The 111334-nt window shown below is 64.0% G+C and carries 115 protein-coding genes and 1 riboswitch (1 of these 116 only partly in view); of the genes, 60 read left to right on the top strand and 55 right to left on the bottom strand.

The window, feature by feature from the left end; all coding sequences use genetic code 11:
* The 3 genes from UP06_RS09310 to UP06_RS09300 all read right to left on the bottom strand — a co-directional run.
* On the bottom strand, window positions 1–597 hold the 5' portion of the coding sequence (locus UP06_RS09310) for a hypothetical protein (protein ID WP_045002225.1). 63 nt of this gene lie to the left of the window's left edge; the window shows 597 of its 660 coding nt (coding positions 1–597); its start codon is at window positions 595–597; its stop codon lies beyond the left edge, outside the window.
* Between the two features lie 139 nt (window positions 598–736).
* On the bottom strand, window positions 737–1426 hold the full coding sequence (locus UP06_RS09305; RefSeq protein WP_045002224.1) for a class I SAM-dependent methyltransferase: 690 nt from the start codon (window positions 1424–1426) through the stop codon (window positions 737–739).
* A 34-nt stretch (window positions 1427–1460) separates the two neighbouring features.
* Window positions 1461–2513 carry a glycosyltransferase family 4 protein gene (locus tag UP06_RS09300; protein ID WP_045002222.1) on the bottom strand — a complete coding sequence of 351 codons (1053 nt, stop codon included), beginning with the start codon at window positions 2511–2513 and terminating at the stop codon, window positions 1461–1463.
* A gap of 274 nt (window positions 2514–2787) precedes the next feature.
* Between UP06_RS09300 and UP06_RS09295 the strand changes: the two genes are divergently transcribed.
* The 3 genes from UP06_RS09295 to UP06_RS09285 all read left to right on the top strand — a co-directional run bounded on the left by UP06_RS09295 (window position 2788) and on the right by UP06_RS09285 (window position 4684).
* The gene (locus UP06_RS09295) at window positions 2788–3504 is read left to right on the top strand and encodes a L,D-transpeptidase (RefSeq protein WP_045002221.1); all 717 of its coding nucleotides are present in this window, start codon (window positions 2788–2790) and stop codon (window positions 3502–3504) included.
* Between the two features lie 113 nt (window positions 3505–3617).
* On the top strand, window positions 3618–4037 hold the full coding sequence (locus UP06_RS09290) for a c-type cytochrome (protein ID WP_045002266.1): 420 nt from the start codon (window positions 3618–3620) through the stop codon (window positions 4035–4037).
* Window positions 4038–4147: 110 nt separating this feature from the next.
* The gene (locus UP06_RS09285; RefSeq protein WP_045002220.1) at window positions 4148–4684 is read left to right on the top strand and encodes a GNAT family N-acetyltransferase; all 537 of its coding nucleotides are present in this window, start codon (window positions 4148–4150) and stop codon (window positions 4682–4684) included.
* Window positions 4685–4720: 36 nt separating this feature from the next.
* On the opposite strand, the gene UP06_RS09280 is transcribed toward UP06_RS09285, so the two are convergent.
* On the bottom strand, window positions 4721–5011 hold the full coding sequence (locus UP06_RS09280; RefSeq protein ID WP_045002219.1) for a hypothetical protein: 291 nt from the start codon (window positions 5009–5011) through the stop codon (window positions 4721–4723).
* A complete protein-coding gene (locus UP06_RS09275; RefSeq protein ID WP_045002218.1) occupies window positions 5008–5787 on the bottom strand; it encodes a DUF899 domain-containing protein in 780 nt (259 codons plus the stop codon). Before UP06_RS09275 ends, UP06_RS09280 begins: the two co-directional genes overlap by 4 nt.
* A 99-nt stretch (window positions 5788–5886) precedes the next feature.
* Here UP06_RS09275 and UP06_RS09270 point away from each other — a divergent pair, with 99 nt between their 5' ends.
* The 8 genes from UP06_RS09270 to UP06_RS09235 all read left to right on the top strand — a co-directional run bounded on the left by UP06_RS09270 (window position 5887) and on the right by UP06_RS09235 (window position 15474).
* Window positions 5887–7107, top strand: a complete 1221-nt coding sequence (locus UP06_RS09270; RefSeq protein ID WP_045002217.1) for a winged helix-turn-helix domain-containing protein — start codon at window positions 5887–5889, stop codon at window positions 7105–7107.
* A gap of 29 nt (window positions 7108–7136) precedes the next feature.
* Entirely contained in the window at window positions 7137–7784 is a 648-nt protein-coding gene (locus tag UP06_RS09265) for a Vgb family protein (protein WP_045002216.1), read from the top strand.
* A 124-nt stretch (window positions 7785–7908) separates the two neighbouring features.
* On the top strand, window positions 7909–9477 hold the full coding sequence (locus UP06_RS09260; protein WP_045002215.1) for a DUF4403 family protein: 1569 nt from the start codon (window positions 7909–7911) through the stop codon (window positions 9475–9477).
* 130 nt (window positions 9478–9607) lie between these two features.
* Entirely contained in the window at window positions 9608–10732 is a 1125-nt protein-coding gene (locus UP06_RS09255) for an ABC transporter ATP-binding protein (RefSeq protein WP_045002214.1), read from the top strand.
* A gap of 67 nt (window positions 10733–10799) precedes the next feature.
* A complete protein-coding gene (locus tag UP06_RS09250) occupies window positions 10800–11858 on the top strand; it encodes an ABC transporter substrate-binding protein (protein ID WP_045002213.1) in 1059 nt (352 codons plus the stop codon).
* Window positions 11859–11880: 22 nt separating this feature from the next.
* Window positions 11881–13143: an ABC transporter permease gene (locus UP06_RS09245; RefSeq protein ID WP_045002212.1), complete on the top strand. Its 1263-nt coding sequence runs from the start codon at window positions 11881–11883 to the stop codon at window positions 13141–13143.
* A complete protein-coding gene (locus UP06_RS09240) occupies window positions 13140–13970 on the top strand; it encodes an ABC transporter permease (RefSeq protein WP_045002211.1) in 831 nt (276 codons plus the stop codon). The genes UP06_RS09245 and UP06_RS09240 overlap by 4 nt, the downstream gene beginning before the upstream one ends.
* 289 nt (window positions 13971–14259) lie before the next feature.
* Window positions 14260–15474 carry an ABC transporter substrate-binding protein gene (locus UP06_RS09235; RefSeq protein ID WP_045002210.1) on the top strand — a complete coding sequence of 405 codons (1215 nt, stop codon included), beginning with the start codon at window positions 14260–14262 and terminating at the stop codon, window positions 15472–15474.
* A gap of 170 nt (window positions 15475–15644) precedes the next feature.
* Here the strand turns inward: UP06_RS09235 and UP06_RS09230 are convergent, their stop codons facing one another.
* Both UP06_RS09230 and UP06_RS09225 read right to left on the bottom strand, forming a co-directional pair.
* The gene (locus UP06_RS09230) at window positions 15645–16178 is read right to left on the bottom strand and encodes a PRC-barrel domain-containing protein (RefSeq protein ID WP_045002209.1); all 534 of its coding nucleotides are present in this window, start codon (window positions 16176–16178) and stop codon (window positions 15645–15647) included.
* A 220-nt stretch (window positions 16179–16398) separates the two neighbouring features.
* Window positions 16399–16989 (bottom strand): hypothetical protein, encoded by a 591-nt coding sequence (locus UP06_RS09225; protein ID WP_045002208.1) that lies wholly within the window; start codon window positions 16987–16989, stop codon window positions 16399–16401.
* A 179-nt stretch (window positions 16990–17168) separates the two neighbouring features.
* On the opposite strand from UP06_RS09225, the gene UP06_RS09220 reads away from it, so the two are divergent.
* Window positions 17169–17924: a response regulator gene (locus UP06_RS09220; RefSeq protein ID WP_045002207.1), complete on the top strand. Its 756-nt coding sequence runs from the start codon at window positions 17169–17171 to the stop codon at window positions 17922–17924.
* Between the two features lie 13 nt (window positions 17925–17937).
* The gene (locus tag UP06_RS09215) at window positions 17938–19266 is read left to right on the top strand and encodes an ATP-binding protein (protein WP_045002206.1); all 1329 of its coding nucleotides are present in this window, start codon (window positions 17938–17940) and stop codon (window positions 19264–19266) included.
* Between the two features lie 8 nt (window positions 19267–19274).
* On the opposite strand, the gene UP06_RS09210 is transcribed toward UP06_RS09215, so the two are convergent.
* A complete protein-coding gene (locus tag UP06_RS09210) occupies window positions 19275–19475 on the bottom strand; it encodes a hypothetical protein (protein WP_502691304.1) in 201 nt (66 codons plus the stop codon).
* Window positions 19476–19718: 243 nt separating this feature from the next.
* On the opposite strand from UP06_RS09210, the gene UP06_RS09205 reads away from it, so the two are divergent.
* The 8 genes from UP06_RS09205 (at window position 19719) to UP06_RS09170 (ending at window position 26483) form a co-directional block, all read left to right on the top strand.
* Window positions 19719–20270, top strand: coding sequence for a transglycosylase SLT domain-containing protein (locus UP06_RS09205; protein WP_045002204.1), 552 nt, complete (start codon window positions 19719–19721; stop codon window positions 20268–20270).
* Window positions 20271–20296: 26 nt separating this feature from the next.
* Window positions 20297–20425: riboswitch (TPP riboswitch) on the top strand.
* On the top strand, window positions 20413–21438 hold the full coding sequence (locus UP06_RS09200) for an FAD-dependent oxidoreductase (protein ID WP_045002203.1): 1026 nt from the start codon (window positions 20413–20415) through the stop codon (window positions 21436–21438). (Overlaps the previous riboswitch by 13 nt.)
* Window positions 21429–21626, top strand: coding sequence for a sulfur carrier protein ThiS (thiS, locus tag UP06_RS09195; protein WP_045002202.1), 198 nt, complete (start codon window positions 21429–21431; stop codon window positions 21624–21626). The genes UP06_RS09200 and thiS overlap by 10 nt, the downstream gene beginning before the upstream one ends.
* 151 nt (window positions 21627–21777) lie before the next feature.
* Window positions 21778–22560: a thiazole synthase gene (locus tag UP06_RS09190; protein ID WP_045002201.1), complete on the top strand. Its 783-nt coding sequence runs from the start codon at window positions 21778–21780 to the stop codon at window positions 22558–22560.
* Window positions 22547–23155 carry a thiamine phosphate synthase gene (locus UP06_RS09185; protein WP_045002200.1) on the top strand — a complete coding sequence of 203 codons (609 nt, stop codon included), beginning with the start codon at window positions 22547–22549 and terminating at the stop codon, window positions 23153–23155. The genes UP06_RS09190 and UP06_RS09185 overlap by 14 nt, the downstream gene beginning before the upstream one ends.
* A 204-nt stretch (window positions 23156–23359) precedes the next feature.
* Window positions 23360–25258 carry a phosphomethylpyrimidine synthase ThiC gene (thiC, locus tag UP06_RS09180; protein ID WP_045002199.1) on the top strand — a complete coding sequence of 633 codons (1899 nt, stop codon included), beginning with the start codon at window positions 23360–23362 and terminating at the stop codon, window positions 25256–25258.
* Between the two features lie 64 nt (window positions 25259–25322).
* Window positions 25323–25886, top strand: coding sequence for a hypothetical protein (locus UP06_RS09175; protein WP_156162860.1), 564 nt, complete (start codon window positions 25323–25325; stop codon window positions 25884–25886).
* Window positions 25887–25970: 84 nt separating this feature from the next.
* Complete coding sequence (locus UP06_RS09170; protein ID WP_045002197.1) at window positions 25971–26483, top strand: mismatch-specific DNA-glycosylase; 513 nt, start codon at window positions 25971–25973, stop codon at window positions 26481–26483.
* 334 nt (window positions 26484–26817) lie between these two features.
* On the opposite strand, the gene UP06_RS09165 is transcribed toward UP06_RS09170, so the two are convergent.
* Both UP06_RS09165 and UP06_RS09160 read right to left on the bottom strand, forming a co-directional pair.
* On the bottom strand, window positions 26818–27255 hold the full coding sequence (locus tag UP06_RS09165; RefSeq protein ID WP_045002196.1) for a VOC family protein: 438 nt from the start codon (window positions 27253–27255) through the stop codon (window positions 26818–26820).
* Window positions 27256–27379: 124 nt separating this feature from the next.
* Window positions 27380–27865 carry a DUF4262 domain-containing protein gene (locus UP06_RS09160; RefSeq protein ID WP_050031589.1) on the bottom strand — a complete coding sequence of 162 codons (486 nt, stop codon included), beginning with the start codon at window positions 27863–27865 and terminating at the stop codon, window positions 27380–27382.
* Window positions 27866–28120: 255 nt separating this feature from the next.
* On the opposite strand from UP06_RS09160, the gene UP06_RS09155 reads away from it, so the two are divergent.
* Window positions 28121–28774 (top strand): glutathione S-transferase family protein, encoded by a 654-nt coding sequence (locus UP06_RS09155; RefSeq protein ID WP_045002195.1) that lies wholly within the window; start codon window positions 28121–28123, stop codon window positions 28772–28774.
* Between the two features lie 13 nt (window positions 28775–28787).
* On the opposite strand, the gene UP06_RS09150 is transcribed toward UP06_RS09155, so the two are convergent.
* Window positions 28788–30329 carry an outer membrane protein gene (locus UP06_RS09150; protein WP_045002194.1) on the bottom strand — a complete coding sequence of 514 codons (1542 nt, stop codon included), beginning with the start codon at window positions 30327–30329 and terminating at the stop codon, window positions 28788–28790.
* Window positions 30330–30426: 97 nt separating this feature from the next.
* Between UP06_RS09150 and UP06_RS09145 the strand changes: the two genes are divergently transcribed.
* A complete protein-coding gene (locus UP06_RS09145; RefSeq protein WP_245305440.1) occupies window positions 30427–30936 on the top strand; it encodes a hypothetical protein in 510 nt (169 codons plus the stop codon).
* Between the two features lie 13 nt (window positions 30937–30949).
* Complete coding sequence (locus UP06_RS09140) at window positions 30950–31645, top strand: glutathione S-transferase family protein (protein ID WP_045002192.1); 696 nt, start codon at window positions 30950–30952, stop codon at window positions 31643–31645.
* Between the two features lie 97 nt (window positions 31646–31742).
* Here UP06_RS09140 and UP06_RS09135 read toward each other — a convergent pair whose 3' ends face one another.
* A complete protein-coding gene (locus tag UP06_RS09135; protein ID WP_045002191.1) occupies window positions 31743–32177 on the bottom strand; it encodes a hypothetical protein in 435 nt (144 codons plus the stop codon).
* On the opposite strand from UP06_RS09135, the gene UP06_RS41430 reads away from it, so the two are divergent.
* The 5 genes from UP06_RS41430 to UP06_RS09115 all read left to right on the top strand — a co-directional run bounded on the left by UP06_RS41430 (window position 32176) and on the right by UP06_RS09115 (window position 34647).
* Window positions 32176–32529, top strand: coding sequence for a hypothetical protein (locus UP06_RS41430; protein WP_197087149.1), 354 nt, complete (start codon window positions 32176–32178; stop codon window positions 32527–32529). The genes UP06_RS09135 and UP06_RS41430 overlap by 2 nt on opposite strands.
* Window positions 32530–32609: 80 nt before the next feature.
* On the top strand, window positions 32610–32993 hold the full coding sequence (locus tag UP06_RS09130) for a RidA family protein (RefSeq protein ID WP_045002190.1): 384 nt from the start codon (window positions 32610–32612) through the stop codon (window positions 32991–32993).
* 154 nt (window positions 32994–33147) lie between these two features.
* The gene (locus tag UP06_RS41425; RefSeq protein WP_045002189.1) at window positions 33148–33408 is read left to right on the top strand and encodes a hypothetical protein; all 261 of its coding nucleotides are present in this window, start codon (window positions 33148–33150) and stop codon (window positions 33406–33408) included.
* 254 nt (window positions 33409–33662) lie between these two features.
* A complete protein-coding gene (locus UP06_RS09120; protein WP_045002188.1) occupies window positions 33663–33914 on the top strand; it encodes a hypothetical protein in 252 nt (83 codons plus the stop codon).
* 94 nt (window positions 33915–34008) lie between these two features.
* Complete coding sequence (locus UP06_RS09115; RefSeq protein WP_045002187.1) at window positions 34009–34647, top strand: hypothetical protein; 639 nt, start codon at window positions 34009–34011, stop codon at window positions 34645–34647.
* Between the two features lie 6 nt (window positions 34648–34653).
* Here the strand turns inward: UP06_RS09115 and UP06_RS09110 are convergent, their stop codons facing one another.
* Complete coding sequence (locus UP06_RS09110; protein ID WP_045002186.1) at window positions 34654–35139, bottom strand: J domain-containing protein; 486 nt, start codon at window positions 35137–35139, stop codon at window positions 34654–34656.
* Window positions 35140–35250: 111 nt separating this feature from the next.
* Here UP06_RS09110 and UP06_RS09105 point away from each other — a divergent pair, with 111 nt between their 5' ends.
* The 3 genes from UP06_RS09105 to UP06_RS09095 all read left to right on the top strand — a co-directional run bounded on the left by UP06_RS09105 (window position 35251) and on the right by UP06_RS09095 (window position 37126).
* Complete coding sequence (locus tag UP06_RS09105) at window positions 35251–36018, top strand: SDR family NAD(P)-dependent oxidoreductase (protein WP_045002185.1); 768 nt, start codon at window positions 35251–35253, stop codon at window positions 36016–36018.
* A gap of 205 nt (window positions 36019–36223) precedes the next feature.
* Window positions 36224–36472, top strand: a complete 249-nt coding sequence (locus UP06_RS09100) for a helix-turn-helix domain-containing protein (RefSeq protein WP_045002264.1) — start codon at window positions 36224–36226, stop codon at window positions 36470–36472.
* Between the two features lie 135 nt (window positions 36473–36607).
* The gene (locus tag UP06_RS09095; RefSeq protein ID WP_045002184.1) at window positions 36608–37126 is read left to right on the top strand and encodes a collagen-like domain-containing protein; all 519 of its coding nucleotides are present in this window, start codon (window positions 36608–36610) and stop codon (window positions 37124–37126) included.
* A 3-nt stretch (window positions 37127–37129) separates the two neighbouring features.
* Here UP06_RS09095 and UP06_RS09090 read toward each other — a convergent pair whose 3' ends face one another.
* Window positions 37130–37345 carry a hypothetical protein gene (locus UP06_RS09090; RefSeq protein WP_045002183.1) on the bottom strand — a complete coding sequence of 72 codons (216 nt, stop codon included), beginning with the start codon at window positions 37343–37345 and terminating at the stop codon, window positions 37130–37132.
* Window positions 37346–37434: 89 nt separating this feature from the next.
* A complete protein-coding gene (locus UP06_RS09085) occupies window positions 37435–37701 on the bottom strand; it encodes a DUF2277 domain-containing protein (protein WP_045002182.1) in 267 nt (88 codons plus the stop codon).
* 124 nt (window positions 37702–37825) lie between these two features.
* Here UP06_RS09085 and UP06_RS09080 point away from each other — a divergent pair, with 124 nt between their 5' ends.
* The gene (locus tag UP06_RS09080; protein ID WP_045002181.1) at window positions 37826–38887 is read left to right on the top strand and encodes an alpha/beta fold hydrolase; all 1062 of its coding nucleotides are present in this window, start codon (window positions 37826–37828) and stop codon (window positions 38885–38887) included.
* Window positions 38888–39056: 169 nt separating this feature from the next.
* Window positions 39057–39410: a hypothetical protein gene (locus tag UP06_RS09075; RefSeq protein ID WP_045002180.1), complete on the top strand. Its 354-nt coding sequence runs from the start codon at window positions 39057–39059 to the stop codon at window positions 39408–39410.
* Window positions 39411–39461: 51 nt separating this feature from the next.
* Here UP06_RS09075 and UP06_RS39215 read toward each other — a convergent pair whose 3' ends face one another.
* Window positions 39462–40985 carry a S8 family peptidase gene (locus UP06_RS39215; RefSeq protein WP_197087148.1) on the bottom strand — a complete coding sequence of 508 codons (1524 nt, stop codon included), beginning with the start codon at window positions 40983–40985 and terminating at the stop codon, window positions 39462–39464.
* A 283-nt stretch (window positions 40986–41268) separates the two neighbouring features.
* On the opposite strand from UP06_RS39215, the gene UP06_RS09065 reads away from it, so the two are divergent.
* Window positions 41269–41715 (top strand): DoxX family protein, encoded by a 447-nt coding sequence (locus tag UP06_RS09065; RefSeq protein ID WP_245305439.1) that lies wholly within the window; start codon window positions 41269–41271, stop codon window positions 41713–41715.
* Between the two features lie 50 nt (window positions 41716–41765).
* Window positions 41766–42368 carry an MSMEG_1061 family FMN-dependent PPOX-type flavoprotein gene (locus UP06_RS09060; RefSeq protein WP_045002179.1) on the top strand — a complete coding sequence of 201 codons (603 nt, stop codon included), beginning with the start codon at window positions 41766–41768 and terminating at the stop codon, window positions 42366–42368.
* 186 nt (window positions 42369–42554) lie between these two features.
* Here UP06_RS09060 and bfr read toward each other — a convergent pair whose 3' ends face one another.
* From bfr to UP06_RS09045, 3 genes are all read right to left on the bottom strand, one after another.
* On the bottom strand, window positions 42555–43043 hold the full coding sequence (gene bfr, locus UP06_RS09055; RefSeq protein ID WP_045002178.1) for a bacterioferritin: 489 nt from the start codon (window positions 43041–43043) through the stop codon (window positions 42555–42557).
* Window positions 43044–43174: 131 nt separating this feature from the next.
* The gene (locus UP06_RS09050; protein ID WP_045002177.1) at window positions 43175–43447 is read right to left on the bottom strand and encodes a (2Fe-2S)-binding protein; all 273 of its coding nucleotides are present in this window, start codon (window positions 43445–43447) and stop codon (window positions 43175–43177) included.
* A gap of 166 nt (window positions 43448–43613) precedes the next feature.
* Window positions 43614–43913, bottom strand: a complete 300-nt coding sequence (locus UP06_RS09045; RefSeq protein WP_045002176.1) for a hypothetical protein — start codon at window positions 43911–43913, stop codon at window positions 43614–43616.
* Between the two features lie 137 nt (window positions 43914–44050).
* Between UP06_RS09045 and UP06_RS09040 the strand changes: the two genes are divergently transcribed.
* Window positions 44051–44386 carry a hypothetical protein gene (locus tag UP06_RS09040; RefSeq protein WP_045002175.1) on the top strand — a complete coding sequence of 112 codons (336 nt, stop codon included), beginning with the start codon at window positions 44051–44053 and terminating at the stop codon, window positions 44384–44386.
* 295 nt (window positions 44387–44681) lie between these two features.
* A complete protein-coding gene (locus UP06_RS09035) occupies window positions 44682–44966 on the top strand; it encodes a hypothetical protein (RefSeq protein WP_045002174.1) in 285 nt (94 codons plus the stop codon).
* Window positions 44967–45049: 83 nt separating this feature from the next.
* Here UP06_RS09035 and UP06_RS09030 read toward each other — a convergent pair whose 3' ends face one another.
* Window positions 45050–46276: a lytic murein transglycosylase gene (locus tag UP06_RS09030; protein WP_045002173.1), complete on the bottom strand. Its 1227-nt coding sequence runs from the start codon at window positions 46274–46276 to the stop codon at window positions 45050–45052.
* Window positions 46277–46283: 7 nt separating this feature from the next.
* Entirely contained in the window at window positions 46284–47933 is a 1650-nt protein-coding gene (gene ettA, locus UP06_RS09025) for an energy-dependent translational throttle protein EttA (RefSeq protein WP_045002172.1), read from the bottom strand.
* Between the two features lie 232 nt (window positions 47934–48165).
* Here ettA and UP06_RS09020 point away from each other — a divergent pair, with 232 nt between their 5' ends.
* Window positions 48166–48381 (top strand): hypothetical protein, encoded by a 216-nt coding sequence (locus tag UP06_RS09020; protein WP_045002171.1) that lies wholly within the window; start codon window positions 48166–48168, stop codon window positions 48379–48381.
* Window positions 48382–48512: 131 nt separating this feature from the next.
* Window positions 48513–49475, top strand: a complete 963-nt coding sequence (locus tag UP06_RS09015) for a D-2-hydroxyacid dehydrogenase family protein (protein ID WP_045002170.1) — start codon at window positions 48513–48515, stop codon at window positions 49473–49475.
* Between the two features lie 57 nt (window positions 49476–49532).
* Here the strand turns inward: UP06_RS09015 and UP06_RS09010 are convergent, their stop codons facing one another.
* Window positions 49533–50720 (bottom strand): L,D-transpeptidase, encoded by a 1188-nt coding sequence (locus UP06_RS09010; protein ID WP_045002261.1) that lies wholly within the window; start codon window positions 50718–50720, stop codon window positions 49533–49535.
* Window positions 50721–51089: 369 nt separating this feature from the next.
* Here UP06_RS09010 and UP06_RS09005 point away from each other — a divergent pair, with 369 nt between their 5' ends.
* Window positions 51090–51854 (top strand): hypothetical protein, encoded by a 765-nt coding sequence (locus tag UP06_RS09005; protein WP_197087147.1) that lies wholly within the window; start codon window positions 51090–51092, stop codon window positions 51852–51854.
* Between the two features lie 2 nt (window positions 51855–51856).
* On the opposite strand, the gene sseA is transcribed toward UP06_RS09005, so the two are convergent.
* The 3 genes from sseA to UP06_RS08990 form a co-directional block, all read right to left on the bottom strand.
* The gene (gene sseA, locus UP06_RS09000; RefSeq protein WP_045002168.1) at window positions 51857–52705 is read right to left on the bottom strand and encodes a 3-mercaptopyruvate sulfurtransferase; all 849 of its coding nucleotides are present in this window, start codon (window positions 52703–52705) and stop codon (window positions 51857–51859) included.
* Between the two features lie 206 nt (window positions 52706–52911).
* Window positions 52912–53325: a rhodanese-like domain-containing protein gene (locus UP06_RS08995; RefSeq protein WP_045002167.1), complete on the bottom strand. Its 414-nt coding sequence runs from the start codon at window positions 53323–53325 to the stop codon at window positions 52912–52914.
* A gap of 57 nt (window positions 53326–53382) precedes the next feature.
* Entirely contained in the window at window positions 53383–54558 is a 1176-nt protein-coding gene (locus UP06_RS08990) for a vWA domain-containing protein (RefSeq protein ID WP_045002166.1), read from the bottom strand.
* 123 nt (window positions 54559–54681) lie between these two features.
* On the opposite strand from UP06_RS08990, the gene UP06_RS08985 reads away from it, so the two are divergent.
* Window positions 54682–54927 (top strand): GlsB/YeaQ/YmgE family stress response membrane protein, encoded by a 246-nt coding sequence (locus tag UP06_RS08985; protein WP_045002165.1) that lies wholly within the window; start codon window positions 54682–54684, stop codon window positions 54925–54927.
* Between the two features lie 93 nt (window positions 54928–55020).
* The gene (locus UP06_RS08980; protein WP_045002260.1) at window positions 55021–55863 is read left to right on the top strand and encodes an AAA family ATPase; all 843 of its coding nucleotides are present in this window, start codon (window positions 55021–55023) and stop codon (window positions 55861–55863) included.
* Between the two features lie 946 nt (window positions 55864–56809).
* On the opposite strand, the gene UP06_RS08975 is transcribed toward UP06_RS08980, so the two are convergent.
* The 7 genes from UP06_RS08975 to UP06_RS08945 all read right to left on the bottom strand — a co-directional run bounded on the left by UP06_RS08975 (window position 56810) and on the right by UP06_RS08945 (window position 62216).
* Window positions 56810–57106, bottom strand: a complete 297-nt coding sequence (locus UP06_RS08975; RefSeq protein WP_045002164.1) for a BrnA antitoxin family protein — start codon at window positions 57104–57106, stop codon at window positions 56810–56812.
* The gene (locus UP06_RS08970; protein ID WP_045002163.1) at window positions 57093–57332 is read right to left on the bottom strand and encodes a BrnT family toxin; all 240 of its coding nucleotides are present in this window, start codon (window positions 57330–57332) and stop codon (window positions 57093–57095) included. Before UP06_RS08970 ends, UP06_RS08975 begins: the two co-directional genes overlap by 14 nt.
* Before the next feature lie 191 nt (window positions 57333–57523).
* Window positions 57524–59170 carry a GMC family oxidoreductase gene (locus UP06_RS08965; protein ID WP_045002162.1) on the bottom strand — a complete coding sequence of 549 codons (1647 nt, stop codon included), beginning with the start codon at window positions 59168–59170 and terminating at the stop codon, window positions 57524–57526.
* Window positions 59171–59186: 16 nt separating this feature from the next.
* Entirely contained in the window at window positions 59187–59780 is a 594-nt protein-coding gene (locus tag UP06_RS08960; RefSeq protein ID WP_045002161.1) for a GNAT family N-acetyltransferase, read from the bottom strand.
* A 110-nt stretch (window positions 59781–59890) separates the two neighbouring features.
* The gene (locus UP06_RS08955) at window positions 59891–60817 is read right to left on the bottom strand and encodes an SMP-30/gluconolactonase/LRE family protein (RefSeq protein ID WP_045002160.1); all 927 of its coding nucleotides are present in this window, start codon (window positions 60815–60817) and stop codon (window positions 59891–59893) included.
* 137 nt (window positions 60818–60954) lie between these two features.
* Window positions 60955–61788, bottom strand: coding sequence for an AraC family transcriptional regulator (locus UP06_RS08950; protein ID WP_045002159.1), 834 nt, complete (start codon window positions 61786–61788; stop codon window positions 60955–60957).
* 74 nt (window positions 61789–61862) lie between these two features.
* Complete coding sequence (locus tag UP06_RS08945) at window positions 61863–62216, bottom strand: hypothetical protein (RefSeq protein ID WP_045002158.1); 354 nt, start codon at window positions 62214–62216, stop codon at window positions 61863–61865.
* Between the two features lie 183 nt (window positions 62217–62399).
* Here UP06_RS08945 and UP06_RS08940 point away from each other — a divergent pair, with 183 nt between their 5' ends.
* On the top strand, window positions 62400–62624 hold the full coding sequence (locus UP06_RS08940; RefSeq protein ID WP_045002157.1) for a hypothetical protein: 225 nt from the start codon (window positions 62400–62402) through the stop codon (window positions 62622–62624).
* A 268-nt stretch (window positions 62625–62892) separates the two neighbouring features.
* Here UP06_RS08940 and UP06_RS08935 read toward each other — a convergent pair whose 3' ends face one another.
* On the bottom strand, window positions 62893–63549 hold the full coding sequence (locus UP06_RS08935) for a glutathione S-transferase family protein (RefSeq protein ID WP_045002156.1): 657 nt from the start codon (window positions 63547–63549) through the stop codon (window positions 62893–62895).
* A 182-nt stretch (window positions 63550–63731) separates the two neighbouring features.
* Here UP06_RS08935 and UP06_RS08930 point away from each other — a divergent pair, with 182 nt between their 5' ends.
* Window positions 63732–64955: a polyhydroxyalkanoate depolymerase gene (locus UP06_RS08930; protein WP_082078694.1), complete on the top strand. Its 1224-nt coding sequence runs from the start codon at window positions 63732–63734 to the stop codon at window positions 64953–64955.
* Window positions 64956–64964: 9 nt separating this feature from the next.
* Here UP06_RS08930 and UP06_RS08925 read toward each other — a convergent pair whose 3' ends face one another.
* From UP06_RS08925 to UP06_RS08895, 7 genes are all read right to left on the bottom strand, one after another.
* Complete coding sequence (locus tag UP06_RS08925) at window positions 64965–65576, bottom strand: DUF1989 domain-containing protein (RefSeq protein ID WP_045002155.1); 612 nt, start codon at window positions 65574–65576, stop codon at window positions 64965–64967.
* An 11-nt stretch (window positions 65577–65587) separates the two neighbouring features.
* Entirely contained in the window at window positions 65588–66556 is a 969-nt protein-coding gene (locus tag UP06_RS08920; RefSeq protein WP_045002154.1) for an arginase family protein, read from the bottom strand.
* A 5-nt stretch (window positions 66557–66561) separates the two neighbouring features.
* A complete protein-coding gene (locus tag UP06_RS08915) occupies window positions 66562–67380 on the bottom strand; it encodes an amino acid ABC transporter ATP-binding protein (protein WP_045002153.1) in 819 nt (272 codons plus the stop codon).
* Entirely contained in the window at window positions 67380–68099 is a 720-nt protein-coding gene (locus UP06_RS08910) for an amino acid ABC transporter permease (RefSeq protein ID WP_045002152.1), read from the bottom strand. The genes UP06_RS08915 and UP06_RS08910 overlap by 1 nt, the downstream gene beginning before the upstream one ends.
* A gap of 4 nt (window positions 68100–68103) precedes the next feature.
* On the bottom strand, window positions 68104–68763 hold the full coding sequence (locus tag UP06_RS08905) for an amino acid ABC transporter permease (protein ID WP_045002151.1): 660 nt from the start codon (window positions 68761–68763) through the stop codon (window positions 68104–68106).
* A gap of 67 nt (window positions 68764–68830) precedes the next feature.
* A complete protein-coding gene (locus UP06_RS08900) occupies window positions 68831–69688 on the bottom strand; it encodes a transporter substrate-binding domain-containing protein (protein ID WP_045002150.1) in 858 nt (285 codons plus the stop codon).
* 44 nt (window positions 69689–69732) lie between these two features.
* Window positions 69733–70698, bottom strand: coding sequence for an agmatinase (locus tag UP06_RS08895; protein ID WP_045002149.1), 966 nt, complete (start codon window positions 70696–70698; stop codon window positions 69733–69735).
* 159 nt (window positions 70699–70857) lie between these two features.
* On the opposite strand from UP06_RS08895, the gene UP06_RS08890 reads away from it, so the two are divergent.
* On the top strand, window positions 70858–71772 hold the full coding sequence (locus tag UP06_RS08890) for a LysR family transcriptional regulator (RefSeq protein ID WP_045002148.1): 915 nt from the start codon (window positions 70858–70860) through the stop codon (window positions 71770–71772).
* A gap of 135 nt (window positions 71773–71907) precedes the next feature.
* Window positions 71908–72501 (top strand): catalase, encoded by a 594-nt coding sequence (locus UP06_RS08885; protein ID WP_045002147.1) that lies wholly within the window; start codon window positions 71908–71910, stop codon window positions 72499–72501.
* Between the two features lie 20 nt (window positions 72502–72521).
* Here UP06_RS08885 and UP06_RS08880 read toward each other — a convergent pair whose 3' ends face one another.
* The 7 genes from UP06_RS08880 to UP06_RS08850 all read right to left on the bottom strand — a co-directional run bounded on the left by UP06_RS08880 (window position 72522) and on the right by UP06_RS08850 (window position 81480).
* Window positions 72522–73445 carry a helix-turn-helix domain-containing protein gene (locus UP06_RS08880; protein WP_045002258.1) on the bottom strand — a complete coding sequence of 308 codons (924 nt, stop codon included), beginning with the start codon at window positions 73443–73445 and terminating at the stop codon, window positions 72522–72524.
* A gap of 292 nt (window positions 73446–73737) precedes the next feature.
* On the bottom strand, window positions 73738–75606 hold the full coding sequence (locus UP06_RS08875) for an ABC transporter ATP-binding protein (protein ID WP_156162853.1): 1869 nt from the start codon (window positions 75604–75606) through the stop codon (window positions 73738–73740).
* 9 nt (window positions 75607–75615) lie between these two features.
* Window positions 75616–76542, bottom strand: coding sequence for a 2-hydroxyacid dehydrogenase (locus UP06_RS08870; protein WP_045002146.1), 927 nt, complete (start codon window positions 76540–76542; stop codon window positions 75616–75618).
* Window positions 76543–76559: 17 nt separating this feature from the next.
* Window positions 76560–77888 carry an NAD(P)/FAD-dependent oxidoreductase gene (locus UP06_RS08865; protein WP_045002145.1) on the bottom strand — a complete coding sequence of 443 codons (1329 nt, stop codon included), beginning with the start codon at window positions 77886–77888 and terminating at the stop codon, window positions 76560–76562.
* Between the two features lie 43 nt (window positions 77889–77931).
* On the bottom strand, window positions 77932–78807 hold the full coding sequence (locus tag UP06_RS08860; RefSeq protein WP_045002144.1) for an ABC transporter permease: 876 nt from the start codon (window positions 78805–78807) through the stop codon (window positions 77932–77934).
* Window positions 78808–78810: 3 nt separating this feature from the next.
* Window positions 78811–79761, bottom strand: a complete 951-nt coding sequence (locus tag UP06_RS08855; protein ID WP_045002143.1) for an ABC transporter permease — start codon at window positions 79759–79761, stop codon at window positions 78811–78813.
* Between the two features lie 27 nt (window positions 79762–79788).
* The gene (locus tag UP06_RS08850) at window positions 79789–81480 is read right to left on the bottom strand and encodes a peptide ABC transporter substrate-binding protein (RefSeq protein ID WP_045002142.1); all 1692 of its coding nucleotides are present in this window, start codon (window positions 81478–81480) and stop codon (window positions 79789–79791) included.
* A gap of 215 nt (window positions 81481–81695) precedes the next feature.
* Between UP06_RS08850 and UP06_RS08845 the strand changes: the two genes are divergently transcribed.
* Both UP06_RS08845 and UP06_RS08840 read left to right on the top strand, forming a co-directional pair.
* Window positions 81696–82331, top strand: a complete 636-nt coding sequence (locus UP06_RS08845; RefSeq protein ID WP_045002141.1) for a helix-turn-helix domain-containing protein — start codon at window positions 81696–81698, stop codon at window positions 82329–82331.
* A 135-nt stretch (window positions 82332–82466) separates the two neighbouring features.
* Window positions 82467–84329 carry a hybrid sensor histidine kinase/response regulator gene (locus tag UP06_RS08840; RefSeq protein ID WP_045002140.1) on the top strand — a complete coding sequence of 621 codons (1863 nt, stop codon included), beginning with the start codon at window positions 82467–82469 and terminating at the stop codon, window positions 84327–84329.
* Between the two features lie 16 nt (window positions 84330–84345).
* On the opposite strand, the gene UP06_RS08835 is transcribed toward UP06_RS08840, so the two are convergent.
* Window positions 84346–85371 carry an AraC family transcriptional regulator gene (locus UP06_RS08835; RefSeq protein WP_045002139.1) on the bottom strand — a complete coding sequence of 342 codons (1026 nt, stop codon included), beginning with the start codon at window positions 85369–85371 and terminating at the stop codon, window positions 84346–84348.
* A 185-nt stretch (window positions 85372–85556) separates the two neighbouring features.
* Here UP06_RS08835 and UP06_RS08830 point away from each other — a divergent pair, with 185 nt between their 5' ends.
* Both UP06_RS08830 and UP06_RS08825 read left to right on the top strand, forming a co-directional pair.
* Entirely contained in the window at window positions 85557–86006 is a 450-nt protein-coding gene (locus tag UP06_RS08830; protein ID WP_045002138.1) for a cupin domain-containing protein, read from the top strand.
* 99 nt (window positions 86007–86105) lie between these two features.
* Window positions 86106–87596, top strand: coding sequence for a flavin-containing monooxygenase (locus UP06_RS08825; RefSeq protein ID WP_045002137.1), 1491 nt, complete (start codon window positions 86106–86108; stop codon window positions 87594–87596).
* 7 nt (window positions 87597–87603) lie between these two features.
* Here UP06_RS08825 and UP06_RS08820 read toward each other — a convergent pair whose 3' ends face one another.
* Complete coding sequence (locus UP06_RS08820) at window positions 87604–89127, bottom strand: pilus assembly protein (protein ID WP_045002136.1); 1524 nt, start codon at window positions 89125–89127, stop codon at window positions 87604–87606.
* A 360-nt stretch (window positions 89128–89487) separates the two neighbouring features.
* Between UP06_RS08820 and UP06_RS08815 the strand changes: the two genes are divergently transcribed.
* On the top strand, window positions 89488–90558 hold the full coding sequence (locus UP06_RS08815; RefSeq protein WP_045002135.1) for a hypothetical protein: 1071 nt from the start codon (window positions 89488–89490) through the stop codon (window positions 90556–90558).
* A gap of 65 nt (window positions 90559–90623) precedes the next feature.
* Entirely contained in the window at window positions 90624–91607 is a 984-nt protein-coding gene (locus tag UP06_RS08810; RefSeq protein ID WP_045002134.1) for an NAD-dependent epimerase/dehydratase family protein, read from the top strand.
* Here the strand turns inward: UP06_RS08810 and UP06_RS08805 are convergent.
* Both UP06_RS08805 and UP06_RS08800 read right to left on the bottom strand, forming a co-directional pair.
* A complete protein-coding gene (locus UP06_RS08805; protein ID WP_045002133.1) occupies window positions 91604–92947 on the bottom strand; it encodes a cytochrome-c peroxidase in 1344 nt (447 codons plus the stop codon). The genes UP06_RS08810 and UP06_RS08805 overlap by 4 nt on opposite strands.
* A 16-nt stretch (window positions 92948–92963) precedes the next feature.
* The gene (locus tag UP06_RS08800) at window positions 92964–94676 is read right to left on the bottom strand and encodes an alkaline phosphatase family protein (protein ID WP_045002132.1); all 1713 of its coding nucleotides are present in this window, start codon (window positions 94674–94676) and stop codon (window positions 92964–92966) included.
* A gap of 270 nt (window positions 94677–94946) precedes the next feature.
* Between UP06_RS08800 and UP06_RS08795 the strand changes: the two genes are divergently transcribed.
* Complete coding sequence (locus UP06_RS08795; protein ID WP_045002131.1) at window positions 94947–96122, top strand: beta-propeller fold lactonase family protein; 1176 nt, start codon at window positions 94947–94949, stop codon at window positions 96120–96122.
* Between the two features lie 37 nt (window positions 96123–96159).
* On the opposite strand, the gene UP06_RS08790 is transcribed toward UP06_RS08795, so the two are convergent.
* Window positions 96160–96966: a transporter substrate-binding domain-containing protein gene (locus UP06_RS08790; protein ID WP_045002130.1), complete on the bottom strand. Its 807-nt coding sequence runs from the start codon at window positions 96964–96966 to the stop codon at window positions 96160–96162.
* Between the two features lie 223 nt (window positions 96967–97189).
* Between UP06_RS08790 and UP06_RS08785 the strand changes: the two genes are divergently transcribed.
* Both UP06_RS08785 and UP06_RS08780 read left to right on the top strand, forming a co-directional pair.
* Window positions 97190–98383, top strand: a complete 1194-nt coding sequence (locus UP06_RS08785; protein WP_045002129.1) for an efflux RND transporter periplasmic adaptor subunit — start codon at window positions 97190–97192, stop codon at window positions 98381–98383.
* Window positions 98384–98408: 25 nt separating this feature from the next.
* Window positions 98409–101567, top strand: a complete 3159-nt coding sequence (locus tag UP06_RS08780; RefSeq protein ID WP_045002128.1) for an efflux RND transporter permease subunit — start codon at window positions 98409–98411, stop codon at window positions 101565–101567.
* Here UP06_RS08780 and UP06_RS08775 read toward each other — a convergent pair.
* Entirely contained in the window at window positions 101564–103537 is a 1974-nt protein-coding gene (locus tag UP06_RS08775) for a potassium transporter Kup (RefSeq protein WP_082081308.1), read from the bottom strand. The genes UP06_RS08780 and UP06_RS08775 overlap by 4 nt on opposite strands.
* A gap of 368 nt (window positions 103538–103905) precedes the next feature.
* The gene (locus UP06_RS08770; RefSeq protein WP_045002127.1) at window positions 103906–105078 is read right to left on the bottom strand and encodes an MFS transporter; all 1173 of its coding nucleotides are present in this window, start codon (window positions 105076–105078) and stop codon (window positions 103906–103908) included.
* 59 nt (window positions 105079–105137) lie between these two features.
* Between UP06_RS08770 and UP06_RS08765 the strand changes: the two genes are divergently transcribed.
* A complete protein-coding gene (locus UP06_RS08765) occupies window positions 105138–105938 on the top strand; it encodes an AraC family transcriptional regulator (RefSeq protein ID WP_045002255.1) in 801 nt (266 codons plus the stop codon).
* An 18-nt stretch (window positions 105939–105956) separates the two neighbouring features.
* On the opposite strand, the gene UP06_RS08760 is transcribed toward UP06_RS08765, so the two are convergent.
* A complete protein-coding gene (locus UP06_RS08760; protein ID WP_045002254.1) occupies window positions 105957–107522 on the bottom strand; it encodes a winged helix-turn-helix domain-containing protein in 1566 nt (521 codons plus the stop codon).
* A 163-nt stretch (window positions 107523–107685) separates the two neighbouring features.
* Here UP06_RS08760 and UP06_RS08755 point away from each other — a divergent pair, with 163 nt between their 5' ends.
* The 3 genes from UP06_RS08755 to UP06_RS08745 all read left to right on the top strand — a co-directional run bounded on the left by UP06_RS08755 (window position 107686) and on the right by UP06_RS08745 (window position 111291).
* A complete protein-coding gene (locus UP06_RS08755; RefSeq protein WP_045002126.1) occupies window positions 107686–108660 on the top strand; it encodes a Bug family tripartite tricarboxylate transporter substrate binding protein in 975 nt (324 codons plus the stop codon).
* A 24-nt stretch (window positions 108661–108684) separates the two neighbouring features.
* Window positions 108685–109701 carry a methyltransferase gene (locus UP06_RS08750; RefSeq protein ID WP_045002125.1) on the top strand — a complete coding sequence of 339 codons (1017 nt, stop codon included), beginning with the start codon at window positions 108685–108687 and terminating at the stop codon, window positions 109699–109701.
* Between the two features lie 240 nt (window positions 109702–109941).
* Window positions 109942–111291 (top strand): malonyl-CoA decarboxylase, encoded by a 1350-nt coding sequence (locus UP06_RS08745; RefSeq protein ID WP_045002124.1) that lies wholly within the window; start codon window positions 109942–109944, stop codon window positions 111289–111291.
* Window positions 111292–111334 lie beyond the last annotated feature (43 nt).

The raw sequence follows: 111334 nt of genomic DNA, 5'->3' as shown, positions 1-111334 counted from the left end.
ATGCAGGCCGGGATCCATCAGCTCGCCGCGCATCAGCGCCATCGGCGCGTTGCGATAGAGCATCAGATCGTGGAAGGGGTCGGTCAGGATCTTGGTCATCCAGACCAGACCAGTCTCGACGTCGCGGATGAAGAACAGGTGCACGGTGCGGAACAGGAGACCGCCGCCGCCGATCACGAGCCAGATCTTGGCGACCTGGCGCATGAAGTCGGCCGCGCTCGCCCACGGCGTGAACAAGCCGAACAGGGTCGGATCGACGAACAGCACCAGCGGCGACAGCGCCCAGATCGCCATCAGCACAACCTTGCGCTGAAGGTTGTAGCCGACCTTGATGTCTTCCTTGTATTCGTGGGTCGCCTGGTTGATGTGGTCGAAATCATGCGGCTCGAAGAAGAAGTGACCGGCCTGGCGCGAGGTCATCGAGACCAGCCAGCCGACCAGCGCCGAGATCATCGGATCGACGAACAGCCAGAGATAGGCAAAGAGGAAGCTCAGCGCGCTGACGAAGTGCAGGCTCTGATTGATGCGGCTGTGGTGATAGTAGCGATGGTCGTCCCAGCGCTGGATCCGCAGCTGCTCGAGATAATTCTTGATCATGCTCTCCCCCAAAATGCTTTCGGGTACGGGATTTACAGAGATTCGATGTACGCCGTGTGACATCATCATTTTGTCATGTGACGACGTGCAGCGACGCGATGACGCACGCGAACGCAAGTGGCGGCTCACGCCGCCTTGCTCAAGCCGCCTTGGCGACGTCGACCTTGCGGAAGCGCACCAGCGAGAAATGGCCGAGCGGCGGAATCAGGCGGCGCTCGGCGAGCTCGATGCCGTTGGCGCCGGCCAGCCACTTCGCATAACGCGACCAGGCGAACTCGGCGGTGCGGAAACCGAGCGGGCGCACCACCGGCTGGAGCTTCTGCTCAATGAAGCGACGCACGCCGGCATCGGCGCTGACGCGGGTGAGGATGATCAGCTCGCCGCCCGGACGCAGCACGCGCGCGAATTCATCGAGCGCGACTTCCGGATTCGGCACGGCGGTGACGACATATTGCGCCATCACGACGTCGAATGAGTTGTCGGGAAACTCGAGCTTCTCGGCGTCCATCACCGCGAGACCCTCGACGTTCTTCAGCTTGCCCTCGGTGACGCGCTGCCGTGCCTTGTCCAGCATCGCCTCCGAAATGTCGGTGCCGAAGATGCGCAGATGAGGCGCGTAGAGCGGCAGCGAGATGCCGGTGCCGACGCCGACCTCGAGCACGCGGCCGCCGATCTTGTTGGTCGCCGCGATCGCCGCCTGCCGGCCCTTGGCGAACACGCCGCCGAACACGAGGTCATAGACCGGCGCCCAGCGATCATAGGCCTGCTCGACCGTACCACGGGTGAGGTCGAGCTGCTGGGTGCCGTCAAGGTTCATGATCTTAGCCATCGATGAGGTTCTCGCTGTGGTTCAAAAGAAAGGATCAACCGCGCACCGGCCGCCGCGCCATGACCGGCGAGGCGCGCAGGATGCGGCTGGGTTGCAGTGAGGTGAGATTGCCGACGAACTGGCGCGCGCTGTTTTCCCAGGAGCGCTCCAGCGCGAAGTTGCGGCAGGTCTCGCGCGACATGGTGAGCGCGCGCAGACAGGCGGCGCGCAGATCGTTGTCGATCGCGCCGATCGGATGATCGGCGATGACGTCCTTCGGGCCCGTCACCGGAAACGCCGCAACCGGCGTGCCACAAGCGAGCGCTTCGAGTTGCACCACGCCAAACGTGTCGGTGAGGCTCGGGAAGACAAACACGTCGGCCGCAGCAAGATGCGAGGTGAGATCCGCGCCCTTCTTCTCGCCGAGGAAGACCGCGTCCGGATATTTCTTTTCGAGCGCCGCCCTCTGCGGGCCGTCGCCGACGACGACCTTGGTGCCGGGCAGATCGAGCGAGAGGAACGCCTCGAGATTCTTCTCCACCGCCACGCGCCCCATCGTCATGAAGATCGGACGCGGCAGATCGAGCGTTGCGGGATCGTCGGGGTGGAACAGCTCGGTGTTGACGCCGCGCCCCCAGAAGCCGAGCCGCTTGAAGCCGCGCCCGGAGAGCTCCTGCCGCAGCGACGGCGTCGCCACCATGGTCATTGCGGCAGCATCATGGAAGTGGCGCAGCACGGCATAGCCGACGGCGGCGGGGATGCCCGTCCGCACCGAGACATATTCCGGAAAGCGCGTGGTGTAGGATGTGGTGAAGGCGAGCCCGTTGCGGCGGCAATAAGCCCGCGCGGCCCAGCCGATCGGGCCCTCGGTCGCGATGTGCAGCGCTTCCGGCGCGGCCTTCTCGATCCGCCGCGCGATCTCTTTTCCGCTTGGCAGCGCAACGCGCAGGCCCGGATAGGTCGGCAGCGGCCATGACCGAAAACCGTCCGGCGTCAGGAAGTCGACATCGACGTCGAGGGCCTTGGCGGCCGCCGCGAGCGAGGTCAGCGTCCGGACCACACCGTTGACCTGCGGATGCCAGGCGTCAGTCGCGATTAATACCCGCATGGGAAAATCCCGAGAGTTTGATGATTCTCGGCTTAGGACCATCAACCACGGATATTTCAGGCGTGTGACGTCACAGAAGTGTCGGCCGGCCGTTTTGTTCGTTAACGGGCTGGCCAGGCCACGAAACTGTCATGAAACAATCCTTGCCACGACGAAACCGTTTTCGGTTTTCCGCGCAAACGTCCCGAAACTTTTTGTCGTTAGTGATTTAGGCAACGGAGCACCGAAACGGTGCCGGGGTGACCAAGGAACACCGCGCAAACAGGGGCGACCAATGTTCAATCTGGACACGTTCAAGACGTATTCGCGCGCCGTTGCTGTCAGTGCAGTGGCGCTCTCCGCAATCGCGTTTGCCGGCCCGGCCAAGGCTGCGCCCGTGCAGCTTTTCCCGTTCTTCCAGCCGCTGCCGCAAATGACCGCGCCGCAGCCGGTTCAGCCTTACCAGCCCTATCAGGCGCCGACCTACCAGACCGCGCCGTCCGAGGATCAGGACGCCGTCGAAACGCCGGCCCGCTTCCGCCGCCAGACCGTTGCTTACGCGACGCGCGAAGCACCGGGCACCATCATCATCGATACGCCCAACACCTATCTCTATTACGTGCTCGGTAACGGCCAGGCCGTCCGCTACGGCATCGGCGTCGGCCGCGACGGCTTCACCTGGTCCGGCACCCAGTCGGTGACCAAGAAGGCCGAGTGGCCGGATTGGACCCCGCCGCCGGAGATGATCCAGCGCCAGCCCTATCTGCCGCGCCACATGGCCGGCGGCCCCGGCAACCCGCTCGGCGCCCGCGCGATGTATCTCGGCGGCACCGTCTACCGCATCCACGGCACCAACGCCCCCGACACCATCGGCAAGCACGTCTCGTCCGGCTGCATCCGCCTGACCAATGACGACGTCTCCGACCTCTACTCCCGCGTCAACGTCGGCACCAAGGTAATCGTGCTGCCGATGAGTGAGCGCAGGGCCGACCTCGGCGCCGCGACGCGGTAAGCGACAGGACATTGTGACGCAAACGGCCCCGGAACCCAACGGGGCCGTTTTCGTTTGCATGATGCTCTCAGAGCGACCTCGCTTGCGTGGGAGCGATTCTGATGGAGGCGCAGATGCAATCACGCCTGCAAACATCGCGAAGCAGATGGCTCGCCTTGATCGCCTCCAGTGGAGGATTGATTTGGCTTGCATCTGCGCCCGCTTCGCTCGCGCAGCAGCCGGCGAGCAACGACGCGGCGCAGCAGGCGTTCAACAATTCCTGTCGCACCTGCCACTCGGTGAAGGAGGGCGACAATCGCCTAGGTCCCAATCTCAGCAAGATTGTCGGACGGAAGGCAGGCTCGCTGCCGGACTACAACTATTCTCCCGCAATGAAGGATGCCGGCATCGTCTGGGATCAGGACAAGCTCGCACGCTTCATCGTCAAGCCGGAGGAGGTCGTATCAGGCAACAAGATGCAGCCCTATGGCGGGGTTTCGCCGGACGACGCCGCCAAGGTTGTCGCGTATCTGCAATCGGTGGGCGGGCGATAGCAGGCGGATCGGCGATCAGCCGCTCCAGGGCGGCAACCGGCAATTGCGTCGCTGTGGTCCTCATGGTCTCCTCCTGAGCCGCGCCGCGCCCTGATGGACATCGACCCGATATGACGACTTCTGCCGCCCCCAGCCTTGCAATCAGACTGCTCACACCCGCCGACGCCGTTCGCTACCGTGCTATCAGGCTGGAAGCGCTTGCGAACCATCCCGAAGCTTTTACCAGCACGCTCCAACGCGAGCAGAACAAGCCGCTCGCATGGTTCGAGGAGCGTCTCACGACATCGGACGTGTTCGGCGCATTCATCGGGGGCGACCTCGTGGGGACCGCCGGCTTCCGCCGGGAGGACGGCGCGAAGACCGCACACAAGGCGGTTCTGTGGGGCATGTATGTGCGGCCGCAGGCGCGGAAATCCGGCACGGGGCGGCTCCTCGTCGACGCGGTCGCAGCGCACGCTGCAAAGCGGGTCGAGCAGCTCCAACTCGTCGTCGTCAGCGAGAATCAGGCCGCCTTGCGACTCTACGCGGCAGCCGGGTTCGTCGAATACGGTCGCGGGGTGAAGGCGCTGAAACACGACGGCCGATATCTCGATGAGATCCTGATGACCTTGTTCTTCGACGAAAGCGGCGCGACGCAGCCCCGGTAATGCCGAGGCCATTCCCGCTTGTGCTGGCCGTCGTCCTCACTGGCCGACGGTGCCTCGCCACTCCGAAACCAGCCTCAGCCACGCCGCTGCGTGAAACGCACTCATCAGCAGATACATCGGCGCCATCCCGCCGAGCGACATCCCGTGGCCGGCGGAGCAGAGCATGTCCGTCGGCCCGCCGCCGAGAACGGCGGTCAGCACGGCCATGACCGCGAAGGTCGGCGTGGCCGCAAGACCCAGCCATCTGGCGAGGTGAGAAGCGGCCACGACCTCTCCGCCATCACGGCCGGCGTCGGGGGCCGCGCTGGCGGAATGGGTCTCGGTCACTGCGCGCTCTTCTCGCGGAGCGCCTTCTCTCCGGCGTCCGACACCTCGACCCATTTCTTGTCGGGCGCAGCACCCTCCGCGTAGCTGTCGTTCCAGTTCCACCATTTGTAGGTCGGGGACTGCGGATAACCTGCCGGGGAATCCTCCCATGGCTCCTGGCGGCCAAGCGGGGTGATGTCGAGATAGTTCCAGGTGCCGCCCATCTGCTCGTCGCCGCGGCTTTTGATCAGATAGGTGCGGAAGATGCGGTCGCCGTCGCGGTAGAACACGTTGGTCCCGTGCCACTCGCCGACGCCGAAATCGGCATCAAAACTGTCGGTGATGGTGACCCATGGGATGTTCCAGTCCATCCGCGTCTTCAGCCGCGCGATATCCGCTTGCGGCGCCCGAGAGGCGAAGACGAGCGTGGTGTCACGGGCGTTCAGATGCGAGACATGGGCGACCTGGTCAGCCACCATGGAGCAGCCGCGGCAGGCGTGATCCGGCCAGCCGAACACGCCTGGCTCGAAGAAGGCCCGGTACAGGATGAGCTGCTTTCGGCCCTGGAACAGATCGAGCAGACTGGCCTTGCCCGAAGGCGCCTCGAATGCGTAGGTTTTGTCCACTTCCATCCACGGCATGCGCCGGCGTTCGGCGGCAAGTGCGTCGCGGGCGCGGGTATGCGCCTTTTCCTTCACGAGCAGTTGCTGACGGGCTGCCTCCCAGTCTTGCGGCGACACCACCGGCGGTGTTTGCATGGTGGCGTTAGTTCCTGCTTTTTCAACTGATGTCATCATGGCTCTCCAAACCTCTTGCTCACCGCACATTGTCGGCCGTCAACGATTTCTGGCACCAAGCGGTTGCGCAGTGGGAGTAACAAGTGTGGCGGGATTTACATGGAGTCGCTGATCACGGCCGCCGCGCGTGCACTCGAAGCCGGCGATCCGCTCGGTGCGCTGAACCGTGTTGCGCTGCGCAACGATGCACCGTCGCTGGCTCTGCGCGGCATCGCGATGGCGCAGCTCGGCGACCTCGCGAAGGCCAAGACGCTGCTGCGTAGCGCGGCTCGCGCGTTCGGTCCGAGAGAAGCGGTCGCGCGCGCAAGATGCGTGGTGGCCGAGGCCGAGATCGCGCTGGTTTCGCGGGACCTGAGCTGGCCGGTGAAAACGCTCGCGACGGCGCGCGCGACGCTCGAAAAGCACGGCGATCTCGCCAATGCTGCGCATGCGGGTCACATCGAGGCGCGCCGTCTTCTCCTTGTCGGGCGTCCCGACGAAGCCGAGCGCACGCTGGCCGAGCTCAGCCCCTCTCCGCTCCCGCCTGCATCGCAAGTCGTCCGCGAGCTCGTCGTCGCGGGCATCGCAATCAGGCGGCTCCGAACGCAAGATGCGCGCGCCGCGCTCGACCGCGCGGCTCACGCAGCCCGGCAGGCGAAAATCCCGGCGCTCATGGCCGAGGTCGACGCTGCGAACCTCATCCTCAACACGCCGGCGGCGCGCCTGATCACACGCGGCAGCGAACACCCGTTGTTGCTCGGGGAGGTCGAAAGACTGGCGACCTCGACGGCACTCGTCGTAGATACCTTTCATCATGCCCTGCGCAGGCAAGGCCGCATCGTATCACTCGGAACACGGCCAGTGCTGTTCGCGCTCGCCCGCCTCCTGGCGCAGGCATGGCCCGCGGATGTCTCGCGCGAGACCCTGATCGCCGGCGCGTTCCGGGCGAAGCACGCCGATGAATCGCATCGCGCGAGGTTGCGCGTCGAGATCGGGCGGCTCCGCGCCGAGCTCAAGCCGCTGGCCGATGTCAGCGCGACGAAGCGGGGTTTCGTGCTGGCGCCGCGGAAGACGCGCGACGTCCTCGTGCTGGCCCGGCCGGTCGAGGAGAAGCATGCCGCCGTGCTCGCCTTTCTCGCCGACGGCGAGCCCTGGTCGAGCTCGGCGCTCGCGCTGGCGCTTGGGATGAGCCCACGCACCGTGCAGCGGGCGCTGGAGCAACTCGCGGAATCGAACAAGGTGCAGTCGTTCGGACGCGGCCGGGCGCGCCGCTGGATGACCCCGCCGGTCCCTGGTTTCCCGACAGGCTTGTTACTCCCCGGACCGCTCCTCAGGACGTAAGGTGAGACCGTCTCACAGGGATCGAGCACATGAAGCGTTCAGCCGCCGAAATCATCCGGGAGTACGGGCCCTTCGCGGGCGTCGAGAACGTGCATGGCGTCACCTATGACGGCACGCATGTCTGGTTCGCATCCGGCGACAAATTGAATGGCCTCGATCCGGCCAACGGTAAGATCGCGCGCTCAATCGATGTCGCCGCGCATGCGGGCACGGCGTTCGACGGCCGCCACCTGTTCCAGATCGCGGAGGATCGCATCCAGAAGATCGACGCAGCGACCGGCAAAGTGCTCACCACGATCCCGGCGCCCGGCGGCGGTGGCGACTCCGGATTGGCCTGGGCCGAAGGTTCGCTCTGGGTCGGACAATACCGCGAGCGCAAGATCCACCAGATCGATCCGGAAACGGGAGCTGTGCTTCGCACCATCGAAAGCAAGCGGTTCGTCACCGGCGTGACCTGGGTCGACGGCGAGCTCTGGCATGGCACCTGGGAAGGCGACGACAGCGACGTGCGGCGGATCGATCCCGACACCGGAAAGGTGCTGGAGCAGCTCGACCTGCCTGCCGGGACGATGGTCTCGGGACTGGAGTCCGACGGCGGCGATCGCTTGTTCTGCGGCGGCGGAAGCGCCGGCAAGGTGAGAGCGGTCCGCCGTCCCAGGCGAGCTGATCCTCAATGAGGAATAGACGGTAACGGCAAGGTGCTAGCCGTTAACCCATTCGCCCCAATTCCACCCCATCGGTGCGCTCTAGCGCCCCCCTCGCCTGCCCTATAAACTCTGGTCCGGGCGGCCTGGGGGATTGATGCGTCTGACGTTGAACTTGAAGACTGTCCTGATTGCCGTTGCGGTGCTCGCAGCGTCGTTTTTCGTCAGCCTGAAGGCAATGGACTGGCTGTCGCCACGCGCGACCAATTCGGCGCCGGCGGTGGTGCAACTGCCGCCGCTGCCGCCCACCTCGCGCAACTCGATCGTGGTGGCGCCGGTGGCGATCGCGCTCTCGGCGATCCGGGACCAGGCCGAGAAAGCCTCACCGCGCAATTTCGCCGGCAAGGCCGACAATCCGATCTCGCAGATCCTGCAGAACGCCGATATCGGCTGGACTGCCGTCCGGGGACCGATGTCGGCTGTCGGCGACAAGGACGTGCTGACGCTGTCGACGCCGCTCACCGGCAAGCTGAACGTGACGGGGTCGTTGTCGGCGAAAGCCACCGGCGCGCTCGGCGATGCACTGGGCAGCGTGCTCGGCGGTGACGCGGCAAAACGGATCGGCGCGGTCAATATCAAGAACCTGAACGCCAGCGCCGAGATCAAGGGCAACGTGGTCGTCACCTCGCGCCCGAAACTCGCCGCCAATTGGCATCTCGAACCCAATCTCGGCGCGCAGGTCAATCTCGGCAATACCGATCTGTCGGTCGCGGGCGCCAAGGTCAACGTGCCGGCGCAGGTGAAGCCGCTGATCGACAAGACGGTCGGCGAGCAGCTCAACGTCGTCTCCGAGCGCATTCGCAATGACCCGAGCCTGCGCGACAACGCGAAGACGCAATGGGCTAAGGCGTGCCGCTCGATCCCGCTGCAAGGCACCGGCTCCTCGGCCGCGCTGCCGCCGCTCTGGCTCGAGATGAAGCCGGTGCGGGCGATCGCGACGCAGCCGCGCGTCGATGCGCAAGCCGTGACGCTGCTGCTCGGCCTGGAGGCCGAGACGCGCGTCACCACGACGCCGACCACGCCGGACTGCCCGTTCCCCGACAAGATATCGATCGTGCCGCCGACCGGCACCGGCGTGAACATCGGAGTGCCGATCGACGTGCCCTTCACCGAGATCAACAAGCTGATCGCAGCGCAGATGGTTGGCCACACCTATCCCGAGGACGGCTCCGGTCCGGTCGACGTCACCGTGAAGAGCGTCAACGTGGTCCCGTCGGGCGAACGGCTTTTGATCTCGCTGCTGGTGCGCGCCAAGGAGAAGAAGAGCTGGCTCGGCCTCGGCGCCGAGGCGACCGTGCACATCTGGGGCCGGCCCATGCTCGACCAGGCGCAGCAGACGCTGCGGCTCGCCGACATCCAGCTCGCGGTCGAATCCGAGGCCGCCTTCGGCTTGCTCGGCGCCGCGGCGCGCGCGGTGGTTCCGCAGATGCAGCAGGCGCTGGTGCAGAAGGCGTCGCTCGACCTGAAGCCGATCGCCGCCAACGCCCGCGAGAAGATCGCGGCCGTGATCGCCGACTACCAGAAGAGCGAGGACGGACTGAAGGTCGAAGCCAATATCAGCAGCCTGACGCTCGCCGACATCGCCTTCGACTCGAAGACGCTGCGCATCGTCGCGGAAGCCGGCGGCACGCTGAACGTATATGTGACGAAGCTGTCGGGGATGTGAGAGCGCCTTCACTCACCGGGCCCGCGCGCGTCGCTTGCGCCGCTGGCATTCTCACCGGAGGATGCTAAGCTATTCCTCGCAACCTCGGACGAGGTGCTGACAGCACTTTAGGGGACCGCGCGAGGACAACATGGAAGCCGGCATGGTCACGCCCGCGCCGGCACTGGTACGCTTTTCCGGCATTCAGAAGACCTACGATGGCGAGAACCTCGTGGTGAAGAACCTCGATCTCGAAATCAGGAAGGGCGAGTTCATCACCCTGCTCGGCCCGTCAGGCTCGGGCAAGACGACCACGCTGATGATGCTGGCTGGCTTCGAGGTTCCGACCCAGGGCGAGATCTACCTCGCGGAACGGCCGATCAAAAACGTGCCGCCGCACAAGCGCGACATCGGCATGGTGTTCCAGAACTATGCGTTGTTTCCGCACCTGACGATCGCGGAGAATATCGCCTTCCCGCTATCCGTTCGCAAGACGAACAAGGCGGAAGCGCAGGAGCGCGTAAGTGCGGCGTTGCGCATGATCAAGATGGAAGCCCTGGCGCAGCGGCGGCCCGGGCAGCTGTCCGGCGGCCAGCAGCAGCGCGTGGCGCTGGCCCGCGCACTGGTCTTCAATCCGCAACTCGTGCTGATGGACGAGCCGCTGGGCGCCCTGGACAAGCGCCTGCGGGAGCAGATGCAACTGGAAATCAAGCAACTGCACGAGACGATGGGCATCACCGTCGTTTACGTCACCCACGATCAGAGCGAAGCGCTCACCATGTCGGACCGCATCGCCGTGTTCAACGACGGCATCGTGCAGCAGATCGACAGGCCCGATGCGCTGTATGAGCATCCGGTGAACAGCTTCGTCGCCCACTTCATCGGCGAGAACAATGTGCTGGCCGGCACCGTCGAGACGATCGACAAGGACTATTGCCGCGTCGCGCTGGCCGGTGGCGGTGCCGTAACCGCACGGGCGGTCAATGTATCCGGCGCGGGCGCATCGACCTCGCTGTCTGTGCGGCCGGAGCGGATCGCCATAATCCCGGATGGCACGTCCAGCGACGGACCGAACCGCCTGCCGGCCAAGGTGCAGAACACCATCTATCTCGGCGACCACGCGCTGGCCGTGCTCGATGTCGCCGGCAACGGGGAGTTCATGGTCAAGCTTCCGCCGGGGACGCATGACAATTTGAGGCATGGCAGCTTAGGACCTGGCGAAAGCGTGTTCGTCACCTTCCGCCCGGAGGACTGCCTGGCCCTCGATCCCGTCTGATCCAACGCTGCAGGATTTCGGAACCGATCAACCTCAACGCTACTCACATGAAGAAGGAACAAAGGCCATGCTGAAGCGCAAGATTGGCAAGATTGCTCTGGGTTTCGCCGCGGCGTTCAGCGCCAGCGCTGCGCTGGTCACGGTCGCGCAGGCGCGCGACCTTACCGTGGTGTCGTGGGGCGGCGCCTATCAGGATGCGCAGAAGAAGGTCTATTTCGAGCCGTTCAAGAAGGCAGCTGGTGCTCCGATGAACGACGAGTCCTGGGACGGCGGCGTCGGCGTGCTGCGCGCCAAGGTGCAGGGCGGCGCCGCCACTTGGGACGTCGTCCAGGTCGAGAGCGACGAACTCGCGGTCGGCTGCGAGGAAGGCCTGTTCGAGAAGCTGGATTACTCCAAGATCGGCGGTGAGGCCGCCTATATACCGCCCTCCGTCAACCCCTGCGGCGTCGGCGCCATCCTCTACGATTTCGTTCTCGGCTACGACAAGGACAAGCTGAAGGACGCGCCCGCCGGCTGGGCTGACTTCTTCGACACCAAGAAGATTCCGGGCAAGCGCGCCTTGCGTCAGGGCCCGAAGACCACGCTGGAGATTGCGCTGATGGCCGATGGCGTCGCGCCGAAGGATGTCTACAAGGTGCTGGCGACCGACGAGGGTGTCGATCGCGCCTTCAAGAAGCTGGACACCATCAAGGGCGACATCGTCTGGTGGAAGGCCGGCGCCCAGCCGCCGCAATTGCTCGCCTCCGGTGAGGTGGCGATGACCTCGGTCTACAATGGCCGCATCGACACCGCGAACAAGAACGACAAGAAGAATTTCGGCATGGTGTGGGACGGAGCGCTCTTCACCCTCGACAGCTGGGTCATCCTGAAGGGTAGCCCGAACAAGGACGCAGCCTACAAGTTCCTGGACTTCGCCGGCAAGGCGGAGAACCAGTCGAAGCTGTCGGAGAACATTGCCTATGGCACCTCGAACAAGGATGCAGCCGCTCTGATCCAGCCCGCCGTCCTGAAGAACCTGCCGACAGCGCCTGACAACATCAAGAACGCGGTCGAGATCAACGTTGGCTTCTGGCTCGAGAACATCGACCGCCTGACCGAGCGCTTCAACAAATGGGCCGCGAAATAGCGCGGCCCGCAAGGCTCGTCTCATGACGGATGCGCTTCTGACCGGCGCCGATGCGTCGACCGAGGTGCCGCTCAAGCGCCGATTGAGGCGCGCGGAGCGGACACGCCAGGTCAAGGCATTGGCGCTGGTGCTGCCGCTTCTCGTCTTCCTGCTCTTTACCTTTGCAGGTCCGATCGCCGGCATGCTGTGGCGCGCGGTCGACGACCGGGAGGTGCGTCAGGTTCTGCCGCAAACGATCGCGGCTCTCGCCAGTTGGGACGGCAAGGACCTGCCGGACGAAAAGGCCTATGCAGCGCTTGCCAACGACATCATTGCGGCGCGCGCCGCCGGCACCATCGCCGTCGCGGCCAAGCGGCTCAACTACGCGCTGAACGGTTTTCGCACGATCCTCACAAGCACCGCACGCAATCTGAAGGCGGCGCCGGAGCCCGGCACGGCCAGGGAGACGCTGGGCAAGATCAACCCGGCCTGGCGCGAACGCACCACCTGGACGACGATCAAGGACGCCAGTGGCCCGGTGACCGGCTTCTACCTTCTGTCCGCGCTCGACCTGACGCGGAGCGCGGACGGCGCGATCATCGCGGCCCCGCCGGATCAGGCCATCTACCGCGAAATTTTCGTCCGCACCTTCCTCATCAGCCTCAGCGTCACGGTGCTCTGCCTGATCCTCGGCTTCCCGGTCGCCTACCTCTTGGCGACGCTGCCGCCGGGCCGGTCGAACCTGCTGATGATCTTCGTCCTGCTGCCGTTCTGGACGTCGCTTCTGGTCCGCACCTGCGCCTGGATCGTGCTGTTGCAGAGCAAGGGCGTCGTGAACGACAGCCTGCACTGGCTCGGCATCATCGACGAGCCATTGCGGCTGATCTACAACCGCTTCGGCGTCTGCGTGGCGATGACCCACGTTCTGCTGCCGTTCATGATCCTGCCGCTGTACAGCACCATGAAGGCGATCTCGCCCGCTTACATGCGTGCCGCCGCCTCGCTCGGTGCGCCACCCCTCACCGCCTTCCTGCGGATCTATCTGCCTCAGACGCTGCCCGGTGTCGGCGCGGGCAGCCTGCTCGTGTTCATCCTGGCGCTCGGCTACTACATCACACCGGCGCTCGTCGGGGGCGCCGCCGATCAGATGATCAGCTACTTCATCGCGCTCTACACAACCGAGACGGCCAATTGGGGCCTTGCTTCGGCGTTGGGTGCAGTGCTGCTGCTCGCCACTCTTCTGCTCGCTCTCGTCTACGGCAAGCTGGTGCAGGGACAGCAGGTCACGGGAGGACTGAAGAATTGAGCGACAATTCTTCCCTCCGCACACCCAGCCAGCGCATCGCGTGGACCGCGACCATCGTCATCTCGACACTGGTGTTCATCTTCCTGATCGCGCCAATTCTGGCGATCATGCCGCTGTCCTTCAGCTCGGGCTCCTACCTCACCTATCCGCTGCCGGGCCTCTCCTTGCGCTGGTATGACGACTTCATCAATTCGCCGCGCTGGATGAATTCGCTGAAGAACAGCATGATCATCGGCGTCGCCTCGACCGTGCTATCGATGGTTCTGGGCACGCTGGCCGCGCTGGGGCTGGCGCAGTGGAAGAGCCGGTTCAAGCCGCTCGTGCTGGCTTTCGTGCTGTCGCCGGTCGTCGTGCCCGGCGTCATCACCGCGGTCGGTCTGTATTTCTTCTTCGCGCCGATCGGACTGACCGGCAGCTATCTCGGCTTGATCCTGGCCCACACCGCGCTGGCGACGCCCTTTGTGGTGATCACGGTCGGCGCGACCCTGCAAAGCTTCGACACCAATCTGGCACGCGCAGCCGCCTCACTCGGCGCCTCGCCGCTTGAGGCGTTCCGCCGTGTGATCCTGCCGCTGATTCTGCCTGGCCTGGCATCGGGCGCACTGTTCGCATTCGCGACCAGTTTCGATGAGGTGGTGATCGTGCTGTTCATGGCAGGTCCCGAGCAGCGCACCCTGCCGCGCGAGATGTTCAGCGGCATCCGCGAGAACATCAGCCCGACCATCACGGCCGCGGCGGTGATTCTGACCACGGTATCGGTCATCCTCCTCGCCACCCTGGAAGGCTTGCGCCGGCGCAACGAACGGCTCAAGGGCGGCAGCGCCTGACCGGCTCTTCTTCCTTCTCCCCTTGCGGGAGAAGGTGGCGCGAAGCGCCGGATGAGGGGTATCCATCCGCCTATTCAATGACAGTGAGGCTCGCGGAGAGAACCCCTCACCCGTCTCGCCGCTGCGCGGCGAGCCACCCTCTCCCACAGGGGGAGAGGGTAAAAACACCGTCCACCCCTACTTATTCTCAATCCTCTTCATGCGTCCTTGGCTTTGCGGCCGCGACCGTTTGTCGCTAGAACAGTCCTCGCAACAAGACCCAAAACAATAACTCTGAGGGAACAATAACATGCAAAAACTCGTTGCTGCCGTCGCGGCCAGCTTCGCTATCGCCGCATCCTGCGGCACGGCGCAGGCGCAGATTTCCGACGATGTCGTCAAGATCGGCGTGCTCACGGACATGTCGAGCCTCTATGCGGATGCGACCGGCAAGGGCTCGCTCGCCGCAGTCGAAATGGCGGTCGCCGATTACGGCGCCAAGGTCGCCGGCAAGCCGGTCCAGGTGGTCGCCGCCGATCACCAGAACAAGCCGGACGTCGGCATCAACATCGCCCGCAACTGGTACGACAACGAGAAGGTCGACGCGATCTTCGACGTACCCACCTCGTCAGTGGCGCTGCCGATCTCGGCGCTGACGCGCGAAAAGAACAAGATCAACATCAATTCCGGCGGCGGCTCCTCCGACATCACCGGCGTTGCCTGCTCGCCCAACACGGTGCACTGGACCTACGACACCTACGCGCTGTCGAACGTCGCCGGCAAGGCGATGGTGAAGCGCGGCGAGGACACCTGGTTCTTCGTCACCGCCGACTACGCCTTCGGCATGGCGCTTGAGCGCGACGCCGCCAACGTGGTCAAGGAAAGCGGCGGCAAGGTGCTCGGCGACGTCCGGCACCCGCTCAACTCGTCGGACTTCTCCTCCTACTTGCTCCAGGCCCAGGCCTCGAAGGCCAAGGTGGTCGCGTTGGCCAATGCCGGCGGTGACACCACCAACGCTTTGAAGCAGGCGGCCGAATTCGGCTTGGTGCAGGGCGGCCAGAAGATGATCGCGCTGTTGCAGGAGATCACCGACACGCATTCGCTCGGCATCAAGGCGACGCAAGGGCTGATCGTCACCGACGCGTTCTACTGGGACATGAACGACGAAACGCGCGCCTTCTCGAAGCGCTTCAACGAAAAGGTCGGCCACATGCCGACCATGATTCAGGCCGGCCTCTATTCGGCAACCATGCACTATCTGAAGGCGATCGAAGCCATCAAAACCGACGAAGCGCCGAAGGTGATGGAAAGGATGCGCGCCACGCCGGTCAACGATTTCTTCGCCAAGAACGGCAAGATCCGCATCGACGGCCGCATGGTCCACGACATGTATCTGTTCGAGGTGAAGAAGCCGGAAGAGTCCAAAGGCGAATGGGATCTCTACAAGCTGATCGCCACCGTTCCCGGCGACGAAGCCTTCCGCCCGCTCGACAAGGGCGGTTGCCCGCTGGTGAAGGGGAATTGAGACTTCCTTCGTCATTGCGAGCGGAGCGAAGCAATCCAGAAATGCATCCGCGGAGATAGACTGGATTGCTTCGTCGCTTCGCTCCTCGCAATGACGAAAGACGAATGACGAAAGATACGATAGCGCGCCCGGTGGAAACCGGGCGCGCTTCGTTTATCGGCTAAGCCGTATTACTCCGCGTATTTGAACTCGGGCATGTTCTTCAACTCGTCCTTGGTCGCGTTGAACACGGCGTGGTCCGGATACCACTTGGACGACGAAGTGGTCGTGGTCGTTGTGGTCTTCTCGGTGCCGGTCGCGGCGCCCGTCGTGGTGCTCGCCGCGGGCTTGGCACCCGGGTTCGCGCCGGTGCCGGTATAGGCCACGGCCTCGTTGACGAATTTCAGCTTGTCATAGGGCACGGCGACGAGATGCTCGCCCATGCCGAGGAAGCCGCCGACGCCGATCACGGCGATCTTGACGTCACCGTTCTTGTCCATCAGCAGGTCGTTGATCGAGCCGATGTTCTCGTTGGCGTCGTTGTAGATCTTCAGGCCCGCCATCTTCGACGCACGCCACTCGCCCGAGGCGGTCGTGGTTGTCGTCGTCGCGGTCGTGGCCGCAGTCGGCGCCTTGTCGGTGGTGGCGGTCGGGTTTTGTGCAAACGCAACGGTCGCAAACAGCGCGGTGCCGGCGAGGCCGGCGGCGATCGATTTCATCAACATGTTATCCTCTCCTTCAGAAAGCTCGTGCGGAGAGAACAGACACGATCAATTGCAGTTCCTAAGATGCGGCAATTTCGTCGCGCGATGATGGTGCTGCATCGCGACGAAAGTTCCTAAATTCGCGCAGGAACGTTCGAGATGCACAGTTCCCCGCCGACGATCATGCGCCCTGGGTGAAGCACAATCGCGGCGAGGAATGCGCCAACCGGCGTCGCGACGGTCAGCTCTGGTAGTCGATCAGAAGCGCGGAGAAATCCGAGCTGCTCGACGAGCTCGTCGTGCCATTGGCGCCGTAAGACGAGCTCGACGACGATGACTGCGACTGCTGGAGTGCTTCGAGGAACTGCTCGAGGATCTTGGCCGTGCTGGAGTCGGTCGAGCTGCTGCTCGTCGAATCCGTGGACGACGACGAATCCGAAGACGAGCTGTCGTCCGACGGCGGCGGGCCGGGCGGCGGTCCGCCTGCTCCACCGGGACCGCCGGCGCCGCCGGGACCGTTGGCGAAGGCTGACTGAAACACGCCCTTCAGCTCGGTGGCCTGGTCGGAGGTCAGCGTACCGTTCGAGACCTCATTGGAGATGAGGTCATCGATCTTCGACTTCAGGCCGTCCTTCGACGGCTTGGTGCCGCTCGACTGATCGCTCGACCGGCTCTGCTGGAGCGCCGAATCGATGTCGGTCAGGGCCGTCGAGAGCGCGGACTGGTCCGAGGAGGAAACCGTCCCGTCGGACACTTCGGATTGCAGCTCCTGCTGCAGCTTTTGCAGCGGGGACTGATAATTACCGGCGGAGGCCGCCGAAATCGAAGTCATGATGGCTCCGTGGATTTGCGGGGTTTCTTGCTTGACCCGCCCACGATATGGTTAACGGTCTTAACGGGACCTTGCCGTTCCACTGCCCGATCGTTGCGGGGCATTGCAGAAACACACTCAGAAACAATCTGAAACAAAAATCTTCGCCTTTTGGCCCGAATCTTGGACAAACAAAGCTCATGGCCAACTCCTCTCCCAACATCCTGGTCGTCGAAGACGACCGCGAAACCCGGACGTTGATTGCGAAGTACCTGCGCAACAACGCCTGCAACGTCACCGCCGTGAGCGATGGCCGCGAAATGTCGCGCGCCATGGCCGATCACCGCGTTGATCTCATCATTCTCGACGTCATGCTGCCGGGCGAGGACGGCCTCAGCCTGTGCCGCAAGGTGCGCTCGGAGGCCCAGACGCCGATCATCATGCTGACCGCGCGCGGCGAGGACGTCGACCGCATCGTCGGCCTGGAGATGGGCGCGGACGACTATCTGCCGAAGCCGTTCAACCCGCGCGAGCTGCTCGCCCGCATCAACGCGGTGCTGCGGCGCCAGGCGTCGGCACAGGCCGCAAGCTCGATCGAGGGTGCCTCGACGCTCGCCTTCGAAGGCTGGCGCATCGACCTGCGCCTGCGCGAGCTGCGCAATCCGGAAGGCGCCCGCGTCGCGGTAACCAGCGCCGAGTTCGACCTGCTGCGGACATTCTGCGAGCGGCCCGGCCGCGTGCTGTCGCGCGACAGCCTGCTCGACCTCACGCAAGGCCGCAACACCGGCTCGTTCGAGCGCTCCATCGACGTGCTGGTCAGCCGCATCCGCCGCAAGATCGAGCCCAATCCGCAGGATCCCACCATCATCAAGACGGTGCGCTCCGGCGGCTATTTGTTCACGCCAAGAACCGAAGCGGTCAGCACGGGAGCGGTCACGGCGCCCCTGAGCAACTGACGGGCCGGCCATCATGACGCCGTTCCGTTTCTTCCACCTCAAGAGCATCGGCGGACAGATCGCCGCGCTGGTGGTGGCCTCGCTCGTCGCGCTGCATCTGATCCTCACCGTAAGTTTCCTGATCACCCGGCCGGACCGCGCTGACCCGCCGCCCGACAGCGCGCATCAGCTTGCGGACGCCGCGCTGCTGCTCAACGGCGCCGACGCGGGCGAGCGGCCCCGCATCCTGGCCGACATAGCCCGCGCGTTTCCCAAGGCCGGCATCGAGCTTCTCGCGCCGGGGACGGCCTCCGTCGCCGACGACAGTGACGGCCAGCCTGCGCACTATGTGCGCCGGCATCTCGGTCATCGGTACAAGGTGCTCGCGCTGGCCCCGCAAGGCGGCGTGCACCGGATCGCGGTCGAATTGCCGGACGGGACCATGGTCGCGGGCCGCGTCGAGCAGCCGCCCTATCCACCACGGTTCTGGGGCGGCCCCTGGATCATGACGTTGCTGTTCGCGCTGATCAGTGTCGCGATGCTGGGCCTTTGGGCGGCCTACGCGCTGGCCGCGCCGCTGTCATCCTTCGCCAAGGCGGCCGAGAATTTCAGCCTCGACGGCGCGGGCGATCCGCTGCCCGAGCGCGGCCCGGAGGAGATCCGCTCGGTCGCGCGCGCGCTCAACCGCATGCATGAGCGGATCGCGCGGCTGATGTCGGATCGCACCCGGATGCTGGCGGCGATCAGCCACGATCTGCGCACGCCGATCACACGGCTGCGCCTGCGCGCCGAGTTCATCGAGGATGAGGGCAACCGCAAACGCATGCTGATCGATCTCGACCAGATGCGCTCGATGCTGGAATCCGTGCTGTCGCTGCTGCGCAACGACCGCAAGATCGAGGCGGTGACGCTGGTCGACATCGCCAGCACGCTCCAGGTCATCGCCGACCAGTTCGGCGACATGGGCCACGTCGTGCACTACGATGGCCCCGCTTCGGCGACCGCAGCCGCGCGCCCCGACGATCTGCATCGCGGCATCACCAACCTGGTCGAGAACGCGGTCCGGTTCGGCGCCGAGGTGACGATCCGGCTCGATGTCGCCGGCACCAAGCTCGTCATCGACGTCGAGGACGACGGCCCGGGCATTTCGGATGCGCGCAAGCAGGAGATGCTGGAGCCGTTCGTGCGCGGCGACGATGCGCGCACCATGGACGATTCCACCGGCTTCGGCCTCGGCCTGTCGATCGCGCGCGCGATCGCGCTTGCCCATGGCGGCGAGCTGTCGCTGCACGACCGCGAGCCGCACGGGCTGATCGTGCGGATGCAATTGCCGGTGTGGCAGCAGCCGCGGCTGGCGGCGTAGATAATCGCTTAAGCCGCGAGCGGCGGGTGCGCGACGGCCACCTCATCGAAGATCGCCACCGCCTCGAAGCGATAGTCGCAGGCGCGACATGTCCAGAGATAGGAGATGCGCCCCTCGCCCGCCTCGATCCAGTCAGGCTTTGCGATCGGCGTGCCGCATTGGGCACAGGGATTCTGTCTGGGGATGTCGCCGGTGTGTGCTTTTGCCATGTTTGTCATAGCACCTCTCCCGATTTGCGGCCTCTTCATACTCGCTTTCGCAAGCCAGCGCGAATAGACAGGCGTGCTGTCGCGAGCGGGGCTCGTCCACCTGAGGAACCTGTACGCCAGCATTGAGTCGTAACAACGGCTCGGCGCCGCAAAATCGTTAACGGCGGCGTTTGGTCACATCATCGCCGCGTTCGGGAGTCCTAAGGACCTGAGCGCAGGTCACTCAGGGACCCGGGATTTCTCATGAAAATTTTACGCGTTGCCGCGCTGCTCGTGGCTGGACTGACATTGCCGCAGGCCGCCTTCGCGGGCGAAGCCGAATATTCCGAAATGGTCGCGGCGCATGCGCGCGCCAACGGCGTGCCGGAAGCGCTGGTGCATCGCGTCATCATGCGCGAGAGCCGCTATCAGCCGCAGCTGATCGGCCATGGCGGCACCATCGGCCTGATGCAGATCAAGCTCGCGACCGCCCGCGGGCTCGGCTACACCGGCGATGCCGCGGGCCTGCGCGATCCCGACACCAATCTCACCTATGCGGTGAAATACCTTGCCGGCGCCTACCACGCCGCCAATGGCGACCACGCCCGAGCCATTCATTATTATGCAGGCGGCTATTACTACGCCGCAAAGCGGCAGCGGCAAGAAACGACACAACAGACGGTGCAGCAGGCGAGCACTGAGGCCTGGCTGGAGCCGAACGGCAATCCGCAGCCGATGTTCGGCGCCCCGCCACACCGCAAGCTTGCCCAGCACGTCCGCAACGCGCGGGCACAGGTTCCCGGGAACATGCGTTGACACAGGCCGTCACAGGCCTACATTAGAGCCGTTCCGAGGGGTGCTCCGAGGAGGAGCTGAGATACCGCTAAATGGGCAAACCCGCCCAGGACCGCGGTGACCCTTTGAACCTGATCCGGGTCATGCCGGCGAAGGGACAGGGATGTTGCAGACGACCAAGCGACCGGATTCCCCGGTATCCATCATCGGTGCAGGCATAGCCGGAGCCTGGCAGGCGCTGCTGTTCGCGCAGGCCGGCCATTCGGTGACGCTCCACGAGCGCGGCGACGCCGCCATGACCGATGCCACCAGCCATTGGGCCGGCGGCATGCTCGCGCCTTATTGCGAGGCGGAGGTTTCCGAACCCATCATCAGCCGCTTGGGCCTGCGCTCGCTCGACATCTGGCGGCGCGAATTGCCGGACACGCCGTTCAACGGCTCCCTCGTCGTCGCCCATCCGCGCGAGCGCAACGACTTTGAGCGCTTTGCCCGCATGACCGAGGGCCACTGCCGGCTCGATGCCGCAGCTCTGGCGCAGCTCGAACCGTCGCTGGAAGGCCGCTTCCGCGACGCGCTGTTCTTCCCGACCGAAGGTCATGTCGAGCCACGCCGCGTGCTGCCGAAACTGCACGAGCGCATCGTTGCTGCCGGCGGCACCATCAAGTTCGACAGCGACGTGACGGCTGCCGATCTCGCAAACCTTAATCCTAAAGGCCTGGTGATCGACTGCCGCGGCCTTTCCGCGCGCGACGCGCAGCCGGAGCTTCGCGGCGTCAAGGGCGAGATGATCTTGATCGAGACCGACGAGGTGCAGCTTGCGCGCCCGGTGCGGCTGATCCATCCGCGCTGGCCGCTCTACGTGATCCCGCGCGAAGACAATCTGTTCATGCTGGGCGCGACCTCGATCGAGGCCGAGGACACCGGCGTCAGCGTGCGCTCGGCGCTGGAGCTGCTGGGCGCGGCCTATGCCGTGCATCCCGCCTTCGGCGAAGCCCGCATCGTCGAATTCGGCTCGGGCCTTCGTCCCGCTTTTCCCGACAATTTGCCGCGCATCGCGGTGCATGACCGCAACATCGCGGTCAACGGCCTCTACCGCCACGGCTTCCTGATCGCGCCGGCGCTCGCCGAGCTGACGCTTGCCTATGTCGAGCGCGGACAGATCGACAATGAGGTGATGCAATGCGCGTAGTTGTGAACGGCGAGCAACGCGAGGTGAATTCGGCAAGCGTCGATGCGCTGCTCAGCGAGCTCGACTACGAGGGCACGCATTTCGCGATCGCGCTCAACTACGACGTGGTGCCGAAAAGCCGCTGGGCCGAGACGCATCTCAAGGCCGGCGACGAAATCGAGATCATCACGCCGCGGCAGGGAGGGTGAGGATGATGCAGTCACCCCGCACTCAACTGTCATCGCCCGGCTTGACCGGGCGATCCAGTACGCCGCGGCGTCTCGGTTCTAGCCGCGCGGCCGCGGCGTACTGGATCCCCGCCTTCGCGGGGATGACAGCGTCAATTGAGGAGACACCTTCATGGTGACCTTCTACGGCAAATCCTTCCCCTCCCGCCTCCTGATCGGCAGCGCACTCTATCCCTCGCCTGCGATCATGCAGTCCGCGATCCGCGCCTCGGGCTCGAACATCGTCACGGTGTCGCTGCGGCGCGAATCCGCCGGCGGCAAGACTGGTGACGCGTTCTGGAATCTGATCCGCGAGCTCGACGTCACCGTGCTGCCGAACACCGCCGGCTGCCGCAGCGTGCGCGAAGCTGTGACCACCGCAAAGCTCGCGCGCGAATTGTTCGGCACCAGCTGGATCAAGCTCGAAGTCATCGCCGACAACGACACGCTCCAGCCCGATGTCGTTGGCCTGGTCGAAGCCGCCACCATCCTGATCAAGGACGGTTTTGAAGTGTTCCCCTATTGCACCGAGGATCTCTCGGTCGCGAACCGCCTGGTTGACGCCGGCTGCAAGGTGGTGATGCCATGGGCCGCCCCCATCGGCAGCGCGAAAGGCATCACCAACCGCGATGCGCTGAAACTCATGCGCGAACGCCTGCCCGACATCACGCTGGTGGTCGACGCCGGCATCGGCGCGCCCAGCCACGCAGCTGAAGCGCTCGAGCTCGGCTACGACGCCGTGCTGCTCAACACGGCCATCGCCAAAGCCGCCGATCCCGTCGCGATGGCCAACGCCTTCCGCCTCGGCTGTGATGCCGGCCGCACCGCTTACGAAGCCGGGCTGATGAACGCCCGCGACTTCGCTTCCCCTTCAACCCCTGTCGTTGGGACCCCGTTCTGGCATGCCGTATCCTGATCGTTTCTATCCCGTCGTCGACAGCCTCAAATGGGTCGAGCGCCTGACCAAACTCGGCGTCGGCACCATCCAGCTGCGCGCGAAAGACCTCAACGATGCCGACGCGCTCCAGATCGTCAGCGACGCGCTGGCGATCACCAACGGCACGCAAACCAAGCTTGTCGTGAACGACTATTGGCGCGCGGCTGTCGTCGCGGGCGCAAAGTATTTGCATCTCGGCCAGGAGGATCTGGCCGATGCCGACCTCAAGTCCATCCGCGAGGGCGGCCTGTCGCTTGGCGTCTCCACCCATGACGACGCCGAGCTTGAGACCGCGCTCGCGGCCAAGCCCGACTATGTCGCGCTCGGCCCGATCTTCTTCACCACGCTCAAATCGATGCGCTTCGCGCCGCAGGGCGTTCCAAAGATCACGGAATGGAAGAAGCGCGTAGGCCACATCCCGCTGGTCGCGATCGGCGGCATCAAGTTCGAGCACGCCGCCGAGATTTTTGCGGCGGGCGCAGATTCCATCGCCGTCGTCAGCGACGTCACCCAGAACGCCGACCCCGATGCGCGGGTGCGACAATGGCTCGGCCTGTCCGTGGAGGCGGCGTGATGCGCCTCGCTCACTCACCACACTCCGCCGTCATCGCCCGGCCTTATGCGCAATTGCGCATCAGGACCGGGCGATCCAGTACGCCGCGGCCTCTCCATATCCCACTACGGCCTCTGGAATACTGGATCCCCGCCTTCGCGGGGATGACAGCTGTAATCGACGTTCGCGCAGCGACACCAACGAATTGAACTAAGGAGGATCCCCATGAACATCCGCTCCAACCCCGACAAGACCGTCCCCGCCGTCACCACCGGCCCGCTGCCGTCCTCGCGAAAAATCTTCGCCTCGCCGGACGCCGCGCCCGACCTGCGCGTGCCCTTGCGCGAGATCATCCTCTCCGAAGGCGCCGGCGAGCCGAACCTGCCGGTGTACGACACCTCCGGCCCCTACACCGATCCGTCCGTGACCATCGACGTCAACGCCGGCCTCGCCCGCGGCCGCAAATCATGGGTGCTGGAGCGCGGCGGCGTCGAGGAATATGAGGGACGCCAGATCAAGCCGGAGGACAATGGCAGCGTCTCCACCGACAAGGCCGCACGCGCCTTCTCGGCCTATCACCAGCCGCTGCGCGGCCTTGACGGCCACAAGATCACGCAGCTCGAATTCGCTCGCGCCGGCATCATCACCAAGGAGATGATCTACGTCGCCGCGCGCGAAAATCTCGGCCGCAAGCAGCAGCTCGAACGCGCCGAGGCAGCCCTTGCCGATGGCGAGAGCTTTGGCGCCGAGGTCCCCGCCTTCATCACCCCGGAGTTCGTTCGCTCCGAGATCGCACGCGGCCGCGCCATCATCCCCTGCAACATCAATCATAGCGAACTCGAGCCGATGATCATCGGCCGCAACTTCCTGACCAAGATCAACGCCAATATCGGCAACTCGGCGGTGACCTCGTCGGTCGAGGAAGAGGTCGAGAAGATGGTGTGGGCGATCCGCTGGGGCGCCGACACCGTGATGGATCTCTCGACGGGCCGCAACATCCACACCACGCGTGAGTGGATCTTGCGCAACGCGCCGGTGCCGATCGGCACCGTTCCCATCTATCAGGCGCTGGAGAAGTGCAACGGCGATCCGGTGCAGCTGACCTGGGAGCTCTACAAGGACACGCTGATCGAGCAGTGCGAGCAGGGCGTCGACTATTTCACCATCCACGCCGGCGTGCGCCTGCCCTACATCCACCTCACCGCCAACCGTGTCACCGGCATCGTGTCGCGCGGCGGCTCGATCATGGCGAAGTGGTGCCTGGCGCATCACAAGGAGAGTTTTCTCTACACGCATTTCGACGAGATCTGCGACCTCATGCGCAAGTATGACGTCTCGTTCTCGCTCGGCGACGGCCTGCGCCCGGGCTCGATCGCCGACGCCAACGACCGCGCGCAATTTGCCGAACTGGAGACGCTCGGCGAGCTCACCAAAATCGCGTGGGACAAGGGCTGCCAGGTCATGATCGAGGGCCCCGGCCACGTGCCGATGCACAAGATCAAGATCAACATGGACAAGCAGCTCAAGGAGTGCGGCGAAGCGCCGTTCTACACGCTTGGACCGCTGACCACCGACATCGCGCCGGGCTATGACCACATCACCTCGGGCATCGGTGCTGCCATGATCGGCTGGTTCGGCTGCGCCATGCTCTGCTACGTCACGCCGAAGGAGCATCTTGGGCTACCCGACCGCAACGACGTCAAGGTCGGCGTCATCACCTACAAGATCGCCGCCCACGCCAGCGATCTCGCCAAGGGCCACCCGGCAGCCCAGCTCCGCGACGACGCGCTCTCCCGCGCCCGTTTCGACTTCCGCTGGAGCGACCAGTTCAACCTCGGCCTCGATCCCGAGACCGCGAAGAACTTCCACGACGAGACCCTGCCGAAGGAAGCCCACAAGGTCGCGCATTTCTGCTCGATGTGCGGACCAAAGTTCTGTTCGATGAAGATCACCCAGGACGTCCGCGACTACGCCGCGACACTGAATGATCCGAACTCGATCGGCATGTCGATCAGCGGGACTGCCGAGGACGGCATGAAGCAGATGAGCGCGAAGTTCAAGGAGATGGGATCAAGCGTGTATCTGGATGCGGAGAAGGTGAAGGAGAGTAATCGGGTGTTGTGAGCTTTGCGTGACGAGAGGCGGACTCCCTGTGGAGCCGCCTCTCGTCCGCCGCGGATGATACGTCATGCGATTTGAAATCCTGCCCGGACTGCCACCTTATGGTCCCATGGCGATCAGCTTCACGCAGTATGGGGAGCGCGAGCATCGCGAGGGGCTGGTCGTTCGTTTCTATCCGAGGATGTCGGAGCCTTGGGTTGGCAATTTTCTTGGTAGCATGACGGCCTGCACTGGCGTTTTTGAGCATCCTAACAAGAGCGATTTCATCGTTGTCGTGCAGGGCGCCGGCTGTATCGTCGATCCAGAGCATCGTGTCGTTCGCGATCACTTCGCCTCGGATATCAAGGAAATCTTCCCTCTGCCTTCGATCGGGTCTATCGCGTTTCGCCGATTGACTAATTTCATCGCCTTGAAGGCGGACAATTCCAAGTGGGACAGTCCACGCATCTCATGGGATGACTTCCGGAACATTGAAGTTCATGATTGCTCGCTCGTGGGAGAGGCATATACGCCGATTGGAGACGCCTGGGTGCCATTCCAGCTTGATCTCCTGACAGGAGATTGCCACAACGGAATATACGCACAGGATATGGCCCGCGCCGTCCCGGTGCAGCGTCGATGGCAAGCGTAGCCCGGATGAGCGCAGCGACATCCGGGGTCTTGGTCGTCCCGCATATCGCTCCGCTCATGCGGGCTACAGCCGCGGATAATTGACGTGCCCGAGGCCACCATCCACCATCTCCCCGACCAACTCCACCCCAACCTCCGCCTCGTCTTCGTCGGCACCGCCGCCAGCACGCGCTCGGCCGAACTTGGGCACTACTACGCCCATCCGGGCAACCGCTTCTGGCGCGCGCTCCATGAGGCCGGCATCACGCCGCGGCGCTATCAGCCGAGTGAGTTTGCGGCGCTGATCGAGCTTGGGATCGGCTTCACTGATCTGTCCAAGTCGGGCGCCGGGATGGATCATCAGATCGAGGCCGCGTCGATCGACGTGCCCGGCTTCAGGGCCAAGATCGAGAAGTACCGGCCGAAGACGATTGCGTTCACGAGCAAGAAGGCTGCGAGTTTGTTTTATGGCAGGCCGTCGAGCGCGATTGCGCTGGGGCGGCAGCAGCGCGACGAGTGCCCCGCCGAAGTGTTCGTGTTGCCGTCGCCGTCCGGCGCTGCGTCAGGGCATTGGACGCTGGAGCCGTGGCGCGAGTTGGCGAAGTGGATCGCTGCGTAGGGTGGGTTAGCTGCAGCGCCCCAAACTCAGCCGTCGTCCTGGCGAAAGCCAGGACCCATTACCCCAGGGTAAAGTTTGGCGAAGACCGTGGTCCGGTACTGCGACCGTCCGCGACCGATAGATTCCGCGGTATGGGTCCTGGCTTTCGCCAGGACGACGCCGTGGGTTTGTCTGACAGCTCACAGCGACAAGCTGTAGCCCGGATGAGCGAAGCGATATCCGGGAATCGAAAGAGTTGTCCCGCATGTCGCTGCGCTCATGCGGGCTACTAGGCCGCCCTTGGCGGCGCGGTGGGTTACGCTTCGCTAACCCACCCTACGGCACCGTCAACCCCTCACCCCGCATACGCCTTGTCCAACTCCGCAATCACGATCTTCCTCATCCCCATCATGGCCTGCATGACGCGGTTCGCTTTCGTCCGGTCTGCGTCGCCGAGATAGCGGCCGAGTGCGGTCGGGATCACTTGCCAGGACAGGCCGAACTTGTCCTTGAGCCAGCCACATTTGGACTCCGCGCCGCCGTCGGCGGTGAGCCGGCTCCAGAAATAGTCGACCTCCGCTTGCGTCTCCACGCTGATGAAGAACGACACCGCTTCGTTGAAGCGGTACATCGGCCCGCCGTTGAGCGCGTTGAAGCGCTGCCCTTCGAGCTCGAACACCGCCATGAAGTCGCTGACGGTCTCGACTTTTGCGTTGGGGAACACCGATTTGTAGAAGGCGACGGCTTCGGGAACGTTGTTGTCGAACCAGAGAAACGGCGTGATGGACGTCATGAACAGATATCCTCTTGTAGGCACCAGGGCTCGCAAATGCGCGGGTCGGTCCAAGGACGAACCAGGCGACGGCCATCCGACAGGCGCCAGCGAACTTTTTCCGATCCATCGAGGGATCAGCGCCTCACGAAAGCGGCCTCAACACCGGCTGATACGCCTTGAGGCTCGCATCGTACCCTGTCTCCCACGGAAATCGCCCCTCCTCATCTGGCCACACCATCTGAAGGCAGGGAAACGGCCGCGGCAATTTGGCATAGAACCAGATCGCCGTGCCCAGATAGGCGTCGTAAGCCCTGAGCGGCACCTCGACGAAGCAGACCTTACGCTCGAGCGGAAGGTCGTCGCAGACGTCGCCCGCGACGTAGCGCTGCCCCGCTGCGGCGCGGTCGCGAACGGCGTTGATGACGGCGCAAGCGTCTTTTGGGTCGAGTCCGAACAAGACGAGTTCGGCGTGCGCATAGTTGAGGTAGAGACCGATCGAGAAAACATAAGCCGGAGCCTGAGCCTCGGCGGCGATGCCCATCAGATGGCAGCCGTGTTCCCGAACGTTGCGGAACAGGACCTCGTCGGGCTTACCATCCGGCTTCGGCCATTCGAAACTATCCAGCATGGGCGAGACTCGGACCTGAGGGTTCGCGCGATTGGTGGGCGCAGCGTAACCTCACGCGGCGGGCTGGAAAAGCAGATAGGTTGTCGGAATTGGCGCTGCTCGTTCGTCCTCCGGAGGCAAAGCGCTGCCGCAAGCCCAGTCATTGCGAGGAGGCCCTTGCGACGAAGCAATCCAGACTGTCTCCGCGGCGACAATCTGGATTGCTTCGCTGCGCTCGCAATGACGGAATATAATGACGGAATATGGAGCCTACCGATGATACCCACCATCACCGCCTTCGCAAATTCGCCCGACCGCGGCAGGGGACAGGCGCGTGACATGCGGGTTCGCTGGGCGCTCGAGGAGGTGGGCCGGCCCTACAATGTTCGCCTCGTGTCGTTCGAGGCGATGAAGGAGCCGGGGCATCTTGCGCTACATCCGTTCGGACAAATCCCGACTTTCGAGGACGGCGATCTCGTCCTGTTCGAGACCGGCGCAATCGTGCTCCATATCGCCGAGCAGCATGACGCCCTGCTGCCGACCGAGACGAACGCCAGGGCGCGCGCCATCGCGTGGATATTTGCCGCGCTCAACACCGTCGAGCCACCGATCGTCGATCTCGGGATGGCGACGCTGCTCGAACGTGACGAGAGCTGGTACGAAGAGCGCCTGCCCATCCTGAGGGATCGCGTCTCGGTCCGACTCGACGAATTGTTCCACCGACTCGGCGAGGCCGACTGGCTCGACGGGGCATTCAGCGCCGGCGATCTCCTGATGGTGACGGTGCTGCGCAGGCTGACTGCATCCCGCATCCTCGACGACTATCCGAACCTCTCGTCCTATGTCGCCCGCGGCGAAGCGCGACCGGCGTTCAGGCGTGCGTTCGATGCTCAACTGGCCGTGTTCAACGCCGCATCGACCGGCCGATGATGCCCCGTCCCCCTCACTCAAACCGGTACGTCACCCCGAACGTCGCCAGATGCGTCCGCATCGCGACGTCCCAGGTGTTGATCGATGGATTGAAGTCGGGATTGGTGCTGGACCGCGCGACGGTGAAGCTCGCCTTGCCATAGTCGGCATAGCGGTATTCGGCGCGCGCCAGCCAGTTGCCCCAGAGCACGGTCTCGAGGCCGCCGCCGACCGTCCAGCCCGCCTTGGTGGTGGACGCGCTGACGATTCCCGGCGACACGCCGAAGAAGCCGTTGCAGGAGACGCTGACACAGGTCGATGTCAGCTCGACATTCTGCCAGGCCACGCCGGCGGTGGCGTAGAGCATGGTCTGCGGGCTGACGAGATAGCCGAGCCGCGCGCGCAAGGATGCGTCCCATTTGCTGCGGATCGAAAGACTCTCGCCGGGCTCCTGGGAGTCCGCGAGAAAGATGCTGGTGAAGCCGCCGCGCGTCGTGGTGCTGTCGGCGAAGCCAAAGTCACCCTCGATGCCTGCGGTCCATTGCGGCGCGAACTGCCAGAGATAGCCGGCATAGGGGCTGGCGCGAAACGCGGTATTGTCGAACGGACGGGTGTTGGCGCGTTCGGTGAGGTCGAACGGAAAGCCGCCGACAGTCTCCGACGTCGCGATGAGATCGGTGCGCGCGGCGCGTGCCCCGAGGCCGAGGCCGGCATAGGCGCCCGTCCAGGACGACGGCATCGCGGCCTGCGCGGACAGCGGATGCGAACGGCCGCCAAGGCCGGGATCACCGAATTTGTAGGCGACCCCGACGGTTGCGGTGTGCGTTGCGAGCTTCGTATCGAAATTCTCGATGGTGAGACCGAACGCCGTGGCGCGTGTGATCGAGAACGACGCGGTGCCGAAATCGGCATAGCGGTACTCGGAGCGCAGCAGCCAGTTGCCGTCGAGCGCGGTCTCGACGCCGCCGCCGAGCGTCCAGCCCGTCCTGGTGGTGGAATTCGACACCACTGCCGGCGTCGCACCGTCGCAGACGACGCTGACGCAGGTCGAGGTGATGTCGTAATGCTGCCAGGCGAGGCCGCCGGTGGCATAAACCAGCGTCGCCGGCGTCAGGAGATAGCCGGCGCGGCCGCGCAGGCTCGCATCCCAAGTGGTTTTAACCGAGAGGCCGTCGGCGTTGAAGGTGGACGAGCCGAACAACGGCCCGTAGGTGAACCCACGGAGCGTCGTCGTCTGGTCACCAAAGCCGACATCGCCTTCGACGCCAAAGACCCAGCTTGGGGTGACCTGCCAGTTGTAGCCGGCATAGGGATTGGCGCGAAAGCCGGTGCCGTTGACGGGTTGCGTATTGACGGCGCTGTTGGGATCGAAGGAAAAGCCGTTTCGCTCTGCCAACGTGGTGGTGAGATCGGCCTGCGTTGCACGCAGGCCCAGCCCGAGTCCTGCGTAGAAGCCGGTCCACGACGACGCCACGATTGGCGGCGCCTTGGTGAAGGGGGCGAGGTCCGCGGCTAGCGCCGGGGCGGCGACGGCAAGGCCGGCAAGAAGTGTGGCGCCCCATGGCAATCCCCGCATTGTTTGGCGGATCAATGAACGTCGCATATCGGGCCTTACTGCATGGAAGAAAGCCCGAATCCCATACTGCGAAAGAGCGATCCCACGCGTCCTCCGATTGAACGAGATCGCGTACAAAGCTCAGAACTGTTGCAAGCGCGTCACGGCGGCGATACGACTTGAAGTGGAACAACCGGACGCCATCCGGCGCGCATCATTCCAGGAAGCCACCGCAATGAGCGAAGATCTCTCCGGTGTCTGGGACGGCACCTACATTCAACCGGGCACGGGAATGGTCACGTTCACCGCGACGCTGATCGAGACCGGCGGCGCGCTCCTCGGCGAGGTGACCGAGCCCTGCTCGAACCCGCGATGCCCGCTGCGAACCCACAACGCCTCGATCACGGGCCATCGCTCCGGCACCGTGGTCTCATTCGTCAAGCGTTATGATCCGCCCGGTTACGGCTTCGACACGGTCCACTATGACGGCGTGACAAATGCAGAAGCAACCGAGATCGACGGGCGCTGGCGGCTGCCGGGCACGTCCGGATCGTTTCTGATGATCCGTGCCAGCAAATCCGCACAAGCGATCACGACCGAACAGCGAGCCAAGGCACCGACACGCTAGCGAGGAAGCCACCATGCTGACCCTCTATTCCTATCCGGAACTGTTCGGCGTCGCCGACAACAACGGCTACGGCCTCAAGGTCTACGCCTTCCTCAAGCTCGCGCGCGTGCCCTTCGTGCACGAGCACGTGTTCGACGCCTCGGCCGCGCCGCGCGGGCAGCTGCCTTATGTCGTCGACGACGGCGAGACCATCGGCGACAGCGAGACGATCATCACGCATACAATCGCGAAATATCATCTCACCATCGATGCCGCGCTTTCACCGGAGCAGCGACGAACCAATCATTTCGTCACGCGCATGCTCGACGACCTCTATTGGGTAATGTCGTATTCGCGCTGGAAGGACGACCGCTATTATCCCGCGTTCCGCGACGGCTTCATCGCGCAGCATCCGCAGATCGACGCTGATGGCTTCGAGAAGGCCAAGGCCTACAACGCACAGCGCTATCATTTCCAGGGCATCGGCCGCTACACGCCGGAACAGGCCTATGCGCGGGGGCTCGCGGATCTGAAGACTCTGGCCGAGATCGTGCCTGCAACGGGCTTCGTGCATGGCGAGCGGCCAACCAGCTGTGATGCCGGCATCTACGGCTTCATCGCCAATATCTATTACTTTCCGATCCCGACGCCGCTGAAAGCGTTCGTCGACGCGCACAAGAACCTCGTCGCCCATTGCGAGAGGATTCATGCGGCGGTCGCGAGATCGTAGGGTGGGTTAGCGCAGCGTAACCCACCACCTCTGTCACCGCGGAAATCAAAGAGGTGGGTTACGGCTTCGCCTAACCCACCCTACGCGACCCGCAACCCTACCGCATCGTGATCGCGAGCCCGCTCAGATCCGCGTTCGCCATCAGGCCGGTCTGGGTGCCCGACAGCTCCAGCACCGCGCCCTTCTGGTTGGTCAGCACGATGGCGCGGGCGCCGCGGCCGACCGCGAGACCGGCACCGGCGGCGCCGTAGACGCCGGCGACGTCCGAGGGGCGGTTGATGTTGGAGACGCGGCCGCGCAGCACGGTCTTGGAGCCGCCGAAGACGAGGCCGTAATCGAGACCGCCGGTGGAGAGCGAATAGGAGCGGCCGCGGAAGCTCAGCATGCCGCTCCCGCCCGAGCCGCCGATGATCCAGCCCGCCTTGTAGATCGTCAGCACCACGGTGCCGCCATCGGCCTGCGCCGCGGTCGAGAGGCCGGCAAGGGCTACAATGGCAACGAGCGCGGCACGCAAGGTGGATGCGAATTTCATGGGGCGTCTCCGGGGGCTATTTTTCAAGGAGGGAAGCGAATCAGATGCCGCAAATGTATCCGATCGATCGCGGCGGCAACATGATGGGATGGACGTGAGTCGTGAGGTGCAGCTGCGTATTCAACTGTCATCGCCCGGTTCAACCGGGCGATCCAGTATTCCAGAGACGGCGGTGATTGAACCGAGAGGCTGCGGCGTACTGGATGCCCCGGTCAAGCCGGGGCATGACAGCGGAGATTGGCGCGACAAGACGCCCAATCGCCATCATGCCATTCTGCCCCTGTTTTGCCCGACAGAGCAAATGATTGTTTTGCTTTTCCCGAATTCGAAAAGATCAATGATTTCTGCTTGATTTCTACTGTGCATGGGGTTGTTTTCGCATTTTTTGTGGGAGAGGCTTCCTAGGCTCATACGACCACCCAAGGTGATCCCATGCCGATCCAGCATTTTGCACCCCCGCCGCACGTCAAGGCGCCGCCGCTGTCCTTTGCCGCGCGCGTCGGCGACCTCCTGTTCGTCTCCGGCATTCCCGGCTTCGACGCCAATGGCGCGCTGCCGGACGGCTTTGATGCGCAGTTCGCCAACGTCGTCATCAACATCAAACGCGTGCTCGATGAGGCCGGCGCCACGATGCGTGACCTCGTCAAGGTCAACGTGCTCTTGACCCGCGCCTCCGATGTCGCCGCGATGAACGCACTCTATGCCGGCGCGTTCGGGCCCGCGCCTTTCCCTGCACGCACCACCTGCGTGGTTCAGGCGCTGCCCGATCCGAAAATGCTGATCGAGATCGAGGCAGTCGCCTCGCTGGCGAAGTGAGCCACGCTTAGCGCGTGTGGCTTGCTGGACACTCGGCCGAACCAAGTGCACGGCTCCATCTGACATATCCGTGAACGGCCGCTCCTCGGCTTGCAATGGATCTGCTTTTACCGCACGAATTTTCTGGTCACCCTTCCCTATCAGGAGATTTTTCATGCGTCGCGTTCTCGCCCTCTGTGCCGTTGCCGGCATCGCCACCTCCGTATTCGCCGCGCCGGCCTCGGCGGCGGTCGGCTATTACGTGATCCGTTGGGACAACACCGGCATCTGCCAGGTCTGGAACGAGGATCTCCGCTACAAGCCGTTCCAGTGGGGCGCCTCGACCTACAAGGTCGTCAGCAAGCCGCTCCCGACCTTCACCGCCGCCTCCGAGCTCCAGATCAAGCTGCGCGGGGAGCGCCGCTGCACGCTCTAAGCCGGCCAACACCAGATTGAATTCGAGGGCGGGTTGCGCGAGCAGCCCGCCCTTCGCTTTTTCACGGGGGGCGCAACGCCGCCGGCCGGCATTTTTCAGCCAAATTCCGGCATTTCCTCCGGGCGCGATTTGAACCTGTCGCAGCTTGCGGCCTACTCACACCTTGTCCGGGGCGCACACTGAAAGCGTCCCGCACCAACCCTCCCCATCATTGTCGGGAGGCGCATCATATCTTTCATTTAAGGAGCTGATCCATGCGTCGTATGTCCGTGCTGTGCGCTGCTGCCGGTCTTGCAATTGTCGCCTTCGCTGCCGTGAGCCCGGCCGAGGCCGGCTATCATCTGATCCGCTGGCAGGACAGCGGCGTCTGCCAGATCTGGGACGAGAGCATTCCGACCACGCCGTGGCCGGCGGGCTACCACCGCGCCAGCGCGACCGTGCCGACCTTCCTCGACGCGCTCGAGTTGAAGGACCATGCGTTGAAGGCCGGCCACTGTAGCTGGTAAGAATTCGATCGGCGGACGATAAGGGTCGGGCAAGGATGCGATGCTAGCTTCCTTGCCCGGTCGTTTTTTTACTCGCTGAATGTGGAGCAGGTCAATGCGCGCACGGACGACGACAGCAGCAGTTTTGGCCGCGTCGCTCCTGCTCGCCGCAACGGCAAAGGCGCAGGCCCCAGAATCCTTCCGCGTGATCTCGCCTATCTTCGGCCAGCTCGTCACCTTCACCATGCCGTCGAATTTCACCGCGGTGTTCGAGAACACCAAGGGCGGTCACTACATCCGCGAAGCCGTGCTGAAAGGCGAGACGCCCGAGCGCTGGACGCAGATGATCACTGTGACCGGCGAGAAGGGCATGACGTTGACGCCAGGCAGCTCGCCGGAGATCTTCGCGGGCGCGATCGCGGGCGGCTTCAAATCGGCCTGCCCCGACAGTTTTGCGGCAAGACCGTTCGGCACCATGAACTTCGGCCGCTTCGAAGGTTTTGTCGCGGTGATCGGCTGCGGCCGCGTCGACAGCGGACCGACCCGGCACAGCGAGACCGCGCTGCTGATCACGCTCAAGGGCACGACCGACTATTACACCATCCAATGGGCCGAGCGCGGCCCCGAGAGCGACGAGCCGCCGGTCAACGACGAACGCTGGCAAGCGCGCCTGCGCGATCTCAGCCCGATCGACCTCTGCCCGATCATACCCGGCGAAGCCGCGCCCTATCCGAGCTGCGTGAACAAGAGCTGATCGCTCTCACGCGTCCTTGTGGGCGCCGGGATGGATCAGGATGTCGCGTGCGGCGGCGAGGTCGATGAAGGCTTGCGCGCTGCCGCCCTGGTCGGGATGCTTGCCCTTGGCGGCGCGGCGATAGGCCTGGTTGATGTCGTCGCAGGTGAGCTGCACGGCGAGCGGCAGGCCGAGAATCTTGCGGGCGCGGTCCTCGCTGGAGAGCTTTTTCGGTGCGCCGTTGCGGCGGCCGAAACGCGGCGCCGTCAGGCCGTGGACGACATCGAGGATCACGCCTATGCGGCGGCGGGCCGCGAGCGCAACGCCGTGATCGTCATTCTCCGCGGCCTGGCGCAGCACGGGCAGCGCCTGATCGGCGGCCTGCCGCAGCGTGGCATCCGTGCTCATCCGCGCGATCTCGGCCACAAGCCGACCCGCCTCGGGCCAGTCGGCGAACTCCGCCGACCTCAAGCGCTCGAGCGCCAGTTTCCAGGATTCAAGTCGTTCCATCATGCGCGCAACGTTTAGCAATCAAGATCAGTATGCCAAGGCCGCCGTTTCCGACCCCTTAATTTCGAGTTAGCCTTTCATGAAATTTCGAAACGAATCCGGGAGGAAAATGTCATGGCATTGCTTGCAAACCACATTGCTGTTGTCACGGGCGCGGGTTCCGGCATCGGCCGGGCGATCGCGGCCGGCTACGCGCGCGAGGGCGCGCAAGCGGTGCTGCTCGACGTCAATGCCGATACGGTCGCGGAGGCCGCGCAGGAGATCCGCAAGGCCGGCGGCAAGGCCGAGAGCTTCGCGCTCGACGTCACCAAGCGTGAGGACTGTTTTGCACTGGCCAAGCAGGTCGCCGACAAGGTCGGGCAGGTCTCGATCCTCGTCAACAATGCCGGCATCACCCGCCGCAACGCCTTTACCGCGGACACGGAGGCGGTGGCGAAGGACTGGAACGATATCATCTCGCTCAACCTCAACGGCGTCTTCAACACGACGCAGGCCTTCCTCGCACCGCTGCGCGCGAGTAAAGGCCGCATCGTCAATATCGGCTCGATCCAGTCCTTCGTGCATCTGCGCACGCCGAGCTCGGCGGCGTACACGACCTCGAAGCACGGCGTGCTCGGCTTCACCAAGGCGCTCGCGGTCGAACTCGGCAAGGAAGGCGTGCGCGTCAACGCGATCGGGCCGGGCTTCATCGAAACCAACATCAACGCCAACGTGCGCGCCACAAATCCGGCGCTGGTGCAGGCCTTCGTCGATCACACCCCGCTCGCGCGCACCGGCAAGCCCGAGGATATCGTCGGCCCCGCGGTCTTCCTCGCATCGGACCTGTCGTCTTACGTCACCGGAACCATCGTCATGGTAGATGGTGGGTATCGGACCGTGTGAGCGCGGACCAAAATCGGTCCGCATCACCATGCATCCTGTGCCAATCGCGGCAGCGGCGCGGCATTCCTGAGGTCAATTGGTGCGACCAACCCGCAATTAACCTTTCATTAACCAAACCCTCCCACCGTAGATCTACGGCCTGGGGGTCGTTTGTTCTCGATCCGCTTCCAACGATGGAAGCGGGCGTTGATCGGGGAGTATGTTGATGACCACTGTCCATGTCGCGGCGCCCGAGCAGGGCGCGCAATTCCTTGCCCCAAACCAGATCGTTCCGCTGCTGATCGGTGCGACCGTCGGCGAGGTCGAGCGCGAGCTCGTGATCCAGACGCTCGCCCGGTGCGACGGCAACCGCACCCGCGCATCGCGTGTGCTCGGCCTGTCGGTGCGCACGCTGCGCAACAAGATCAGGCTCTACGCCGCCTCCGGCATCGACGTGCCCGCCTATCACGATTGACGCGTAAGGCCGCGCAACATGGCGCTGATTCATGGCGCGGATTGATGTTGATCAAGCCCTGCGAGATGCACCGGCGGAATTGCTGCTGTCGTCAAACGCCGCTAAGTAGCTTGCTTCCGCAGAGGGAGCAGTGGCGTGGCAGACGAACAGGGACGGCAGGGACCTCCGGGTCCGCGCGGGCGGCAGGGCGAGCCGGGACGGCCGGGGCCGCAGGGTCATCCGGGCAAGCGCGGGCCGGACGGGACGCGCGGCAAGCCGGGGCCACAGGGCAAGCCAGGGCCTGCCGGAAAGGCTGGACCGCAGGGCAAGGCCGGCTTGCCGGGTAAGCCCGGCGAAGCCGGTCCGCGTGGATCAGCCGGACCGCAGGGCCCCGCCGGGATCCAAGGCCCCGCCGGGACCCAAGGCCCGCGCGGCGAGGCCGGTCCGCCCGGCCAATTGCCGTCGATCGAGCAGGTGCTGCCGTGGCTCGAACAGCTGTTCGACGCCTGGGACGAACGCCGCCGCCAGCGCGAGCAGGAAGCCGCCGAGCGCGCGGCGCTGGAAGCCGCCGTGCATGAGGACGAAGATGCGATCGTCGATGACGAAGGCGACGAGAGCGAAGGCGATGAGCACAGGAAAAAGAAGAAAAAGAAGAAGCACGGCCACAAGGATTAGCGGCTACTTCGCCTGATCCTCACGCCGCGGCAGCATGCCCATGCGCTCGAACTGCCAGCGCATGGCGCGATACCAGAGATAGCCGACGGCGCCGCCGCACAGGGCCAGGATGACGACGTTCGCGCTCGAGAACGAGCCGCCCCACCACATCATCCACACGGTCCACAGCAGCGTGAAGATGATGGCACCTGCTTTCAGCGGAAGAAGAGGGCGGCTCATGGTCGTGCTCCGGGTTATCAAAACCCCGGTGGACATCATCGCGCGCCGAGACTGCTTTTTCCGTGAGCCGGATCACGGATCGGCGTTCTTCAGCCGAAGCGCAGCCGTGAACGCTCCTTCGCTTTTTCCGCCTCGACCTCACGGTCGCGCGCCGGCGCGTGGGTGTGGAGCGAAGTCAGCAGCCTTCGCGCAGCCTCCGAGACCTCCGCCACCGCGCGATCGAACGCCGCCTCATTGGCCTGCGATGGCCTGCTGAAGCCGGACAGTTTTCGCACGAACTGGAGCGCGCTGGCATGGATCTCATCCTCCGTCGCCGGCGGCTCGAAGTTGAACAGCGTCCTGATGTTGCGGCACATGCAGTCTCTCCCGATGTTTCCCTCTAAGACGATCGGCTGAGGCGAAATCCTACATCCTTCCGGAACTTCTGCTAAGGTCCCTCATAACGCGGCCGCCGACTACGAGCCGCATGGGGAGAGAAACATGAGAACGTCTTGCGCGGCACTGACGGCCATCCTGCTGTCGATCGCAATACCAGCTATGGCCGCGGATTATCCGGCGCCGAAGCAGGGCGACTGGATCGCCAAGGACTTCAAGTTCCACACCGGCGAGACGATGCCGGAGCTGCGGCTGCACTACACCACCGTCGGTGAGCCGAGCGGCCAACCCGTGCTGGTGCTGCATGGATCGGGTGGCTCGGCCGCGAGCATGCTCAATGCAAGCTTCGCAGGCGAGCTGTTCGGCGCCGGACAACCGCTCGATGCGTCCAAATACTACATCATCATTCCCGACAGCATCGGCCACGGCAAATCGTCAAAACCCTCCGACGGAATGAAGACGGGCTTTCCGAAATACGACTATGACGACATGGTCGAGGCGCAATACCGCCTGGTGACCGAAGGCCTCGGCGTCAAGCATCTGCGGCTCGTCATCGGCAATTCGATGGGGGGCATGCACACCTGGCTGTGGGGCGAAAAATATCCGAAGGCGATGGATGCGCTGATCCCGATGGCCTCACAACCGACGGAGATGGCATCACGCAACTGGATGCTGCGGCGGATCATGCTCGACACCATCCGCAACGATCCCGATTACAATGGCGGCAACTACGCCAGTCAGCCGCGCATGATGAAATACGCGATCGCCGCTTACGGCATAGCAAGCATCGGCGGAACGCTGGCCTATCAGTCACAGGCGCCGACCGCAGCGAAGGCCGACAAGATCGTCGACGAGCGGCTTGCCGCACCGATCACGGCAGATGCCAACGACTTCATCTATCAGTGGGAGTCCTCGCACGATTACAATGCCGCTGGGAAGCTGGAGCAGATCGAGGCATCGCTGCTGCTGATCAATTCCGCCGACGACGAGCGCAATCCGCCAGAGACCGGCGTCACCGACGCTGCGATGAAGCGGGTCAAGAGCGGACACCTTTACCTGATCCCCGCCAGCACCGAGACGCGCGGCCACGGCACCACCGGCAACGCCGCATTCTACAGCGAGCAGATCCGGCAATTGCTGCAAAATGCGCCGCAGCGCACGATGTAAAGACGGCGGACCGCGCCCTCTATCGCAACGCATCATGTGCGGCGCGTCGTCGCCGCATATAATTTGAGCATGCAATGCGCTGACAGCTCGGGCTTAATTGCGTCAACGATACGAATCGACACGCGACGCGATCGCGCGCCGTTGCGCGAGACGCGGTGAGGAGGATCGCATGCGCAGGCTTGCGCTGTTCGCTCTGCTGGCCGCAATGCCCGCGCTTGCGAGCGCCGCGCTCGCGTTCGACAACGGGCAATATGACAACGTCGCGCCCGACATCCGCGCCTGGTTCAAGAGCGTGATGGCGCCGAACGGCGTGCCCTGCTGCGACATCTCCGACGGCCATCGCACCGAATACGACGTGCGCGGCGGCAGCTATTGGGTGCCGATCGAAGGAGAGTGGATGGCAGTGCCTGAGCGCGCCATCATCCGCGATCGCGGCAATCCGGTCGGCCACGCCGTGGTGTGGTACGTCCACCACCGCGGCGCCATCATCATCAGTTGCTTCGTGCCGGCGGACGCGGTCTAAGCCACTCAGGCCTTGAGGTCTCGCTTGGGCGAGGCCTCGACATATTCGATCTCATCGCCGAAATCGTCGAGCGCGGCGCGAACGGATTTGGCGTCGGCCTCGACGACGGTGAAGATCGCGGCGAGGGTTTGCCGCTTCTCTCCCGGAAACAGGCTCTCGGCGGCATAGCCGGCATCGCCGAGCGTCTTGATGATCATGCGCCGCCGACGCTGATCGACACGATCGTGAAATTTGAACTGCACCGACATGCTGAGAAGCTAGCCGTTCGCGGCGCCCGATCAAGGTCGCAGAACCTATTTTCGTCCCTTTCTCGCCGGTTTCGCCTTGGTTGTTTTCTTGGCAGCTTTCTTGGCAGTTTTTCTGCCCGATTTCTTTGCCGCAGTCGCTCCGGCCCAGCGCAGCGGCGACATCCAGGAGGCCGGCACCGTATTCCGGCGTAAAATCCCTTCCCCGCATCGCCGGCAATTTGATCGCGGTCGCGATCAGGCGCCTGGCAACCGCAAGGCCGGCGGCCCTGGATTTCGGCTTGTTGATGTAGACGAGTGCAGCGGCACCCGTCACATGCGGCGTTGCCATCGACGTCCCGGGCCAGGAATCGTAGCTCACATGATCGGCGAAGCTTGCCTTCACCCGGGGCACCGTCGACAGGATGTTGACACCCGGCGCGACCAGCTTGATGTGTTTCCCCGTATTGGAGAACGAGGCACGCCGATGAGACTCGTCGACGGCGCCAACTCCGATCGTGTCCGCGTAGCCCGCCGGATACTCCTTCGGATTGCCGTCCTCGAACTCGTTACCCATCGCGGTTGAGATGACGACGCCGGCATCGATCAGTTCGGCGAAGATCGTCGCTTCCGCCTTCGAATGGTCCTCACCGCCAATGCTGAGGTTGATGACCTTGATGTTGGAATCGAGCGCGGCCGCGAGCGCCTTGCTGTAGAACTCGAAGTTGAAGTTCTCATCGTCGCCTGCGCGCTTGGGATCGTCGAAGACCTTCCAGCAGTGCAGCCGGCAATTGGCCAGACCTGCGATGCCGACCGAATTATTGACCGCGGCCGCGATCGTGCCGCTGACGTGTGTGCCGTGGCCGAGAAAATCGCGCGTTCCGTTGCCGTCGTGACGATATTCATCGATCGCTCCTGCGAGGTCGGGATGTCCAGCGTCGACACCGCTGTCGAGCACGGCGACATGAACGCGCCCCGCACCCGGTCGCGGTCGATCGAACCATCTGATGGCGCGAAGGCCCCACTGCCGAATCTTCATGGGATCGGCGGCGGCACTGAGCCACCGGTTGGGAACGGGCTCGACCAGATCCATCGCCTTGGAAGCACTCAGGCGCTTCAGGGCTCCTGCATCTATCTTCCTGTCCTTCACCTGCACGATCTGAAATCCGGCCAGCGACTCCCGCGGCGCCGCCGTTGCGGAGCGCGCTATCGAGCGATGCACCGCGGCCAAAGCCATCACCTGCGGCTGCGCGGGTGCATCACCGCCGCCGACCACGAACAGCGGCTTCATCGACTGAAGCCCGAAATTGTCGCGCAGGAAATCGATCGGACCTCGAACCTCATCGGGCATCGCTGCTATGAGCGCGCGTGACGTTGTCGCCTGAAGCGAGGTCGCCGCGATCTGCCGGACAACGGCCGGCTTCAACCGAACAATGAACTGTCCTGGGACATGCTTGCGACGGCTCGGCCGATCGCCAGCGACCCGCATTGCCTGCGTTGGGGCCATGACAAAATTCCTTCCTTGAAAAACGATAAAGTACACCACCCGTTATAAGCGAGGTTATTTATCTGCGCTACCTGCGCCACCCGGTCGCGCCTGCTCCCGACCTCTGCGCGGGTGCCGTGGCTACTCCATGCCGCACGTGCTATTTGGGCTCATGCAATCCGATCTCGGCAACAGCCGTACACGCGCCGTCATGCGATATGTGCTGGCGGCGTTCTTCATGGCCGCGGGCGTCGCGCACCTCTGGGTTCCGGACAAGCTGCTCGCGATCACGCCGTCCTGGGTTCCGTTTGCGGCGCAAATCATCCTCATCACCGGCGTCTGCGAAATCGCGGGCGCAATCGCGTTGGTGACAAAACCACTGCGCTGGTGGGCCGGCATTGCACTTGCGCTTTATGCGCTCTGCGTCTGGCCGGCGAACATCAAGCACGCCATCGACGGCGTCGACCTTTCGCCCATTCCCAACAGCTGGCTCTATCACGGGCCGCGGCTGGCACTTCAGCCGGTCATCATCTGGTGGGCGCTGTACTGCGCCGGCGTGATCGACTGGCCGTGGCGGCGTGACAAAAGGGGATAGCGATCAGGCCGGGGAATGATATCCTTAAGCATTCAACCAGGGAGACCTTCGTGACCGAGCTTTGCGCCGAAGACCTCGCCACCATCTATCCGAAGCCGACCCCGCGCGTGATCGCGAAGGCGCGTCCCGCGATCGACGTGCACGCGGAGAAATTCATCGAGATGTCGCCATTCTGCGTGCTCGCGACATCGGGCGCCGACGGCAGCGTCGACGCCTCGCCGCGCGGCGGCAGCATTGGCTTCGTCCATGTCGCAGGTCCCAACCAGTTGCTGATGCCCGACCGTTCCGGCAACAATCGGATCGACAGTTTTCGGAACGTCGTCGAAGGCTCGGGCTTCGTGCATCTGTTGTTCTTCGTGCCCGGGATCGACGAGACGCTGCGCGTCGGCGGGCGCGGCACGCTGTCGGCCGATCCGGAGCTGCTCGCCTCGATGGTGGAATTCGGCAAGCCGCCGCGCGCGGTGCTGAGCGTCGCCGTCAACGAAGTCTATTTCCACTGCGGCAAGGCGTTGATGCGCTCAAAGCTGTGGGCGCCTGAGAAAGTGCAGCGCTCGGTGATGCCGAGCATCAGCACCGTCATCCACGACCAGACCAGCCTGGGCGAGCCGGAGAGCCAGGATGTCGTGGAAGCGCGGTACAAGACGCAGCTATAGTTGGTGCAACTAGTCTAGCCGTCGTCCCGGACAAGCGAACGAAGTGAGCGCTGATCCGGGACCCATAACCACAAGATTTTGTTTGGCGAAGACTCGTGGTTGCCATCGCGCACCACAACTACTCCCTGGGGTTATGGGTCCCGGCCTTCGCCGGGACGACAGCGGAGTGTACGGCGACGTTAGTGCTTAATGCCCCTCGCCCTCGAGCCCGCCAACGTGCTTCTGGGTGTAGAGCTCGAGGCCGATGCGGCCGATCAGATCGAGCTGGGTTTCGAGGAAGTCGATGTGGTGCTCCTCGTCGCTCATCAGCTTCTCGAACAGGTCGCGCGTGACGTAATCCTTCACGCCATGGCAGTAGGTCGCCGCTTCCTGGTAGAGCGCCCGCGCGCTCATCTCGGCGGCGAGATCGCACTCGATGATCTCCTTGACGTTCTGGCCGATGCGCAGGGGATCGAGCACCTGCATGTTCGGGAAGCCGTCGAAGAACAGGATGCGCGCGGTGAGCTTGTCGGCGTGCTCCATCTCCTCGATGGATTCCTTGCGCCAGACCTTGGCCATGTCCAGCAGGCCCCAATTGTCGAGGAAGCGATAGTGCAGCCAGTACTGGTTGATCGCAGTCAGCTCGTGACGCAGTGACTTGTTGAGATAATCGATGACTTTTGCGTCGCCCTGCATGATTCACTCCAGCATTTGCAGTCCCATCCGGCCGGAAACCGAATTTAGAACGCTTCTAAAACAGTTTGGGAACGAGGGCAACCGGCTACGGGGACGCAGCCGGGGATAAGCTCATCCGATGATGTTGGTTTTCAGCAGGCCGCGAGGGCGAACTGGGCAGGCTCGGCCGTCTCGTCGTTGGCAGCCACGGCGTGACTATGCGGGCAGCCGGAGCAGCACGATTTGGCACAGGGGCCGAGCGCTTCTTCGATGATGGTCTTGATCGTGCGGGCGCAGCGACCGCATTCGGCGCTACAGCCGAGGCATCCATAGATCTGCTTAGCGTGACGCACGGCATCGTCGGAATCGGCGACGGCGGCGCGGACGTCGTCATCGCTCAGCACGTTACAGGAACAGACGATCATGGAAGCGGCGGGCCCTTGGTGATGCGCCAATATCGATATTTAAGGGGCCGGCCGGATGCAAAAGGAAAAACCGGTATTTGAAGCTATTCCAAACTGGCCCGGAACCAGCCTAGAACGGCTCTAAAATATGGTGTTGTGCTGGATCAAGATTAGGCCGGATCGAGACCTAGTCGCCGCCACCGCCTCCCCCACCGTCGCCGCCGCCTCCGCAATCCCCGCCCCCACCGCTATCGCTCGTGGAGCAGCTGCCGCTGTCGGTCGAGCTGCCCGAACTGTCGCTGGAAAACCAGCTTCCCAGCGCGAAGCCGTCATTCGTCGTGTCCGAATAGCTGTCGCCGCCACCGCCATCGCCCCCTGCCCTGGCGCGCGAGCGCGGGCCGCGGTTCTGCAAATGGGTCATCAGGGCATAACCAATCACGCCGACGGCCCCGACGGCGATCAGGGCATTGGTCAGGACGCCGTTCATGATCGTCTCCCCTGGCGAAAAGCTACGATGTCAACCAATTGGTCGCGGCCGGCAAAGACGCCGTTCATTGATCATTCAAACGAAGTATGGAACTTTGGCCGCAAGAGTTCCGTATTCGTGTGTGAAAGGTCGAGCCCATGAAGAAAACGCTCCTGGCAGTCGCTGCCGCCGCCACCCTGGTCCTGACCGCCGGAACGCCGGCCCATGCACAACGCGGTGTCGCCGCTGGCGTTGCCGCCGGCATCATCGGCGGTGCCATCGTCGGCGGCGCGCTAGCCTCCCCGTATTATTACGGACCCGGTCCCGGCTACGCATATGGTCCGGGCTACGGCCCCGGCTACCCGCCCCGCTACTACGCGCCGGGTCCCGGCTACGTCGCCGACGACTATTACGGCGATGGCTGTGTCTGGCAGAAGCAGCGTTTCTGGGACGGCTATGCCTGGCGGGTCCGCCGCGTCAGAGTCTGTGGCTGAGGCGCGCTAAGCCGGTTCGCTTGGACCGATTCACCTAGACCGATTCACTCGGAGCGATTCACTTGGATCGGTTCGCTTGGATCGATTCGGCTGAGCCGGTTCACTACGGATGCGCCGTTCATCTCAGGGCCTGAAAAAGACCGCTTTTTCTCGTCACATCTTCGCGTGCGTTTACCGCGGATTGACCATTTGCGCGCTTCCTAGCTGCAAGGCCAATTCCATCAGAGTCTGCGTGAACCTTTGAACCCCGGGTGCTTCTAACAACGAGCATCCATCTCTCAGGAGAGCCAAGAGTATGAAGAAGACTTTAGTTGCCGCCCTCACGGTTGCGACGATCGCCGGTTCGCTGGTGACCGCCACTCCGTCCGCGCAGGCCCATGACGGCGTCGGCGTCGGCATCGCGGCCGGCCTGCTTGGCGGCGCGATCATCGGCGGCGCCATCGCGTCAAGCCGTCCGGCCTATGGCGGACCGGTGTACGTGGCCGAGCCCGGCCCGCCGCCCCCGCCCTGCTACTGGCAGCGCCAGCGTTACTGGGACGGCTACGGCTGGGCCGTCCGCCCGGTTCGCGTCTGCTACTGATCTGATCGCAACGCGCGCGCAAGCGCCGCGATCGAAGCCCGGCCGAGATCATCGGCCGGGCTTTTTTCTTTTGGAAGGCTTGTTCAGCGCGCCGCCTGGATCGAACGCAGCACCTCTTCGCTCGGCCAGCAATCGACTTTCAGGCCTGCCGACTTCTGATAGGCGCCGAGCGCCGCGCGCGTCTGCATGCCGGCCTTACCGTCGATCTTGTCCTTGTAGAGTCCCGCGCGCGTCAACCCGCGCTGCATCGTCTCGACATCCTTGGTTCGCAATTGCTTCGACGCCGACCATGGCGTGGCGAACGGCAGCGGGCTCGTCATGCGGTCGCTGAGATGACCGACGAACAGCACATAGAGGTCAGAGAAATTGTATTCCTTGATGACGAAGTAGTTCTTCGTGGTCAGGAACGCCGGACCGTAGATGCCCTCTGGCTGGAGCAGCGAAGCCGGCTGCGCCTGCTCGGTGGCGCTGAGCTTTTGTCCACGGACCGGCACAAAGCCGTCGCGCAACCACTGGCCGATCGGCTTCGTCACCTCGGGCACGCCGCTGGTGCAATCGACCTTGGCCGGCGCCTGCACCTCATAGGCCCAGCGCACGCCGCTCTGCCAGCCCTTGTTGACGAGCTGCTGCGCGGCCGAGGCCAGCGCATCCGGCACCGAATGCCAGATGTCGATGCGGCCGTCGCCGTCGAAATCGACGCCGTGTTTGTAGTACTCGGACGGCAGGAATTGCGTGAGCCCGGTGGCGCCGGCCCAGGACGAGCGCATGTCCTTGCGCGTCACCACGCCTTCGCCGAGGACCTTGAGCGAGAGAATGAACTCGTTGCGATAGGTGTCCTTGCGCCGGCCGACATAGGCCTGCGTCGCCAATACGCGCACGAGATCGTAGGGCAGCGTGTAACGGCCGTAATCGGTCTCGCGTCCCCAGATCGCGAGCATGACGGTCGCGGGCACGCCGGAGCTGCTCTCGATTTTCGTCAGCGCCGCATTGTATTTCTGCAGCAGCCGTTGCCCTTCGCCCGCAAGATTCGCAATCGAGGCTTCCCTGACGTAGTCCGCTGGCACCTGCACGAACTCGGCCTGCGACGGCGCGCCGGTCGCGGGCCGTCCCGGCAGGATCAAATCAGGCAGCTTGTAGTCAGGCTCGAGCCCGCGCGTCTGCTCGTCGAACGTCGCGCGCGAAACGCCGGCGGCCTGAGCTTCCGGCCAGAGCGAGGCGATGAACTGCATGAAGGCGGCGTCGGCAGCACGAGCAGGCGACCAGCCGCAGGTGAGAGCAATCACCGCAGCGATGAGCGCCCGCCGCATCATGTCGAGATCACCGCGTCAGCTTCTTGTACTTCACGCGATGGGGGATGATGCTGTCCTGGCCGAGCCGGCGCATCTTGTCCTTTTCGTAGTCCTGGAAGTTGCCTTCGAACCATTCGACGTGGCTGTCGCCTTCGAAGGCAAGGATGTGGGTCGCGATGCGGTCGAGGAACCAGCGATCATGGCTGATGATGACGGCGCAGCCGGCAAAATCCTCCAGCGCCTCTTCGAGCGCGCGCAGCGTGTCGACGTCGAGGTCGTTGGTCGGCTCGTCGAGCAGCAGCACGTTGGAGCCGGACTTCAGCATTTTTGCGAGATGCACGCGGTTGCGTTCACCGCCGGAGAGCGCACCGACCTTCTTCTGCTGGTCGGCGCCCTTGAAGTTGAACGCCGAGCAATAGCCGCGCGAGTTCACTTCCTTCTTGCCGAGCAGGATCAGCTCGTTGCCGCCGGAGATTTCCTCCCACACGTTCTTGCTGCCGTCGAGCGCGTCGCGCGACTGGTCGACATAGCCGAGATGCACGGTCTCGCCGACCGTGATGGTGCCCTTGTCCGGCGCGTCCTGCTTGGTGATCATCCTGAACAACGTCGTCTTGCCGGCGCCGTTGGCGCCGATCACGCCGACAATGCCGCCGGGCGGCAGATTGAAGGTGAGGTCGTCGATCAGGAGGCGATCGCCAAAGCCTTTGCTGAGGCCTTCGAAGTCGACGACGTTGGCACCGAGCCGCTCGGCGACGGGAATGACGATCTGTGCGCCCTGGCTCTGCTTCTCGCTCGCCTGCTTGAGCAGATCCTCGTAGCGCTGATAGCGCGCCTTGGATTTTGCCTGGCGCGCCTTCGGCGACGAGGCGACCCATTCCTGCTCGCGGGCGAGCGTCTTCTGGTGCGCGGCATCCTCGCGGCCTTCCTGCTCCAGCCGCTTCTGCTTCTGCACCAGCCAGGACGAGTAATTGCCCTCGTAGGGAATCCCCTTGCCGCGATCGAGCTCGAGGATCCAGCTCGTGACGTTGTCGAGGAAGTAGCGATCGTGGGTGACGATCAGGATCGCGCCGGGATAATTGCGCAGATGGCCTTCCAGCCACGACACCGACTCGGCATCGAGATGGTTGGTCGGTTCGTCCAGCAGCAACAGCTCGGGCTGGTCGAGCAGCAGCTTGCACAGCGCGACGCGGCGGCGCTCACCGCCGGACAGTTTCGTGACGTCGGCATCGTCGGGCGGGCAACGCAGCGCGTCCATGGCCTGGTCGACCTTGCTGTCGAGATCCCAGAGGCCCTGAGCCTCGATCTCGTCTTGCAGCTTGGTCATCTCGTCGGCGGTCTCCTCGGAATAATTCATCGCCAGCTCATTGTAGCGATCGAGGATGGCCTTCTGCTTGGCGACGCCCAGCATGACGTTCTCGCGCACGGACAGCGCCGCATCGAGATGCGGTTCCTGCTCGAGATAGCCGACGCGGGCACCCTGGGCGACCCAGGCCTCACCGTTGTACTCCTTGTCGAGGCCCGCCATGATTTTGAGCAGCGTCGACTTGCCCGAGCCGTTGACGCCGAGCACGCCGATTTTGGCGTCCGGATAGAACGACAGATGGATGTTATCGAGCACCTTGCGGGTCGGGTAGCTCTTGGTCAGGCCCTGCATGAAATAGATGAACTGGCGCGCCATCGGTCCCGAAAACCTTCGATTTGAGGAAATTTGCTTGCCGCCGATGTAGCGATCCCGCCCTCAAAGGGCAATGTTTTCCCTCCGTTCACCACGGATGAATACGGGACGGACACCATCCGGCCACCGATCCGGACAATTGAAACCATCTTTTAATAAATCAGGCCAAAGCTCGGTTTCGCGCGGAAACAGCGCCACCCGCTCAGAATGAACGGGGAGCACAGCGAGGCCCATCATGGCTCTGATCGAGACCAATTCCATTGCCGTTCCGGCCGAAGCCGGACATGCGTCCGCGCTCGTCACGGAGATCAAGGGTTTCTGGAAGCGCTTCTTCGCCACGGCCTTCAACCCCTACCGGCCCGAGCTGCATTACATGCGCGGCCCCGGTCCCGCCTGGCGCGCCAAGCACGGCATGAATGCGCCGTTCCGGCTGAAGCCCCGCGACCTCTGAGCCGTTCTCCGCTATCGGATTTTTGAAGACGCTAGCGGCTTGCGCGCAGGTGTGATTGTGCGCAACCATGGCCCGGTTCCGACGATGGCGCCCCCGCATGCGCCGTCACCTCTCGCCATGGATGAACGCTGATGACGCGGCTGCGCTGTGCAATTCTCGACGACTATTTCAACATCGCCCTTGACGTCGCCGACTGGCCGAAACTGCCCGACCGTGTCGACGTCACCGTGTTCAGCCATCCCTTCGCCTCGGAGCAGGCCGCGGCCAGCGCCCTTGCCGACTTCGAGATCATCTGCGCGATGCGCGAGCGGACCGCATTCCCCAAGAGCCTGTTCCAGGCGCTGCCGAAGCTGAAGCTGCTGCTGACGTCAGGCATGCGCAACGCCTCGATCGATATGGAGGCCGCAAAGGCGCAGGGCATCGTCATCGGCGGCACTCAATATTCCCGCGACCCCACCGCCCCTCTGACCATGGGCCTGATCCTGGAACTGACCCGCGGCATCGGCCGCGAGAACGCGCGCATGCATGCGGGCGAGCCCTGGCAGACCTTTGCCGGCGTCGAGATCGAGGGAATGACGCTCGGCATCGTCGGGCTCGGCAAGCTCGGCAGCAAGATGGCGGGCGTCGCGAAAGCGTTCGGCATGAACGTGATCGCCTGGAGCCCGAACCTGACGCCGGAGAAGTGCAAGGAAGCCGGCGTCGGCTATGCCACCAAGGAGGAGCTGTTCGCGAAGGCCGATATCATCACCATCCATGTGGTGCTGAGCGAGCGCTCGCGGGGATTGGTCGGAGCTGTCGATCTTGCGCGGATGAAGCCGACGGCCTTCCTCGTCAACACCGCGCGCGGGCCGATCGTGGATGAGGCGGCGCTGCTTGAGGCGTTGCAGCAGAAGAGGATTGCGGGCGCCGGCATCGACGTGTTCTCGGTCGAGCCGCTACCGGTCGATCATCCCTTCCGCAAGCTCGACAACCTCGTGCTCACGCCGCATCTCGGCTACGCGACCGAGGACGGCTTGCGCATCCATTACGGCCAGATGGTCGAGGCGATCGACGCCTTCGCCAAGGGCGGCGAGCTGCCGCGGAAGCTCGCCTGAAACGAAAAGGGCGCGCCGCCGGCACGCCCTTTTGCAATCTAAATTTTCGTGACGCGCCTAGCGCACCGTGACCGGCGCGGGCAGCGGCGGCACCACCGTCGGCTGGGTGCCCCCGACCGGACCGGTCTGAGCGGCCATCGGGGCCGGACCAGCGGCGGCACCGGGCATGGGCGCTGCGGACGCGGTCGCCGTTCCCGGCGCCGGGCCACCCGGCATCACCACCACGCGGGTGCCGACCTTGACCCGGTCGAACAGGTCCGAGACGTCATCGTTCAGCATGCCGATGCAGCCGGAGGAGACGAACTTGCCGATCGTCGAGGGCTGATTGGTGCCGTGGATGCGATACACGGTCGAGCCGAGATACATCGCACGCGCACCGAGCGGATTGCCGGGGCCGCCGGCCATGAAGCGCGGCAGATAGGGCTGGCGCTCGATCATCTCCGTCGGCGGATGCCAATCCGGCCACTCCGCCTTGCGGGTGATCTTCTGCACGCCGGTCCAGGTGAAACCGTCGCGGCCGACGCGAACGCCGTAGCGGATCGCACGGCCATTGCCGAGGACGTAGTAAAGATAGGTGTTCGGGGTATCGACGATGAGCGTTCCGGCCGGCTCCTTGGTCGCCAGCGAAACTTCCTGACGGCGCAGGTTCGGCGCCAATTGCGCCGGCGCAGCATCAGGCTGCTCCTCGGGCGGCAACGAGGCGATCGACATCGGACGGCCATCGGCACCGACCGCAGGCTGCTGCGAAACCGCTCCGGTCGCGGCCGGACCACCACCGACCGCCTCCGGCGGACGCAGGCCATCGCTGCCGGGCGCCTGGCCCGGACGGTCGGCATAGATCACCGCCGGTGCGCCGGCGGGGCGACCATAGCGGGGATCGTCGGGCGACATCACCGGGCCCTGCGGCGGGGCAGCCGAATAAACCGGAGCGCCAGCGGGACGGCCATAACGCGGATCGTCCGGCGACGTCACAGGGCCCTGCGGCGGGACCGCCGAATAGACCGGCGGGCCAGCCGGGCGGCCGTAGCGCGGGTCCTGGCCGGGCGGCGGCAGCGACGCCTGCGGCATCGCGTCGTCGTCATCTTCCAGCGCGTCGAAATTCGGGGCGCGGTCGCCCGGTCGATATTCGGCCGGGGCGCCATAGCTCGGCGCCTGCTGCACCGGATAGCTCTGGGCCTGTGCGAGCGAGGCTCCCGCCGCAGCAACTGTTGCGGCAGCGCATATCGTCAGCAAATGTTTGATCATCATCGTTCTTGTATAGTCCCCAGGCCCTATCGGACCGCTAACGGCCAGATGACCGAAGATAGCGGCACATTCAAGACATGACAGGCCGAATTGGGCCGATTTGGCGATTTGTGATGTGAATGCGCACCGTTGCTCCGTTGCATCACGGGGCGGAAATCGCATGGCGCCGTAGATTGCCGGAGTCTTTGGCCCCGATTTTTTACGGAACGGCGCGGAGGCCTTGCGATATGGTCGAATCAGCCTGATTCGCCATCGCTTTGAAGCTCCGGATCCCCGCGCGGCGAACGCGGCAATCAGTACCGTCACCGCGTTCAGATGGCTCATGGGCCCTGGCCACACGCCGCCGGGGCGGAAATTCGTAACCCGTCAATGCTTCCCGGCTTTCGCTTCCTGCTTGCCGCGATCTTGCTGTCAACTTCCATCCTGGTGTTCGGCCTAGGCGCCGCCGCGCTGCTGCGGGCAACCCATGAGCAGTATGTCAGCAATCCGTCCTGGCGGAACGGCCCGCAGGAGCAGGTGTTTGCACAGGCGTCGGAACCGGCCCAGCCGGTGCTCGCGGCGTTGCGCGCGGAGCCAGAGGCAACGGAGCCGACGCTACGCGACCAGGTTCCGACCGTTTCCCTGCCGGCGAGCGAGCCCGAGCAGATCGCCGCGGTGACAACCGAGGCCAGCGTTCCGCCGGAGCCACAGGTCGCTGATACCGCTGCACCGGCTGCCGAACCGGCCAGGGTTGAGGCCGCGGCTCCGACGCCGACCGATACACTCACTCCGACCGACACCACCGCATCCGTCGCCGAGGCCAAGCCCGCGCCGATCACGACCGCGCCAACCACGACCGCGAGCGAGCCGACGCCGGCCGACACCAGTGCAGCCCAGGTTTCGTCCGCACTCGACATCGCGAACGCCAAGGTCGCCGCGCTGAACGATCCCGCGACCACAGCCTGGAAGGATCCGCCGGCGAAGGCCAAGGCCGATAACGTTGCACCCGCGAGCCAGGCGACCAAGCCGCGCGCACATCGGGTGAAGAAGCACCGCCGCATCGTGAGGCGTCCGCCTCCGCCGGTTCAGCAGCTCGATCCGTTCGGGCAGCCGCTGCCCGCGCTCGCCGCAACGACCGCGCGCACGCGCCAATAAGCTTACGCCGGTCCGGTCGCGATCGGCGGACCTTTTTCCTGGCCCCATTCCGACCATGAGCCGTCATAGAGTGCGGTATCGGCGACGCCCAGGCGATACAGCGCGAGCGTCAGCACGCCGGCCGAGACGCCCGAGCCACAGCTCGTCACGATCGGCGCATCGAGCTTCACGCCCGCGCCGGTGAACGCGGCGCGGAGATCATCAAGCGGCTTCATCTCGCCGGTCGCAGCATTGAACAGGCCGGCGTAGGGCACATTGCGTGCGCCGGGGATGTGACCGGAGCGGATGCCGGCGCGCGGCTCAGCTGCGCGGCCCTCGAAACGCTCGGCCGGTCGTGCGTCGATCACCTGCTCGGCGCGGCTTTCGACGTTGGCGATCAGCTGCTGCATGCTGCGCACCCGCTTGGCGTCATAGCTCGCCTTGAAGGTCTGCGGCTTCGGCTTCACTTCGCCGCTCTCGGTCGCGCGTCCCTCAGCGCGCCACTTCTTCAGGCCGCCATTGAGGATGCTCACATTGCTGTGGCCGTAGGACAGGAACATCCACCACGCGCGGGGCGCAGCGACCCAGCCGCCGGCATCGTAGAGGACGACGGTGTCGGCATTGGAGATGCCGAGTTGGCCGACGTCACGGCCGAACTGCTCGGCGCTCGGAAACATGTGCGGCAGCGGGTTGGAATGATCCGACACGGCATCGACGTCGAAGAACACAGCGCCCGGCAGATGCGCGGCGAGATAGTCGTCCTTCGGCAGCGGCAGCACACCCGGCAGCTTGAAGCTGGCGTCGAGCACCTTGACGTTGGCGTCGTTGATGTGGGCGGCGAGCCAGTCGGTGGAAACGAGGGGATCGGTCATGCGAGGTCTTTCTTGTCAGTCCGGGGCGTGCGTAGCACGAGGGAGATTGAGGCAGTGCGCATCAAACTCCACTGTCATCTCCCGGCTTGGCCGGGCGATCCAGTATTCCAGAGGCGGTTGTGATCGAGCGGAGAGGCCGCGGCGTACTGGATTCCCCGCTTTCGCGGGGATTGACGCCGGAGATTGGAGCAACAGCGAAACACCCCTCACCCCTTCTTCTTCGGCTCCCACTGCTCCACCGGACCACCGGCGTCGCGCCAGGCGGCGTAGCCGCCGGCGATGTGGGCGACGGGTTTCAGGCCCATGTCCTGCGCTGTCTTGGCAGCGAGTGCCGAACGCAGGCCGCCGGCGCAGTGGAACACGAACTTCTTGTCTTCCTGGAACACCGGCTTGGCATACGGGCTCTGCGGATCGATCCAGAATTCCAGCATGCCGCGCGTGCAGGCGAACGCGCCGGGGATGCGGCCGTCGCGCTCGATCTCACGGGGATCGCGAATGTCGACGATGACGACGTCGCCGTTCTTGGAAATCTCGATGGCGTCCTTGGCGGTGAGCGTCTCGATCTCGGCATTGGCCTCGTCGATCAGCGCCTTGATGCCGCGGGTGATGTTTTGGGGCAAGTGCTTCTCCCTCTTGTCGGCGGCTGGCGCGGCCGTCCGGACTGACGGCGCGTGCAGCTAGTGCGTCAATTCCTTCATCGCCCCCTCGAGCCCCTCGATCGTGATCGGGTACATGCGGTTGGCGAAGATGCGTTTGATGATGGTGGTGGATTCCGAATAGTCCCAGTGCTTCTGAGCGACCGGATTGAGCCACACCGAATGCGGATAGGTGCGAATGATGCGGTCGAGCCAGATCGAGCCCGGCTCCTCGTTGACATGCTCGACCGAGCCGCCCGGCACCATGATCTCGTAGGGCGACATCGAGGCATCGCCGACGAACACGACCTTGTAGTCGTGCGGGTATTTGTGCAGCACGTCCCAGGTCGGCGTGCGGTCGGTGAAGCGGCGCTTGTTCTGCTTCCACACGCCCTCATAGAGGCAATTGTGGAAGTAGAAATACTCCATGTGCTTGAACTCGCTCTTCGCCGCCGAGAACAGCTCCTCGACCTGCTCGATATGCGAATCCATCGAGCCGCCGATGTCGAAGAACACCAAGAGCTTGACCGCGTTGCGCCGCTCGGGGCGCATGACCACGTCCAGATAGCCGTGGTTGGCGGTCTCCTTGATCGTGTTGTCGAGATCGAGCTCATCCGGCGCGCCGGTGCGCGCAAACTTGCGCAGGCGGCGCAGCGCCACCTTGATGTTGCGGATACCGAGCTCGACATTGCCGTCGAGATCCTTGAACTCGCGCTTGTCCCACACCTTCACGGCGCGATTGTTGCGGTTCTTCTCCTGGCCGATGCGGACACCTTCGGGATTATAACCGTGCGCGCCGAACGGCGACGTGCCAGCCGTGCCGATCCACTTCGAGCCGCCCTGGTGCCGGCCCTTCTGCTCCTCGAGCCGCTTCTTCAGGGTCTCCATGAGCTTGTCCCAGCCCATGGCCTCGATCTGCTTCTTCTCTTCCTCGGTGAGGTATTTTTCGGCGAGCTTTTTCAGCCACTCCTCGGGGATCTCGGCCCCCTCCATGGCGTCGAGCAGGCTTTCCAGCCCCTTGAACACGGTGCCAAAGACGCGGTCGAACTTGTCGAGGTTGCGCTCGTCCTTCACCAGCGAGGTGCGCGACAGATAGTAGAAGTTCTCGACCGTGTAGTCCGCGAGGTCGGCGTCGAGCGCCTCCATCAACGTGAGGTATTCGCGCAGCGTCACGGGGACCTGCGCATCGCGCAGAGACGTAAAGAATTGCAGGAACATGGGTGACAGATTGCCCGTCGGGTGGCCGACGTCAAGGGGCCGAGACCAGCGCCGGGCGCTGGACCGGGCGGCTTTTTGCTCTAGAATTGGCGGCCTCAAGGGGTTGTTTTAGGGACGTTCGCAATGGGAATTCTCGCAGCACTCATCATCGGCGCCATCGCCGGCTGGCTCGCCGGTAAAATTGTCCATGGCGCGGGATTTGGCCTGCTCGGCAACATCGTTGTCGGTATCATCGGCGCGCTGGTCGCGGGCTGGGTGCTGCCGCAGCTTGGCATCGCGCTGGCCACGGGCACGCTGGGTTCGATCCTGGACGCCACGATCGGCGCGGTGATTGTGCTGGTCATCCTTTCGCTGATAAAACGGGTCTGAAAGCCTGACCGAACCAGGAACGGCCGCCATGAGCGGCCGTTCCTTTTGTTGGACCAGGGCGATGCCTGGGACGACGACCAACAAGGACGCGCAATGAAATTTACCGGCACCAAGGACTATGTTGCGACCGACGATCTCAAGGTCGCCGTCAACGCCTCGATCGTGCTGGAGCGCCCGCTGCTGATCAAGGGCGAGCCCGGTACCGGCAAGACGGTGCTGGCCGAGGAAGTGGCGAAGGCGCTGAACGCGCCGCTTCTGACCTGGCACATCAAGTCCACCACCAAGGCGCAGCAGGGCCTCTATGAATACGACGCGGTGTCGCGCCTGCGCGACAGCCAGCTCGGCGATGCCCGCGTGTCCGACATCAAGAACTACATCAAGCGCGGCAAGCTGTGGGACGCCTTCGCCGCCGAGCAGCGCCCGGTGCTCTTGATCGACGAGATCGACAAGGCCGACATCGAATTCCCGAACGACCTCTTGCTCGAGCTCGACCGCATGGAATTCCATGTCTACGAGACCGGCGAGACGATCAAGGCGAAGCAGCGCCCGATCATGATGATCACCTCCAACAACGAGAAGGAGCTGCCGGACGCTTTTCTCCGCCGCTGCTTCTTCCACTACATCAAGTTCCCCGACGCCGACACCATGGGCCGCATCGTCGACGTCCACTTCCCCGGCATCAAGAAGCGCCTGGTCGAGGAAGCGCTGCGGATCTTCTTCGAGGTGCGCGAGGTGCCCGGGTTGAAGAAGAAGCCATCGACGTCAGAGCTGCTTGACTGGCTGAAGCTGCTGCTCAACGAAGACATGACCGTCGAACAACTGCGGGAGCGCGACCCGCGCAAGCTCATTCCGCCGCTGCACGGTGCCCTGCTGAAGAACGAGCAGGACGTGCATTTGTTCGAGCGGCTGGCGTTCTTGAGCCGACGGGAAGTGTAAGAAGCCTTGTAGGATGGGTAGAGCGGAGCGAAACCCATCAAACTGTTCCCGCGATGTTGGAGCTGATGGTTTCGCTTCGCTCTACCCATCCTACGCGCTCTCGCTCCAGCCACCGGTGTCATTCCCCGCGAAGGCGGGGAATCCAGTACGCCGCGACTTCTCGGCTGAACCACTACTGTCTCGGAGTACTGGATCGCCCGCCTTCGCGGGCGATGACAGTGAGCGTGCAATCGCAGACACACCTTCGCATCCTCGCGGCGCATTTCGCCCGAGCTTTGCTCATTCCTCGCCCGCCAAAAAAAGAGGGCGCAGGGAAGGCCGGGTGCCGGCTTGGCACCCACGGTCCGCTGTGCGTAGATAGCGCAAAAGGACTGCACAGCGGCATACAGGTGCGGCCGAACACACGGCCTTCCCTGCGCGATGGTCGGACGGCTTATGCCGTGCTCTCCCGGGAGCCGAATTCCTTCTGGCCTCCCTCACCCCGCGAATTGACAATGCCGTCTGCCCGGTTGGGCTCGCGCACATCTCCGCGAAAGGCTTGACCGTAGCAACGACGGCCAGGACCACACGGTTTTGCCGTACGCGCTCAGCGCCGTCCGTCTACACGCGGCCGCGGACTCACAGGGACTACCCGCCCTGCCCGCACCTCTCGTGCCGACGCTGCCGCGTCCACCGCAACCCGGCCCGCGTTTCGAACGACTCGCGAACCGCCCCTCTTCGTGGGCCGGGCTGTTTCGACTTATGCCGCAATTCCGAATTTCGGTAAAGTGGAATATTTTTGTGGGGAGGAATTGACGGCGCGCGAAGTGTTTTGCCCGTCGGGACAATTCAAATGCGACTGCAAATCGTAGCCCGGATGGAGCGCAGCGAAATCCGGGGCATGGCGTGCGGGCCGATGCAGTCGTCCCGGATTGCGCTGCGCTCCATCCGGGCTACGGGACTGTCATCACGCCGACGCCTTACGCTTCACCGCCTTGCGCAAGGTCTCGTCGATCCGCGATTGCCAGCCTGGCCCGGTCGACTTGAAATGCGTGATCACGTCCTGGCTTAGGCGTAAAGAGACCAGCTTCTTTGTCGGCGACTTGTTCGGGCCGCGGCCATTGCGAATGGATGCGCTGAGGTCGGGGAAGGCTTCAGAAAACGGGCGCGCCTTAGCGAAATCTGCCTTTGTCAGTTCCGGATTGTCGCTGACATCGTGCAAGTCTTTTTTGGTGTAGCCCGACTTCTTTTTAGCGTTTGGCATAGAGTTTCCTTTCGCTACGGCTTGCGGGGCGCATGCTGATGACGCTGATGCCCTCGCGCCCCAACCGGGCGAACGCAACAACAATGACACCACGGGTACTCACGCCGGTCGCAACCCAGCGCTGGCTTCTGTTATGCGACGGAAACGTTTCGTCGAGATCGGCAAAATCCAACCCGTGCTTGTCGAGGTTGGCGAGCCGCTTCGGTTCATCCCGGACGATTTTCATCGACTATAATGTCGCTACGATTTATCCGGCCGTCAATATTTTGTAGCTACAGAATAAGAAGACCGTAGGGTGGGTTAGCGTCAGCGTAACCCACCTCTTTCGTTTCCGCGTCGAGAGAAGCGGTGGGTTACGCCGCGCGAACTGCGCTTCGCGCAGTCGCGGGGCTAACCCACCCTGCGCAGTTGCGCCCCTCACGCCACCGCTGCATCCGGCACGCGCGCGGATTCCATCGGCTGCTTGCCGCGGATGAGATCCGAGGCGCGGTCGGCGATCATCATCGTGGATGCGTTGAGGTTCGCCGAGATCATGCGCGGCATGACCGACGCATCGATCACGCGCAGCCCCTCCAACCCATGGACGCGGAGCTGGTCGTCGACCACCGCCCAGGTGGAATCGGCCGGGCCCATGCGGCAGGTGCAGCCGGGGTGGAAGGTGGTGGTGCCGCGTTCGGTGGCTGCCGCCAGGAACTCGTCGTCGGTGTTGATGTTCGGGCCCGGGAAATCCTCATAAGCGTAATAGGGCGACAGCGGTGCGGACTTCAGGAGCCTGCGCGCGAGCTTCATGCCACCGACGATGACGCGGCGGTCGAGCTCGGCGTCGAGATAATTGGTCTGGATGATCGGCGGTGCGAACGGATCATTGGAGCGTATGCGGACATAGCCGCGGCTCTCGGGGCGCTGCTGCCAGGAGGCGACCGTCATGCCGGGCTCGTCCTCGAGCTGGCCCTGCACGCCTTCCTTGTAGCTCGCCGGCGTGAACGTAAGCTGCAGGTCGGAGCTGTCGGCGCTTTCGCCGGAGTGCCAGAAGCAATAGACCATGGTCGGCGACAGCGAAAGCAGGCCTTTGCGCGCGGTCGCCCATTTCAGCGCCTCGATCCACAGCGAGAAGCCGCGGCGGAGCTCGTTGATGGTCCTGATGTCTTTGACGCGCGCCACCGTGCGCGGCGCGTAATGGTCCTGGAGGCCTTCGCCGACCGGCAGCGCGTGACGCACGGCGATGCCGTGGGCGCCGAGCAGATCGGGCGAGCCGATTCCGGAGAGCTGGAGCAGCTGCGGCGAATTATAGGTGCCGCCGGAGAGGATCACTTCCTTGTTGGCGCGCACTTCGACCGGCGTGCCGCCGCTGCCGCCCTTCATGTAGCGCACGCCGACGGCGCGCTTGCCCTCGAAGATGATCTCGGTCGCATGCGCATGCGTGTGCACATGCACGTTGGGCCGCTTCATTGCGGGCTTCAGGAACGCGGTCGAGCCGGAGACACGCAAGCCCTTGTCGATGGTGCGCTGGCAGTAGGAGACGCCTTCCTGCTTCGCGCCGTTGTAATCGGGATTGCGGGGAATGCCGAGCGAGACCGCGCCTTCCATGAAGGCTTCGCAAAGCGGATCGCGCCAATTCATCGTCGTGACGGTGAGGTTGCCGTCGCGACCGCGATAAATGTCTTCGCCCTCGCCGACCCGCTTCTCCAGCCGACGGAAGTAGGGCAGCACGTCGGCATAGCCCCAGCCGCGATTGCCCATCTGCGCCCAGGTGTCGAAATCCATCCGCTGGCCGCGGTTGTAGATGTGGCCGTTGATAGAGGACGAGCCGCCGAGCGTCTTGCCGCGCGGCGCGTAGATGCTGCGCCCGCCGGTCCAGGGCCCAACCTCCTGCTGGTAGGCCCAGTTGATGCTCTTCATGTGGAAGGTCTTGATGAAACCCGCCGGCAGATGGATGTAGGGATGCCAGTCGCTCGGGCCCGCCTCGAGCACACAAACGCTGGTCGAGGGATCTTCACTCAGCCGGCTGGTGAGCACGCAACCGGCGGAGCCCGCACCGACGATCACATAATCAAATCTATCCATGGTACCCCGGCCGCCTTTAGCGCGGCTTGTCGTTGAGTTGATAGTTCAAATGCGTTCGCACCGTCGGCCATTCGGCCGCGGTGATGCTGTAGACAACCGTGTCGCGCAGCGTGCCGTTCGGCGTCACCTGATGGCTGCGCAGAATGCCGTCCTGCTTGGCCCCGAGGCGCTCGATGGCGCGGCGGCTCTGATGGTTGAAGAAATGCGTGCGGAATTCCACCGCGATGCAGTTCAGAGTTTCGAACGCGTGGGTGAGCAGCAGAATCTTGCACTGCGTGTTGAGCGGTCCGCGCTGTGCGCTCTTGCCATACCAGGTCGAGCCGATCTCGACGCGGCGGTTTGCGGCATCGATGTTCATGTAGGTCGTCATGCCCACGATGTTGCCGCCGGCGTCGAACACGGTGAACGGCAGCATCGAGCCCGCGGCCTGAAGACCGAGCCGGCGGTCGATTTCCTTCGCCATGTTCTCAGGCGTCGGAATCGCGGTGTACCAGATCGTGGAGAGCTCGCCGTCCTTCACGGCCTCCACCAGCCCCTCGCGGTGCTGATGCGACAGCGGCTCGAGACGGGCGTGCTGTCCACGCAGGGTGATGGGATCAGGCCAGGGCATTTGAAGTCTCTCTCTGTTGTCATTGCGAGCGAAGCGAAGCAATCCAGAGTCTTACCGCGGAGGTAGTCTGGATTGCTTCGTCGCTCCGCTCCTCGCAATGACGACTTGGCTCACTTGTTCAAAAAATTCAACGGCAATCCGCCGCGCGGCCAGTCCATGGCGATCAGCTCGCCCTTGCCGGACAGCGTGATGTAGGCGGTCTTCAGCTCGGGGCCGCCGAAGGCGATGTTGGTGGTGACGCGGTCGCCGGTCGGGACCTGCTCAACCAGGGTGCCGTCGGGGGCGATCACCGAGATGCAGCCGGAAACTAGCGTGGCGACGCAGACATTGCCGTTGGCCTCCACCGCAAGCGAGTCGAACATCTGGTAGCCGCCGAGGCCGCAGATCGGATTTCCGCGCTCGCCGCGATAGATCACCTCACGCGGCTTGAGCGTGCCGGGCGCGGAGAGCTCGTAGGCCCAGAGCCGCCCCGTCGGCGTTTCCGCGATGTAGACGGTGTTCTCGTCCGGCGACAGCCCGATGCCATTGGCAGGCAGCACGCCATGCACGACCTCGACGATCTCCTTCATGCCGGGCTTGAGATAGTACATGCCGCCGACATCCATCTCGCGCGCGCGGCGTTTGCCGAGATCGGAGAACCAGAGGCCGCCGTGCTTGTCGAACACCAAATCATTTGGCCCGCGCAGATCATGCTCGCCGCATTTGGTCACGACGGTCTCGATCTTGCCCGATTGCAGATCGACGCGCTGGATCGACCCGCCGAGATAATCATCCGGCTGCGGTCCCGGCATGATCATCTTGCCGGCCGGATGCCAGGAGAAGCCGCCATTGTTGCAGATATAGATCTTGCCGTCGGGCCCGAGCGCCGCACCATTCGGGCCGCCCGGGACCTTGGCGACAATCTCCTTGCGGCCGTCGGGATAAACGCGGGTCAGACGCTGGCCGCGGATTTCCACCAGCACGACCGAGCCGTCCGGCATCACAACCGGCCCTTCGGGAAATTCGAGGTCGGTGGCGAGAACGCGAACGTTGGACATGGAGGCCCTCCCGGCTGCTTGTTATGGCTTGCGCGGGATGTCCGGCACGGGCCTCGCACGCAAGATTTGCCTGCGGTTATGACAAAGTCGCTTCCGCTTGCCAAGCAAGCGGGGAGGTATGCCAGCGTTGCGCTGCCCTACTCCTTCACCGGCACCCAAATCTCGAAGCCGCCATTGCCTGTGGCGGGATCGAATTTTTCTGCATAGCGCTCGAAATTCGGCGCGTCCGCGGCTTTCAAGCCAGATGCGGGCAACCATTGATTCCAGATCGTGTTGACGGTGCGACGGATCGAGGCGACGTGGTCGGTGTGGGTGAACACCGCATAGCGCTGCTCGGAGATGCGGACGCGTCCCAGGCCGCGCGGCAGCTCGGAAAAGTCGGAGACCTCAGCACCGGCGATATAATCGAAATTGCCGGCATCATCACCGTTATGACAGACGCCGTAGGCGACATTGCCGATCCGCGCGGGGATGCCTGCGACCTCCTGATGGAAGCGCGCCCACATCCCGGGGATGGCGGCGCCATTGTCGCAGGAGATGCGCTCAGCGAGGCCGGCGACGAGGAAGGCCTTTGCGGTTTCGAAACGCGGGGCTGCCAGATGGTCGAGCATGGTGGAGTCCATGAGGATCGGTTCCTGAAGCTTGAGTTTGTCGAGGCGCGTTGCCGCCCTTACCGCTTCGGGTGTCGCGCCAAATTGGTCGCGGAACGCGCGGGTGAATGCTTCGTGCGAGCCGTAATCCGCCTCCAGCGCCAGCGACAGAATGTCCGGCGCGCCCTTGGCGAGGCTGCGCGCCGCCTCCGTCAGCCGTCGCATGCGCACGTAGCGCATCACCGGATGGCCGGTGGCTGCGGCAAACGCGCGCACCATGTGGAAGCGCGACACGCCGCCGATCGCAGCGATCTCGTCGAGCGTCATCGGCTCGGCCAGATGGCTCTCGATGTACCAGAGCGCGCGCTGGGCTGGGTTCATATGGCCCTCGTTCGAAGCAAGGCCGGTTTAGGCGAACGCGAGAGGCCTCGCTTGATCGGCGTTGCGGTCAGCCCCTACTTCGCATCCTTCGCCGGCGGCGCGTCCTGCTTCTTCTTCACATCCTCCGCCGTCTTCGCCTGCGCGGCCTGGAGATCGCCGAGCGTCTTCTGCAAGCCGGCAAGCGTCACCTTCAACGCGTCGATCTGGCGGTTGGCCGCATCCAGCTTCTGCTGGTGATCGAGGTTAAGCTTCGTGACCGTCTTCTGGAGGAAATCGACGTTGCTCTGGAGGCAGCTCGTACGCCGCTCCATGGTCTTTTCGACCGTACAGATCTCGATGCCGGGCACGTCCTGCGCGCGCACTGGCGCTTGCGCCAGCGCGACGAGCGGTAACATCGCGAAACAAACGGTAGCGGACCGGCGCGGCATTCAGGTTCCTCGTCAAATTAATCACGGCAATTTGCGCGGAACGCGCAGAGCTTGCCAACGCTACCACACTCGTACCGCATTCTCGCGTTGAGCTTGGCGTGTTCCCTTGGACGGGGAGCAGTGAACCGCACGCGGAAGAAGTGGGCGCTCTTTCCGCGGCTTTGTTTAGGGGAGATTTTTGGAATGGCAACGCGCGACAGACGTCTGGCGGAATTCGATGGCGCCGGAGAACCACCGCCCGGTCAACGGGTCGAGGTGCTGTGCGAGGACCATAGCGGAACGTATCAGCTGCCGTTCGCATGCCGTTATGTCGAGGGACGCTGGCAGAACGACGCGGCCGGCGTGGCGGTGGAAGCAACCGTGATCGGCTGGCGCCTGCCGCGCATGAAGCACACCGGGGTGGCCTGAAGGCTCGCTTCTGTCTCAAAATGCAACGGCGCCGCGCGCCGTCTTAACCTTCGGAACGCGGTTCGAACGAATCGCGTCCGAATCAGCCGTTTAGCTCTGTCCACGCCTGTTCACGGCTAGATGTCGGCACTGCCCTGCTCGCGCGTACCATATCTGCGAGACGCGCGGGCGGGCTCGGGCTTGTCGACAGCACCAAACGTTAATTCCTGAAACGGGTGTGCATGCCCTCAATTCCGCCGCCGAAACGGGCAGGACGGCGCGCGCCTGCCTAATATTCGACCTCGAGCTCCTCGATCTCGGCCGGCTCGTCCTTGGCCGCCGCGATCCATTCCTTCATCTCGGGCATGGCCATGATGGTATCGGCATAGGCCTTCAGCCGCGGCTCGAGCTTGACGTCATAGGTCACGAAGCGCGTCACCACGGGGGCGTACATCGCATCCGCCATGGTACGCTTTTCACCGAACAGGAACGGACCGCCGGACTTCTCCAGGCAGTCACTCCAGATCGCCCAGACCCGGTCGATGTCGGCCTGGGCGCGCGACCAGATCTTGAAGCCGGGGAAATGCCCCTTCAGATTGACCGGCAGCGAGGCGCGCAGCGTGGTGAAGCCGGAATGGATTTCGCCGCAAATCGAGCGGCAATGGGCGCGCTGGACGCGATCCGCGGGCAATAGCCCGGCATCCAGCATCGCCTCGTTGAGATATTCGCCGATTGCCAGCGTATCCCAGACCGTGGCGCCGTCGTGCCGCAGGCACGGCACCAGGATCGAGGACGACAGCAGCAGTATCTCGGCGCGTGCCGACGCGTCGTCCGGTGCGGTGACGATCTCCTCGAAATCGAGCCCGGAAAACTTCGTCAGCAGCCAGCCACGCAGCGACCAGGACGAATAGTTCTTGCTGCTGATGGTGAGTGTCGCTTTCGCCATATGGCCCATTCCCTCACGCCTGTGACCTGCACCCCGCCCGGCCTGCGGATGTGCCCATTACCTGTGCTTCCCCGTGGACTCACACCGCTTCAGGAGCAAGCGATGTGCCAATTTTGAGGGCGATTTGACTCCACTTTGGCTTCGATATTGCATGGCACCATGGGACAGGTGGGCAGTTCAGTATGATGTCGATGTTTTATCAGGCCTTTCAGAACCAGATGGATCTGACGGCGCCGTGGCGGGCGGGAGCCTCGTCCGCGCTCAAATTCCTCCATCTGGTGCCCCAGGGCATGTCGGATCAGGTCGTTGGGCGGCTTTCGGCAGCGCTGGAGCTGATCTCGCGCTCCACGCTCACCTATCATCGCCCGGCCTATGGCATCGACAGCGTCATGGTCGGAAACCGCGAAGTCGCGGTCACCGAGGAGGTTGCCTACGCGACGCCGTTCGGCTCGCTGCTGCGTTTCAAGAAGGAAGGCGTGGGCGAGCAGCCGCGCATGTTGCTGGTGGCGCCGATGTCGGGCCATTTCGCAACGCTTCTGCGTGGCACCGTGAAGACGCTGCTCCAGGACCACGACGTCTACATCACCGACTGGCACAATCCGCGCGACATTCCCCGCAGCGAGGGCCGTTTCGGGCTCGACGATTACACCGAGCACCTCATCGACTTTCTCGGACAATTGGGCCCGCGCCCGCATATGGTTGCGATCTGCCAGCCGTCGGTGTCGGCGCTCGCGGCCGCTGCGATCATGTGCGAGGGCAATCATCCGTCGCGTCCGGCGACGCTGACGCTGATGGCAGGGCCGATCGATACGCGCATCCAGCCAACCAGGGTCAACGAGTTCGCCAAGAGCAGGCCGATCGACTGGTTCGAGCAGAACCTGATCAACTACGTGCCGATGCAGTGCCGTGGCGCGCTGCGGAAAGTCTATCCGGGCTTTGTGCAGCTCACCGCCTTCGTCTCGATGAATCTCGAGCGCCACATCAAGCAGCACATGGATCTCGCCAATCACATTGCAAAAGGCGAGAAGGAGAAGGCCGCCAGCATCAAGACCTTCTACGACGAATATTTTGCGGTGATGGACCTCCCGGCGGAGTTCTACATCGAGACCGTGCGCGACGTGTTCCAGGAGCATCTGCTGCCGCAGGGCAAGCTGATGCATCGGGGCCGTCCCGTCGACACCAAGGCCGTCAGCCGCATGGGCCTGATGACGGTCGAAGGCGAGAAGGACGACATCTGCTCGATCGGCCAGACGCTCGCCGCCCAGGACCTCTGCACCAGCGTGCGCGCCTATCGCCGGGTACACCACATGCAGGCCGGCGTCGGCCATTACGGCGTGTTCTCGGGCAAGCGCTGGAATAACGAGATCTATCCGCTGCTGCGGGATTTCGTGCACGTCAATTCGTGATACGCGGCGTCACGCTTCGACGGCCATCTGTCGGATATGCGCGGCTGTCGGCTTGCGTCCGGCGCCGTTGATCGGCGTGATGTCCTGCGGGCAGGCCGAGAAGACCACGTAGCAATCCCGGACAGCTCGCAGCACCACATAGTCGCCAGGCCTGCTGACGGGCTCGCCCTGCGTCAGGCTGAGATCGCCGTTGACCGGAATGTTCATGAAGAGATTGAGCGGCTGCGGCACATGGCCTGCCTTCACGCCGATCTCGTCCAGAGCCTCGACCATGTTGTCGGCGCAGTTGCGGTGATAGTCCGTGCAGCCGAGATGCTCATAGCGCCAACGGTCGCACGCCGCCATCAGGGTGTCATGGATGCCGGGCGATGTGTCTTGCTCCAGCACCAGGATCGGCTCCCGCTTGTTGGTGAAGAGCGTCTGGCCGGCGGCCGGCATCAACCGGCCGTTCTCGACCCTTGTATGCTCCATCGACATGTAGTGTCCGAGATCTTCGATGCAGAACGCCCAGGTGTCCACGACCTGCGAGCCATGGGTGTTGATGATTTGGACGGCCTGCCCCTTGCCCAGCTGAACCGCCTTGCCGTGCGTGGCCGGAATGACGTCGAGCGTTCCATTCATGATGTCCTCCTTCAAGCGACGAGACGGGCGCTGCGGCGGGCTGCCCAGCGCGGCTGAGCACAGATATGCCCCAGAAATTCGATGACGGTCAGCGCGCCGAGATAGGCGGTGACGCCGGTGCCGACGTCGAGTGGCGGATTGACCTCGACGAAGTCGAAGCCCGCGATATCGTGCCTCTCGGCAATCGCCTTCAGGCTGTCGCGCAGTTCGGGATACGTCAGTCCATTGGGCTCGGCCGAAACGCAGCCTGGAACCAGCGACATGTCCATCGCGTCGACGTCGATGCTGACATACACCCGTGAGCCCGCAGGCAAGAGATCGGCGACCCCTTGGGGGCCGATCCGACGGAACTCGCCCATCGGAATGACGCGGTTGCCTGCAGCAATGACATCCTCCACCTGCGCCGGCGAGTGGCGCAGGCTGCGGATGCCGACCTGGGTCAGGCTCAGCGCATTCTCCATCGCCGCGATGTGACGAAACGCATGACTGTTGGTGATGGTCAGATCATTTTCGAACGGCGCGTAGTCGGTGTGGGCGTCGAAGTGGATGACATGCAGCTTCTCGTCGAAGGCACGGAAGATCGGATAGGTGATCGAATGATCGCCGCCGAGCACCACCGGCAGCGCGCCGCGCTCGAGGATCCCGCGTACCATGGCCGTGATGTTCTCGAAGGTGCGAGGCGCATTGGCCGGATGAATGTCGACATCGCCCACGTCGGCGATCAGGCGCTGCGACATTTCTTCGACGAGATATTCGCGCCGCGTCTCGGGGTCGTAATAGCCTTTGCCGCTGCCATAGAAGCGCAGGGAATGCTCACGTAGCGCGCGCGGCGCGAAGCGGCTGCCGGGCATGAAGGGCGAGCCTTCGTCGAACGGCACCCCGAGCACGGCAATGGCGGCGTCGAGCTGCGACAGGTCCTCGCAGATGCGCGACCGCAGGAACGAGGGAATGCCGACATAGGGCCGGTTGACGCGGGACATGGCTCTTACTCCGTTGTGTCGATTGTCGTACCGGGATTGTCGTGGCGGCGGTTTGCCATCACCAGATCGATAAAATTTCGCAGGCGCGGTTCTTTCGGCGCGGCGATGATGTCCCGCGCCGGCCCCTCCTCGAGGATCCGGCCCTGATCCATGAAGGCGATGCGATCGGCGACGTTGGCGGCAAAGCCGATTTCATGCGTGACGACCAGCATCGTCATCCCGATCTCTGCCAGTGAACGCAGCACGGCGAGCACTTCGCCCACCAATTCCGGATCGAGTGCCGAGGTCGGCTCGTCGAACAGCATCAGGGCCGGATCCATCGCCAGCGCGCGGGCGATGGCCACCCGTTGCTTCTGCCCTCCGGAGAGCGCGTGCGGATGGCGGTCCATCCGGTCTGCAAGACCAAGCCGCGTCAGCAGTTCTTCGCCGCGCCGGATCGCCTCGGCCCGCGGCCGACCCAGCACCACCGTCTGCGGGCGCACTACGTTCTCCAGCGCCGTCATATGCGGCCAGAGATTAAATTGCTGAAAGACGATGCCGACCTGCGGACGCAGGGCGTCGATCTGGCGGCGGCTCTGGTGGCGCACGACGCCGCCCGGCGTCAGTTCGCGCCCCAACGGCTTGCCCGCCACCTCGATGAAGCCGTCGTCCGGCTGTTCGAGCCAGGTCAGGCAGCGCAACAATGTGCTCTTGCCGCATCCACTCGGGCCGATCAGCGCGACGATCTCGCCCGCATGCACATCGAGATACACCTGATCGAGCGCGATGACGCCGTGAAAGCGCTTGGTCAGCGCCGAGACGCGGAGGACGGGCGTCGCGCTCATCACGTCCTCCTGGCAACCAGAGAGAGGTAGCGGTCGGCGATCCGGTTACGGCTGACGGCTTCGGCCTGCACGGCTCCAACCCTGCGTTCCAGCCGCCTGGATATTTCCGCGATGACGACTGCCATAAGCCAGTAGATCGACGCGACCGCCGCGAACACTTCGAACGGGGCAAAGGTGTTTCCCTGCACCACGAGGCTCTGGTAGGTGAGCTCCGGCACCGTGATGGATGAAAGGACGGCCGACTCCTTCATCATGGTCAGCGTCATGTTGGTAGACGGCGGCACCAGGGCGCGCAGGATCTGCGGCGCGACCACGTGCCACATCGCACTCATTGGCGACATGCCGATGGCGCGCGCGCTTTCGAACTGGCCGCGCGGCAAGGCGAGGATCGCAGCGCGCACGATTTCGGCGTAATAGGCGCTGGCGAACAGCGCGAGTGCCGCGGTCCCGACCAGGGTCGCCGGCAGTCGGATGCCCCCAAACGGCAATCCGTAATAGACGACGAAGAGAATGATGATGAAGGGAATGTTGCGCAGGACTTCGACGTAGAAACCGGTGACGAGTTGCGGCAACCAACCCGGCACGAGTGCGATCAAGGCAACCGTAATCCCCGCGACATAGCCCATCACGAGCGCCGCAACCGAGACCTGGAGGGTCAGCCACGCACCCTGCAAGAGCAGCGGCCAGTAGTCGACCAGAACTGCGGGATCGAAATGCATCGCTTCAGGCCCGCGCCGTAGCGAAGCGGCTTTCCGCCACTCTGCCGGACAGGCTGATGACGAGATTGATCACGAGGAAGACCAGTGCCGAACCGATCATGGTCTCGAACGGCCGATAGCTGGCGCTGGCGATCTGCTGTGCCGTGCGCAGCACGTCGACGACGGTGATGACCGACAGAAGCGCGGTGCCTTTCACGACGATCGTCGCCTCGTTGATCAGCACCGGCACGATGCGCCGGAACAGCTGGGGCAGCACGACCTTAAGCCAGATGGCATAGGGCGGGAGTCCGAGCGCCGTCGAAGCCTCGATCTGACCGGCATCGATGGTGGCGAGACCGCCGCGCATGCTCTCGCTGACGAACACCATGCTGTTGAAGGCGATGGCCGAGACACCCGCCACCTCCGGCGAGAGGTCGAGACCGACCGCCGGAAGCACGTAATAGGCGATGAAGATCTGGATCAGAAGCGGCGTGCCGCGCACAAAGCTGATGACGACGGCGATGCACGCGTTGACAGCGGCGATCTTCAGCGAGCGGACGATGGTCAACGCGGTACCGAGCGCAAGGGCGAGCAGCATGATGATGACAGCCAGCCGAATGTTCACGGCCGCCGCACCGATCAGACGAGGCAGGATCGACAGCAGAAAGTCGAGCTTGAAGCCCATGGCACGGGCCTTTCATATCGGAAGATGCCTGGTCTCGCCGTTACCCCTTTGTCACCACGTCGATCGACTACATTGCCCCGGGCGGCAGATAGTCTTGATCCGGGATCTTCATTTCGAAACCGAACCATTTCTTCTGGAGAGCCGCGAGGCGGCCATCGTCGCGCATCTTGCGGATCACCGCGGAAACGGCGTCCCTTAAGTCCTTGTCGTCGGGCCGCGTCACCCAGGCGAGATAGGAGAATCCGCCGTCCTGAGGTGTTGGCGCCAGCAGCTCGAAGACGTCAGGCTTTTCCTTGACCAGCGCGGCAAGGCTCGGCAGCGACTGGATCACGGCGTCGGCTTCGCCGCTGGCGAGAGCCACGTAACTTTCGGGGAAAGCGGTGAAGAGCTTCAGTTCCTTGAAGCCCGTCCCGCCTGCGGCCTTCAGCTTGGCATCGAGCGCACGAGCGACCGGTTCGGTCGACGACGCAAGCTGGGTTGCGACCACCTTGCCGTTGAGATCTTCCACCTTGGTGAGCTTGTCGCCCTTGCGCTTCATGGCGTAGGGCACGCCGTCGGCGATCGGCATCGTATAGGCGTAACGCTTGGCGCGTTCCGCGTTGATGCCGACCGTGGTGGCGACAAAATCGAACTTGCCGGCCAGCACACCCGGCAGGATGCCCTGCCAGGGCAGGTCGAGCTGGTTCAGCTTCTTGACGCCGAACTCCTTGACCACTTCGGCGAGAATATCGGAACCATAGCCGACGATCTTGCCATCCTTGACGAATTCGAAAGGAGGAAAGGCCGCTTCGGTGCCGACCGTCAACTCGCCGGTCCGCTTGATCTTGTCCAGCGTCGTCTCGGCGAACGCTTGCTGGCTCGCGACCAGTGCGAGGCAGACACTGCCGGCCAGAACGCCGAATATCGTGCGATTGGTCTTCCGCATGGCTGATCCCTTCGTTGTCGATGTCCGCAAAATCTGCCGCCGCCTCAGGCAGGCGGCGCGTCGAAATAATTCGCCCTCACCGCCGCGCCGATCAGATTGACGATCAGGCGGCCGGCCGTGATGCAGGTGATCATGTTGACGTCGATGGACGGCGTGATCTCTACAATGTCCATGCCAACCACTCGCCCCTTGCGCACCAGGCCGTGGATGAGCCTGCGGACCTGATGGAAGGTGAGGCCGCCCGGAGCCGGGCCCTCGACGGCAGGCATCACGGTCGGATCGAGGCCATCGGCGTCGATCGTGATGTAATACTGGCCACCTTCCGGAATCCGCTCGAGCACTGAATCGATGCCCTTGTCGTGCACCTCGAAGGCCGGAATGATGTTGGAGCCGTAGGCAGCCGCTGCCTCGACCTCTTCGGTCCGTGCGCTGCCCGAGGAGCGAATGCCGATCTGGAAGATCTCGCCAATGTGGGGCATCTCGGAGGCCCGCCGGATCGGGCTCGAGAGGCCATCGCGAACGCCGTTCACTTCATCGCGCCAGTCGATATGGGCGTCGACCTGAATCAGCGTGATCGGACCATGGCCCTTGAAGGCGCGCAAAATCGGGATCGGGATGCCGTGATCGCCGCCGATGGTGATGGGCATGGCGCCAGCGGCAAGGATCTTGCTTACTGCTTCTTCAGCACGGATGGAATGGCTGCGGAGATCGGTCATGTCGGCAGGCACGTTGCCGACATCGACCACTTTCAAGGCACGTCCGCCGTAGATCGGGCCGCCGACGTCAAAATCGTAGCGTTCCAGGCCGCGACAGATGCGATCGGTGACCGAGCGGACAGCATCGGGTGCGTTCGACTGATCGTTGGTGATCGCGGCGGCATGGTAGGCGCTGCCAAACGGAATGCCGAGGATGGCAATGTGCGCGTCGAGAGCGTCGAGATCGGTGCAAATAGGCGACCAGAGCAGGCTCTGGTGCTTGAGCGAAGGCGGCACCGTCAGGGGCAGAGCCATACGTCCTCCAGGTCACAGCAGGTTGGTGTTGCCGAACAAATCGGCATCTGACTGCCAAGCGAGCGGTCTGCGCATCGCCTGGGTGTTCAGCAACCGTAACGTGGACCGGACAACGCCCGGAATGACGTTTCCCGAAACCATGCTTGTAGGATCCGCAACATGAAGCACGTCGCGCCAGCACCCGTTCCGCATCTCACGGAGACTGATCTCAGGCTGTTGCGCATCTTTCGAGCCGTCGCCGAAGCAGGTGGCTTGACCGCAGCAGAAACCCAGCTCGGGATGGAGCGATCAACCATCAGCCGGCATCTGCTGGCGCTGGAAACGCGGCTCGGCAGCCGGCTCTGCTTTCGCGGTCCGACCGGGTTCGAGTTGACCGATTTCGGCCGCAAGGCGCTACAGGCCAGCATCGCAGCGTGCGACGCACTTGAGATGGTGCATCACGAGCTCAATCTGGCTCGCAACATTCTGTCGGGCGAGCTGAAGATCGGCATCGCCGACAACTGCCTGTCCAATCCGCATTGCCGGTTGGCGGACACGCTGGCCCAGTTTCGCGCTGCCGCCCCCAATGTCACCCTGAACGTTGCGATCGGCCTGCCAAGTTCGCTCGTCGAGGACGTGCTGGAGCGACGGCTGCATCTCGCCATCAGCGGGCAGCCTGCTGTCAACGGCAAGCTCGAATACGTCTCGCTGTTCACCGAGGAGTTCCGGCTTTACACGGCCGCATCCGGGCCGCTTGCGCTCGACGCCTTGCGCGACGGCGGTGTGGTCCTGGTGACGCGAACAAACGATCGACGCACACAAAACCTCGCTCGGCGGCTCCATATCAAGCAACACGCTGTCGCCTTCGGACTGGAAGCGGTTGCAACAATGCTGGTCGGCGGCGGGTTTGTCGGCTTCTTGCCGAGGCATTATGTCGAGATGCTGAGACCGATCCATCAATTGGAGGAAGTCTCGGGCGCCGAGGCGTTTCGCTATGCGACCCAGTTCTCGCTGATCTCGGCGATCAACCGACCGCTTCCACCGAGTGGCCGGCTGTTGGCCAAACTGCTGACTGATCCAGAGAGCGCAACCTGAGCGAAGTCTCGGACTTGGCGTGCATCGCCGCAATCTCTTCAGCAATATCAGACAAAGCACCGTGACTTTGGGAAAGACGCCAACGCTGCGCGACGACTAGAACGTGGACATGCCGTTCGAGCCGGAGGCCGTGCCATGTCCGAATTACCAACCGCTGCTGCAACATCTGCTTTAATCGTCGACGCGCTGAAGGCGGTCGCCGGCAATCCGCCAAAGGTGCGCGCGAGCTTTGCCAAGGGCCGCTGCGTGCGCGGCACCTATACCCCGTCCGACCGCGCCGCAGAGATCACGCGATCGCTGAGCTTCACGAAGCCGTCGCGCGTGCTGGCGAATGCGAAGGGCGAGACGCGGTTCATCAAATTCAAGGTCGCGCCCGTCGGCGGTGACGTCACGCTGAGCGAGGAGGAGGCCAAAGCGAAATCCGCCGACTTCCTGCACGATGATCTTGCGCGGCGGATCGCAGCGGGCGACGTCCGCTTCAACGTGATCGCCCTGCTCGACCGTCCCGGCGACCCCATCATGGACGTGACCATCCGCTGGCCGGATGAGGACAATCGCGAGGAGGTGCGGCTGGGGACGATCGTCATCACCAGCCTTGAGGCCGACGATGCGTGCGATACGTCTATCTTCAATCCGGCCAATCTCGCCGACGGCATTGGCCATCCGCCGGACGAGATCTTTGCGGCACGCCGCGCGGCCTATACAATCTCGCTGGCAAACCGCCGCTGATTTAAGACCCGTCCTTAGGTCTACTCGTCTGGGCCGCCCTGCGCTTCGCGGCGCCACACGCCCGGGCTGACGCCGACCATGGACGAGAACACCCGCGTGAAATGGCTCTGATTGGCAAATCCGGCCGACATCGCAATCTCGGACAACGGCAGATCGCGAACCGTCATCAGCTGCTTAGCCGCCTTGACGCGCTGGCGGAGCAGCCATTGATGCGGCGGCAAGCCGGTGGAAATCCGGAACGCGCGTGAGAAGTGGCTGACCGACAGGCCGAGCTCGGCTGCGACCTGCTGCAACGCGACCTTTCCGGTCAGATCGGACTCGAGCCGATCGCATGCGCGCTTCACCTGCCACGGCGCGAGGCCGCCGCGGTTCGGCTCCGCGCCCGACTTCAGTCCGCCATAGGTCTGGGCGACGTGGGCGGTGAGCGCCAGCATCATGTGATCGACGAAAAGCTGATTGGTCTCGTCCGGCCGGCGCAGCCCTTCCTGCAACGAGGCGCCGATATGACGGATGACCCCGTCGTCATGACCGACACCGGGCTCGTAGCTGAGTTCGCCGATGCGAGGCGCACCAGGCTGCCTGCTGATGTCGTCGAGCGCCGAGCGTGGCAAGTAGAAAAACAGCGAGTGAAACGGCTTGTCGATCACGTAGCGCGGATCGCGCTTGAGGTCGTAGAGATAGGTTGCGCCCGCACGGACATCGGTCTTGGCGACGCAGCGGCCCCGCTCCCAGCATTCGCAATCCGGATAGTCGCGAAATTTCAGGCTGACGAGATAGGCATCTTCCGCAGGCAGGGAACCGGAGAGATCCGCCGTCGGGTCGTCATTCCGAGCTTCGGTGACCGCGAGCTCGGCGCTGCGGAGTGAACGCGTGATCAGCGATGGTGCATCCCTCGAATGCAAGGGACGCCCGAGCCTCTGTCCGTACACACCCGCTTGTGTCATGTCGCTCAATCCATTCGTGAAAGGCATTTCGTCGCCGCCAGCCCTCCGATGCCGATGCATTATCGGAGATCGCCCCGCGCCGGTCCAGCTTCGCCGCATCAACATGAAGGTGTTGTGGCAGGCCGCCTCACCTATCACGGCAAGACGATTTTCAGAGTAATTTCAGCGTGATTTCACAGGCGTGGCATCGAAGGACAGCCACCTGAGCCGGTCCGGCAAATCGCTGCGCGATTTCATCGTGCGTTCTTGAAACCATTCGCAGCACAAGGGCGCGCTCGCGGCCCGCGGAGCCTCAGGCCGACCATTCCTCGCCCCAGACCTGGACGACGTGGCCGGGCGACACTTCGCGATATTGCCGGACCGGCGGCTGGTAATCCGGCGCGCGCACCGGGCTTCTGATCTCGTCGTTGGCGACCTCGCGCTTGGTGCCGCGGCGCGCGGGGTCAGGCACGGGCACGGCGGCCATCAGCTTCCTGGTATAGGGATGCTGCGGATTGCCAAACACAGCTGCGCGCGGGCCGATCTCGACGATCTCGCCGAGATACATCACTGCGACGCGATGGCTCATCCGCTCGACCACCGCGATGTCGTGGGAAATGAAGAGATAGGCCAGCCCCATGCTGGCCTGAAGGTCGAGCATCAGATTGACAACCTGCGCCTTGACCGAAACGTCGAGCGCCGAAACTGCTTCGTCCGCGACGATCAGCTTCGGCCCGAGCGCGAGCGCGCGTGCGATGCAGATGCGCTGGCGTTGGCCGCCGGAGAATTCGTGTGGGAAGCGCGCGGCCATGTCAGCGGTCAGACCGACGCGCGTGAGGAGATCGGCGACCTTCTCTCGCGCCTGCGCGGCGGTGGCGAGCCCGTTGGCCAGCAGCGGTGCGGCGATCGCCGTCCCCACCGACATGCGCGGATTGAGGCTTGCGAAGGGATCCTGGAACACGATCTGCATATGCCTGCGGAAATCGCGCAAGGTGCGGCCATTCATGGCAAGCACATCCTGGCCGTCTATCAGCACCGTCCCGGTGTCCGGCTCGATCAACTTGAGGATGGAGCGGCCCGTGGTGGATTTGCCGCAACCGGATTCACCGACCAGCGCCAACGTTTCCCCGGCGCGCAGAGTGAAGGAGACGTTCTCGACCGCATGGACACGGCCCGAGACTTTTCCGAACAATCCCGAGCGGATCGGAAAGCGCGTGGTGAGGTTGGACACTTCGAGCAGCGGCCGCTCGGCGGTCGAGACCGTATCCGGTGTCTCCGCCGGCTCGTCCGAGGTGCCCGTCACCTTGTCGACGATCGGAAAACGCATCGGCCGCGGGCGGCCGTCCATCGAGCCGAGGCGCGGCACGGCCGCCAGCAGCGCCCGGGTGTAGGCGTGTGACGGCGAGGCGAAGATGCGCGAAGTCGCGTCGGTCTCCACCGCCTGCCCGCCATACATCACCACGGTGCGGTCCGCGATCTCCGCGACCACACCCATGTCATGGGTGATGAAGAGGATCGACATCCCCTCCTCCTGCTGGAGCTCCTTCAGCAGCTCCAGGATCTGGGCCTGAATGGTGACGTCGAGCGCAGTGGTCGGCTCGTCCGCGATCAGGAGTTTCGGCTTGCAGGCTAGCGCCATTGCGATCATCACGCGCTGGCGCATGCCGCCGGAAAAGCGATGCGGATGCTCGTGGAAACGCGATTTCGCCGCGGGGATGCGGACACGATCGAGCAGGCGCACGGTCTCGGCCTCCGCCGCCGCGCGCGACAGGCCGCGATGCTGGATCAGCGCCTCTGCAATCTGGAAACCGATGGTGAGCACCGGATTGAGGCTCGTCATCGGCTCCTGGAAGATCATGGCAATTTCGTTGCCACGGATATCCTTCATGCTTGCTTCGGGCAGCATCATGAGATCGCGGCCCGCGAGCATGACGCGGCCCTCGATGCGGCCGCTCTCCTTCGGGATGAGCCGCATGATGGAGAGCGCGCTGACGCTCTTGCCCGAGCCGGACTCGCCGACGATTGCGACCGTCTCCTTGGCGGCGATGTCGAACGAGACGTTGCGGACGACGGGGATCCATTGCCGCTCGCGCAGGAACGACGTGGTCAGGCCGGCGACCGACAGCACCGGCGCCTGCGCCTCGGCGACGACTTGATCAGCTCCGCTTGCGCCCATACTCATGCGAGTGCCCTAATAGCCACGATCACGATCGACCCGCCCCGGCAGATCCTCGCCGCGGCGGTGACGCGCGATGGTGTCGAGCACGTAGTCGACGGCCGTCTCCGGCTTCGTCGTGCTGGCGATATGCGGCGTCAGAAGAATGCGCGGATGGCTCCAGAACGGATGGCCCGCAGGCAGCGGCTCGGGTTCGGCGACATCGAGCACGGCCGCCGACAGCACGCCGCTATCAAGCGCAGCGATCAGGTCGGCTTCGACCAGGTGCCCGCCCCGCCCGACATTGAGCAGCCGCGCACCTTGCGGCAAATGCGCGAACAAGCCAGCGTTGAGGATGCCGCGTGTCTCTGGTGTGAGCGGCAGCAGGCAGACCAGAATGTCAGTCTGCGCGAGGAAATCCGGCAGCGCGTCCGCGCCCGCATAACAGGTGACGCCTTCGATGCTGCGCGGCGAGCGATTCCAGCCGAGCAGCGGAAAGCCGAACGATTTGAGTCGCTCGAGCACGGCCTGTCCGAGCAGACCGAGCCCCATCACCCCGACGCGCCGCTCCCCGGTGTGGGTGACCGGGAGCTCACGCCAGACCTGCTCCCGCTGCTGGGCGATGAACTGGACGAGATCGCGATGCAACGCGAGCGCGGACATGCAGGCATATTCAACCATGCGCTCGGTGATGCCCGGCTCCAGCATGCGGACAAGCGGAACATGAGGCGGAAGCTTGGTGATATCGAACTGGTCGACGCCCGCACCGACCGAAAAGACCAGCTCGAGATTGGGGAACGTCACCGCGATGTCGTCCGGCGGCTGCCAGGCCACCAGATAGCGCACCGCCAAGGGATCACCGAGATCGGGCCAGAGCCGGAACGGCAGGTCGGGCGCACGCTCCGCGAAGAGCCGCGCCCATTCAGCGCCGCGAACCAGATTGGCCTTGTAGAGGACTGTCATCTCGCGAACCGCCGCTGCTAGAACGGGCTGACCGGCGCGAGCCGGCGGCCGTCGATCATGCGCTTGTGGCTATAGGCCGCCGGGTCGACCAGCGGCGTCGAGCCGGTCACGATGTCGGCGGCGAGCTTGCCCGCCGCAGGTCCAATGCCAAAGCCGTGGCCGGAGAAGCCGGTTGCGAGGAAGAAGCCGGGCAAGGCGTCGACCGGCGAGATCACCGGAATTGTATCCGGCGTGCAGTCGATCGTGCCGCCCCAGGCCTCGGCGATCTCGATGTCCTTCAATTCAGGATTCGACTTGATCAGCGAAGCGAGTGCCGCATTGACCAGCGACATGTCCGGCGCGGGATCGCGTACGCGCTCGGTCTCGAATGGCGACGGCTTGTCAAAGCCCCAGCTCGTGCCGCGCATGAGCTGGTCGAAGAACGACTTGCCGAACGACATCTTCAGACCATTGCGACGATGCAGATAGGTCGGCCAGAAGGTCCAGGCGTAACGGAACAGATCGGGCGACAGCTCGACCGTACCGCGATTGCGCAGCGCCAGCGTAAAGCCACCGTCGAGGCGGCGGCGGATGCAGTAGAAGTCGGTGCCGAGTGCGCCGGATGTGATTTCGGGTCCCGGCGTGGTCCGGCATGCGGTGGCGTTGACGAGACCGATCGGCAGCTCGATGCCGTGGCGTCGGCAGAACAGCGACGACCACGCGCCACCCGACAGCAGCACGGATTGGGTACGAATGGTCCCCTTCTCGGTGACGACCGCGCTGACGCGCCCGCCTTGCGTCTCCAGCCCGCGCGCAGCGCAGCCCTGGTGAATAGTGACGCCGTGTTTTCGCGCGGCGGTCGCAAGCGCCGGCACCGCCATCGACGGCTCGGCCCGCCCATCGCTCGGCGTGTGCAGGCCGCCGACCCATGTCTCGGCATTGCCGGGCAGGCGCTCGGCGATCTCGGCCGGCGTCAGGACCGTGGAGTGAACCTGCTGCTCGCGCGCCATCGCCGCCCAGCGCTCCCAGCCGGCGAGTTCGTCCTTGCTCTTGGTCAGGAACAATACGCCGGTGCGGCGGAAGCCGGCATCGACGCCGGCGTCGTTCTGCATGTCGTCCCACAGCCGCAGCGCCTCGCGGGCAAGCGGGAGCTCCTCTCGCGCACGGCCCTGCTGGCGGCACCAACCCCAGTTGCGACTCGACTGCTCGCCGCCGAGATGCCCCTTCTCGACAAGCGCGACGGAGAGACCCTTTTTCGCCAGATGATAGGCCGCGGAGACGCCGATGACACCGCCGCCGATGACGACGACGTCCGCCTGCGCCGGCAGGCGTTCGTCGCTGTTTATACGGTTGAGCGGCGGGGACATCGGACACTCCTGGTATTCAGTTCAATCGAAGCAAGTTTGTCGATCATGGGATGTTCATCCGCGGATCGAGCGCGTCGCGCAGGCCGTCGCCGAGGAAGTTGAAGCTCGTCACGGCAAGCGTGATCGCGAGGCCCGGCGCAATCGCAAGCCAGGGCGCGCTGGTGAGATAGATCTGCGCGTTGTTGAGCATGTTGCCCCAGCTCGCGGCCGGCGGCTGGATGCCGTAGCCGAGATAGCTGACATAGGATTCGAGCAGGATTGCCTGGGCAACGTTCAGCGTTGCCGCCACCACGATCGGCGCAATCGCGTTGGGCACCAGCTCGCGGAACATGATCCGCAGGTTCGACGAACCGAACGCGAGAGCTGCGACCGCGAATTCGCGCTCGCGCAGTGAACGGACCTGGGCCTCGACGATGCGGGCGACGCTCATCCATGCGGTCGCCGCAATCAGCACGGTGGTGGTGACGGGGCCGGGCTCGGTGAGCGCGGCGAGTGCAAGCAGGAGAAAGATCGTCGGAAAGCACAGCACGGCATCAACGAGCCGCATCAACACCGCGCCGACCACGCCGCCATAGAACCCGGCGAAGGCGCCGACCACGATGCCGACCGCCATCGCCATCACCATCGCGACGATACCGACCAAGAGCGACACGCGTCCGCCCATCATCAAGCGCGCCAGCACGTCGCGGCCGAGTTCGTCCGTGCCGAGGATATGCGCACCCGCAAACGGCGGCGCGAATCGCTTCATGATGTCGATATAGGTATCGTCGAACGGCAGCAGATACGGGCCAAACGCCGAACCGAGGACAAGGACCAGGATGATCACGGCACCCGCGAGTGCGAGCCGGTGCCGCCGGAATCGACGCCACGCCGCCTGGCCGGGCGCGGGCTGGTCCGTGGAGAGGGCCGCAATCGTCATCGGCTAGCCCACCCGGATGCGCGGATCGACGACGGCATAGAAGATGTCGGCCAGCAGCGAGCCGATCAGCACCATGATCGCCGAGAACATTAGAATGCCCATCACCACGGGATAGTCGCGATAGCCGATCGAATCGAGGAACAGCCGGCCCATGCCGGGCCAGGTGAACACGGTCTCGGCCACCAGCGCGCCGCCAAGCAGCGTCGGAAACTGGAGGCCCGCCACCGTGATCATCGGCAGCAGCGCGTTGCGCAGAGCGTGCACGGTGAGGATGCGCCATTCCGGCATGCCCTTGGCCCGCGCGGTGCGGATGTAGTCCTGGTTGATCACCTCGAGCATCGAGGAGCGCATGAAACGGCCCCACATCGCGGTCTCGACCAGCGCCAGCACCAGCGCCGGCGCAATCAGATGATGCAGCAGGTCGAGCAGCGAGCCGTCGCCGACGGTTTCGCGGTTACCGGCCGGCAGCCAGCCGAGCTTCACCGAGAACACGTAGATGGTGACGAGGCCGAACCAGAAGGTCGGGATCGACAGCGCGACCATGGCGCCGACGGTTGCCAGCGTATCGAACAACGAATAGCGGCGTAGCGCGCCGAGTATGCCGATCCAGCAGCCGAGCAGGACTGCGATGATGGTCGCCGTCGCCATCAGCTCCAGCGTGGCGCCGAGATGCGACGAGATCACGGTCAGCACCGGCTCGCCATCGCGGTAGGAGCGGCCCCAATCGCCCTTGAGCATGCGGCCGAACCAGTCGAGATACTGGATCGGCAGCGGGCGATCGAGCCCGAGCTGTTTGGTGACGCGGTCGAGATCCTCCTGCGTCATCTGCGCGGAGGCCGCGAATTGCGAGAGCGGACCGCCTGGCGCCAGATGCAGGATGGCAAAGCCGATCGCGGAGACGATCACCAGCAGCATGATCGCCTGCGCCAGGCGATTGGCGACGTAACGGGCCATCTCAGGCGATCCCGCGGACCGGATGCATCAGGCCCAATACCACTCGCGGATGTTCCAGCAATTGATCGACATGTTGATGTTGGGGCGGAAACCCTGGAGCCCCTCCTTCACGCCTTCGGCGATGAAGCCCTGGAACAGCGGCAGGATGGCGAGGTCGTTGCGGACGAGCTTTTGCAGATCGCCATAGGTGGTCTTGCGCTGCGCGAGATCGAACTGCTTGGCGCCTTCGGCAAGCAGCCGGTCGGCTTCCGCGCTCTGATATTGATAGGTGTTGTAGCCGCGGCCGCCCTTGGCGGGAATGGCGCCGGAGCCGAAGCGCGGCGTCACATCGGGGTCGCTGCCAAGCATGAAATTCACCCCCACGATCACCGAGTTGAACTTCGACTGCTGCCAGAAGTCGCCCCAGATCACCGCCGCCGGCATGTTGTTGACGCGCATCGTCGCACCGATCGCGCGCCAGTCCTGGATCAGGAGTTGCTGGGTCTGCTCGCGCACGGCGTTGCCTGATGTCGTCGAATTGGTGAATTCGAGCTTGACGCCGCCCTTCTCGCGCACGCCGCCTGCGCCGCGAACCCATCCCGCGGCATCGAGCAGCGCATTGGCTTTTGCGGGATCAAATTTATGTTGCGGCAGGCCCTGCTGGAACGACCAGGCCTGCTGTGGCACAAAACTCTCGGTCTGCGTCGGCAGGCCATAATTCAGCGCATCGATGATCGCCTGCTTGTTGATCGCGAGATACAGCGCCTCGCGTACAGTGCGGTCGGTGAAGGGACCGAAGTCCAGGTTGGGTGCGATGTGCTCCACCGAAGACGTCGAGGAGACCACGATCTTGCGGCCCTTCAGCGTCTTCGCCTCCTGCACGAAGTTCGGCAGGATGCCTGCGAGGCCTGTGTAATCGACCTGACCAGTGCGGAACTGGGTGTAGAGAACGGTGAGGTCCGGGATGTATTTGAAGACCACCCGTTCGACGTAAGGCCCCTTGCCGTGGTAGCCGACATGGGCATTCAACAGGATGTGGTCGCCGGGCACGCGCTCGCCCCAGCGGAACGGTCCTGTCCCTACGGGCGCGTTGTGGAATGGCGACGAATTCGGATCCGACGCCTTCTCCAGGATATGTTTGGGCACGATGAAGGTCAGCGATCCCAGAATCGACATGTAAGGCGAATAGGCAGCCTCCATCCGCCAATGGATCTCGTCGGGCGCGACGACCTTGATGTCCTTCACCAGGTTATGGCCGACACGACTACGCGCACGGAAGTCCGGATTGTTGTTCAACTCGAGGGTGAACTTCACGTCGTCGGCCGTGAACGGCGTACCGTCGTGCCATTTCACGTCGCTGCGCAGCTTGATCTTCCATGTCAGGCCGTCGGCCGACAGGCCGCCATTCTCGATGGTCGGGACTTCGCGCGCGAGGTCGGGAATGAACTTGCCGTCGGGATCGATGAACCAGAGCGGCGAGAACACCTGCCACCAGACGCCCTGATCGACCTCGATGCCGGGCATCAGCGGATGGAAGACCGTCGGCTCCTGCGACAGCGCCGCAATCACCTGCCCGCGCGGCTTGTCCGGCGGATTGGAGGGGCGTTCAGTCTGGGCGAAGGCGTTGCCTGCAAGGCTCCATCCCGCCGCGGCGCCCGCCCCGAGCTGGACAAACTGACGGCGATTCGGAATGCCGAGTTGCAGTGCCCCAACGCCGAGCTTGCCGGTGTCGTCTGCCATGACCACTCTCCGTTGTCGCACGCGGCACCGTCTCCCGCGCCCCCAAAACCCCGGCAAGGGGACAGGAGTGGGCTTTAGTGCTTCTAAATTTTTCTACCAAAAGTTCATCACGACTAAATACAGCTGTCAATCGGATTGCTAGGATGCGCGACGTTTTCACTCTGACTGAGCGCCGCCGGCCATTCCGGCGGCGAGGCAATGCATGGGAGAGCGACATGGATGGTCGCGGCGACACGAGCGGTCCGAAGGACGCTCCGACGATCGACAGCGACGAGGCGAGCGACCAGCGCCTCGGCGAGACCGTGCGGCTGCTGCGTCAGCGTGCCGGTCTCTCGATCCAGGACGTCGCCAACAAGACCGGCCTCTCCAACGGCATGATCAGCCAGCTCGAACGCGCGCGCGCCATGCCGTCGATCCGCACGCTACGCCTGCTCAGCATCGCGCTCGAAGTGCCCATCTCCTATTTCTTCGAGACCAGCGATCCAGCCGCCGACGTGCAGCGCTACATCGTGCGCAAGAACAACCGGCGCCTGCTGCGGCTCACAGCCAGCGGCGTCGTCAAGGAAGCGCTGACGCCGGAAGGCACGGGCCAGCTCGAGCTCTATGACCTCACGCTCAATCCCGGCGCCTCGTCCGGCACCGATTTCTTGCAGCACACCGGCGAGAAGGCCGGCTACATCCTGTCCGGAAGCCTGCGGCTGTGGCTCGACAACCAGGCCCATCTGTTAGAGGCCGGCGACAGTTTCCGCTTTCCGAGCATCGTACCGCACATGTTCGACAACCCGACCCAGCAGGCGGCGCGCGTGATCTGGGTCACAACACTGCAACAGACTGATTCGCCCGCAGGTTGAAGCGCCCCGCCGCCGTCCGGCAGCGCCCGAAATTGTCCCTCGACGGAGCGGCACGGAATCGGTAGCTCACATGAAGCCGGACTCCTCGGCAGGGCGGCCGGGGCAATCCGCGGCTGACGTGTTTGGTACGAGACCATGAAACCCAGGGGGCTTCTGACACTCGCGATGGCCGCGCAAGTCGTCGTGACCGCTGTGGCTCTCGTCGCCTCCTATGCTGTCGCCAGCGGGTTTGGCATCGCCCAGCTCGTTGCCCTGCTGGCGAGCGCCGCTGTTGCGGTGCTGCTCGCACGGCTGTGCGCACGCACGATCGAGCTATCGCAGGACAAGGGCATCGCCGTGCAACTGGCCGAGCAGGCGCAGGCGCGCGCGGACAGCGCACAGATGACGCAAGCCGTCATCAAGACCGCGCTCGATGCCTTCGTTCAGACCGACGAAACCGGAATTGTGCTGGAGTGGAGCCTTCAGGCCGAAGCCCTGACCGGATGGTCGCGGCAGGAGGCCATCGGCGCCGACGTCGTCGACCTCCTGATCGCCGAGCCGCTCCGTGCCGGCTTTCGGCAGCGCATGATGCGGCTCCTGCAGGAATTGTCGGACACGCCGATCGGCATCCGCTTCGAAGCAAGCCTGCGGCACAGGAACGGCGACGAGATCCTGATCGAGGCGTCGAGCGCGGTGCTCCGCCTCGGCAGCCGCACCATGATCAACAACTTCGTCAAGGACGTGACGCAAAAGCGCGCCGCCGAGGAGCAGTTGGTCCAGTCCCAGAAGATGGACGCGATCGGCCAGCTCACCGGCGGCATCGCGCATGAATTCAACAACATGCTCACGGTGATCACGGGCACGATCGAGATCCTTGCCGACGCCGTGAAGGACGACCCGCCGCTCGCAACCATCACCAAGCTGATCAGCGAGGCGGCCGACCGCGGCGCCGCGCTGACATCGAGCCTGCTCTCCTTTGCGCGAAAGCAGGCGCTGCTGCCGGCCGAGATCGACGTCAACGAACTGCTCGAAGAGCTCGCAAAGCTGCTGCTGGCGACCTTCGACAAGAAGATCGAGATCGTGACGAAGCTCGACGGCAAGATCTGGCTCGCCTTCGCCGACCGCGGACAGCTCAGCTCGGCGCTGCTCAACCTCGCCATCAACGCCCGCGATGCGATGTCCGATGGTGGCAAGCTCACGCTGACGACACGCAACGTCGTGTTCGGCGTCCGCGAAGCCGTCGCGGTCGGCGCCGGCTATGCCGGCGACTATGTCGAGATCGAGATCGCCGATAATGGCACGGGCATGCCGCAAGCCATTGTCGAGCGGATCTTCGATCCGTTCTTCTCGACCAAGGAGGTCGGCAAGGGCACGGGGCTCGGGCTCAGCATGGTGTTCGGCTTCGTCAAGCAGTCCGGCGGCGGCATCAGGGTCAGCTCCGCAGAAGGCCACGGCACGACATTCATGATCTACCTGCCCAAGGCCGAGAGCAGCACGCTTCGCCCGACCGGTTATGACCAACGCAAGGTCGTGGGCGGGACGGAAACCATCCTTTGCGTCGAGGACGACCGCGACGTCCGTCAATACGTCACCGTCCAGCTCAAGAGCCTCGGCTACAAGGTCCTCCCCGCCGCCAACGCGACCGAAGCGCTCGCCATCGCGGCCGAAGGGACACCGTTCGACCTGCTCTTCACTGACATCGTGATGGCCGGCGGCATCAACGGGCGCGAGCTCGCCGAGCAAATGGTGGCAGCGCGCCCCTCCCTGCGGGTCCTCTTCACATCGGGCTATGCCTACGACTCGCCGCACGCCCAGAGCCGCGCCACAGCGGGCGCGCCGCTTCTGACCAAGCCCTACCGCAAGGCGGAGCTCGCGCGCATGCTGCGCCGCTCTCTCGACACCGCCGTCGATTCCGTCGGCGATCCGATCCCGACGCCCTATTCGGTGCAGGCCGAGGCCGAGGGCTTCCTGCGCAAGCAGTCGTCGGACGACAGCGCTGCGACACGATCGCGAAAATAAGCGGCTCCCTGCGCCTCTAGCTCACCCGCCGCCTCAGCGTCGCCGACGGCGTCTCGCCGAATTTTTCGCGATAGGCGCCGGCCATGCGGCCGAGATGGGTGAAGCCGAGATCGAAGGCAATGTCGGTGATGGAGGCGCCGGGCGCGGCGTGCAAGAGCCGTGCGTGAAGATGCGCCAGGCGAATGTCGAGCAGCATTTCCGAGATCGACAGGCCAAAGTGACGGCGGAAACCGAGTTGCAGCGCGCGGATGCCGATGCCGGAGGCACAGGCGAGTTGATCGAGATCGAGCGGCTCGATGGCGTTGGCTTCGAGACAATCCCGCGCGGCGCGCAGTGCGCGCGGCAGCCGTTCCGCTCTGCCGGAAAAGGTCGTGATTGCATCTGACAGGTCGTGCCGCTGGCCGTTGAGGAGATGATCGAGCAGCGTCTCGCGCCAATCGGCGACGGCTACTGCCGGGAGCCTGCCCGCGGGGCCAAGACGTTCGGCAAGCGTCATCAACTCATCGAGTCCTGCGCACAGGCTGCGCGCGGCCGGCGCGTTGAGATCGATGGCCGAATCGAATTCGACCGCACCTGCGGACTTGCCGGAGAGCGCCGCGGCGCGCTGCTCCACCATGCGGCGGTCGAGCAGCAGGATGAGCTGGGCGCAGTCGTGCCAGACCATCCGGGTCGGCACTGTCGGCGAGAGCAGTGACGCCACCGCTCCGGGCGACGTTGCGAAATCCTGGCTGCCGGCACGAATTTTCGTCGATCCCCTCAGTGGAATCTGCACCAGGAAAAAGCTCTCCAGGCAGCCTGGATCGATCGTGACCGAGCCGCCATAGGCGACGTAGTTGATGGAAAAGCCGTCAAAGGTGGCGCAATTGTGCCTCGCGTAAAAGCCGGCGGCCCTGGCCCGAAGCGGCTGCAAATCATGTGGGCAGAAGATGCGGCCGATCTGCTCCGCCGCCTCGTCGACGTCGCCTGTCGAGACGCGGGCGAAGTCCGCAAGCCTGATGGCCTGGGAACGGTTCGCGCTCATCTCCAGCTCGGCTGCAGACATCGTCGACCACGCTTCGCGTTGCGGAATTATTTTAAACCTATAATAGTTTCCGGTCCCCCGAAAGAGCCCAGTCGCAAAAACGTCGTGCCGCACCGCACCGGACGTGTCCGGATTCGTTTGGCGGATAGACAGCGCCCGGCCGCTATCCGATGCTCCCTCAGCCGGGATCCATATGGAGGCGAGCCATGACTGCACTCGAAAAGGGCATTACCGCGAACGGTACGGGCTATGACGGCAAGAGCTGGAATATTCTGGGCCAGGTCTATTTCCCAAAAGCCGTCACCGACTCCACCTTCGCGTTCGAGACCAACAGCGAGCCCGGCCAGTTCGTGCCGGTGCACATTCATCCGACCCAGGACGAATTCATCCTGGTGCAGGAAGGCACGCTCGACCTCAAGCTCGACGGCAAATGGGTCAAGGCCCATGCCGGCGACCTCGTGCGCCTGCCGCGCGGCATCCCGCACGGCTATTTCAACAAATCCGACAAACCGGCCCGCGCGCTGTTCTGGGTCTCGCCGATGCAACAGCTGGAAGCGTTGTTCAACCAGCTCCACAATCTGGCCGACCCCGCCGAAGTCGTGCGCATCTCGGCCCTGCACGAGGTCGACTTCCTGCCGCCCGAAGCCAACGATTAGGCGGCCGGCCTCCTCGTCCATTTCAGCTGCTTGCGGTCGCGCGTTGCGGCCGAATGCGGCCGCTTGCGCCCAAAGACAACCTTGATTGCGAGCAGTCCCATGGTCAGCCCAAAGCATGTCTGCGTGATTGGCGCCGGCGTCTCCGGCCTTGCCGCCGCAAAGGCGTTCGCCACCCGCGGTCACCGCGTCACCATTGTCGAACGCAGTACCGATCTCGGCGGCGTCTGGGAGCCGGCACGCTCCTATCCGGAGGTGCAGACCCAGAGCCCCAAGGATCTCTACCGCTACACCGACCGCGCCATGCCGGAGGCCTATCCGGAATGGCCGACCGGGCCGCAAGTCCATGCCTATCTCACCGACTACGCGAGGGGCTTTGGCCTTGACCGCATGCTGCGTCTCGGCACCAGCGTCGCGGGCATGGAGCGCCGCACCGACGGCAAGCCGGGCTGGTCGCTCGCGCTTTCCAACAGCGGCGGCGCGACCTCGAAAGAGGATTTCGACTTCGTTGCGGTCTGCACGGGCCAGTTTAATGAGCCGCGGGGACTGGATTGTGCCGGCCAAGACGATTTCCTGGCGCAGGGCGGACAGATCCTGCATTCATCGAAATACAACGACCCTGCGCTGGCGAAGGGCCGCCGCGTCGTCGTGCTCGGCGGATCGAAATCGGCAACCGACATCGCGGTGAATGCGGTGAAATCGGGCGCACGCGAGGTGACAATCGTGATGCGCGAGCGGATCTGGCGCATCCCGTATTTCATCGGCGGGCTCGTGAACTTCAAGCGCATCCTCTACATCCGCGCCCAGGAGGACATGTTTCCGGGCTGGGGTGCAAGCGCGATGGCACGGCTGACCCATCGCATCGCCGCGCCTCTCGTCTGGGCCAACTGGCGCGGGCTCGAAAGCCTCTTGAAGGTGCAGCTCAAGCTGAAGCGATGCAACATGGTGCCCAAGGAGCGGATTGAGGACGGCGTCAACTGCTCGGTGCCGATCGCAACGCCCGGCTTCTATCCGATGGTGGCCGACGGCCGCATCAAGGCGGTGTTCGGCAGCTTCGATCACTATGAAGGCAACAGCATCGTCATGAGCGGCGGCGAGCGCATAGCGGCCGACGTCGCCGTGCTCGCGATCGGCTATAAACTCGGCGTGCCCTTCCTGCCGGGGGCGTATCAGGCAAAGCTGGTCGATGCGGACGGGCAGTACCGGCTCTATCGCCTGATCGCTAATCCCGATCTGCCGGAGCTAGGCTTCGTCGGCTTCAACTCGTCGTTCTGCACCGTGCTCTGCGCCGATCTCGCCGCCAACTGGCTGGTCCGCTACGCCGATGGCCAGCTCGCTCGCCAGCCAACGACACAACAGATGCGCGACAGCATCGAGATGATGCTGCACTTCAAGCGCGTCGAACGGCCGGCCGCGAGTGTCTATGGCGGCCTGTGCATCGCGCCGTATCACTACCGCCATTTCGACGAGCTGATGGCTGACATCGGCGCCAAGGAACAGAAGCGCGGCGGGCTCGCTGGGCGCTTCCTGCCGCCGGATGCGGATGCCTATGCGAAGTTCCTGGCTTCGGCGCCGGAGTACCGGGCGGCGTGAAGCCACCCTAGTTGGTGATGCGGGCTTCGTTGACCGCGTGATTGAACATCGCGTTTAATGCGGCCGTGATGTCGGCTGGCGTGTTCGCGGTGTAGAAGAAGCCCGGCGAGGCGCAGTTTTGCAGGCTCGTCGGAATATTCGGGATGTTCCAGTTGGCGTAATCGTCCTCATCGCCAGCGAAGGACGTGTTGACGGGGTCGATCTTCTGGTAGGGAATGTAAAGTACCGAAATGATGATGCCGCGCTTCTTCAGCGGCGTGCACGACGTGGTCGGATCGATCGTCGTAGCGTGGTTGCTGCCGGACCAGGAGCCGTTGGGAACGCCTTTGACCTGCGGATCCTGTGCACCGTCGGTCACGAGGAAGACGTAGGGTAATGTGTTGGTCGACGCGCTGCCGTCGCCGACGCTCTTGATCAGATCGTTCACGTTCGACAGCGCCGTGTCGATATGCGTGCCGCCCGAGCCGAGATCCGTGCTCATATTGGTATCGAGCAGGGTCGCCAGATTCGCAGCCGCATAGTTGATGGTCGAAGGATTGGTCGTCGAACCGTTGATGCTGCTGGTCAGGCCATAATACGCATAGGCATACCGGATGAAGGGATAGAGACCGATCCGGAACTGGTTCGCCACCTTCTCGGTACTGTTCGCCGTGACGAACAACTGGTTCACCGCATAGCCGACGGCATCCAGACGCAACTGAATGCAGGAATCGGTCCCGTCAGTCGGACAGTTCGCCACCGTCGCGAGATTCGAGTAGAGCGAATTCGGCAGGCCGGAGACGATCGAAGACGGCAACTCCACCTTCATGGGATTGCTGGTCTTCTTGGTGAGGAGCCCCTTGTATCCACTCTGGCTGACGCGCGAGATGGCATAGCCGAGACAGTAATTGTTGGTGGGGTAACCCTGCGTTCCGGAGTCTGTGCAGGCGCTGTTCTGGGGCGAGAAATGGCACGCGAGCGTGCAGCCCGTCGGATATTGCTGATAGTTGTCGGGGTTGATCGACTGCATGCGCTGCGCTTCCTTGGTGGTCGACGGCAGACCCATCGAGCCCGAGACGTCCAGCGTCAGATAGAAATCGAGATACAGCGGCAAGGTCGTGGTCGATGACGAGCTGCCGGTCACGTTCAGGCTCTTGTAACCGAGCAGCTGCATGAAGGTGACCGGCACATTCGCGCTGAACTGCACATTCGACGTCAGCTTGTTTCCGGTCTTGGTGACGGTGCTCGTCACACCCAGATTGGTGTAGCTGTTGGCGAATGTCGCAGCATTTCCGCTGAAGATGTTGTTCGCCTCCGTCACACCGGCGGAAACCGAACCGTTCGACGTCATAGCCATCGCGGCGATGTAGCCGGCCGAGTTGATCGAGATCGAGGCGACGCTGGCCGAATCCGACGAGCTTTGCAGCTTGGCTTTGATGCGCGTCGCCATGCTGTAGTCGATGGCACATCCAATCGTCGCGATGATCGGCACGAGCGCGATCGCGAAAGTGACGGCGATATTGGCATCGGTGTCGCGCCTCAATCGCGACATGAGCCGTCCAAGACGGCCGATCGTTTCGAGAATTGCCACTGCCAAGCCCCCGCCCGACTGTTCGTATTGAAATGACTGAGATGAATTGCAAGAAGGTGAGACGAAGCTGATGCCAGAACCAACGCGCGGTAGCACTGATGATAAATTTCGCGCCGGAAGACTCGAATCGTCCTTGATGCGATGGTGCATTGTGCTGATGCGAAGCTACTGAAACGTAAAGGCGTTTTGTCAGCCTCCGGTCAGCCTCAGCCGAAAAACCCGTTGTTCTACGGAGATCTGAGGCTCTCCTTCCTCGACCGACACCGCGCGGATGCTTACGATCTGCGCAGCTGCCGAATCGATAGGCCCTGGGAGCCCGCGATGCGACCAAGACGTCACGCCGCCGCTGTGATGGCGGCGCTTGCCCTGCTCCTCACAACGCCCGCTTTGGGACAGAGCGCGCTCACGGCGAAGCAATCGGATGCGGTTGCCGCCTACGATCGCGCGCTCGGCGACTTCAAATCGATCCTTGCCGAGCGGCGCAGCCAGATCGAGGCGAAGCAGCCGCTGCCGAACCTGCCGGGCCAGGCGCTCTATCTTGCGCGCGTCGCGGTGATCAGTGCTTACAAGGATCTCACCGACGCCATGCCGTCGCGGATCGGAAAGCCCAACAAGTTCGAAATTCCCCCGGCCTATTTCGATGCCGAGATCGAGCCGCTGGTCGACGAATATGCGAGGCTGTTCGAGATCATGGAGGCGCCGCCCGCGGACGCGCAAGCCTCCGCGACGCCGTTCAAGGACGTCGTCGATCTTGCCGCAGCGATTGCGCGTGCCAAGGGGCTCGCGCCGGTGCACGCCGACGCGGCGGGCCGGATCAGCCTGGGGCTGTTCTACGCGGAGACCAACGGCAAGCAGAACGTCCGCAACGGGCGCTCGAACACCTATATGGGCAGCTTCCAGACCGGTCCGTCCGAAGACCGCAACGGCCACAGGAAGTGGGAGGCCATCAAGCCGACGATTGCAGCCACCGATCCCGGGCTGAATGCGCGCGACGACAAGGAAGAGGCGCGGGCCCGCGGCACCGATCACCGCTTCAATCACTGGACCAACGTGCGCGACGGCCTGATGAACGCGCATGCGGAGCTGTTTGCCGAGATCCCCGCGATCGTGAAGACACTGCCGGATCCGATCGACCAGATGAAGCTGTTCGAGCTAATCCAGATCATCCCCACCCCGACGCGGTCCGCGCTCAAATCGGGCGACCTGCTCGGCTACAGGGTGTCCAATCCCACCATCATGAAACATCTGCGCAACAACAGCATCTTCGCCTTCGGACAGGCCGACAGGGCGCGAACATCAGCCAGCTTCCGCGAAATTCTCGGCGCGATGTGGCTGTTCAAGCGGAAATTCGAGAAGGCGATGGCGAAATACGCGGAGATCAAGCCGCGCTGAGAGACCGGTTGCAACCGCGACTGGACGTCGTAGACTCTCGATCTCATCGACAGCGCGGACAACGCATGCGCATTCTCGTTCTGGGCGGCAGCCAGTTTCTCGGACGCGCAATCGCCGCCCGCGCCTGCGCCGCCGGCCATGACGTCACCTGCGCGGCCCGCGGCCTCGCGGGCCCAATCGCACCCGGTGCCCGCCTCGTCCGGATCGACCGCGACGCCGCCGACGGCCTCGATCCGCTTGCGGGCGAGGTGTTTGACGCCGTCGTCGACGTCGCCCGTCATCCGGGCCAGGTCCGCCGCGCGGTCGCGGCCCTGAAGCGGCCGGGCGTGCATTGGACCTTCGTCTCCACGGTCAGCGTATATGCAGACAACCGCATACCCGGACAACGCGCGGATACAGCGCCGCTGCGCGAGCCTGCGACTGAGGACGTGGAGCACAGCACCGAGGCGATTTATGGCGCCGCCAAGGTCGCCTGCGAGCAGGCTGTCGGCACGGATGCCTTCATTTGCCGGGCCGGCCTCATCGCAGGGCCGGAGGATCCGACCGGTCGCTTCGCCTATTGGCCGGCACGGCTGGCGCGCGGCGGTGAGGTGCTGGCACCGGGATCGCCGGAGGATGCCGTCCAGTTCATCGACGTGCGCGATCTCGCGCAGTGGATCGTGCATGCGGCCGAAACCCGCCTGACCGGCATCTATGACGGAATTGGACCGGTGCTTACCCGCGGCGAATTCCTGGCCGAATGCGCTTCCGCGCTGGGCTCTGCCTACACCTTCACCTGGATCGATCGCACATTCCTGGAAGCGCATGACGTGCGGCGCTGGGCGGGCCCACGGTCACTGCCGCTGTGGCTGCCCTTGCCCGACTTCGCCGGCTTTCTGACCCGCGACACGTCACCGGCGCGTGAGGCCGGATTGACCGCGCGACCACTTGCGATCACCGCGCGCGAAACGCTCGACTGGCTCAACGCGGGCAACGGGCCGGTCGTCGGTCTCACCAGCGATGAAGAGAACGACGTGCTGGCCGCGTGGCACGCGGGCAGGACGAGCTAGTTCTCCAGCTTGTAGCCATCCGTCAGCGTCTTCAGGAAGGCAATGATGTCGGCCTCGTCCTGCTCCGTCATCGCCGGCTTGTCGCCGAGGTGACGATCGAACGGCGGATCGGTGACATCGACATTGGCATGATATTTTTGCGGCAGGTCGTCGTATTTCTGCACCGCGCCGACGGCGGCATGCGGAAAGACCTTGTCCGGGTTGGTGTCACGGAAATTGTAGAAGTCCATCACCCGCTCGAGGGTGCTGAAGGCGCCGTTGTGGAAGAAGGCGTGACGCGTCGCGGTATTGCGCAGCGTCGGCGTCAGGAACATGCCGCAATATTGCGTCTGCTCGGCGACGTCGGTGCGATGCGGACCGCAGACGCCGAGATCGAAATAGTTCGGATCGCGATTGTTCGCGAGCGCGGCGTTGCGCGGCGCGCCGAGCGCCTCGTATTGATGGTCGGTGAACAGCGGCGGCAGGCCGTCGCGGGTCGGCGCCGAGGTGTGGCAGCCGGCGCAGTTGGCCTTGTCGGGATCGTTGAACAATTGCAGGCCGCGCAATTCGCTCTCGGAGAGCCGCGCCTTGCCCTCGAGCCAGTAATCGTACTTGCTGCTGTAGGGATGGAAGCTCACCTCTTCGACTTGGTAGCGAGCCACGGCAAACATCGCTTCCGCGATCAATAGCCGCTGATTTTTGAGGACGCCGGCGCCGAACAGCTCGACGAAACGCCCCGCATAAGACGCGTGGCGCAGCTTGTCCGCGACGATCTCGGCGCTACCGCCGTCCATCTCGTTGGGATCGAGCAGCGGGAACAGCGCCTGGTCCTGAAGCGTGTCGGCGCGACCGTCCCAGAACAGGCCGCCCTGCGGCACGATGTTCGCCGACGCGCCCGTGCCGCCCGCGGTCTTGGTCGTACGTGCGGCCTGCTGGCCGAGCGCGGCCATCTGCGCGAGGTCGATGATATTGTCGTCGTCGCCCTTGTCGGGGCCGATGCTGAAATTCGGTTGGCGCTCCAGATAGGTCAGTGACGGAACGGCACGCGCGCCCTGCCGCGACAGGGTGGCGCCGCCGAGCATGACCGGCCCGTCATTGGGCGGGCCGTAGGCATGATCCGGGCTGTGGCAGGACGCGCAGGACAGCGCGCCGGACGAGGACAGCGACGCATCGAAAAAGATCGCCTTGCCGAGCTGCGCCATCGCCGAGAGCGGCGCGACCGGCGGGCGATAGAGATGAACCGGGTTCGGATTGAGGCCAGACGGGGTCGCCTCGGCCAGTCCTCGCGTCTCGACCGCAAAGACAGCGCCGGCCAGCGAGAGCAGGCCGGCGCCGAGGAGCCACAAAGTGCGGCTGTGCATATGACGTCCTGTAGAACTAGTGGTGGTGGTGCTCGTCCGGCGGGCTGACGATGACCGTGCCGACGGTCGGATCGAGGAACAGCGCGTCAGTGCGGAAGTCGTGGCGATGGTCCTGATCGAAGTCGAACAGATCCATGATCGATCCGGTCGAGGCATCGAACGAACCGCCGCCCAGGCGCTGGCCGCGCAGCCAATTGTCCTCGATGAAGCGAATCACCGAAGCCTGGGTCGAGTAGGTGTGGCTGACGTAGTTCGTCCTGGCATAGGGCGAGATCACGATCAGAGGAACGCGCGTGCCCGGACCGCAGCGGCCATTCACCGGCTTGCCGCTGAGGCCCTTCGGCGCCGGCTGCTTCTGCGGACCGAGGCCGCAGACGCCGGGGCCGTTGACCTGATCGGCGGTCGGATCGTAGGAGGCGCTCTTCGGCGCAAGGTACTGATGGTCGTACCATCCGTCGGAGTCGTCATAGGTGATGATGACGGCGGTCTCGCGCCACTCCGGCTGCTTCTGGAGGAAGTTGATCAGCTCGACATTGCCGGCCTGCTCGTCGAGCGGATCGGAGTTGCCGGGATGACCGTCCTGGAAGGCCGGCATCTTGACGTAGGAGACGGCCGGGAAATTGCCGGCCTTAATCGCGGCATAGAGGTCTTCGAGATCGTAGGCGTGGTTGGCAGGATCGACCTTGCCATTGAAGTCATGAGTGTGGCCGATCGCATTGACCGAGCTCGGCCGCGCGTGGGTCGGGTTGGCGGTCGACTTGTAATACTGGAACCAGGCGTGGTGCGGAATATAGTCCACGATGGTGCCGTTGACGTTGCCTGAGAAGGTGCTGCGACCGCAACCGGTGGTGCCGTTCGCGTTCTTGAGCGTGGTGTCGAAGCCGCCCATGAAGCTGCCCCAGCTGATGTGCTCGTCGTTGAGCAGGTCGCCGATGTTCTTGCTGGTCATCAGCACGGTGCTGGTCGTGCTCGAGCACGAATCGTAGGCCGGATCGGTGTCGCCGATCAGCGTCAGGCCGCCCTGGCCGTCGGCGATCGACGATGAGGTGCCGACGATGTTCTGCGCACCGTTGGTCTGGCCGGAAACCACCGAGAGCGCGCCCTGAGTCGACGGACCGAAAGTGTCGGTCCAGTTGTTGTCGCTCATGGCGAAGTGCTGGGCATAGTTCCAGAACGCCGTGACGGTGTTGCCGTCGAAATAGCCCAACACCTGACCGTTGGTGCCGAACGCACCGGCGCCGCCGGCGGTGCCGCGGCCGGTGAATTTCGGGAACAGGTCTTCTTTGCCGTTGTCGACGGCCTGCTGCTCGGGCGTGTAGGCGTGGTTCTGCGACTTCGTGTTGGCCTGGGTGCGGTCGAGCCGGAACGGATCGGCCGCGCCGGTGCCGTTGGCCGGGTTGTTGTTCGGGTTGTTCACCAGCAGATTGGCGTTGGCGAGGTTGTTGACCTTCGGCGTATGCGGCTTCGGCACGAAGGGGATCGCGCCCGATGGATTGCCTGCATTGGGATAGGTCGCGAAGTAATGATCGAACGAGCGGTTCTCGTTGAAGATGACCACGAGATGCTTGATCGGCGTCTCGGTGTGGACCTCATGCGGATGGTGATCATGATCGCGATCGTGGTCATGATCCCGGTCCCGGCCGAAATCGTCTGCGAGAACCGGCATGGCGCACGCAAGTGCCGTCGCGGCCGCGAAAATCGCAGCCGTCGTCAAAAATCTGGATTTCATCTCTGTTTTGCCCCGAAGGAGTGACGCCGCGACCCTAGCGATCACATTTGACAGAGCTGTGTCAGTTTGACGCAAGAGACACTTTGCGCGGTTGTTCGGACAGAAATTTTTACGAACGGGCTTTGCCCGGGGCTGTTGCGCATCATCCCCGCCAGGACGCTTCATGCGCATTTATTCCATGCGCCAAAGCAAAAATGATCGCCGGGGAGTTATTGCGAAATCTGTTCGGTTGCATTTAGCTTCGCCAAACAAAAACTTACGGGGGAAATCATGAAAACCGTTCTTCGCACCCGCACACGCCATGCCGCATCAGCCTTGCTGGCAACCACCTTGGCCGGCCTGGCCAATTTCGCCGCACATGCCGAGATCGTCGTTACCGCGAATGACGGCAAGATGGCGCTGGAGAACGGCAATGCCGTGGTGCGCAAGCAGCCGCTGCCGGACACGGTCAGCGTCATCGATTTCACCGACGGCACGCTGAAGCTGCTCGCCGAGATACCGGCCCCCGCCAGCGTCGTCGGCCCGCCGCCAAGCGTCGCGGTCGCTCCCGATGGCGCGTTTGCGCTGGTCACGGGCGCCATAAAGGTCGATCCGGCGGATGCGACCAAGACGGTACCCGACGACAAGCTCTCCGTCATCGACCTGAAATCCTCGCCGCCCAAGGTACTTGCGACCTTGCAGGCCGGGGCGGGTGCGGCCGGCGTCTCGATCAACCGTTCAGCGACGCTGGCGCTGGTTGCCAACCGGAGTGAAGGCACGGTCTCGGTCTTCACGATCAGCGGCAACAATCTGACGCCGGCGGGCAAGATCCAGCTCGGCGATGCCAAATCCGGCCCAAGCCACGCCGTGTTCTCGCGCGATGGAGCGACCGCGCTGGTCACCCGCGACGGAGACAGCCGGATCTCGCTGCTGACGGTGGATGGGAGCAAGGTCGAGTACGCCAAGCGCGATCTCTATTCGGGCGTGCGCCCCTACGACATTGATCTCACCGTGAACGCCACCGCAATCGTCGGCAATGTCGGCGCCAGCGGCGGTGACACCGATACGATCAGCCTGATCGACATGACGGCGAAGCCGATCCGCGTCGTCAATACGGTCAGCGTCGGGCAGACGCCTGAGGGCGTGAAGATGTCCCCGGACGGCAACTACGTCGCCGTGACCGTCATGAACGGCTCGAACAAGCCGTCGGCCTCGCCGTTCTTCAACGATTTCGGCCTGCTGAAGATCTACAAGATCTCGGGGACCGAGCTCGCGCCGGTGGCGGAAGCAAAGATCGGCCATTGGTGCCAGGGCATGGCGTGGTCGAAGGACTCCAAATATCTCCTGACCCAATGCATGGTCGAGAGCGAGCTCATCGCGTTCTCGTTCGACGGCAAGACGCTGAACAAGACGTCCACGCTCAAGATGCAGGTGAGCCCGGCAGGCATCGGAACCGCGGAGCCATAGGGCCCGGACGCGGCGCAGCCACCCTGCGCCGCGCGCCCTACTCTGTCCGGATCGGCGAGTCCTTCAGCCCATTATTGTCATAGGCCTTGCGCAACGTGCCGTTCGTCACCGCCTCATTCATGAATTTTGCGACGAAGGCAAGTGACTGCTGATGGCCAAGCGGCACGGCGACGGCGGTGACTGTCTTCTTGAAGGTCTCGTCCAGCACCCGCGTGCCCGGAAGCTTCTGCGCCAGCTTGTTGAGCTGGTCGCGCGACAGCGCGAAGGCGTCGACCTCGCCGTTCTTCAGCAGGCCGAAGATCTCATCATAGGTCTGGTAGCCCGTGACATGCGCGTTCTTCAGATGCGCGACGGCACCGCGCATGGTGGTGGTGGCGTTGACGGCCGCGACCTTGATGCCGGGTTGGTCGAGCGTGGCAAAATTGGTGACGTTCGAACCGGCCTTGACGATGTAGGTGGCGTCCGCGACCTCGTAGATCGGGCCAAACATCATCTTGGTCTCGCGTTCAGGATCCTTGGGCAGCCAGGTGACGTCCCAAGCACCTTTTTCAAGAGTGCCTTTCGATGCGGCGTCGGTGATCTGTCCGGAATTCTGGTGCACGACATATTCGACGGGGACGCCGAGCTGGGCAGCCATCTCCCTGCCGAGATCAACCGGCACGCCGGCATAGCCGGCTTCGCTCTTGGTCGACCAGAACGCACCGCCCGCCTGGCTGATCGCGATCGCGACCCGCAGCTTGCCGGTCGGCGCGATTTCGTCCTTCAAACCATCGGCTAAAGCGGGCATGGCGAGCACTGCTGCGAGAACGAGGCCGGCGCAGGCCGACCGGAGTGGCGTTGGCATGTCATGTTCTCCTCACGTTTCTTCTTGTTGCCTTCGTCATTCCGCCGGCCTCGTGCCCGTCGCACGGGCCTTTGACGCAATTCTGGTCGATCATGCGCGCGATGAAAAGCGATTTGTCATGACAAATCTGTCAAGGCTGGTGACTGCCATGGCTATGGTGTTCCACGGCCGCGTATTTGTTGCTAGCCTGTTGCACCGACAGACAGCAATCGGAGGCCATCGAATGACCTGCGCCAATCTCGCCCGTCCCGCACATCATAATGGAGCGTGGAGACAGATCGGGCGGGCGCTGGCCGCCGTGGCGACCGTCGCCGTCCTCGCCGGCTGCGAGGACAAGAACACTTTCGTGGCGCCGCCGCCGTCCAAGGTCGATGTCGCCACGCCGATCCAACGCCCGGTGACGCGTTATGTCGAGGCCACCGGCAACACCGCGCCGATCAAGAGCGTCGATCTCGTAGCGCGCGTGCAAGGCTTCCTTCAATCGATCGACTACACGGACGGCACCTTCGTCAAGCAGGGCACCCAGCTGTTCACGATCGAGCCCGAGACCTACAAGCTCAAGCTCGACCAGGCGCAGGCGGCCGAAGCCGGCGCGCAGGCTTCGCTCAAACAGGCTGAAGCCGATTTCAAGCGGCAGGTCGATCTTGTTCAGCGGCAGGCCGTGTCGCAGGCGACCCTGGACACCTCGACGTCGACCCGCGACAACGCCCAGGCCAATCTCCAGCAGGCGCAGGCCAACACAAGGATTGCCGAGCTCAACTACAGTTACACCAAGGTGAGCGCGCCGTTCGACGGCATCGTCAGCGCGCACTTGGTCTCGATCGGCGAGCTCGTCGGCGTTTCCTCCCCGACCCAGCTCGCGACCATCGTCGCGATGGACCCGATCTGGGTGAACTTCACCGTCAACGAACAGGACGTGCTGCGGATCCGGGCAGAAGCGCAACGTCGCGGACTGACGTCGGCGGACCTCAAGCAGTTCCCGATTCAAGTCGGCCTCCAGACCGAGACCGGCTATCCGCATGAAGGCCACCTCGATTACGTTGCGCCGACCCTCAACCAATCGACCGGGACGCTCGCGGTGCGCGGCCTTGTCGCCAATGACAAGCGGGTGCTGCTGCCCGGCTATTTCGTCCGGGTCCGCGTGCCGTTCGACCAGGACAAGAACGCCCTGCTCGTTCCCGACACCGCGCTCGGCAGCGACCAGGGCGGCCGCTATCTGCTGGTGGCCAACAAGGACAATGTGGTCGAACAGCGCAAGGTGCAGATCGGCGCCGCCGACAACGGCCTGCGCGTGATCGAAGGCGGCCTGAAGCCGGACGACCGTGTCGTGATCGCGGGGCTGCTGCGCGTGATCCCGGGCCAGAAGATCGACCCGCAACTGACGAAGATCGAGCAGCCTCAGGCGTCTGCCAAGTGAACTGCGAAGTGAGGGGGCGCCGGCCATGATCTCAAAATTCTTCATCGAGCGGCCGGTCCTCTCGAACGTCATCGCGCTGCTGATGATCCTGATCGGCGGCGTGGCGCTGTTCAATCTTGCGATCGCGCAGTATCCGGACGTGGTGCCGCCGACGGTGCAGGTCACCACGCGCTATCCCGGCGCCAGCGCCAAGACCGTCATCGACACGGTTGCCTTGCCGATAGAGCAGCAGGTCAACGGCGTCGAGGACATGCTCTACATGCAGTCCTACAGCGCCTCCGACGGCACCTATACGCTGACGGTGACCTTCAAGATCGGCACCGACCTCAACTTCGCGCAGGTGCTGGTGCAGAACCGCGTCTCCAGCGCGCTGTCGCAGCTGCCGACCTCGGTGCAGAACCAGGGCGTCACCGTCCAGAAGAAATCGACGTCGATCCTGCTGTTCGTGACGCTAACCTCGCCCGACTCGACGTTCGACAGCCTGTATCTCAGCAATTACGCCACCATCAACCTCCGCGACGAGCTGTCCCGCCTGCCCGGCGTCGGCAACGTCACCGTGTTCGGCGCCGGCCAGTATTCGATGCGGGTCTGGCTCGATCCGAACAAGCTCCAGGCCCGCGGATTGATGCCGCAAGACGTCATCCAGGCCATCCAGCAGCAGAGCCAGCAGGTCTCGGCGGGCCAGGTCGGCGCGCCGCCGACGCCGCCGGGACAGGCGTTCCAGTACACGCTCAACGTCAACGGCCGGCTCGACGACACCGGCCAGTTCGAGAACATCATCGTCAAGACCGGCACCAGCGGCGACGTCACGCGCGTGCGCGATGTCGGCTGGGTCGAGCTGGGGGCGCAGACCTACAGCCAGATATTCTCGCTGAACAAGCAGCCCGCCGTCGGCATCGGCGTGTTCCAGTCACCCGGCGCCAACGCGCTCCAGGTCGAGCAGGCCGTCGAGAAGAAGATGGCGGAGCTTGCGAAGGCCTTTCCGCAAGGCATGAAATACGACACGCCGTTCGACACCACAAAATTCGTGCAGGCCTCGGTGCACGAGGTCTACATGACGCTGATCGAGGCAGGCTTGCTCGTGCTGGTCGTGATCCTGGTGTTCCTCCAGGACTGGCGCGCCATGCTGGTGCCGGCGACCACGGTGCCGGTGACCATCATCGGCGCCTTCGCCGCGATGGCGGCGCTCGGCTTCACCATCAACATGTCGACGCTGTTCGCGATCGTGCTCGCGATCGGCATCGTCGTCGACGACGCCATCGTCGTGGTCGAAGGCGCCGCCCACAATATCGAGCAGGGCATGAACGGCCACGACGCCGCGATCAAGGCGATGGACCAGCTATTCGCGCCGATCGTCGGCATCACCCTGGTGTTGATCTCGGTGTTCCTGCCGGCATCGTTCCTCGCCGGCCTCACCGGGCGCATCTACTCGCAATTCGCGCTGGTGATTGCCGCGACCGCGCTTTTGTCCGCCATCAACGCCGCGACGTTGAAGCCGACGCAATGCGCACTCTGGCTGCGTCCGACGGTACCGCCGGAGCAGCGCAACTTCTTCTATCGCGGTTTCAACGCCGTCTATAACCGCGTCGAGCGTGGCTACGTCCGGCTCATCGGCGTGCTGTGCAGGAACAGCACGATCTCGGTCGCGGCTGCACTGGTCCTGATCGGGATCGGCGGCTACGGCCTGTCGCGGGTGCCGACCGGCTTCCTGCCGATCGAGGACCAGGGCTATCTGATCGCCGCCGTGCAACTGCCCGATGGCGCTTCGCTCGAGCGAACGCAGCAGGTGCTCGACAGGGCCAGCGCGCTCATCAAGGACACACCGGGCGTCGCCCAGGTCATTACCATCGCCGGCATCTCCGCGCTCGACAGCAGCGCCAGCCTTGCCAATGCCGGCGTCGCCTACATCATCCTGAAGGACTGGGAGGCGCGCAAAGGACCCGGCGAGGATTTGCGCTCGCTGGTGTACGGACTGAACGACAAGGTCGCGACCATCATGGAGGCGCGCACGCTGGTGCTGCCGCCGCCGCCGATCCAGGGCATCGGCAACGCGGCCGGCTTCTCGATGCAGGTCGAGCTGCGCGACGGCAACAGCGATTTCGCAAAGCTACAGGCCATCACCGGCGCGATGGTCAGTAACGCCCAGAGCCAGAGCGCGCTTCAGCGCGTGTCGTCGTCGTTCCGCTCGTCGGTGCCGCAGTTCAATATCGAGATCGACCGCGTCAAGACCCAGACCCTGCACGTGACGACGGACCAGGTGTTCTCGGCGCTGTCGACCTATCTCGGTTCGTCCTACGTCAACCAGTTCAACAAGTTCGGCCGCGTGTTCCAGGTCTATACCCAGGCCGACCCGGCGTTCCGCGTCACCGAGCGCGACATCGCCAACATGCAGGTGCGCAACCAGGACGGCAACATGGTCCCGATCGGCACCGTCGCCACCATCACGCCGGTGACCGGCCCGTCGCTGATCAGCCTCTACAATCTCTATCCATCTTCGACGATCGTTGGCCTACCCGCGCAGGGCTATTCGTCGGGCCAGTCGCTGCAACTGATGGAGGAGATCGCGGCCAAGACGCTGCCGCCGGGCACCGGCTTCGAATGGACCGCGATGTCCTATCAGGAGAAGGCAGTCAGTAACCAGATCTACTGGGTGTTCGGGCTTGCCATGCTGCTGGTCTATCTCGTGCTCGCCGGCCAGTATGAGAGCTGGTACGCGCCGATCTCGGTGATCCTTGCGGTGCCGCTGTCGCTGATCGGGCCGATGCTCGTCCTTAACGGCCTGAAGATCGACAACAACCTGTATTGCCAGATCGGCTTGATCCTGCTGATCGCGCTGTCGGCCAAGAACGCCATCCTGATCGTCGAGGTCGGGCTCGAGCTGCACGGCCGCGACGGCAAGCCCGTATTGGAATCCGCGATCGAGGCCGCGCGCGCCCGCTTCCGCCCGATCCTGATGACGTCGTTCGCCTTCATCCTCGGCGTGGTGCCGCTGGTGATCGCGACCGGCGCCGGCGCCAGCGCCCGCAAGTCGATCGGCATCACTGTGTTCTCGGGCATGCTGGCCTCGACCTGCCTCGCGGTGCTGTTCGTGCCGGCCTTCTTCGTGGTGGTGCAGCGGTTTGAGAACTGGCTCGAGTCCCGCAAGAAGCCGTCCGCAAAGCCGGCGACGCACACGGAAGCCTAGACGTCGACGCGGAAGCCGACCTCGATCACTGCGTCATGCGGGATTTTGAAGAAGTCCGGCGCGCGGCTGGCGATCCGGTTCAGGAACGAGAAGATGCCGAACGAAATCGGATCGATTGCCGATCCGCTCTCACGGCGAACGATGGTCTCGTGGGCGAGATAATAGTTCTTGTGCTCGAGATCGGCGTCGAAGCCGAGCTTGTTGCAATTGTCGAGCGTCAGCGGAATGTCCGGCGTCTGCATGAAGCCGAGCCGGACCTGGATGCGATAGAAGCCGCGGCCGAGGCGATGCACCGAATGCCGCTCGCCGAACGGCACGCGTGGCCGGCGATCCGACACATAAGTGAGCAGCACCACGGTTTCGTGCAGCACGCGGTTGTGCTCGATATGGCGCAGCAGCACCGGCGAGACGCCATGCTCGACTTTAGTCAGCCACACGCCCATGCCGGGCGCACGACCGATCACGGCGGTGTCGGCATAGCCGAGGAACTCCTTCAGCGGCATCGACATGTCGTCGAGGCGACGGCGCACGGTGGATGAGCCCCTGCGCCAGGACAGCATCAGCGCGGCGATGATCGTGCCGACGACCAGCGGAAACCAGCCGCCCTCGACGATCTTCAGCGAGTTCGACACCAGGAATGTCGCATCGATCGCGCCGAAGACCATAATCACGGGCAGCGCCAGCCTGCGCGACCATTTCCAGCGCGATCGCGCGACGTGATAGAGCAGGATCGTGGTGATCAGCATGGTGCCGGACACCGCGATGCCATAGGCGGCGGCGAGGTTTTCCGACGAGCGAAACATGATCACCGTAAGCAGCGTGCCGGTCATCAAGAGCCAGTTGGCGGCGGGGACATAGATCTGGCCGGCTTCGTCATAGGAGGTCGGCGTGATCTGCGCCCGCGGCGCCAGCCCCATCTGCATCGCCTGCCGCGTCAGCGAGAACACGCCGGACACCAGCGCTTGCGAGGCAATGATGGTGGCGAACGTCGCCAGGATCACCATCGGGATCAGCGCCCAGCTCGGCGCGAGCTTGTAGAAGGGATTGTCGGCCGCGGTCGGATCGGCGAGCACCAGCGCGCCCTGCCCAAAATAGTTCAGCACCAGCGCCGGCAACACCAGTGCGAACCAGGCCCGCCGGATTGCGGTGGCACCGACATGGCCCATGTCGGCATAGAGCGCTTCGCCACCGGTGAGTGCGAGGAAGACGGCGCCGATCACCACGAAGGAGATCTTTGGATCGGCAAGCAGGAAATGCCCGGCTTCCAGCGGATTGATCGCCAGCAGGATCGCCGGCGCCTTCCACACGTTGACCGCGCCGAGCACGGCGAGCACTGCGAACCAGACCACCATGATCGGTCCGAACAGTTTGCCGATGCTGCCGGCGCCATAGCGCTGGATCGCGAACAGGCCGATCAGCACGGCGAGCGTCGCCGGCAGGATGAAATGCTCGAAGTCGGGCGCGACCAGCTTGAGGCCTTCCATGGCCGAGAGCACGGAGATCGCGGGCGTGATGACGCCGTCGCCATAGAGCAGCGAGGCGCCGATGACGCCGAGCAGGACGAGGATGGGAAGCCGCGCGCCATCAGCCACCTTGTCGGCGGCGACGAGCGACAGCAGCGCCAGAATGCCGCCCTCGCCGTCATTATCCGCCCGCAGGATGAACACGACGTATTTCAGGGCGACCATGGCAATCAGCGCCCAAAGAATGAGCGAGACGATCCCGGTCACCTCGGCCGCGACAGGCAGCGGATGGCCGAGACCGGAGAGCGCGACCTGGAAGGCGTAGAGCGGGCTGGTGCCGATGTCGCCAAAGACGACGCCGAGCGCGGTCAGCGCCAGAAACCAGGGACTGCCGAGGTGATGGACGAACTTTGGATGCTCGGTCGCGGCGCTAAGGGGATCGTAGACCACGCCGGTCGCGGCGCGATCGATCAGGCTCCGGACCGGGAGATCGGACGGCAGATCCATGCGGGCCTCGGTGAGAGGACAGTCATGGAATAAATGCAAGCGGCGTGCCGGGGGCCTCCGGACAAAAAAGTCGAAAACAACCCCATGCACAGTAGAACGGCGTTGATAAGGCTGTGCTTTCAGCTGCGTGGCGGGCGTTTGACCCGTCGGGCAAAACACTGGCAAGATGGGATCATCGGAAAGCGTGTGCGACGCGCCTCCTCATCCCCCGTCATTGCGAGGGCAGCTCTCCCGTCATTCCGGGTCGTCGCGTAGCGACGAGCCCGGAATCCATTTGTCCGCAGTCTCTGCCGCCCGATGGATTCCGGGCTCGCGCCTGTCGGCGCGCCCCGGAATGACGAGCGGAGCAAAGCAATAACGATGTGGCATCACACTGCCGCAGGCGTCCTGATCTCGCGCGGCAGGATGATCGCCGCCGCAATAGCCAGCAGACATAGCGCGGCGAAAGCGTGCAGCATAGTGACGAAGCCGCCCTGCTCGTAGAGCCAGGCGACCAAGCCAACCGACGCACCCGCCGCGGTGAAGCCGACGAAGTAACGCACCGCGTAGGCGCGCGAGCGCCATTCTTCGCTGGTGTATTTCCCGACCATGGCGTCGTTCACCGTGACCTGCCCGAACGCGCCCATGACGACGCCGATCGAGACCAGGATCAGCGGCAAATTAGACAGGCTCGCGGCCAGATACAAAAACGGCGCCAGCATGAAGGACAGCGGCAGCGCCACCGCCTTCAGCGAATAGCGGTCGAGCAACCGGCCGATCGTGTACTGCGTCATCGCGCCGAACACGTAGACGCAGGCCGCGATGACGCCGAGCAGCGCCGGGCTCTTGGTGAGATCGGCGAGCCGCTCCGCGAACAGCTTTGGCAGCGCCACGGTGACGGCGTTGAAGGTGGTGGAGATCGCGATGACCACGATCAGCAACGACAGGATCACACGCCACATGTCCTGCTTGGCCACCCGCGCCTGCGCCGCCGCCTGCTTCGAGCCCTTGCGGTCTTCGTGCACGACGCTCATCGCAAAGGCGATACCGATCAGGATGGTGACGACGCCCGGGACAATGAAGGCAAAGCGCCATCCGAAATATTGCCCGACCACGCCGGTGACGAGCGCCGAGGAAGCCACGCCGAGATTGCCCCAGACGCCGTTCAGTCCCATCTCGCGGCCGAGCTTGTCGGCATAGGACACGATCATCGCGGTGCCGACGGGATGGTAGATCGAAGCGAAGATGCCGATCGAGAACAGCGCCGCGCCGAGCTGCGGCGGCGTCTGCACGAAGCCGACCGAGATCATGGACAAGCCGATGCCGATGAAGAAGATCAGCATCATGTGGCGGCGGCTCCAGCGGTCGCCGAGCCAGCCGGTCAGCAGCGAGCCGGCGCCGAAGGCGATGAAACCCGGCGTCGCGTAAGGCAAAAGCTCCGAATAGGCCATGCCGAGCGCCGGTCCCATGATGATCACGGCGGCGGCGAAGATCAGCATCGCATAATGGTCGATGAAATGACCTGCGTTGACGAAACTGATGACCCGGCTGGGGCTGTTCATTCGAATCCTCTCCTGCTCCGAAATGGGTTATATGTCGGGCGCATGACGGGATGCTGCCAATGACTGTCGTCGAAACGCCAATCCTCCGGGAGGTCCGGGGCAACCATCGCTCCACCGCGGGCGTGCATCTGGTCGCGCGCGACTATCCCAGGGGGTTGCGGCTCGACCCGCACATGCACCGCGAGGCCCAGCTGGTCTATGCCGCGAAGGGCACCATGCAGGTGACCACGCCGAAGGGCCGCTGGCTGGTGCCGCCGGACCGCGCGGTCTGGGTGCCGGCCCATCTCGAGCACGCCATCGACGTGCTCGCCGACATCGAGATGCGCACGCTGTATTTCGACCTGCCCTGGCTGAAGCGCGAGCAGCGTTACAAGGGCCTGACCAGCGAGTTCGTGGTGCGGGTGTCGCCGCTGCTGCATCAGGCGATCCTCGCTTTGTTCGACGCCCGCAACACCGAAGAGCGCACCGAGCTGCTGGTGCGCCTGGTGATGCTGGAATTGCACCAGGCCGAGGATCCCGCGACCTTCGTGCCGCTGCCGCACGAGCCGCGCTGCCGGCGCGCGGCGATGATCGTGCTCGACGACCCCACCGGCCTGCACGATATCGACACGCTGGCGCGCGAGGTCGGAACCTCGGCGCGGACGCTGTCGCGGCTATTCTCAACGGAGACACAATTGAGCTTCAAGAGCTGGTGCCAGCGCGCAAGGGTTGCTGCCGCCATCCAGCGGCTATCCACGGATGCAGGTGTGTCGGTGAAGCAGCTCGCGACCCAGCTCGGTTATGCCAGCGTGCCAGCTTTTTCGGCTGCGTTCCGCCAGGTGACGGGTCGGACGCCGACGGAGTTTGCTGGGAAGGGGTGAGGCGCAGATGCGAGCGGCCTACCTGCTCAACACTGACTCTTCAGGAAGTCCCGCCTTGCGCAAGCCCTCGGCAATGCGAACTCGCTGCGCAAGACAGGTCGGATGATCCGACGGCGAACTGGCATGGAATTGGGCGATGCTGAAGTTCGGAGTGAGCATGAGCCCTGCCTGCACATAGGCCCGTGCTTCCTCGATCTGACCAAGATGCGCCTGCCCGGCGGCGAGATAGAAATACATGAACGGCGCAATATTCCGGTTGGTCTCGATCGATCGCTTGAACCAGTGAACGGCAGCCTCATCGGCGCCAAGATATGATTGCGCGACGCCTGCCGTATTCATCCAGGAAGAGGCCTTGTTGTCGCGGGGAGACAGCCGGAATGCCTCAATGACGTGGGCTTCGGTCTCCTCGGCCCGACCGAGATTGTTTTTACCGAGCCCAATCCACGCATGGGCCGTGGCCAGATTCCGGTCCAGCACCAACGCCCGCTCACATTCGGCGATGCCCTGGGCGGCGCGCTTTGTGAAAATCTGGACGACGCCCATCAGGCAATGCGCTCTCGCGTGATTGGGCGTGTGGGAAAGTACGCCGGCCAAGGACGTCTCGACCGCCTGCAGAGGCGCCGTCCTGTCAATCAGCGTCGAGGTCGCCCGCATGGTATCGACAGAAGCCATGCCCACCATGGCTTCGACATTCGCGGAATCCAGGCGGAGCGCCTGTTCGAAGAACGGGCGCGCCTGCGACAGGCTTGCGGGATCCGTTCCGCGATTCATATATTCCATACCTTGAAAATACAGGTCCATCGAATCCGGATGGGGCGCCCGCGCCGCGCGCCGCGCCTCCACCATGACCAGCTCGGTCCCGAGTTGATTGGCAAGACGGGCACCGATCTCGTCCTGCATGTCGAAGAGGTCGACGACCTGTTTATCAAAGCGGTCGCCCCACAAATGATTGCCGGTCCCGGCATCGATGAGCTGGACGTTGATCCGCATCCGACGTCCAGCCCGCTGCACCGAGCCCTCGAGCGCGTAGCGAACGCCGAGTTCGCGGCCGAGCTGCTTCAGATCGACATGCGTACCCTTGTAGGTGAAGGCGGTGTTACGGCCGATCACGAAGATGCCGGCCATTCGCGACAGATCCGTGGTCAGGCTCTCGGTCACGCCGTCGACAAAATATTCCTGCGCGGGATCCGGGCTCAGATTGGCGAAGGGAAGAACCACAAGCGACGGCTTGCCTGCGGCGGGGCTCGGCAAGACGGCGACAGTTGCAGCCGTCGGCACTTCGCGCACCTCCGCGACGAAGCGGATGCCCTTGCGCGGAAAGGTCTTGATCAGGCGCTGCGCGTCTCCGGAATCGCCGATCGCCTTGCGCGCGACATTAAGTCGCGTGGTCAGGGCGACGTCGGAGACGGCGCGGCCATGCCAAATGGTACGGATCAGGTCATCCTTGCTGACGACGCGCTCGCGGTTGCCGATCAGATAGCCGAGCAGGTCGAAGACCTGTGGCGCGATGGCGATCGCATCCGCTCCGCGGCGCAGCTCGCGCCGCTCGGTGTCGAGAGAAAAATTTTCAAAGAGATAGCGCAAGCCGTTTCCCTGCAGTCGCGGTCGATCGCTGAAATCCTTCCGTTCAAGAATAAGCTGCCGGTAAGGAAAATGTAAGCCGGCGACCAGGCCCGTCGGCCTCCCGACGTGATACATCTAAAGGTAGAGCCCGCGGAAACGTTGGGCCTGGTCAGGGAGACGGGCAATGATCACGCGTCGTGATGTGTTATCGACCGCCGCTGCCGCGTTCGCCGCCACGTATCCTGCGCCGCGCGCGCTCGCACAGCCGCTCTCAAAAACCGCGCACATTCTGACAGGCTTCTCGCCCGGGTTCCAGGACGCCATGGCGCGGCTCGTGGCCGGACAGATGAGCGGCTATGCGGAAACCATCGTGGTCGAGAACCGGCCAGGCGCGGGCGGTCGCATCGCGGTGGAGGCGCTGAAGAACGCCGATGCCGACGGATCGGCCATGCTGTTCTCGCCGCTCGGCTTCATGATGTTCTTTCCGCATGTCTACAAGACGCTGAGATACCAGCCGCGTGATTTCACACCGGTGTCGACCGTCGCCTCGACCCCGACATTGCTGACGGTCGGCCCGAAGGTACCGGCCGACGTCAAGACGCTGGCGGACTTCGTTGCCTGGTGCCGCGCCAATCCGAAGCTCGCCACCTTCGGTACGCCGGGCGCCGGAACCACGCTGCATTTTCTCGGTACGATGCTGGGCCGCAGCGCGGGCTTCGATTTTCTTCACATACCCTATCAAGGCGGTGGCGCGATTCAGGATCTGGTCAAGGGCGTGATTGCGGCGACCGTCATGCCGATCGGAAGCTCGCTCGGGCTTGTCCAGTCTGGAGATCTTCGCGCGCTGGCGACCACCGGACCGCGCCGCTGCCCGTTCATTCCGGAGGTACCGACGGTGCGGGAAGCCGGATATCCGTCGCTCGAGGACCTCACATGGTTTGCGTTCTTCGTTCCGGCGAAGACACCGGCGCCGATTGTCGATAAGCTCAATGCCGCGATCCAGGCGGCCGTGCGCACCGACGAGGTCAGGGCCGGCATGGCAAAGCTGGCCGTCGAGCCCGATACGATCGCGATGGAAGACTTCACCCGGCTGATCGCATCGGAATCCGACCGGTGGAAGGCGATCGTGCAGGAAACGGGGTTCGTCCCGACCGATTGAGCGCGGCATTGACAGGAGGCATACATGAGCGGGCCGGCATCCGTGCTTGATCTCGTGCAGTCGCATCGCATCACCGCGGTGATCTATGCTGCGGCGAAGCTCAATCTCGCCAAGGCCATCGGCGATGAGGCGAAATCCGTGGCCGAGCTTGCCCGGCTGGTGTCCGCCGACGAAAGCGCGCTACGCAGACTGCTCGTCGGCCTGACGACAATTGGCCTGTGCAGGCAGGCAGACCTAGACCGGTTTGCCATGACCGATCTCGGCCGGCAACTCGGCGAGACCGCCGACCCATCCTTCAAGGACTGGGTTCTCTTTGAGGGCGAGATGCTCGCGCAATCCTGGAGCGGACTGGTCGATTCGGTTCGCACCGGAAAGACTGCGACCCAGCTGCGCGGAGAAGGCGATGACCGTTATGCCGCGTCAGGCAATGCGCCGGACGCAAACCGACGGTTCAACGCTGCGATGGTCAGCCTCACGCGGTCGATCGTTCCAAAGATCGTTGCGGCCCACGACTTCGCCGCCGCGCGCCTCGTCATGGATCTCGGCGGCGGCACCGGCGAATTGATCGGCGCCGTGCTTCAGCACAACCCTCATCTTGAGGGCGTTGCCCTGGATCTGGCGCGTTGCGAGGCAGATGCGCGCGCACATTTCGACCGGCTTGGTATCGCCGGCCGCTGCCGGTTCGTCGCCGGCAGCTTCTTTGAAAAAGTCCCGAGCGGCGCCGACACGATCGTGATGAAGAGCATTCTCCATAATTGGAATGACGATCGTTGCCGGATTATCCTGCGCAATTGCCGGGACGCGCTGCCGCCGGGCGGGACGCTGATCGTGATCGAGCGGATCATGCCGGAGCTTGCCACGACGGAACCCGGGGATCGCTCCTGCGTCATGAGCGACCTCAACATGCTGCGAGGACCCGGCGGCTGCGAGCGGACGGAAGCCGAGTATCGCAGGCTCGCGGGCTCGGCCGGCTTCGCTTTCGTCCGGACGACCGGCATGGGCTCGTTCAGCCTGGTCCAGTTCAGTAGATCCGGCAATTGAGCAGGCATTTCTCCTGGCGCTGACGTCGGGGACCGGAGCATGGACGCACTGGCCGCCACTCGCGACGCGGCGCGACAGAGCGCGGCGTGCCGGATGCCCCGCCGTCGCGGGGCATAACAGCATTCTCGAAACGCACGCCCCAGCTAAAGTTGCCAAATTCTTCCGCTTGATTGTGATCGGCTTCCGCCTAAATCCCGTGTAAGCTTCCCGCAGCGCACAACCCGGTTTCGAAAAGCCCAGATGGCCAACGCCTTCTTCTCCGATCTGCTCGCCACGATCTCCGAGCGCGGCCGCACGCTGCTTCGCCGCGATTCTGCCGATACCAAACAGGACGCCGACGGGCTGATCGAGCTCTGCGGCGCGCTGCTGTCGGGCCGGGGTGAAGCCTCCGGCACAGCCATGGCGCGTGAGGTGCTCGACGTCTACCAGGAGCTGGATGCGGCCGGACGCCGCGCCTTCTTCGAGGCGCTGGTGCGCGATTTCGGCCCGGACCGGGAACGTCTGGCCAAGGCCATCGAAAAGTGGCGCGCCCAGCCCAGCGACGAGGACGCGAGCTCGCTGCATTTCGCCTCGGAACCGCGCCGGCAGGAACTGATCCGCCGTCTCAACCGCGCGCCCGGCGGCACCGGCGATCTCGTCAACATGCGCGCCGACCTGCTCGGCATGACGAACGGGCACACCGATCTCGCCGCGCTCGATCGCGACGTCTCCCATCTTCTCTCTTCGTGGTTCAACAGGGGGTTTCTCGTGCTGCGCAGGATCGACTGGTCGACCCCGGCCAACATCCTCGAAAAGATCATCCGCTACGAGGCCGTCCACGAGATCAGCGACTGGGACGATCTGCGCCGCCGCATCGATCCGGTCGACCGCCGCTGCTACGCTTTCTTCCATCCCGCGATGGTCGACGAACCCCTGATTTTCGTCGAGGTGGCGCTGACCGAAACCATCCCCGGCGCGATCGCGCCGTTGCTTGCGGTCGACCGCCAGTCGGTCCCGATCGAACGCGCGCGCACCGCCGTGTTCTATTCGATCTCCAACACCCAGCGCGGCCTTGGCGGCATTTCCTTCGGCAGCTTCCTGATCAAGCAGGTGGTCGAGGAGCTGCGCCGCGAAACGCCGAAACTCGACACCTTCGTGACGCTGTCGCCGGTGCCAAGCTTCATGCAATGGGTGAACCAGGACAAGGACGTTCCGCTCTCGGACGAGGATCGCGAGCTGCTGAAGCGTCTCGACGATCCCAAATGGTTCGAGAACCCCGAGACGACCGCGCAACTGCGCAGCGTGATCGAGCCGCTCGCCGCGCACTACTTCCTGAAGGCGCGCACGCCGAAGGGCCGCCTGATCGATTCGGTCGCCCGCTTCCATCTCGGCAACGGCGCCCGGCTCGAGCGCATCAACTGGCTCGGCGACCTCTCGCCCAAGGGCGTGCGGGAATCGGCCGGCGTGATGGTCAACTACCTCTATCGCCTCGACGACATCGAGAAGAACCACGAGGCCTATGCCAATGACGGCGAGGTCGTGGCGTCCAGCGCGGTGAAGAAGCTCTTGAAGGGCGAAGGGCGGCGGCTGCTGGACATGCGGTTGTCGTAGCATCAACGTCAGTGTCATCGCCCGGCTTGACCGGGCGATCCAG

This window comes from Bradyrhizobium sp. LTSP857 (assembly GCF_000938285.1).
Lineage (GTDB): Bacteria > Pseudomonadota > Alphaproteobacteria > Rhizobiales > Xanthobacteraceae > Bradyrhizobium.
This window is presented reverse-complemented; position numbering and strand designations above follow the sequence as displayed.

Coding starts and splice junctions, on each gene's coding strand:
- UP06_RS09305 (WP_045002224.1), bottom strand. CDS start 1,426: ATGGCTAAGATCATGAACCTTGACGGCACCCAGCAGCTCGACCTCACC.
- UP06_RS09300 (WP_045002222.1), bottom strand. CDS start 2,513: ATGCGGGTATTAATCGCGACTGACGCCTGGCATCCGCAGGTCAACGGT.
- UP06_RS09295 (WP_045002221.1), top strand. CDS start 2,788: ATGTTCAATCTGGACACGTTCAAGACGTATTCGCGCGCCGTTGCTGTC.
- UP06_RS09290 (WP_045002266.1), top strand. CDS start 3,618: ATGCAATCACGCCTGCAAACATCGCGAAGCAGATGGCTCGCCTTGATC.
- UP06_RS09285 (WP_045002220.1), top strand. CDS start 4,148: ATGACGACTTCTGCCGCCCCCAGCCTTGCAATCAGACTGCTCACACCC.
- UP06_RS09275 (WP_045002218.1), bottom strand. CDS start 5,787: ATGATGACATCAGTTGAAAAAGCAGGAACTAACGCCACCATGCAAACA.
- UP06_RS09270 (WP_045002217.1), top strand. CDS start 5,887: ATGGAGTCGCTGATCACGGCCGCCGCGCGTGCACTCGAAGCCGGCGAT.
- UP06_RS09265 (WP_045002216.1), top strand. CDS start 7,137: ATGAAGCGTTCAGCCGCCGAAATCATCCGGGAGTACGGGCCCTTCGCG.
- UP06_RS09260 (WP_045002215.1), top strand. CDS start 7,909: ATGCGTCTGACGTTGAACTTGAAGACTGTCCTGATTGCCGTTGCGGTG.
- UP06_RS09255 (WP_045002214.1), top strand. CDS start 9,608: ATGGAAGCCGGCATGGTCACGCCCGCGCCGGCACTGGTACGCTTTTCC.
- UP06_RS09250 (WP_045002213.1), top strand. CDS start 10,800: ATGCTGAAGCGCAAGATTGGCAAGATTGCTCTGGGTTTCGCCGCGGCG.
- UP06_RS09245 (WP_045002212.1), top strand. CDS start 11,881: ATGACGGATGCGCTTCTGACCGGCGCCGATGCGTCGACCGAGGTGCCG.
- UP06_RS09235 (WP_045002210.1), top strand. CDS start 14,260: ATGCAAAAACTCGTTGCTGCCGTCGCGGCCAGCTTCGCTATCGCCGCA.
- UP06_RS09230 (WP_045002209.1), bottom strand. CDS start 16,178: ATGTTGATGAAATCGATCGCCGCCGGCCTCGCCGGCACCGCGCTGTTT.
- UP06_RS09225 (WP_045002208.1), bottom strand. CDS start 16,989: ATGACTTCGATTTCGGCGGCCTCCGCCGGTAATTATCAGTCCCCGCTG.
- UP06_RS09220 (WP_045002207.1), top strand. CDS start 17,169: ATGGCCAACTCCTCTCCCAACATCCTGGTCGTCGAAGACGACCGCGAA.
- UP06_RS09215 (WP_045002206.1), top strand. CDS start 17,938: ATGACGCCGTTCCGTTTCTTCCACCTCAAGAGCATCGGCGGACAGATC.
- UP06_RS09210 (WP_502691304.1), bottom strand. CDS start 19,475: ATGGCAAAAGCACACACCGGCGACATCCCCAGACAGAATCCCTGTGCC.
- UP06_RS09205 (WP_045002204.1), top strand. CDS start 19,719: ATGAAAATTTTACGCGTTGCCGCGCTGCTCGTGGCTGGACTGACATTG.
- UP06_RS09200 (WP_045002203.1), top strand. CDS start 20,413: ATGTTGCAGACGACCAAGCGACCGGATTCCCCGGTATCCATCATCGGT.
- thiS (WP_045002202.1), top strand. CDS start 21,429: ATGCGCGTAGTTGTGAACGGCGAGCAACGCGAGGTGAATTCGGCAAGC.
- UP06_RS09190 (WP_045002201.1), top strand. CDS start 21,778: ATGGTGACCTTCTACGGCAAATCCTTCCCCTCCCGCCTCCTGATCGGC.
- UP06_RS09185 (WP_045002200.1), top strand. CDS start 22,547: ATGCCGTATCCTGATCGTTTCTATCCCGTCGTCGACAGCCTCAAATGG.
- thiC (WP_045002199.1), top strand. CDS start 23,360: ATGAACATCCGCTCCAACCCCGACAAGACCGTCCCCGCCGTCACCACC.
- UP06_RS09175 (WP_156162860.1), top strand. CDS start 25,323: ATGCGATTTGAAATCCTGCCCGGACTGCCACCTTATGGTCCCATGGCG.
- UP06_RS09165 (WP_045002196.1), bottom strand. CDS start 27,255: ATGACGTCCATCACGCCGTTTCTCTGGTTCGACAACAACGTTCCCGAA.
- UP06_RS09160 (WP_050031589.1), bottom strand. CDS start 27,865: ATGCTGGATAGTTTCGAATGGCCGAAGCCGGATGGTAAGCCCGACGAG.
- UP06_RS09155 (WP_045002195.1), top strand. CDS start 28,121: ATGATACCCACCATCACCGCCTTCGCAAATTCGCCCGACCGCGGCAGG.
- UP06_RS09150 (WP_045002194.1), bottom strand. CDS start 30,329: ATGCGGGGATTGCCATGGGGCGCCACACTTCTTGCCGGCCTTGCCGTC.
- UP06_RS09140 (WP_045002192.1), top strand. CDS start 30,950: ATGCTGACCCTCTATTCCTATCCGGAACTGTTCGGCGTCGCCGACAAC.
- UP06_RS41430 (WP_197087149.1), top strand. CDS start 32,176: ATGGGGCGTCTCCGGGGGCTATTTTTCAAGGAGGGAAGCGAATCAGAT.
- UP06_RS09135 (WP_045002191.1), bottom strand. CDS start 32,177: ATGAAATTCGCATCCACCTTGCGTGCCGCGCTCGTTGCCATTGTAGCC.
- UP06_RS09130 (WP_045002190.1), top strand. CDS start 32,610: ATGCCGATCCAGCATTTTGCACCCCCGCCGCACGTCAAGGCGCCGCCG.
- UP06_RS41425 (WP_045002189.1), top strand. CDS start 33,148: ATGCGTCGCGTTCTCGCCCTCTGTGCCGTTGCCGGCATCGCCACCTCC.
- UP06_RS09120 (WP_045002188.1), top strand. CDS start 33,663: ATGCGTCGTATGTCCGTGCTGTGCGCTGCTGCCGGTCTTGCAATTGTC.
- UP06_RS09115 (WP_045002187.1), top strand. CDS start 34,009: ATGCGCGCACGGACGACGACAGCAGCAGTTTTGGCCGCGTCGCTCCTG.
- UP06_RS09110 (WP_045002186.1), bottom strand. CDS start 35,139: ATGATGGAACGACTTGAATCCTGGAAACTGGCGCTCGAGCGCTTGAGG.
- UP06_RS09105 (WP_045002185.1), top strand. CDS start 35,251: ATGGCATTGCTTGCAAACCACATTGCTGTTGTCACGGGCGCGGGTTCC.
- UP06_RS09100 (WP_045002264.1), top strand. CDS start 36,224: ATGACCACTGTCCATGTCGCGGCGCCCGAGCAGGGCGCGCAATTCCTT.
- UP06_RS09090 (WP_045002183.1), bottom strand. CDS start 37,345: ATGAGCCGCCCTCTTCTTCCGCTGAAAGCAGGTGCCATCATCTTCACG.
- UP06_RS09085 (WP_045002182.1), bottom strand. CDS start 37,701: ATGTGCCGCAACATCAGGACGCTGTTCAACTTCGAGCCGCCGGCGACG.
- UP06_RS09080 (WP_045002181.1), top strand. CDS start 37,826: ATGAGAACGTCTTGCGCGGCACTGACGGCCATCCTGCTGTCGATCGCA.
- UP06_RS09075 (WP_045002180.1), top strand. CDS start 39,057: ATGCGCAGGCTTGCGCTGTTCGCTCTGCTGGCCGCAATGCCCGCGCTT.
- UP06_RS39215 (WP_197087148.1), bottom strand. CDS start 40,985: ATGCCCGATGAGGTTCGAGGTCCGATCGATTTCCTGCGCGACAATTTC.
- UP06_RS09065 (WP_245305439.1), top strand. CDS start 41,269: ATGCCGCACGTGCTATTTGGGCTCATGCAATCCGATCTCGGCAACAGC.
- bfr (WP_045002178.1), bottom strand. CDS start 43,043: ATGCAGGGCGACGCAAAAGTCATCGATTATCTCAACAAGTCACTGCGT.
- UP06_RS09050 (WP_045002177.1), bottom strand. CDS start 43,447: ATGATCGTCTGTTCCTGTAACGTGCTGAGCGATGACGACGTCCGCGCC.
- UP06_RS09045 (WP_045002176.1), bottom strand. CDS start 43,913: ATGAACGGCGTCCTGACCAATGCCCTGATCGCCGTCGGGGCCGTCGGC.
- UP06_RS09040 (WP_045002175.1), top strand. CDS start 44,051: ATGAAGAAAACGCTCCTGGCAGTCGCTGCCGCCGCCACCCTGGTCCTG.
- UP06_RS09035 (WP_045002174.1), top strand. CDS start 44,682: ATGAAGAAGACTTTAGTTGCCGCCCTCACGGTTGCGACGATCGCCGGT.
- UP06_RS09030 (WP_045002173.1), bottom strand. CDS start 46,276: ATGATGCGGCGGGCGCTCATCGCTGCGGTGATTGCTCTCACCTGCGGC.
- ettA (WP_045002172.1), bottom strand. CDS start 47,933: ATGGCGCGCCAGTTCATCTATTTCATGCAGGGCCTGACCAAGAGCTAC.
- UP06_RS09020 (WP_045002171.1), top strand. CDS start 48,166: ATGGCTCTGATCGAGACCAATTCCATTGCCGTTCCGGCCGAAGCCGGA.
- UP06_RS09015 (WP_045002170.1), top strand. CDS start 48,513: ATGACGCGGCTGCGCTGTGCAATTCTCGACGACTATTTCAACATCGCC.
- UP06_RS09010 (WP_045002261.1), bottom strand. CDS start 50,720: ATGATCAAACATTTGCTGACGATATGCGCTGCCGCAACAGTTGCTGCG.
- UP06_RS09005 (WP_197087147.1), top strand. CDS start 51,090: ATGCTTCCCGGCTTTCGCTTCCTGCTTGCCGCGATCTTGCTGTCAACT.
- sseA (WP_045002168.1), bottom strand. CDS start 52,705: ATGACCGATCCCCTCGTTTCCACCGACTGGCTCGCCGCCCACATCAAC.
- UP06_RS08990 (WP_045002166.1), bottom strand. CDS start 54,558: ATGTTCCTGCAATTCTTTACGTCTCTGCGCGATGCGCAGGTCCCCGTG.
- UP06_RS08985 (WP_045002165.1), top strand. CDS start 54,682: ATGGGAATTCTCGCAGCACTCATCATCGGCGCCATCGCCGGCTGGCTC.
- UP06_RS08980 (WP_045002260.1), top strand. CDS start 55,021: ATGAAATTTACCGGCACCAAGGACTATGTTGCGACCGACGATCTCAAG.
- UP06_RS08975 (WP_045002164.1), bottom strand. CDS start 57,106: ATGCCAAACGCTAAAAAGAAGTCGGGCTACACCAAAAAAGACTTGCAC.
- UP06_RS08970 (WP_045002163.1), bottom strand. CDS start 57,332: ATGAAAATCGTCCGGGATGAACCGAAGCGGCTCGCCAACCTCGACAAG.
- UP06_RS08965 (WP_045002162.1), bottom strand. CDS start 59,170: ATGGATAGATTTGATTATGTGATCGTCGGTGCGGGCTCCGCCGGTTGC.
- UP06_RS08960 (WP_045002161.1), bottom strand. CDS start 59,780: ATGCCCTGGCCTGATCCCATCACCCTGCGTGGACAGCACGCCCGTCTC.
- UP06_RS08955 (WP_045002160.1), bottom strand. CDS start 60,817: ATGTCCAACGTTCGCGTTCTCGCCACCGACCTCGAATTTCCCGAAGGG.
- UP06_RS08950 (WP_045002159.1), bottom strand. CDS start 61,788: ATGAACCCAGCCCAGCGCGCGCTCTGGTACATCGAGAGCCATCTGGCC.
- UP06_RS08945 (WP_045002158.1), bottom strand. CDS start 62,216: ATGCCGCGCCGGTCCGCTACCGTTTGTTTCGCGATGTTACCGCTCGTC.
- UP06_RS08940 (WP_045002157.1), top strand. CDS start 62,400: ATGGCAACGCGCGACAGACGTCTGGCGGAATTCGATGGCGCCGGAGAA.
- UP06_RS08935 (WP_045002156.1), bottom strand. CDS start 63,549: ATGGCGAAAGCGACACTCACCATCAGCAGCAAGAACTATTCGTCCTGG.
- UP06_RS08930 (WP_082078694.1), top strand. CDS start 63,732: ATGATGTCGATGTTTTATCAGGCCTTTCAGAACCAGATGGATCTGACG.
- UP06_RS08925 (WP_045002155.1), bottom strand. CDS start 65,576: ATGAATGGAACGCTCGACGTCATTCCGGCCACGCACGGCAAGGCGGTT.
- UP06_RS08920 (WP_045002154.1), bottom strand. CDS start 66,556: ATGTCCCGCGTCAACCGGCCCTATGTCGGCATTCCCTCGTTCCTGCGG.
- UP06_RS08915 (WP_045002153.1), bottom strand. CDS start 67,380: ATGAGCGCGACGCCCGTCCTCCGCGTCTCGGCGCTGACCAAGCGCTTT.
- UP06_RS08910 (WP_045002152.1), bottom strand. CDS start 68,099: ATGCATTTCGATCCCGCAGTTCTGGTCGACTACTGGCCGCTGCTCTTG.
- UP06_RS08905 (WP_045002151.1), bottom strand. CDS start 68,763: ATGGGCTTCAAGCTCGACTTTCTGCTGTCGATCCTGCCTCGTCTGATC.
- UP06_RS08900 (WP_045002150.1), bottom strand. CDS start 69,688: ATGCGGAAGACCAATCGCACGATATTCGGCGTTCTGGCCGGCAGTGTC.
- UP06_RS08895 (WP_045002149.1), bottom strand. CDS start 70,698: ATGGCTCTGCCCCTGACGGTGCCGCCTTCGCTCAAGCACCAGAGCCTG.
- UP06_RS08890 (WP_045002148.1), top strand. CDS start 70,858: ATGAAGCACGTCGCGCCAGCACCCGTTCCGCATCTCACGGAGACTGAT.
- UP06_RS08885 (WP_045002147.1), top strand. CDS start 71,908: ATGTCCGAATTACCAACCGCTGCTGCAACATCTGCTTTAATCGTCGAC.
- UP06_RS08880 (WP_045002258.1), bottom strand. CDS start 73,445: ATGACACAAGCGGGTGTGTACGGACAGAGGCTCGGGCGTCCCTTGCAT.
- UP06_RS08875 (WP_156162853.1), bottom strand. CDS start 75,606: ATGAGTATGGGCGCAAGCGGAGCTGATCAAGTCGTCGCCGAGGCGCAG.
- UP06_RS08870 (WP_045002146.1), bottom strand. CDS start 76,542: ATGACAGTCCTCTACAAGGCCAATCTGGTTCGCGGCGCTGAATGGGCG.
- UP06_RS08865 (WP_045002145.1), bottom strand. CDS start 77,888: ATGTCCCCGCCGCTCAACCGTATAAACAGCGACGAACGCCTGCCGGCG.
- UP06_RS08860 (WP_045002144.1), bottom strand. CDS start 78,807: ATGACGATTGCGGCCCTCTCCACGGACCAGCCCGCGCCCGGCCAGGCG.
- UP06_RS08855 (WP_045002143.1), bottom strand. CDS start 79,761: ATGGCCCGTTACGTCGCCAATCGCCTGGCGCAGGCGATCATGCTGCTG.
- UP06_RS08850 (WP_045002142.1), bottom strand. CDS start 81,480: ATGGCAGACGACACCGGCAAGCTCGGCGTTGGGGCACTGCAACTCGGC.
- UP06_RS08845 (WP_045002141.1), top strand. CDS start 81,696: ATGGATGGTCGCGGCGACACGAGCGGTCCGAAGGACGCTCCGACGATC.
- UP06_RS08840 (WP_045002140.1), top strand. CDS start 82,467: ATGAAACCCAGGGGGCTTCTGACACTCGCGATGGCCGCGCAAGTCGTC.
- UP06_RS08835 (WP_045002139.1), bottom strand. CDS start 85,371: ATGTCTGCAGCCGAGCTGGAGATGAGCGCGAACCGTTCCCAGGCCATC.
- UP06_RS08830 (WP_045002138.1), top strand. CDS start 85,557: ATGACTGCACTCGAAAAGGGCATTACCGCGAACGGTACGGGCTATGAC.
- UP06_RS08825 (WP_045002137.1), top strand. CDS start 86,106: ATGGTCAGCCCAAAGCATGTCTGCGTGATTGGCGCCGGCGTCTCCGGC.
- UP06_RS08820 (WP_045002136.1), bottom strand. CDS start 89,127: ATGTCGCGATTGAGGCGCGACACCGATGCCAATATCGCCGTCACTTTC.
- UP06_RS08815 (WP_045002135.1), top strand. CDS start 89,488: ATGCGACCAAGACGTCACGCCGCCGCTGTGATGGCGGCGCTTGCCCTG.
- UP06_RS08810 (WP_045002134.1), top strand. CDS start 90,624: ATGCGCATTCTCGTTCTGGGCGGCAGCCAGTTTCTCGGACGCGCAATC.
- UP06_RS08805 (WP_045002133.1), bottom strand. CDS start 92,947: ATGCACAGCCGCACTTTGTGGCTCCTCGGCGCCGGCCTGCTCTCGCTG.
- UP06_RS08800 (WP_045002132.1), bottom strand. CDS start 94,676: ATGAAATCCAGATTTTTGACGACGGCTGCGATTTTCGCGGCCGCGACG.
- UP06_RS08795 (WP_045002131.1), top strand. CDS start 94,947: ATGAAAACCGTTCTTCGCACCCGCACACGCCATGCCGCATCAGCCTTG.
- UP06_RS08790 (WP_045002130.1), bottom strand. CDS start 96,966: ATGCCAACGCCACTCCGGTCGGCCTGCGCCGGCCTCGTTCTCGCAGCA.
- UP06_RS08785 (WP_045002129.1), top strand. CDS start 97,190: ATGACCTGCGCCAATCTCGCCCGTCCCGCACATCATAATGGAGCGTGG.
- UP06_RS08780 (WP_045002128.1), top strand. CDS start 98,409: ATGATCTCAAAATTCTTCATCGAGCGGCCGGTCCTCTCGAACGTCATC.
- UP06_RS08775 (WP_082081308.1), bottom strand. CDS start 103,537: ATGGATCTGCCGTCCGATCTCCCGGTCCGGAGCCTGATCGATCGCGCC.
- UP06_RS08770 (WP_045002127.1), bottom strand. CDS start 105,078: ATGAACAGCCCCAGCCGGGTCATCAGTTTCGTCAACGCAGGTCATTTC.
- UP06_RS08765 (WP_045002255.1), top strand. CDS start 105,138: ATGACTGTCGTCGAAACGCCAATCCTCCGGGAGGTCCGGGGCAACCAT.
- UP06_RS08755 (WP_045002126.1), top strand. CDS start 107,686: ATGATCACGCGTCGTGATGTGTTATCGACCGCCGCTGCCGCGTTCGCC.
- UP06_RS08750 (WP_045002125.1), top strand. CDS start 108,685: ATGAGCGGGCCGGCATCCGTGCTTGATCTCGTGCAGTCGCATCGCATC.
- UP06_RS08745 (WP_045002124.1), top strand. CDS start 109,942: ATGGCCAACGCCTTCTTCTCCGATCTGCTCGCCACGATCTCCGAGCGC.